The following is a 115,343-nucleotide window of genomic DNA, read 5'->3' on the forward strand; positions in this document are numbered from 1 at the left end:
CGGTGGCAATCTGCCCAATCCGCAACGCCTGCCAGTTTGCCGCCATGCAGCAAACCGCCCTGACCGACGCCCTGACCCGCGTACCCAACAAGCGGGCGCTGGACGAGTCACTGTTGAAGGCCTGCTCCAGCGGCGACCGCCACGGCGAAGAGTACAGCCTGATTCTGTGCGATCTGGACCACTTCAAGCGGGTGAACGACACCCACGGCCACATCATTGGCGATCACCTGTTGCAGGAAGCCGCCGCGCAGATTGAGCAGGCCATCCGCAGCTCTGACGGCCTCTTCCGCTTCGGCGGCGAGGAATTCGCCATCCTGCTGCCCCACACCACCGAGAACGATGCCCGCCTGGTCGCCGAGCGCATCCGCGCCCGGGTATCGAGTTTTTCACTCAATTGCGGCGAACAGGACGTTGCCATTACCTGCAGCCTGGGGGTCGCTACCCGCCAGAAAGGCGAAGATACGGAACAATGGCAGGCACGGGCCGACGAGGCGCTCTATCGCGCCAAATCCCGCGGCCGCAACCAGACCCGGGTGTCGGACCGCATTATCTGAACTAACGCGGCTTGCGACTGGGCTTGCCCCGGCCCTTGCCGCCCTCTTTACCAGACGACGGTCGGGTTCCACTGACCTGCCACTTACCGCCGGTACGACGGGCAGACTTGGGCGGCTGCTTCCGGCGCTGACGATCCTGGGCGGCTTTCTCTCCCGGCGTTTTGGCCGGAATCGCCACCGACTCCAGACCCACCGAGCGACTGAGGTCGTCTACCGCCTTCTGGCCGGCTTCTTCCCAACGCCCCACGGACAAACGGCTGGGCAGGAAAATCGGCCCGTAGCGCACCCGCTTCAGGCGACTGACTTTCACCCCCTGGGACTCCCACAGACGTCGCACTTCCCGGTTACGCCCTTCCATCAGGGTGACGTGGAACCAGCGATTCAGCCCGCTGCCGCCGGCTTCGGCAATGTCGCTGAAGCGGGCTATGCCGTCTTCCAGCAACACCCCTTCCTTGAGTCGCGCAATCATTGCCTCATCCACTTCCCCGAAAATACGTACGGCGTATTCCCGGTCAATCTCGTGGGAGGGGTGCATCAGGCGATTGGCCAGCTCACCATCGGTGGTGAACAGCATCAGTCCTGTGGTGTTGATATCGAGCCGGCCCACCGCGATCCAGCGCTGGTCTTTCAACCGTGGCAGCCGATCAAACACCGTCGGCCGGCCTTCCGGGTCCTGACGCGAGGTGACTTCGCCCTCGGGTTTGTTGTAGACCAGCACCCGACGGGTTACTTCCGCCGCCGAACTGAGGTCCACCCGGCGACCGTCAAGCTCGACCCGGTCTTCGGTGGTGGCCTTCTGGCCGGTAATGGCCGCCTCGCCGTTGACCTTAATGCGGCCCTCGGCGATCCAGGACTCGATTTCCCGACGGGAACCCAGGCCGGCTCGGGCCAGCAGTTTCTGCAGCCGCTCGGGGCCGGCAGTAGCCGGTTCAGCAGCCTTGGGCCGGGAATGATGTGATGACATGAATCGTTACCTTCGTCGATCGGGCCAGGGCGACATTGCCCCAGCGGTGGTAGTCAGTATGGTTGCGGCGGGCGATCAGTGCAGCGTCGGGTCTGGCTCGGTGGTGCCGGCGCCCGGTTCATTGGCCGCCTGATCCGGAGCGTCCCCGGCGGCGGCATCAAACTGGATTTCGCCCTGCATGTTGCGCTCAATCTCCCGACCAATGTCTTCCAGATCCCGCACCTCTGACAGGGGCGGTAACTGATCCAGACTGCGGAGATTGAAATAGTCCAGAAACTGGCGGGTGGTGGCATACATCGCCGGCCGACCGGGCACATCCCGATGACCCACCACGCGAACCCACTCCCGCTCCATCAGCGTGCGCACAATGTTACTGCTGACGGTAACCCCCCGGATTTCCTCAATTTCGCCCCGGGTGATGGGCTGGCGGTAGGCAATCAGCGCCAGGGTTTCCAGCAGCGCCCGGGTATAGCGTTGCGGTTTTTCCTCAAACAGCCGTGCAACCCACGGCGCGTACTCTTCCCGCACCTGCAGACGGTAGCCACTGGCGACCTTGCGCAGTTCGAAGCCACGACCCTCACAGGCCTCTTCCAACCGCGCCAGTGCATGCTCCAACGCCTGCCGCGTGGGACGGTCGTTGTCGGTGAACAGCGCCACCAGCTGATCCATCGACAGCGGTTTGCCGGCAGCCAGCAGGGCCGCTTCCACAATGGCCTGCAGCCTTTGGATGGTTTCTTCAGTCATAGCTCTTGGATCGTCTGTCGGGCGGCTAGTCCACCGCCCTCGCCCGTACATGGATGGGGCCCAGCACCTCGGCCTGGACCACCTCGATCAGCTGTTCCTTGACCAGCTCCAGGGTTGCCAGGAAAGTCACCACCACCCCAAGCTTGCCCTCTTCCGGGGTAAACAGCGCCTCGAAGCTGACAAAGTGTTCGCCACTGAGCGCCGAGAGGATTGCCGACATGCGCTCCCGGGTGGACAGCTTCTCCCGTTCGACCTGATGACTGGTGAACAGGTCCGCCCGCTTCAGTACACCCTGCAACGCCAGCAGCATCTCCCTCATCTCGACATCGGGATGAGGTTGGCTGCTTGGCAGTTTGGGCAAAGCCGCCGAGCCGGAAAAGCTATCCCGATCCTGCCGGGGAAGCTGGTCGATGTCTTCCGCGGCCTTCTTGAAGCGCTCGTACTGCTGCAGGCGGCGGATCAACTCGGCGCGCGGGTCCAGTTCTTCCTCGTCTTCACTCTCCTGGCGAGGCAACAGCATCCGTGACTTGATCTCCGCCAGGGTCGCCGCCATGACCAGGTATTCCGCCGCCAGCTCAAAGCGCATGGCCTCCACCACCTCGATGTATTCCATGTACTGACGGGTGATTTCGCTGACATCGATATCGAGGATGTCCATGTTCTGCCGCCGAATCAGGTACAGCAGCAGATCCAGAGGCCCTTCGAACGCTTCCAGGAACACCGCCAGCGCATCCGGCGGAATGTAGAGATCCTTGGGAAGGTCGACCAGCGGTTTGCCGGCCACCAGTGCCACGGCATCAGACGCCTCCGCCGCTTCCGGCTCGGCGCCTGCCACTGCACTGTGCTCGCTGGCCAGCTCTTCAGTCATGGGGTATCCAGGTCGAAAAATCGGTTAGCGGTAACTCAGGCCCATGGCCGTGCGCACCTCTTCAAGGGTATCGCGTGCAGCGTCCCGCGCCTGCTCGCAGCCTTCCTCAATGATTGAACGCACCAGATCCGGGCTGTCCTCGTACTCACGGGCCCGCTCGTGCAGAGGCCGTTGCTCTTCAACGATGGCGTCGATCAGTGGCTTCTTACAATCGAGACAGCCGATACCGGCACTGCGACACCCCTGCTGTACCCACGCCTGAGTGGATTCATCGGAGTAGACGCCGTGCAATCCCCACACCGGGCATTTCTCCGGCTCGCCAGGATCGGTTCGCCGCACCCGCTGCGGGTCGGTCTGCATGGTACGGATTTTCTGCGCAACGGCGTCGGGCTCTTCCCTCAGACCGATGGTGTTGCCGTAGGACTTGGACATCTTCTGACCGTCCAGCCCGGGCATTTTGGACTCCGGCGTCAGCAATGGCTGAGGTTCCGGCAGAATCACCTTTCCGCCACCCTCAATATAGCCGTAGAGACGCTCCCGGTCGCCCAACGAAATGTTCTGTTGCTCCTTGAGCAGCGCACGGGCAGTGTCCAGTGCCTCCAGATCGCCCTCTTCCTGATAGCGCTTCTTGAGATTCCGATAGAGTTTGGCGTTCTTCTTGCCCATCTTGACGATGGCACTCTCCGCCTGCTCCTCGAACCCCGGCTCACGGCCGTACAGGTGATTGAACCGTCGGGCGACTTCCCGGGTAATCTCAACGTGGGACACCTGATCCGCGCCAACCGGCACTCTGCCGGCCCGGTACATCAGGATGTCAGCGCTCTGCAGCAGTGGGTAACCGAGGAAACCATAGGTGGCCAGATCCTTCTCGCGAAGCTTTTCCTGCTGGTCCTTGTAGGTGGGCACCCGTTCCAGCCAGCCCAGCGGGGTGATCATCGACAGCAGCAGGTGCAGCTCGGCGTGCTCAGGCACTTTCGACTGGATAAACAGGGTCGACGAGCCAGGGTTGACGCCAGCCGCCAACCAGTCGATCACCATATCCCAGACGCTGTTCTCGATGGACTCGGGGTTGTCGTAGTTGGTCGTCAGCGCGTGCCAGTCCGCGACAAAGAAAAAGCACTCATACTCATGCTGGAGCTTGACCCAGTTCTTCAGCACACCATGGTAGTGACCAAGGTGCAGCTTGCCGGTCGGGCGCATTCCTGACAGCACACGTTGCTGGGAATCAACAGAACTCAATGCATGGACTCCTTACATTTCGGGATCTTGGCGAAACAGCGGACGAACAGTCAGCACTTCTTGCTGCCATCTTACTGGATCGGGCCTGAGAAAAGGCAGACCGACCATTATAGACGGTTGTATGCGCGAGGTTAACGCCAGCACGCCTATGAAGGAACCCCAGAAAGCAGAAAACCCCCGCAGTCCGGGCCAGCCGGGCTGCGGGGGTTTCTGGTCAGTGCACCGACGCTGTTACCAGCCGGTCACTTCCTTCAGAGCGTCACCGATGTCAGCCAGGCTGCGTACGGTCTTAACACCAGCATCTTCCAGAGCAGCGAACTTCTCGTCCGCAGTACCCTTACCACCGGCAATGATGGCGCCAGCGTGGCCCATACGCTTGCCTGGAGGCGCAGTCACACCGGCGATGTAGGATACCACCGGCTTGGTGACGTTGGCCTTGATGAAGGCTGCGGCTTCTTCCTCGGCAGTACCGCCGATCTCGCCAATCATCACGATAGCCTCAGTCTGCGGATCTTCCTGCAGCAGCTTGAGGATGTCGATGAAGTTGGAACCCGGGATCGGGTCACCACCGATACCGATACAGGTAGACTGACCGAAACCGTGATCAGTGGTCTGCTTGACCGCTTCGTAGGTCAGGGTACCAGAGCGGGACACGATACCAACCTTGCCCGGCTTGTGGATGTGACCCGGCATGATGCCGATTTTACACTCGCCCGGCGTGATCACGCCCGGGCAGTTCGGCCCGATCATGCGAACGCCCTTCTGATCGACGTACTCTTTGGCGTACAGCATGTCGATGGTCGGGATGCCTTCGGTGATGCAGACAATCAGCTCGATGCCTGCGTCGGCAGCTTCTACGATGGCGTCTTTACAGAACGGCGCCGGTACGTAGATCACAGTTGCGGTTGCGCCAGTCTTTTCAACGGCTTCGCGAACGGTGTTGAAAACCGGCAGGCCCAGGTGCTCGGTTCCGCCCTTACCGGGGCTGACACCACCAACCATCTGGGTGCCGTACTCGATGGCCTGCTCAGAGTGGAAGGTGCCCTGGGCACCGGTGAAACCCTGGCAGATGACTTTGGTGTCTTTGTTGATCAGGACGCTCATTACTTACCTCCCGCAGCTTTAACGACTTGCTCTGCAGCATCCGTCAGGCTGGTTGCAGCGATGATGTTCAGGCCGCTCTCTGCGAGCACTTTGGAGCCCAGTTCGGCGTTGTTACCTTCGAGACGGACAACCACGGGAACCTTGACGCCCACTTCCTTGACCGCACCGATGATGCCTTCAGCAATCATGTCGCAACGAACGATGCCGCCGAAGATGTTTACCAGAACCGCCTGAACCGCGTCGTCAGACAGGATGATCTTGAACGCCTCGGTGACACGCTCTTTGGTCGCGCCGCCACCTACGTCAAGGAAGTTGGCCGGCTGGCCACCGTGCAGCTTGACGATGTCCATGGTGCCCATGGCCAGGCCTGCGCCGTTAACCATGCAACCAATGTTGCCTTCCAGTGCCACGTAGTTCAGTTCCCACTTGGCCGCATCGGCCTCACGCTGATCTTCCTGGGAAGGATCGTGCATTTCGTGGACTTTCTTCTGACGGTACAGGGCGTTGCTGTCGACGTTGATCTTGGCGTCGAGGCAGTGCAGATCGCCTTCGTCAGTCACTACCAGCGGGTTCACTTCCAGCAGTGCCAGGTCGTGGTCTTCAAACAGTTTCGCCAGACCCATGAAGATCTTGGTGAACTGACCAATCTGCTTGCCCTGCAGGCCCAGTTTGAAGGCCAGCTCGCGACCCTGGTACGGCAGTGCGCCAACCAGCGGATCGATCTCAGCCTTGAGGATCTTCTCCGGGGTTTCTTCAGCCACTTTCTCGATCTCGACACCACCTTCGGTGGATGCCATGAACACGATACGACGGGTGCCACGGTCTACAACCGCACCCAGGTACAGTTCCTGATCGATGTCGGTAAGGGACTCAACAAGAATCTTGCTGACCGGCTGACCGTTCTCGTCGGTCTGGTAGGTGACCAGGTTCTTGCCCAGCCAGTTCTCGGCGAAGGCACGGATTTCGTCCTTGCTCTTGACCAGCTTCACACCACCAGCCTTGCCGCGACCACCGGCGTGAACCTGGGCTTTCACAACCCAGCCGTCGCCACCGATTTCGTCCGCCGCAGCTGCCGCGTCTTTGGGGGTATCGCAGGCAATGCCCTTGGATACTGGCAGGCCGTACTCAGCAAACAGCTGCTTGGCCTGATATTCGTGCAAATTCATAGTTTTTGTCCCGCTTATTGATGGAGGATAACCATATACGGAATTTGAATCCGCCAGATCCTGTCGGCATCACACCCAGGGGTCTGATCACGACAGGTACCTGTACGCGAATCCGGTATGGCCCACGGGGGATCACCCCTGCCGGCCGAAACACGTTCGAGAACGCCACCTTAATGGCAACGGGGCGCCGACTTTGGCGCCCCTGTTCCGCGAACGGCGTTACTTCTTCTTGCGACGGTTGGCGACGTGAATCGCGCCACCGTTGACCCCAAGAGCCGCCTCGTGGACGGACTCGGACAGAGTCGGGTGGGCAAAACAGGTCAGCGCCAGGTCTTCGGCGGTTGAGCCGAATTCCATCGCAATCACACCCTGAGCCACGATCTCGGAGGCCTGCGGCCCGACCACGTGGAAACCCAGAATCCGATCGGCCTTCTCATCAGCAATGATCTTGACCAGACCGGACGCCGCGTTGGCCGCCATGGCACGACCGTTGGCCGCGAACGGGAAGGTACCCACTTTGTAGGCCTCGCCCTCGGACTTGAGCTGCTCTTCGGTCTTACCGACCCAGGCCACTTCCGGCGCGGTGTAGATCACGTTCGGAATGCAGTCGTAGTTGACCTGCGGCTTGTGCCCGGCGATGCGCTCAGCAACCATGACACCTTCTTCAGAGGCCTTGTGAGCCAGCATCGGTCCGCGTACCACGTCACCGATCGCCCACACGCCCGGAGCGTCGGTACTGCAGGTTTCATCGACGAAGATGAAACCACGCTCGTCCAGGTTGACACCGGAGTCAGCCGCCAGCAGATTGTCGGTGTTGGGGCGACGGCCCACAGCAACGATCAGCTTGTCGACCTTCAGCTCCTGCTCACCCTTGGTGTCCTCGTAGTTGACGTACACCAGGTTGCGCTTGACGGAGGTGCCAGTAACCCGGGCTTTCAGGTTGATGTTCAGGCCCTGCTTCTTGAACTGCTTGAGGGCGTCCTTGGCGACCTGCTGGTCAACCGCCGGCAGGAAAGTGTCCTGCGCTTCCAGCACGGTAACCTCGGAACCCAGACGCGCCCAGACGCTGCCGAGTTCGAGACCGATAACACCGGCCCCGATCACACCCAGGCGCTTGGGCACTTCGTCAAACTCCAGGGCACCCTCGGAGTCAACAATGAAGCCGTCTTTCAGCGGCGCCGGCGGGATCTCAATCGGGTTGGAACCGGTGGCGATGATGACGTTCTCGGCTTCGTAGGTCTTGGCCTTGCCATCATTATCTGTCACTTCCACCTGACGGTTCGCCAGCAGACGGCCACGGCCGTGCAGAGGGGTGACGCCGTTGGCCTTGAACAGCTGGGCAATACCGCCGGTCAGCTGTTTAACGATGCCGTCTTTGCGCTCCATCATCTTGCCAACATTGATATCGACGCCAGTGGCCTCAATACCCTGCTCGGCGTAATGGTCGCGGGTTTCCTCAAACTTGTGGGAAATCTCCAGCAGTGCCTTGGAGGGGATACAGCCCACGTTCAGGCAGGTACCGCCCAGTACCTGCTTGCCATCGTCTGAGGTCCAGTTTTCCACACAGGCGGTTTTCAGACCCAGCTGGGCCGCCTTGATCGCTGCCACGTAGCCGCCCGGGCCGGCACCAATGACGATAACGTCGTACTTGTCAGACATGTCTTATCCTGTTTTCCGATTCGTTGAGTAACGGTGGTGTAGACGCCCGCAGGCGTCAAACGTCCAGCAGAATCCGCGCCGGATCTTCCACCATCTCCTTGATAGCCACCAGGAACTGAACTGCTTCTTTTCCGTCGATCATACGGTGATCGTATGACAATGCCAGATACATCATCGGCAGAATCACCACTTCACCGTTCACCGCCATCGGACGCTCCTGGATCTTGTGCATACCCAGGATTGCCGTCTGCGGCGGGTTGAGGATCGGCGTGGACATCAGGGAACCGAACACACCACCATTGGAAATGGTAAAGGTGCCGCCGGTCATTTCTTCGATGCCGAGCTTACCATCACGGGCTTTGGTGCCATATTCGACGATTTTCTTCTCGATATCGGACAGACCCATGGCATCGGTGTCACGCAGAACCGGTACCACCAGGCCACGGTCGCTGGACACGGCAACGCCAATGTCCTGGTAACCGTGGTAGACCATGTCATTACCGTCGATGGAGGCATTCACCATCGGGAAACGCTTCAGCGCTTCGGTGGCCGCCTTGACGAACAGGGACATGAAACCGAGCTTGATGCCATGACGCTTCTCGAAGCCGTCCTTGTACTGCTTGCGCAGATCCATCAGCGGCTTCATGTTGACTTCGTTGAAGGTGGTCAGCATGGCGGCGTTCTGCTGGGCACTGACCAGACGCTTGGCAATGCTGGAGCGCAGACGGGTCATCGGTACCCGCTTTTCCGGACGCTCGCCGGCAGCAACCGGGGCGGCCGGTGCAGCGGCAGCCGCCGGCGCAGCGGCAGGCGCAGACTTGGCGCCGTCAACGTGCTTCTGAACGTCTTCCTTGGTCACCAGGCCATTCTTGCCGGTGCCCTGGATAGCGGACGGGTCAACGCCCTTCTCTTCCGCCAGCTTGCGGGCCGCCGGACTCAGCACTGCATCACCGCTGGCCGCTGCAGGCGCCTGTTCGGCTTCCGCCTTCTCGGCCGGCGCGTCTTTGGACTCGGCAGCCGGAGCGGAGCCAGCTGCACCTTCCTTGAACTTGGCAATGACTTCGCCGCTCTCGACGGTATCGCCTTCACCCTTGATCACTTCCTCGATTACACCGTCAGCCGGAGCAACCACTTCGAGGACGACTTTGTCGGTTTCGATATCGACGATCAGCTCGTCCCGGGAACAGGCCTCACCAGGCTGCTTGTGCCAGGTCGCGACGGTGCCTTCAGCAACCGACTCGGGAAAAACAGGGGCTTTTATTTCAGTTGACATCTCGGATCCTTAGTTCGGTAGCTCGTCAGATTTCAAACGCGTCGTTAACCAACTGCTTCTGTTCCTCGATATGAACCGAGGTGTAACCACAGGCAGGGGCAGCTGACGCCTCACGACCGGCATACTGGAGGTACAGCTTGGGATTCAGGCGCTGGAGCGCATTGCGCATATGGTGCTGACTGCAATACCAGGCGCCCTGGTTCATCGGCTCTTCCTGACACCAGACCACGTGCCTGAGCTTGGTGTAGGAGGCCAGAAGTTCATCCAGATCGTCCGCAGGGAACGGGTACAGTTGCTCGATACGAACAATGGCCACGTCCTCGCGCTCATCTGCTTTCTTCTTCTCGAGAAGATCAAAATAGACCTTGCCACTGCACAGGATCAGACGCTTCACCTTCTTCGGATCGGTCGGCTCTTTTTCCGGCAGTACAGTTTGGAAGGTGCCCTCGGTCAGGTCGTCCAGACCGGAGGTGGCTTCCTTGTGGCGCAGCAGGCTCTTCGGCGTGATCGCCACCAGCGGCTTGCGCAGCGGACGCTTCACCTGGCGACGGAGCATGTGGAATACCTGCGCCGGCGTGGTCGGCACACACACCTGGATGTTGTGCTCGGCACACAGCTGCAGGAAGCGCTCCAGACGGGCCGAGCTGTGCTCCGGCCCCTGACCTTCGTAGCCATGGGGCAACAGCAGGGTCAGGCCGCAGAGGCGTCCCCACTTGTGCTCACCACTGGTCAGGAACTGGTCAATCACCACCTGGGCACCGTTGGCGAAATCACCAAACTGCGCCTCCCAGACGATCAGGGCGTCCGGCGTGGTGGTGGCGTAACCGTATTCGAACGCCATGACTGCTTCTTCAGACAGCAGCGAGTCGTAGATATCGAAATCCGGCTGGTTCTCTTTGAGTTGCTGCAACGCAATGTGCGTCGAACCGTCTTTCTGGTTATGCAGCACGGCGTGACGGTGGGAGAAGGTACCACGCCCCACGTCCTGACCGGTCAAACGAATCGGGTGGCCTTCGTTCAGCAGGGTGGCGTAGGCCATCACTTCGCCATAACCCCAGTTGATCGGCAGAGCACCCGCCGTCATCTTGCTGCGGTCATCGACAATCTTGGAGACCTGACGCTGTACCGAAAACCCTTCCGGTACCTGGGAGATCTTCTTGCCCAGACGCTGGATGGTTTTGAGCGCCACACTGGTTTTGCACTTGGCGGTCCACTCATGACCCAGGTACGGCGACCAGTTCACATAGAGCTCGGTGTTGGGCTCTTTCACCAATGACTTGACCACGTGCTCGCCGTTATCCAGCGCATCGCGGTAATCCAGCTCCATCTGCTTGGATTCATCGGCGCTGATCACGCCCTTCTCCTGCAGCTGAGTGGCGTAGAGATCACGAGTGGTTTTCAGTTTGCGGATCTTGTCGTACATGATCGGCTGGGTTGCCGATGGCTCGTCAGCCTCGTTATGGCCACGACGGCGGTAGCAAACCAGATCGATAACTACGTCATGCTTGAACTCATGACGGAAGTCCATCGCAATCTGGGACGCGAACAGCACGGCTTCCGGATCGTCGGCATTAACGTGCAGGATCGGCGCCTGAACCATCTTGGCGACGTCGGTACAATATTCCGTCGAACGGGCATCTTCCTGCTTGCTGGTGGTGAAGCCGACCTGGTTGTTAATGACGATGTGGATGGTGCCGCCGACACCGTAACCACGGGTCTGGGACATCTGGAAGGTTTCCATCACCACGCCCTGACCGGCAAACGCCGCGTCACCGTGCATGATGATCGGCAGTACCTGGGTGCCATCCTGGTCGTCACGGCGGGTCTGACGGGCACGCACGGAGCCCTCAACCACCGGCGACACGATCTCCAGGTGAGACGGGTTGAACGCCAGCGCCAGATGCACTTCGCCACCCTCGGTCATCACGTTGGACGAGAACCCCTGGTGGTACTTGACGTCACCAGAGCCGGAGGCCGCCATCTTCTTGCCTTCGAACTCGTCGAACAGCTCCTTGGGATTCTTGCCCAGAGTGTTGACCAGCACGTTCAGACGGCCACGGTGCGCCATGCCCAAGACAATTTCCTTGGCGCCGTAACTGCCCGCACGCTGGATCAGCTCGTCCAGGCACGGAATCAGGCTTTCGCCCCCTTCCAGCCCGAAGCGCTTGACGCCGGGGTAACGGGAACCCAGATACTTCTCCAGGCCTTCCGCAGCGGTCAGTCGTTCCAGCAGGTGGCGTCGGGTGGTGACCTCGTAGTCCGGTTTGGAGCGAACCGGTTCCATGCGGCGCTGGAACCAGCGCTTGATGCGGGTATCCACCACATGCATGTATTCCGCGCCGATGTTGCCGCAGTAGGTTTCCTGCAGGCCATCGACGATATCGCCGAGCTTCATGGTTTCGGCGCCGAAATTCAGGGACCCGGTCTGGAATTCCAGATCACGGTCGGCGTCGGAAAGCTCATGGAACGACAGACTCAGATCTTCAACAGGCGGACGGACCATAACCCCGAGAGGGTCAAGCGTGGCCTGTTGATGGCCGCGGAAGCGGAATGCGTTGATCAGCTGGAGGACACGGATCTGCTTCTTGTCGGCGTCGGAGGTGGCGCTGGCCGGAACACCGTTGGCAGACAGGGCACGCTGGTTGCGTGAGATGTGTTCAAACTGTTCACGAATGGAAGAATGGTTGATGTCGGGACCCTGATGGCCGTCGACACTGGGCAGCTTGTCGAAATAGCTGCGCCATTCTTCGGGAACCGAATTGGGATCGGTCAGGTAGGTTTCAAAAAGCTCTTCAACATAGGCCAGATTTCCTCCCTGCAGGTGGGAAGTCTGCCATAACTGCTCCATTATGCTTTCATGCATTTTGAATAGCTCACCTTGGGCTGGTGCGAGGGAGCTAACTATGGTCGGCCAGGGGTATTGCACAGTCAATACGGGTTTTTACGGGATCGACTGTAGCCACCACAGCAAGCTCGGGCGATGCCCGGTCCTCGTGGTTTCTTATACTAAGTAAAGCCGCGACGAAACCTGTCAGGTCCACGTCACGGCTTTCGTAGTCTGAACCCCCTTACTACCTTTGACCATAAGCCTTTGGTTGAAGACCGCGCCCCGTTGCGCGGTCTTCGAGAGGGTCGCCAGCGAAATACCAGATCAGTATAGCCGGTCTTTGGCAGGCTGCAGCTTAGGTGGCGCGCTGCAGGAGCAGATTGCGGATGTGACCGATGGCACGGGTCGGGTTAAGACCCTTCGGACACACGCTGACACAGTTCATGATGCCACGGCAACGGAATACGCTGAACGGATCATCAAGACCGGCCAGACGCTCAGCCTGAGCCGTGTCACGGCTGTCCGCCAGGAAGCGGTAGGCCTGCAACAGACCCGCCGGGCCCACAAACTTGTCCGGATTCCACCAGAAGGACGGGCACGAGGTGGAACAGCAGGCACACAGAATACACTCGTACAAACCGTCCAGCTTCTCACGATCCTCCGGCGTCTGCAGGCGCTCGATGGCCGGCGGCGGCGTATCGTTGACCAGGTAAGGCTGGATCTTCTCGTACTGCTTGTAGAACAGACTCATATCCACCACCAGATCACGAATGACCGGCAGCCCCGGCAGCGGGCGCAGAACCAGCTTGTCGTTCTTGACCACCTGGGAGAGCGGCGTGATACAGGCCAGACCGTTCTTGCCATTCATGTTCATGCCATCGGAACCGCAAACCCCTTCACGACAGGAGCGACGGTAGGCAACGGTGGAGTCACCTTCCTTCAACAGTGCCAGCACGTCCAGCACCATCAGGTCCTTGCCTTCAGGAATCTCCAGCTCCACGTCCTGCATGTAGGGCGCGTTGTCGGTTTCCGGGTTGTAACGATAGATGCTTACCAACATAACTGAATCCCCCCTTAGTACGTCCGAATCTTCGGCTCGAACGTGTCGACCGTCTTCGGCGCGAAGTTCACGTCGCGCTTGCCAACCCGCTGATCCAGCGGGAAGTACAGCGAGTGCTTCAGCCAGTTCTCATCATCACGCTCGGTAAAGTCGTTACGGGCGTGCGCCCCGCGACTTTCCTTGCGCTCGATGGCGGAAACGGCTGTCGCGTAGGCGACTTCGTAAAGGTTATCCAGCTCCAGCGCTTCAATACGTGCGGTATTGAACGCCTTGCTCTGGTCAGTCAGCTTGGTCTTGCGGACACGCTCGCCAATCTGCTTGAGCAGGTCCAGACCTTTCTCCATGCTCTCCCCGTCACGGAATACACCGAAGTAGAGCTGCATGCAGTTCTGAAGGTCCTTACGAACCTCAGCCACATCCTCACCTTCAGACGCACTCTCAAGACGATCCAGGCGAGCCATCGCGCGCTTGATCTCTTCCTCGGTGGCGTCGTCGGTTTCAAAGCCTTCGCTGAGCATCTGCTCAATGTGCAGACCCGCGGCCCGACCAAACACCACCAAGTCGAGCAGCGAGTTGCCACCCAGACGGTTGGCGCCGTGGACCGACACACAGGCAGCCTCGCCGCAGGCAAACAACCCTTCGACGACTTCGTCTTCGCCGTTGTCGTTCTGGCCCAGAACCTGACCACCAACGTTGGTCGGCAGACCACCCATCATGTAGTGACAGGTCGGCACAACCGGCACCGGCGCCTTCACAGGGTCGACGTGAGCGAAGGTCTTGGACAGCTCACAGATGCCAGGCAGACGCAGGTTCAGAGTCTCTTCACCCAAGTGATCCAGCTTCAGCAGTACGTGATCCTTGTCCGGACCGCAACCACGGCCTTCCAGGATCTCCAGAACCATGGAGCGTGCAACAACGTCACGGCCAGCCAGGTCTTTGGCGTTTGGCGCGTAACGCTCCATGAAGCGCTCACCTTCGGAGTTGATCAGGTAACCACCCTCACCCCGACAACCTTCGGTCACCAGTACGCCAGCGCCGTGGATGCCGGTCGGGTGGAACTGCCACATCTCCATATCCTGCACCGCGAAGCCGGCGCGCAGCGCCATGCCGATACCGTCACCGGTATTGATAAGGGCGTTGGTGGTGGAGGAGTAGATACGACCCGCGCCACCGGTGGCCAGAACGGTCGCCTTGGCCTTGATATAGGCCACTTCGCCGGACTCGATGTCGATAGCAACAACACCGACCACCTGGTTCTTGGCATTCTTGACCAGATCAACGGCGTACCACTCGTTCAGGAAGGTGGTACCGCCCTTCAGGTTTGCCTGGTACAGGGTGTGCAGCAGAGCATGACCGGTACGGTCGGCGGCTGCACAGGTACGAGCGGCCTGACCGCCCTTACCGAAATCCTTGGACTGACCACCGAAAGGACGCTGATAGATGCGACCCTGCTCGGTACGGGAGAAAGGCAGGCCCATGTGCTCAAGCTCGAACACAGCCTGGGGACCAACCGAACACATGTACTCGATGGCGTCCTGATCACCGATGTAGTCGGAGCCCTTAACGGTGTCGTACATGTGCCAGCGCCAATCGTCATTGGGGTCAGCACTGGCGATCGCACAAGTGATACCGCCCTGGGCGGACACGGTGTGCGAACGGGTCGGGAATACCTTGGTGATACACGCGGTATTAACGCCAGACTCGGTCAACTGCAGTGCGGCGCGCATACCTGCACCACCACCGCCGATCACAATGGCGTCGTAGGAAATAGTTTTGATATTAGCCATCGATTAAAGCCCCCAAAGAATCTGAACACCCCAGACGATGTAGACGAACATCGCGAGTCCGCACACCGCCTGAATCAGGAAACGCGGCGCCATGGCCTTGACGTAGTCAGTGGTCACGGTCCAAAGGCCAACCCAGGCGTGAGCGCCCAGGGAGATCAGCGCCAGCAGACTGAAGATGCGGAACCAGGTCTGACCGAACAGGGCGGCCCAGGACTCGAAGTTCACATCGGTGGTCAGAGCGAAACCGAGCATAAAGATTGTATAGAGGGCCAATACGTAGGCTGTCACACGCTGGATCAGCCAGTCATAGACACCGCTGCGACCGAGGTTCGTTACGCTGCTTACCATACCCAGACTCCTGCAAGAACGATGAGAATGACGGAGATGACGACCGTGGCCTTGGCGGCGAGTCGACCACTCTCCAGCTCTTCACCAATACCCATATCCATCAACAGGTGCTTGATTCCGGCTACCAGGTGGTACAGCAAGGCGGACAGGATGCCCCAGGCGATCAGCTTCGCAAGGAAGCCGTCCAGCAGTTCACTAACACGGGCGAAGCCTTCTTCCCCAGAAAGGGACACATCCAGACCGTACAGCATGAACGCAACACCAATAAAAATGATGATGCCGCTGATGCGGTGCAGTATTGACGTGATGGCTGGCAGTGGAAAATGAAACTTGCCGAGATCGAGATTAACTGGTCGTTTGCTATTCACAGCGCTCTCACACTCTCTCTTTACTCCGCGTTCCCGGGAACCCGGCGCGGATGGTTGGTATGTAAGGATTGTCGTGCCAATTCGTCGCGGATATACGACGTCAAAACACGGTTGGTTCAGGAGGGAGAAACCACCGCACACAGACGTCGTTGCAGGCGAAGTGGATTGGTATATCCCCGATTCCGGGCTACGGATTATAAGGAGTGGGCTCTGGAATTACAAACCGGCAACGTCGCCAGGGCCCGGTAGACAAGGGGATAGAGGACCGACGAAAGCCTAATTGCGAAATGCTGCGCTGCCGATGCCAGGGAGCGGACAAAACGGCGATCCGGACCGGCGGGCTGCCTTTGATTTTACTGGAATTCCGCGCACGTGCATTGACAAAAAAAGCCAACAGCCTATATTTTGCCGCCAGTTTTGCCATAATACGCGCCTTCCCGCGCATCAAAAAATGCTGATAAATAGGAGAGCACCATGACCGACAAGAAAGCAACGCTTTCGGTGGGTGACAAGTCCATTGAGCTACCGGTTTATTCAGGCACCGTGGGCCCGGATGTGATCGACGTACGCGCCCTTGTTCAGGAAGGCGTCTTTACTTACGACCCGGGCTTCGTGTCCACCGCAGCCTGTGAATCCCAGATCACCTACATTGACGGCGCCAACGGCGTTCTCCTGCACCGCGGCTATCCCATCGAACAACTGGCTGAGTGCTCCGATTATCTGGAAGTCTGCTACCTGCTGCTTCACGGTGAACTGCCCTCCCCCGAGGAGAACAAGCGCTTCCACGATACCGTGAAGAACCACACCATGCTGCACGACCAGATGCGCAACTTCTTCCACGGCTTCCGTCGCGACGCCCACCCGATGGCCATCATGTGCGGCGTTGTCGGCGCCCTGTCGGCGTTCTACCACGACCAGATGGACGTCAAGAGCGCCCAGCAGCGTGAGATTACCGCTCACCGCCTGGTCGCCAAGATGCCGACCATTGCCGCCTGGTGTTACAAGTACGCCAACGGCCAGCCCTTCATGTACCCGCGTAACGACCTGTCTTACGCCGAGAACTTCCTGTACATGATGTTCGGCACCCCATGCGAGGACTACAAGCCGAATCCGGTACTGGCCAAGGCAATGGACAAGATCTTCATCCTCCACGCCGACCACGAGCAGAACGCCTCCACCTCAACCGTTCGCCTGGCCGGCTCCACCGGCGCCAACCCGTATGCCTGTATTGCCTCCGGCATTGCAGCACTGTGGGGCCCCGCACACGGCGGCGCCAACGAGGCGGTGCTGGACATGCTGGCGGAAATCGGCGACGAGTCCAATATCGAAGAGTTCATCGCCAAGGCCAAAGACAAGGACGATCCGTTCCGTCTGATGGGCTTCGGCCACCGGGTCTACAAAAACTTCGACCCGCGCGCCAAGGTCATGCGCGAAACCGCTCACGAGGTACTGTCCGAGCTGGGCCTGGAAAACGATCCGCTGCTGAAGATCGCTCAGCGCCTGGAGAAAATCGCCCTGGAAGACGACTACTTCGTTCAGCGCAAGCTCTACCCGAACGTCGACTTCTACTCCGGCATCATCCTCAAGGCCATGGGCATCCCGACCTCCATGTTCACCGTGATTTTTGCCATGTCCCGCACCATCGGCTGGTTCTCTCACTGGAACGAGATGGTCAGCGGCGACTATCGCATCGGCCGCCCGCGCCAGCTCTACACCGGTTCTACCAGCCGCGATTACCCCAAAGGCTGAGCCTGGACCACCCCGACAAAGGCCGCATGATTGCGGCCTTTTTTATTGCCAAAAGCTCTGCAATGATAGCCAGTTACACCCTCCAATTCGTTACCGGCAGCGGGAGACACGCAATGACAAAAACAGCAGCTTTCATCGGCCTCGGTGTCATGGGCTACCCCATGGCAGGCCACCTCGCCAATCAGGGGTATCAGGTCCGGGTGTGGAACCGCACCACCGCCAAAGCCCAGCAATGGGCCGAGCAATATGGCGGCCAGGCCTGCGACTCCATCGCAGATGCCGTACACGGCGCGGATTTGGTGATGACCTGCGTGGGCGCTGACAAAGACCTGATCGAGGTCTACGAAGCGGCCGATGGCATCATCGCCAACGCCGCCGACGGCGCCATTCTGATCGACCACACCACCGCCTCTGCCGCCGTTGCCGAACGCCTGGCCCAAGCAGCGGCAGCAAAAAGCCTTGGCTTTCTCGACGCGCCAGTCTCCGGCGGCCAGCAGGGCGCCGAGAATGGCCAGTTGACGGTCATGTGTGGGGGCAGCCAGGCCAGCTTCGACAAGGCCCTTCCCGCCATGGAGTGTTACGCTCGCGCAGTCAACCTGATGGGCGATGCCGGTGCCGGCCAGAAGACCAAGATGGTGAACCAGATCGCCATCGCCGGACTGGTCCAGGGCCTGTCCGAGGCCCTGCACTTCGCTGAGAATGCCGGTCTCGACGCCAGCCGCGTGGTCGACGTGATTTCCAAGGGTGCCGCTCAATCCTGGCAGATGGAGAATCGCTCCGGCACCATGATCGAGGGCGAGTTCGAGCATGGCTTCGCCGTTGACTGGATGCGCAAGGACCTGGGCATCTGCCTGGACGAGGCCCGCAAGAACCACAGCACCCTGCCCGTCACCGCCCTGGTGGATCAGTTCTACGCCGACATCCAGGCCATGGGTGGCAACCGCTGGGATACATCGTCACTGATCGAGCGCCTGCGTCGCCGCTCCTGAGCCCTCCCGCCAACAAAAAAGCCCGCCGCATTCCTGCGTCGGGCTTTTTTGTTGGCCTGCGATCCGGAGACCGCTGGCAACCTGCGTCCAGAGCCAACTCAGGCGGACGCTGTTTCCCCAACTACTTTTCCTTGGGCTGCCACTTGCCGTCCTTGTACCAGGCGGACCAGCCCGTTGCCTTGCCCTCTTTCTCGGACATGACGTACTGCTCCTTGGTCTTGCGGCTGTAGCGCACCACCGTCGGATTCCCTTCGGGGTCGGCCGTCGGCGCCTTCATCAGGAAGGCGTACTTGGGATCAATCTCATTCTTGTGCGGCAACAACTCCTGAACCTGAGGCGCTCGCGTCTCCCGGTTCTTGGGGAACTTGCTGGCCGCCAGGAACAGCCCCGACGCACCGTCACGAAGCACGTAGGTGTCCTCGACCTTCTGGCACTGCAGCTCCGGCATCGGCACAGGGTCCATCTTGGGCGGTGCCGGCTCGCCACTCTTGAGCAGCTTACGGGTGTTCTTGCATTCGGTGGCGGTACAGCCAAAATATTTGCCGAAACGGCCGGTCTTCAGCTGCATCTCGGAACCACACTTGTCACACTCCAGTGTCGGGCCATCATACCCCTTGATGCGGAACGTCCCCTTCTCGACCTCAAACCCGGAACAGTCCGGATTGTTGCCGCAGACATGGAGCTTGCGCTGCTCGTCGATCAGGTAGCTGTCCATTGCCGTGCCACACTTGGGACAACGCCGCTTCTTGCGCAGCAGACGGGTTTCCCCTTCCCCTTCGACATCGTCATCGGCGCTGACCACTTCGTCGCCGGACACCAGGTTGATGGTGGTCTTGCAACGCTCCTTGGGCGGCAGGGCGTAACCGGAGCAACCCAGGAACACCCCGGTGCTGGCCACCCGGATCTGCATCGGCCGCTCACAGGTCGGACAAGGGATGTCGGTTTCCGTGGGCGTATTGCCCCGCATTCCACCTTCGCTGTCGCCACCGGCAGTCTCAAGCTGCTGCTGGAAGTTGCCGTAGAACTCATTCAGCACCTTTTTCCAGTCGATCTCGCCTTCCGCGATCTCGTCCAGCTCTTCTTCAAGGCGAGCGGTAAAATCGTAATCCATCAGGTTGGCGAAGGACTCGGACAAGCGGTCCGTGACCACATCACCCATCTTCTCGGAATAGAAACGCCGGTTCTGCAACCGCACATAGCCCCGATCCTGAATGGTGGAAATGATCGACGCGTAGGTGGACGGCCGACCGATACCCTTCTTCTCCAGTTCCTTGACCAGGCTGGCTTCGGTGTAACGCGGGGCCGGCTTGGTGAAGTGCTGGGTCGGATCGAGCTTGACCAGCGACAGCGGGTCCTCGACCTGAATATCCGGCAGCGCTACATCCTCGTCCTTTTTGGACGACTGCGGCGCAACCTTGAGAAAACCTTCAAACTTGATAATCCGGCCACGGGTTCGCAGCTCGTAGTCGCCATTGGCCACCACAATGGACGTACTGAGGAACTCGGCATCAGCCATCTGACAGGCAATGAACTGGCGCCAGATCAGGTCATAGAGCTTCTCAGCGTCCTTCTCCAGGCCACTGATGTCGGCAGGACGACGACTGACCTCGGTGGGACGAATCGCTTCGTGAGCCTCCTGTGCCCCTTCCTTGCTGCCATAGACCCGCGGGTTGTCCGGCAGGTAGCGATCACCGAACTGCTTGCTGACAAACTCGCGACAGCTCGCAACCGCGTCCTGGCTCAGGTTGGTGGAGTCAGTACGCATGTAAGTGATGTAACCCGCCTCATACAGGCGCTGGGCCAGCATCATGGTTTTCTTGACACTGAACCCCATGCGGTTGCTGGCCGCCTGCTGCAGCGTAGACGTAATAAACGGCGCGCCCGGACGGGACCGGGTAGGCTTGTCTTCGCGCTTGGCAACCTTGAAACCGCCCTGCTCCAGACGCTGGACATGAGCCTGGCTCTGCTGTTCATTCTCCGGACGGTAAGGCTTGCCATCGTACCGGGTTACTTCGAAACGAACGGGCTTCTCCGCCCCCTTCGGCCCCAGGTCGGCGTGCAACTGCCAGAACTCCTCCGGCACGAACGCCCGAATTTCCCGTTCCCGCTCGACGATCAGGCGCACCGCAACGGACTGTACCCGACCAGCAGACAGACCCCGGGCAAGTTTGGCCCAAAGTAACGGCGACACCATGTAGCCGACCACCCGGTCAAGGAAGCGGCGGGCCTGCTGGGCATTGACGCGATTGGTATCGAGCGCGCCCGGGTCTTCAAACGCGGCCTGAATCGCCCGCTTGGTGATTTCGTTGAACACCACGCGACGGTACTTGTCGGCCTCGCCGCCGATGGTTTGCTGAAGGTGCCAGGCAATCGCCTCCCCTTCGCGGTCCAAATCCGTTGCCAGATAGATGTGGTCAGCAGACTTGGCCAGACGCTTCAGTTCGTTGACCACCTTTTCTTTGCCGGGAAGCACTTCGTAGCGGGCTTCCCAGTTCTTGTCCGGGTCCACACCCATACGGGCAACCAACTGTTCCCGGGCTTTGCGCTTCTTGTACGCCGCCTTTTCTTCCGGCTCCATCTTGCGGGTCAGCGCTGCCTGACGAGCCCGCTCCTTCGGATCACTCTGGGACCCGCTGCCGCTGACCGGAAGGTCACGAATGTGCCCGACGCTGGACTTGACGATGTAGTCGGAGCCCAGGTACTTGTTGATGGTCTTCGCTTTGGCTGGCGACTCGACGATGACGAGACTCTTACCCATAACGGAGTTCGGTTTCCTTGACGATGTTCGTACAAATAATCAGCAGACTGTAAACCTGTTGAAAAATCAGTCGGCTAGGTGAAACAAAGGGAGGCAGTACGTCCCGGGAACCTGTTTTACAGGGTCCGTAAATGCAAGACAACCCATTCTTTGTATTCCCGTCGTGTTTTTTAACCCGGTTTAGTTTCATTTTCCCGATCTGGCAAGAAACCCGACGCAATTACCTGAACGGCCCGAACGAGCATCCAAACAACAAAAACCCCGGACAAGCCGGGGTTTCTGCTAGCCGGGTCCGGCTTGCACCGAACCCGCTTGGGGACGCCCGATCAGAGATCAGACACGCTCCCAGACCGTTGCAATGCCCTGACCAAGACCGATACACATGGTGGAGACACCATACTTACCGCCTTTGGCTTCCATGACATTCAACAAGGTGGTGGAGATACGAGCACCGGAACAGCCCAGCGGATGGCCCAGGGCAATCGCACCGCCGTTCAGGTTTACTTTCTCTTCCATCACACCCAGCAGTTTCAGGTCTTTCAGCACCGGCAGGGACTGGCCGGCAAACGCTTCATTCAGCTCCCAGAAGTCGATGTCTTCAACTTTCAGGCCTGCGCGTTTGAGGGCTTTCTTGGTCGCCGGTACCGGGCCGTATCCCATGATCGCGGGATCACAGCCGGCCACTGCCATGCTGACAATCCGGGCACGGGGCTTCAGGCCCAGCGCTTCGGCACGTTCAGCAGACATCAGCACCATGGCCGCAGCACCGTCGGTCAGCTGCGAAGAGGTACCCGCCGTTACGGTGCCGTTCTTCGGATCGAATGCCGGACGCAGCTGGCCCAGGGACTCAGCGGTGGTTTCCGGACGAATGGTTTCGTCTTCTTCGATCAGCACCTTGAAGCCGTTCTCGTCGTGACCTTCGATGGGAACGATTTCGTTCTTGAAGCGGCCTTCGAGGGTCGCTTCGTGGGCCAGACGGTGAGAACGGGCGCCAAACTCGTCCTGCTGCTCACGGGTGATGCCGTGCATCTTGGCCAGCATTTCCGCAGTCAGGCCCATCATGTTGGACGCTTTCGCGGAGTACTTGGAGGCGGCCGGGTTGTGGTCGAAGCCTTCGGTCATCGGAACGTGACCCATGTGCTCAACACCACCAACCACAAACACGTCACCATTGCCGGTCATGATGGCCTGGGCCGCTGTGTGAATCGCGGACATCGCGGAACCACACAGACGGTTTACGGTTTGCGCCGCAGACTCGTGCGGGATGTCAGTCAGCAGGGAAATCTGCCGTGCAACGTTGAAGCCCTGCTCTTTGGTCTGGTTTACACAGCCCCAGATCACGTCTTCAACTTCTTTCGGGTTGAGCTCGGGATTACGCTCAAACAGTGCGTCGATCAGCGCAGCCGACAGTGTTTCCGCACGTACGTTGCGGAAACAACCGTTCTTGGCACGACCCATCGGAGTCCGCACGCAATCGACGACGACAACGTCTCTCGGATTCAGGCTCATAGATCTTTCTCCGTTCGGAAATCTCGTTCAGGGTTAGCCAAAGAACTTCTTGCCAGTCTTGGCCATTTCACGCAGCTTCTCGGTCGGGTGGTACAGCGGACCCAGGTCTGCGAACTTGTCTGCCAGCTCGACGAACTTGTCGACACCCATGTCGTCGATGTAACGCAGGGCACCACCACGGAACGGCGGGAAGCCGATACCGAAGATCAGACCCATATCGGCGTCAGCCGGGTCTTCAACAATGCCGTCTTCCAGGCAGCGAACGGTTTCCAGGCACAGCGGAATCATCATCCGGGCGATGATCTCTTCTTCCTCGAAGTCCTTCTTGCCCTGAACCACCGGCTCGATGAGCTTGTAGGTTTCTTCGTCAACCACCTTCTTCTTCTTGCCTTTACGATCCAGCTCGTACTTGTAGAAGCCGATGTCGTTCTTCTGGCCGTAGCGGTTGTTTTCGAACATCACATCGATGGCGCTCTTGTTCTCGTCCTTCATGCGGTCCGGGAACCCTTCGGCCATCACTTCGTTGGCGTGCTTGGCGGTGTCCATGCCGACAACGTCGAGCAGGTACGCTGGGCCCATCGGCCAGCCAAACTTTTCCATAACCTTGTCGACTTTCTGGAAGTCGGCACCGTCGCGAACCAGGCCGGCGAAGCCGCCAAAGTACGGGAACAGAACACGGTTCACCAGGAAGCCCGGGCAGTCGTTGACCACAATCGGGGTCTTGCCCATGGCCTTGGCATACGCCACGGTGGTCGCAATCGCACGATCGCTGGTTTTCTCACCACGGATAACCTCAACCAGCGGCATCATGTGCACCGGGTTGAAGAAATGCATGCCACAGAAGTTCTCCGGACGCTTCAGGTTCTTGGCCAGAAGATCGATGGAGATGGTGGAGGTGTTGGAGGTGAGGATGGCGTCTTCGCGCACCGCGTCTTCGGTTTCGCGCAGTACGGCATCTTTGACCTTCGGGTTCTCAACCACCGCTTCAACCACCAGGTCGACATTCTTGAAGTCGCCGTAGTTGAGTGTCGGTGTGATGCTGTTCAGAACATCCGCCATCTTGTCAGCCTTCATCTTGCCGCGGCTAACGCGCTTGGTCAGCAGAGACTTGGCTTCTTTCAGACCCAGATCGATACCAGCCGGAGCGATGTCCTTCATGATGATCGGAGTGCCTTTCAGGGCAGACTGGTAAGCAACGCCACCACCCATGATGCCCGCACCCAGAACGGCTGCCAGCTTGACTTCGCTCGCTTCCTTCTCCCACGCCTTGGCCTTCTTCTTCAGTTCCTGGTCGTTCAGGAACAGACCCACCAGACAGGCGGCAACGTTGGTCTTGGCCATCTTGGCGAAGCCTTTGGCTTCCACTTCGATTGCCTTGTCGCGAGTCAGGTTGGCGTGCTTCTGCATCACCTTGATCGCTTCAACCGGCGCCGGGTAGTTCTTGCCAGCCTTGCCGGCAACGAAACCCTTGGAGATCTCGAACGCCATCATACTTTCCATGGCGTTGAGCTTGATTTTGCCCTTCTTCTCTTCACGACGGGCCTGGTTGTCCAGCTTGCCTTCGTTGCACTGGTTGATAATGGCAACAGCGGCGTCGACCAGCTTGTCGGACTCAACCACAGCGTCAACTGCACCCACTTTCAGGGCATCGGCAGCACGGTTTTCGGTACCGCCACAGATCCACTCAACAGCGTAATCCACACCCACCAGACGGGACAGGCGTACGGTACCACCAAAGCCCGGGAAGATACCCAGCTTCACTTCCGGCAGGCCAACTTTGGCCTTGCTGCCCATGACCCGGTAGTCGGTGGCGAGACACATCTCAAAACCACCACCCAGAGCCATGCCGTTGATTGCCGTAACGGTGGGGAACGGCAGATCTTCAACCGCATTGAAAACCTCGTTTGCCTTCAGGTTGTTGGCAATCAGGTCTTCTTCAGAACCTGCGAACAGGTCGGTGAATTCGGTGATATCGGCACCAACAATGAAGGAATCCTTGGAACTGGTGACAACCAGCCCTTTCAGGTCTTTCTGTTCCTTAAGCTTGTCGGTCGCGGCGTGGAGCTCTTCAATGGTGAGGCGATTGAACTTGTTGACTGACTCGCCCTGCAAGTCAAAGTTCAACTGAGCGATCCCGCCTTCGATCTCTTTAACCGTGATGGCTTTACCTTCGTAAATCATCAACTGATCTCCAGTCTGTGTTTGGAACTGCTTCCAGCGTGGTGAGTCGGGAGGTCACCCGCTGTCGACGCAGCGAGATTTCGGTCACTACCCGATCAACCGATTCAAAAATTCATACAGTCGTTTGAATCGTGAGCGCACACGATGAAAAAAAACCGCCCGTTTGTCAATTTGTTTCTACGTTGAAACCGAAACATTCAGCCACCATGCTGCCAGACATCGGCACGCCTATGACACCTTTACCCATTAAGATTCATAAAGATAAAGTGTTTTATTGATGTGATGTGTAGAATGGGCGGCACCTGCCGACCGTACAATCGGGAGACCTCGTTGCTGGTGCTGAATGGGCGGACGACGCACGGCCACAATGGCGGTATCTTTTGTGACCACAATGTCAAAACTTCGTCAGGGCCTTGATTGCCCCACCCAGTTACTTTAATTTCAAAGTCAGACTTTCGTATAGGGAGAGAATGGCGACGGGTGCGATTGGACTACGCACCGGAAGGATTCGCCAGCCAAGGGAACGGCAACCGCCATCCCCGACCCTCTGCCTGCCAGTCGTCCCTGCCCCGAGCTGCCCTTGGGCCCGGCGGCAAACAATAATAAAAGAGCACAATACGGAGTTTTCATCCGATGAAAGCGAAGCACCCCTTATACCGGTCATTGGCTGCGCTACTGTTGTTTTTTACCATTCTGTCCCCGGCTGCCCGGGCAGATGACAGCGCCAGCTTCCTTGATAACCTGCATCATTTCCGGGTCAGTAATTTTATTGCCCTGGACGCCTACTACCGTTTCTCGGTCGATGGCGATACCGTTGCTCTGAACGAAATCGTCGCGTCCATCAACCTGGCCAACGGCGCCATGAACACCGTCGCCAGCAGTACGGCCGACATGCTGGATAGCGCCGAGATTGCCAGCCTTCAGGAGTCCTTTGACAAGTTCAAGGACCTGATGCGGCTGAACATCAATGACGTTCGCAAGAATGGCTATCCGGACCTGCGCCTGGTGTCCGAGATGGCGGACCAGGCGGCCACCCTGAGCACCCGCTCCACTGAGCTCTACAGCGTCGCCCTGGAAAATGCCCAGGTCAGCGCCAACGAGCGCATAGAGGCCGCCCGCTCAGCTGCCGTTACCATGGCCCAGATGATGGCGAAGTATTCGGTACGCTCAAACATGGCGGTTTCACAAACTTTCCAGGGTACCTCGGAGGATGAGCCGCTGGACGTCAAGGCCCAGAAGTTCGAACAACTGCTGACCCGGCTGTCGGCCGGCCCTGCCCCCGAATCCCTGCGCACCATGCTTGATGAACTCAACTCCAAGTGGCTGTTCATCCGCAATTCCTACATCAATTACAACGAGAACAACGTCTCGTTCGTCATCGACCGCTACTCCAAGGGCATCTTGGAAGGTCTCGACAACACCATCAACCTGCTGAAAGAAAACGCCTGATCCAGATCACGCCTTTCTTGATGCCTGTCAGTGACCTAGCTTTGGTTCTGGCCTATAGTGGAAGCTATAGGCCGGCCCCGAGTTGCACTGCTTTTGGTGGTCAATCCGGGACCATTGGTGATCCCTGAAAGGAGTTCGTGATGTCCCAGTACAACAAGGTACTTGTCGCCATTGATCTGACCGAGGAGGCGCCTCAAGTACTCGATAAAGCCATTGAGATTTGCAAGGCCCATTCCGCCGAGCTGATGCTGGTGCATGTGGTGGAACCGGTTGGCTACGCCTACGGCGGCGATATCCCGATGGATCTCACCGAACTGCAGGATCAGCTGGACGCGGCCGCCCGCGAGCAGCTGCAGAAGTATGGCGCCACCTACCAGATTGACGATGGCAACCAGATTGTCACGGTAGGTCGGCCGGAATCGGAGATTCACCGACTGGCGGAAGAGCGCAATGCGGACCTGGTGGTGGTCGGCAGCCACGGCCGCCGCGGTATCCAGCTGCTACTGGGCTCCACCGCCAACGGCGTGCTGCACGGCGCCAAGTGCGACGTGCTGGCGGTGCGGATCAATTGATCCGCACCGGGTGCCGCCAGTGTCCCGCGCGGCACCCGGAAACACCAATTCAGTGACTGGTCTGGTCGCCCTGGATGCGAGCTTCCAGTTTCCGCAACTGGCTCTCGAGCGAGACGCTGACACTGGAGGCCATGGAGAAGAAGTTCAATAGCGCCTTAAGGTTACTGTCACCCTGGCAGACCGAGTGAATGCGCTGCCACAGCGCCTGGTTCACCAGCTGCAAACGCTTGTTGCGTTCAACCAGCCCTTTCAGCTCCCAGTCCGCATCCTTGCCATGCCGCATCTCGAAGTACTGCTGCAACAGGTAGTGGGACACACTACGCATGATGAATTCATCGCTGGAGGCAAACGGCAGGTGGTGAACAGCCATTGACTTGAGCTCCGACAGCACCGGGCAACCGCTGGTTGCCATCTTCAGCCCCAGCAATGATCGCAGCGCTTCCTCCAGCGTGGTTTCCTTGTCGTAATGGCGATGCTCGTCCACCACACGCACCTCCACCGGCTGATAGGCGTCCTTGTCCTGAAAGGCGTCAACAACGGGCAGCATCTCGACAGCCGCGGGGCAATAGGGTGATGCTTCAGGCTTCAGCGGGCAGTTGGCACACTGGCAGTGTTCCAGACGGGTCCACTTGGGCAGGGGCTCTCGCGCCTGCCTTGGCTGGTCGGTCACCTTGAAATAGACCCGATGACCGTCCTGAAGCTTGAAGGTGTAACCAACGTTCATGAGTTGCCCTGCTCCTCAAGTTCCATCCAGCGCTCGATCATTGCTTCCAGATCGGCCTCCATCTCCGCCAGGCGTTCCAGCTTTTCGGTCACCTCCGCCTGCGGCCGGGCGTAGAAGTCCGGACCGGAGACTTCCTCCTGCATCGCGGCAAGCGCCGTCTCAAGCTCATTGATCTTGCCCGGAAGCTGCTCCAGCTCCAGCTTCAACTTGTAACTGAGTTTTGCCGGTCGCTGCTTGGTTTGAGCCTTGGGTTTAGCGGGGGAAGCCTCCGCGGGCGCGGGCTTGGACTTGACCGGCTCGGAGCGCATTTCAGCGTTGAAACGTCCTCCCTGGCGACGCCAATCACTATAGCCGCCAACGTACTCCTTCACCACACCGCTGCCATCGAGGGCGATGGTATCGGCAACCACATTGTCGAGGAATTCGCGGTCGTGACTGATCACCAGCACGGTGCCGGAAAACGCCACCAACTGGGCCTCCAACAGCTCCAGGGTCTCCACATCGAGGTCGTTGGTGGGTTCATCGAGCACCAGGATATTGGCCGGTTTGCTGAACAGCTTGGCGAGCATCAACCGGGCCCGTTCTCCGCCCGAGAACACCCGGACAGGAGACCGGGCACGCTCGGGGCTGAACAGGAATTCCTGCAGATACCCAAGTACATGTTTCTGCTGGCCATTGATCTCAATGAACTCACGCCCTTCCGCCAGATTGTCCAGGGCATTGCTGTCCGGGTCCAATTCACCGCGCAGCTGGTCGAAATACGCCACCTCCCGATTGGTGCCCAGACGGATACGACCCTCGGTTGGCTCCAGATCCCCCAACAGCAGTCGCACCAGAGTGGTTTTGCCGGTGCCATTCTCACCAACCAGACCAATCTTGTCGCCCCGCATGATGGTCAGGTTCATGTCACGGATGATGGACTTGCCGTCGGGATATTTGAAGCCGGCCCCAACCGCCTCCACCACCAGACGACCGGATCGCGCGGCGTCCTCCACCGAGAAGCTGGCATTGCCCACCCGCTCGCGACGCTGCTTGCGCTCCTCGCGCATGGCCTTAAGCGCTCTGACCCGGCCCATGTTGCGGGTCCGGCGGGCCTTGATCCCCTGGCGAATCCAGGCTTCTTCCTGCTTGAGACGCTTATCGAACAGGGCATTCTGGCGCTCTTCTTCTTCCAGCGCCTTCTCTTTCAGCTCCAGATAACGGTCATAGTTGGCAGCGAAGCTCACCAGCTGTCCCCGGTCCAACTCCACAACGCGGGTGGCCACCCGGCGGATGAATGCGCGGTCATGGCTGACAAACAGAATGGCGCCGGTAAACTGTGCCAACGTTTCTTCCAGCCAGGCGATGGCGGGAACATCCAGATGGTTGGTGGGCTCATCCAGCATCAGAATGTCCGGCTCGGCCACCAGAGCCCGGGCCAACAGAACCCGACGCTGCCAGCCACCAGAGAGCGTATTCAGCTGCTGGTCAGGATCGATCTGGTACTGCTTGAGGATGGCGGTGACCTTCTGATCCAGGCGCCAGCCGTCCAGCGCTTCAAGCCGCTCCTGAACCTTTGACATCCGCTCCAGGCTGTTTTCATCGGCCTGCTGGGACAGGGTATGGAACTCCGCCAGCAACGCGCCAGCCTCGGGAAACGCGCCCGCCACCACGTCGTAGGCCGTACGGGGATCGTCCGCCGGCAGGTTCTGCTGCAACACCGCCAGCGTTGCCCCGGCCTCCAGCTTGACCAGACCACCATCGGGCGTCACCTCGCCGGAAACGATCTTGAGCAGCGTGGATTTACCCTCGCCGTTGCGGCCAATCAGGCACACCCGCTCGCCGGCCTCAATCACCAGGGACGCCTGGTCCAGCAAGGGGTGCAGACCGAACGCCAGGGACACATCATCCAGCATCAATAGGGGCATAAACTCAGGACTCCTGTTGCAAAATCTCTACCGGGTCTCCCCGTCTCACCATCACGCCATCAGGTCGATGCAGCGCATTGATGCCAAACATCACACCGTCCGGGGTACGCCGGAACCTGCCCAGGGTTCGAAGGGGCTGGGCATCCGTCGCCTTGGTGCCGAGATCCGGATCGACGGTGGTCATCACGCAGCGCGAGCAGGGCTTCACCAGATCAAACACCACGTCGCCAATCCGCAACTGGCGCCATTGGTCTTCCTGCCATGCCTGAGAGCCCTCAATCACCAGATTGGGCCGGAACCGACGGATGTCGACCGGGTTGTCCAGACGGCTGTTCAGGTCATCCAGAGAGGCCTGGTTGACGATCAGGAACGGGAAACCGTCGGCAAAACCCACTCGCCGCCGCTCCGTCACCCGACCGCCCTTGACTTCACGGAAGGTGGCGTCAGGCATATGGACCAGTGTCAGCGATTCACCGATGAATCCGGACAACGCCTCGGAGGCAGAGCCTGCGGCATCACAGGCCTTGACCCAATCCTGCCAGACCCGTACCGGCCGGCTAGCGTGGCCAGGTTCCAGAGTGTGGGCGCCGAGGCCAGGCACATCAATAACCACCTCTCCCCGGGCAATGGCGGTATGAATCAGCGCTAGTCGGGGATGGCTGCGTTGGGTGACGAACTGACCTTCAGCATCGACAATCATCCAGCGACGATCACCAGCCGGACCGAACTCATCGAGCGCCATCTCGGGAAGCGCAATACCGCGCAGGGATTTAACCGGGTACACGAATTGCGACAGCACCTGCATGATCAGGACCTCCGGGCGTGGTTTGCGAGGGTGCAAGGGGCGGAGGCAGGAGCATTCGACAGGCTGCGGGGCCTGTCGCCGATCCCGCTACCGGAACCCGCGAACGGGGCAGTATAACTGAGATCGGCGGTGTTTAGGGGGATTGCCGGGTGCGGTTGCGCCCAGGCGTCTTTATCTCAGGGCGGCGATGACCGCATTGGCAGCCTGACGCCATTGCGCCACCACCGAATCGCCATCGGGCGCAATGACCACCGGTGACGCACCGGCACCCACAATGGCTGCGTGAACATCGTCCGGCAGGCTGGTATGGTGCAGCACCGCACCGACGCCGGAGTCGCGGATGGTCGACACCAGCGCCGCTATCTGGTCCTCGCTCCAGGACCGGGTCTGCGGCGCCTGAAACGGCACTGACTCAAGGTTCAGACCACTGACCAGGTAGCTGAGCCGGTCGGACAGCGAGATCACGGCCATCTGGTCCAGCTCCAGCAACGCCATTTCAACGTCAACCGATGCCACCAACAAACGGCGACGGAAACTGGCGAGGTTGTCGTCAATCCGCTCGGCAGAGCCCGGTGACAGACGCGCCAGATCCGCCGCTATGATATCTGCCATGCGACCAAGGTTGTCCGGAGACCACCAGGGCCCATGTCCCATGCCGGTGCCGGCGCGCAAAGCAATCCCTGGAAGCGCGTGATCGAGAGGGGCTGCGGCATCAATCTCAAGGATGCGGAAATTGACGCGGCGTGCCAACGGGAACAGCGGGTCCTGGGGCCACAGCGACCGCAGGCCGATAACCGCATCCGCCTCACCGGCCAGCTGCTCCAGCTTGCGACTGCCCCGCCCCTCGAAATAGGACTGCCAGCGGGTGAATGGCAGGCGCGCGGATACCGCTGCCTCAACCTTTATATCGGTGCCTTCGGCCAATGCCGAAGCCAACGCAACCACCGCCGGGTGCGCAGCCAGCACGGTATGGTCAGGTTTCATTTCCTCGGCTGCAAGCCGGCCACCGGTGACCGTCAGGGCAAACGCCAACATCAGCAACGCCAGGATTCGGCCAACACAGGAACTCACAGTCACACCACGTCTCCTTTCATGGCCGGCACCAAGCTGCGGGCCACCGCGGCCAGCAGGAACAGACTGCCTGCCACCAGGATGATCGCGGCTCCTGACGGTACCGGCAGGTTAAATACGATGGGCAGGAGGATGCCTGCCAGGGTGCTGATCACCGAGATCACCACCGAACCCCAGAAAAATCCTCGCAGCGACCGGCTCACCAGACGGGCACAGGCTGCCGGGATCACCAGCAGCGCACCCACCAGGATGGCACCGATCACCTTCACCGAGGCCACGGTGACCATCGTCACCAGGACCACGAACAGATAGTCCATCAGCTTCACCGAAACCCCGCGAACAGCCGCCAGCTGCGGATTGAAACTCACCAGCATCATGCGATTGTAGAACGGCAGCATCGCCATCAGGGTGAGCAAAGCCACTACCGCCAACACCGTCAGGTCCTGACTGTTGACCGTCAGCACTGAGCCAAAGAGGACATTCTCAAGAATGTGAATGTTGATGCGGCTGGCAAGAATCAGCAGCATACTGGCACCCAGCGCCAGTGACAGGGACAGGAATACACCAATCAGGGTGTCCGGTGACAGACCGGTCCGATTGCGCAGATAGTTCAGCATCAGACCAAACAGCAGGCAGTAGCCAAACAGGCTGCCGTAGGGGCCGGTGTAGGGCTCGCCCAGCAGGATGCCGATGGCGACGCCGGTCAGCGCGGAATGGCCAATCGCCTCCGAGAAAAAGGCGAATCGCTTGACCACCACCAGCGTACCAAGACTCCCCAGCACCGGCCCGATGATCAGCCCCGCCATCAACGCGTTGACCACAAACCCATAGGTCAGCAGCTCCGGCAGATAGCCCGCCTGGGCCCAGCTCACGATCAGTGTCCGTAAACCATCAAACAAGCTCACGCCACCTCCCCCGCCGCAAGCGGAACCTCAGTTGCCGAGTGGCTGAACAGGTTGATCAGCCGTTCCGGTGCCAGCGCCTGCTCTGGCGTTTCATGGAACAGCAGTTTACGGTTCAGGCCGGTGACGGTGTCCGCCAGTCGTCGAACCGCCGCCAGGTCATGCTCAATCCAGACCACGGTGCGGCCCTCCGCCTGCCACTGGCCAAGCAGGGTCTCGAACAGGCGGATTCCGGCCTCATCCAGGGCGGCCAGTGGTTCGTCCAGAACCAGCAGGTCGGCCTGGGGCATCAGCGCCTGTGCCAACAGCACCCGCTGACGTTCGCCACCGGACAGCGCCCCCATCCGGCGACGCCGCTTGCCGGAGAGACCGACCCGCGCCAGCGCCGTGTCGACCAGCTCACGATGGCGACGAGCCAGACCAAGAAAGCCGGGACGGGCCTGTACCATGGTGGCGAGCACATCCTCCACCGTCATCGGCAGTCCCCGCTCGAATTCCAGCGCCTGGGGCACATACCCGACATTGCCGGCTTCGCCGGGCCAGGTCATGGCGATCTGTCCCTGGTGCGGCATCTGCCCCAACAACGCCTTCACCAATGAGCTTTTACCACCGCCGTTCGGCCCAACCAGGGCATGGGTACGGCCGGCCGACAGCTCCAGACAGATATCGCAGAGGATATCGGTGCCACCCAGCGACAGCGACACCGACCCGAATGCGATCGCCGGCCCCGTCCCAGGGACGGGCTCAACAGCCATGTTCACGGTGCCGTCTCCAGGATGGCATCGACCACGGTGTCGAGGTTGTGGGCCATGTCCTTCTCAAACCGGTCCGCGGTGTACTCGCCATAGGAGATGTGACTGAGGGCGTAGAGCCGCACGCCGGCCTCACGGCGAATGGTGTCAACGTAGGTGGACGGAAAATCCATTTCCGAGAAGATGACGTCCACATCCAGCTCGTTGAGCGTGTCAATGGTGGCCTTGAGTTGGGACGGGCTCGGCTCGATACCGTGAGCAGGCTCCACCACCGCAGTCACCTCCACACCAAACTCCCGCAACAGGTAGTCATAGGCACCGTGAATGGTCGCCACCCGCAGATCGGTTGCCGGGGCCTCTGCCAATCGCGCCAGCGCCCTTGCACGCATCCCCCGAAGGGTTCGGGCGTACCGCCGGGCGTTGGTGCGGAAATCGTCGGCGTGTTCCGGCGCCAGCTCTGCCAGTTCACGGGCAATAGTGTTGACCTGGGCAATGGCGGCGGTAATGGACAGGAAGGTGTGGGGGTTCACCACCGCCCCGGAATCCTCGCCGCTGCGCAATGCCGACATGCCGGACGCAGCCAGCAGGGGGACCCGGGCATTGGCTTCAATAATGGGCAGGTCGGGGCTGTCACTGGCGGCGATCATGCGGTCGACAAAATCGTCGTGGCCAATGCCGTTGATCACCACCGCGTCCAGGGTGGCAATGCGCTGGATATCTTCAGCCCGGGGCTCAAAGGCATGGGGGTTGAAGCCGACAGGAATCAGCGGCACCACCTCGGCATGGTCGCCCACAATGTTGGCAACGTAACTGTAATACGGATGCAGGGTAACGCCGATTCTCAGGCCATCCGCCAGCACCACCGACGGCAGCGCCAACAGGGCAAACATCAGCCAGCGGCCCAGGCCCGTGCGCCGGCCACGACGGCCACGACGGCCGGTCAGGGTAATCGTCTGTTTCATATCACTGTCTCTCTCGGGTAACGCCGGCATCGAACTGGGCAACCACCAGATGCCAGCCAGACTTGGCCAGATCAGCGGGCATCAGGGAAGCCGGCAGGGGCGCGCCAGCCTCCCGGTTCAGCCAGACCCGTACGTCAGAGGGTTCGGTATCAGCAGTCGGGGCAGCCAGCAGTAACGAGCCGGCAACCTCGGGCTCTGCGGTCTCGCCGTAATACACAACCGCCGTGGCTGCCGGGCCGTCATCGGTCACACCGGCCAGCGTCAGCCGCTGCCAACGATGATGACCACGGCGAGCGGCACTGGCATCAGCAATGAACGGCGGCAGACCGCTGTCAGCCAGCTCTGCCACCTCGGGTGCTTCGGCATAGAACAGCAGTTCGTCGTAGGCGACCCGCAGGTCGGCATAGAGCCCCTGCTCCGCCGAGGTGAGATCCCGCCTTGCATCCAACTGGTGCGGGGCCAGCTCAGCGACGTGATGATCACGCCCGTGCCACCCCACGACCAGCGCCGAGGTGGCAAGGATCAGCCCCGCCGCCAGCAGCAGCCACAGGGTCTCGTGGCCGGCACCAGCCGGCTCGACGACAACGGTGGTCACGGCGCAATGCCGGTGTAATCGATCTCAAAGACGTGACCGGGACCGGCATCAAAGAGGATGTAGAACTCGCCATCGGGCTTCTCGAACTCGATCCTGGAATCGGCATCCAGTTCACCGGGAATCAGAATTTCCTCCTCGTAGGAAATCACATCCATGGTGACGCCCGGCGCCAGACTGCCGTCGGAATAGCCGCCCTGACAACGAATGGTATGGTCGTTGACATACTCGCACTGTGCCACCGGGTTATGGGCCAGTGTCACCGGACTGACTGCCACCAAACCCAGCACCACTCCTGCTCTAACGCCCCAGTACCGGAGCCCCTGTTTCATCGCCATTGCCTTACTCCTCACGGTTGTTGAACCAGTTGGCCGTATTGGGAGAAACCCGTGCCAACGGCACCTGCGCCTGATAGACCTTGCCGTCCTTACCTTCCACCGTCAGCCAGAATTCATCTTCAGCCTTGGCGGTGGGCGGGAACGCCAGCTCCGCCCCCATGGTCCGCCGACCACGTAACTGGGTACCCACGGTGCGCATCGAGCGAGGCTTCTGCAGTCGCAGATACACCTGTCGCATTTGCAGTTGGCAACCATCGCAGAAACGCACCTGATAGGACTTCACCGGCACATCCATCGCCGCCAGTTTGGGAACATCGGGGTTGGCTTCGGCCAGGGTGAAGGTCCAGTCACCGATCTGCCCCCGCACGGCATCCGAGCCCAACAACGGGTTGACCGGATACTGCAGCATCCAGGCCGCAAACACCGCTGGGCTGGCAACCAACAGCAGCGCCATCACGATCTGCCGCCCACGGCTTCGCTGAGGTTCTGCCGGCTCGGTTTCCGGTCGCCGACGTTTTGGTGTCGAAGCTTTGCCAGCAGAGGCCTGGCGCCGCGCTTCCCAGCGCGACATCCCCCATGCCAGCAGCACCCCCACGATGGTCAGCCAACCCAGCAGATGCACCTGGCCCGAGCTGATGCCCCAGAATCCGATGCCCACCGCCAGCGCCAGCACCAGCAATCCCCAACCGGCCATTTTCAGCACCCGCTGGGCACGCGCCGAACACTCCAGACCCAGTTGCCGGGCATGCTTTGGCATGGCCAGCGCCAACGCCACAAATCCCGAGAGAGACAGGATCACCACCACCAACTGCTTCATAGCCAGCCTCCCGGCAACATCACCGCATTCATCAATGCCAGGGCAGCGCAGCTCAATGCCAGCCCCACCCAGGCCCGGGTCGCCGAGCGCACGCTGAATACCCAGATGATCGCCGCTGTGTAAACGGCAAAGCTGAGCAGCGAGGCCGCCACCACAGCCTCGGCCTGTGGCATCGGCCAAACCAGGGCCAGGAACACCGTCAGCAGCGACGTAAACAGGTAGCCGCCGAAGATCGCCGCCAGCACCCGGAACAACACCTGCCAGCGATAGCGGGCATCATCGGACAGTGTCATGACGCACCTCCGGCGGCGGCAGCACCTGCGACCATCGCTTGCTGCTCCTTCTTCAGCCAACGTAAACGCAGCTTATGGGCGGTATAGGCCAGCATCGCTGCCAGCAACAGCATGGTGAGATCGAAGCCTGCCATCACCCAGTCACCCTGTGGGATCGACCAGCCCAGGTGGACCCCGGTGGTGGCGGCATTGACCAACGGAATGCTGGCGTAGGCCAACGCACCCAACGCAAACAGCTCGAGCCAGGCCTGCTTCATCGGACGGAACAGGGCGTAGATCAGCGTCCAGCCCCAGACAAAGAACATGCAATGGGCTTCCCAGTCAGCGCGATCAGCAATGTCCAGGGGCAGCAAACGGTTGGCCAGGAAATAGGCCGCCACAGCCAGCGGCAAACCGGCAATGGTGGCAATATTCAGCGCCTCCACCAGACGCAACCCAAACCGATCCACCGCAGACTGCCGCTCCTTGGCGCGGGCATGCCGCTCACGGCGCTTCACCGTCCAGAGCACCAGACCGGTGGCGATCATGCCGCACCCCAGCAGGCCGGAGGCAAAGTACAGCCAGCGCAGAGCCGGACCGGCGAAGTGGCCTTCATGCAGGGAAATCAGCAGACCGTACATGTAGGTGGCGCCATCGCCTTCATCGAGCGGCAACAGCTCACCAGTGCGGGCATCAAACTTCAGCTGCCCTTCGGTATCAGATACCCGTGACACCACCTTGCCCTGGGAAAGACGGCTGAGCTCAATGTAAGCCGGCTCATCATTCGGGTTCGAGAACGTCAGACTGGCAATCTGACCTGCCCCCCACTGTCGCTCGGCCTCGGCAATCACCTCTGATACGTCGGTATCCGGCATGGTCACTGGCTGCCAGCTCTTGTCCACCCGGTCATAGATTTCGTCGAAGAAGGTACGCTGGGGGTCCACTTCATCCGCGTAGATGGTATGGATGCCTGCCGGCATATAGGTTTCGGTGAAGAAAATCAGGCCGCTGTAGGTGATCATCAGGAAGAACGGCAGGGCCATGACACTGATGATGTTGTGAGCGTCCAGCCACGACCGCTGGCCTTTGCCGGGCCGGAAGGTGAAGAAATCCTTGAAAATCTTCTTGTGGGTAATCACGCCGGAGACAATGGCCACCAGCATCAGCATGGTGCACACCCCCACCAGCAGGAAGGCAATGTTTCGCGGCATGTAATGGAACGCGTAGTGCATGCGATACAGCAGGTTGCCGCCGCCGGTTTCCCGTGCCTCCGGTTGCTGTACCGGCTGCCCGGTCGCCAGATCCAGGGTCTCACTGCCGCGCTGGCCGAAGAATCGACCTCGTGGCGGCAGGCTTTCCCAGTTCACTTCCAGCTCCCGATACTGGCGGGTCCGCTGGTTGTACTGGGGCATCGACACGCGCCACAGCTTGGCCTCTGGCGCCACCTGCTGCAGTCGCTGCAGCCCCGTCGCCAGAGCGACCTGGGTGTCCACCCCCTCAACCGGCTGTACGGCCGGACGCTCAGGCTCCATCCAGTGAGTAATCTCGAAAGTGAAATAACCGGCTGTGCCGGTCACAAAGATAAAGAAAAGAACCCAGCCGACGACCAGTCCGGTCCATGTGTGCAGCCAGGCCATCGATGCACGAAACCCGTTTTTCACGACACTATCCTGTAGGCAGGCCTGGGGAGGTGGAAGGAACAACGGATAGGCGACAACGCCGCCCGACCCCAAGCTTAATGATAATCAATGTTACTTTGTTGACGATTAAGGTTCAATTGCCGAATGACAGAACTGGCGCCTTCCCGACTGATTTCCATGGCATTTCACCCGCATCGACCGGCCAGTCAGCAAGCGCAGAACACCGAAGGCCTATACCGTTATGACGAACGAGAAAGAAAAAGGGGTCAAAAAAGAGGGAGTAAGAGAAATGAAAACACAATAACGAAAAAGGGGAACCCTGTAGGCCCCCCTTCTCGACTCAGCTCGCCCGAAGGCGCCCTGACTTTAATTTGGAGCGGGAAACGAGATTCGAACTCGCGACCCCAACCTTGGCAAGGTTGTGCTCTACCAACTGAGCTATTCCCGCATATGTTTTCGAGATTTAAATTCAAGAACTTAGCTGTGTTTCGCTGCGTTCATCCCGACAACGGATGCGTATTATACGGAGCAATTTCCGGCGCGCAACCCCTAATTTTCATTTTTTTGAAATTTCTGTGTCAGCAGCAACACCCAGCAACTCGGGCACCCCCATCACCAGGCCCAGCATGCGCTCAACCGCCCCGCCCAGGTACTGAGCCTGGGGCTCGCCGCGGAACAGCAGCCCATCATATCCCAGCCCGAGCACCACACTCACCAGCAGGGAGGCATCCCGACGCGGGGAACCGACGTCCAGGCGAAGCAGCAGCTCCTCCAGACCGGCTACCCAGGCCGCCCGATGCTGGCGCGCCAACTGCCCCAGATCCGGGTCCCGCAGGGCCTCCATCAGGAACACCTGCTCTGCCAGCACCTCCTCCCGACGCTGGGAAAACTGCTCGCCCAGATAGGCAGTCACAATGGAGGCCAGCCGGCGTGCCAACGCCTCCCGGCCCGGACCACCCCGATTCAGCGACTCCGGCGCGGCGGCATCTAGCACCATATTGACCATGTGGTAGAACTGGTCGAGATTGTCCTGGGCTTTCTCTGCGAACAGCGTAAAGGCGTCACCAATGAGCTCATGAATGTCCCGGAAGTAATAGGTGGTGGACGCCAACGGTACCCCCGCCTCCCGGGCCACCGAACGATGCTTGATACCACGGATGCCCTCGCTGGCGGCAATTCGCAGGGTCGCTTCCAGAATCTTTACCCGGCGCTGCTCACTCTTGGCGCGGTAGGCTTTTCGACCACTGTACTGAACCGGGTTCTGGGACTGCACCTCCGGCCTGTCGCATTCGATGCCTGCCACATTCGATTGTTGTACCTGTGTCATCTGGGCGATTCCGTGATCGGAGAGTTAAGCTTTCCAGCCACAGTATGCCGCCCCAATGCCAGCAAAACCTTGATAGAAGTTGCATTCCCGCAGTTTTGCAATCACTGGCCAAACCGGGCACCACCCTGCCCCAGATATTCCGCTTCCTCCGGCGTTGCCGACCGCTTAAGCACCCCGTTGCGATGGGGAAAGCGACCAAAGCGGCGAATGATGTCACGATGCTCTCCGGCCGATACCCAGAACCCCTCCAGCAGGGCCCGCAAGGGACCATCATGGGACGCCAGCAACTGGTGGTAGAGATCCACCGCCAACTCCTGGTCCGCCAACCGCTCGGAATGCTGCAACGGCATATAAAAGAACGCCCGCTGCACCGCCGGCAAATCCATGTCGCGACCTTCTTTTAGCCCCTCGTGACATAGACGCCGGGCCAAGGAGTCGGCGGCAAACGCCAGCGCGCCACCACGATGAATGTTACGGGTGAACTGATCCAGCAGTAACAGTTCCGCCAGGCGCCCCCCGGCGCTTGCGCGCCAAGTCTGCAGGCCGTTCTCCGAGGCCACAACCACCAACGACAGAAAACGACGACGGATTTCCTGGTCAAACGACCGGGACGACCGAAACCAGCGATTGCGATGGAACGCGTCGGGAATGCCGTCGTCATCCAGATCGCCAAACCAGAAATCCAATACATCCTGCCATCCGAACATACTTCCGTTCCCCTGTTTCTCGGCGCAGCCCTGAGGCCGCCTATACTGTATGGAGAGCCCTGAAGGCGCCCTTGGTAATACGCTGAGCCTTGTTACACTGGGGCAAACACACGGCAAGCCCTGAGCCCCCCCCAACACCATGGGGCGGGCGATAACAGCTACGCAAATCATGACACAACGGACCCATTCTCCCATGCCAGACAAACGGACCATAATCTTGCTCGCCCACGGCAGCAGCGACGCCAAATGGTGCACCACCTTCGAAAAGCTGGCTGCGCCCACACTAAGCGCCATCCCCGATTCTGTGGTGGCCTACATGGAACTGAGCCAACCATCCCTGGCGGAGGTTGTGGCAGACAAATCTGCAAAGGGGTGTAGTGACTTCGTGGTGTTACCGCTGTTTCTGGCGGCAGGACGCCACCTGCGTCGGGATGTGCCCGCAATGATCGCGGCCCTCGAGGAGGAGCACCGGGTCAGCATTCAACTGGCACCACCCATCGGTGAAAGTCCGCAACTGGGTGACGCCATCCGCTCAGTGGTGGAAGACACCCTGGAGACTTCTCATGGCTAGGTCCATCCTCATTACTGGCGGCACCGGCTTCATAGGTCAGAAGCTGTGCCATTCACTGAACCACAACGACTTCCAGCTCACGGTGTTAAGCCGGCAGTCACCGGAAAACGTGAAAACCCTGTGCGGCCGGGTTGAGCCAATCGCGTCACTGGAAGCCCTGCGCGATCACCCGGGATTTGACGCCATCATCAACCTGGCGGGCGAAGGCATTGCCGATCGCCGCTGGAGTGAACACCGCAAACAACAACTGCGGGACAGCCGAATCGCGCTTACCCGACAGCTGGTGGAGCTGGCGGACACCTGGGGATCGCCGCCAAAGGTCATGGTATCCGGTTCTGCCGTCGGCTTTTACGGCGATCAGGGTCAGCAGGCCGTCACCGAGGAGACAGCGCCCCACGACGAATTCACCCACCAGTTATGCCGCGATTGGGAAACCGAGGCCCGCCGCTTCGAGCCCCTGGGTACCCGGGTGTGCCTGTCTCGCACCGGCGTCGTGGTGGGTCCTGCCGGCGGCTTCCTGCAGCGCATGCTGCCGCCGTTCCGGTTTGGTCTGGGCGGCCGACTGGGTGCCGGCACCCAGTATATGCCCTGGGTGCACCGTAATGATGTGGTGAACGCCCTGCTCTGGATGATGAATACCGAGTCCGCCAGCGGCGCCTACAATGTGGTCAGCCCGTCACCCGTCAGCAACCAGGATTTCACCCGCAGCCTCGGCCGCGTACTCCATCGACCAACAATACTGCCCGCGCCCGCAGCGGCCCTGAAACTGGCGTTGGGAGAGATGTCGAGACTGCTGCTAACCGGACAGAACGCCCGCCCGGCCCGCCTGCTGGACGCAGGATTCAAGTTCGAATACCCGGAACTGGAACCGGCACTGCGGGACGCTATTCGCTCTTGCTGAGATACCGATGCAGCGGAGATCCGGGCAGATCGACGAGCCTACGAGACGCCAGCCACAGAACAGTAGCCGCGGAATCTGCTAGAGTGGCCACACCATGTCGATTCGCACTGTCGTTACCTCCGTCCTTGCCTGCACCCTGCTGTCAGTGACCAGCGGCGCGCTTGCGTCCGAAACCACAGCCGGCAGCCAGCAGAGTTACGAATCCTGCTCTATGATCACCAGCGAGTACGTCACCGTTCTGCAGTTGCTCAGTCGCGGGTTTGATGGCGAGAGTTTGAGCGAGGCGCTGCCGGACATCAGCCCCCAGGCCGGACAGAGGGTCAGGACTCTGACACGCTTGGTGGAAGAACAGGGACTGGTGGACACCTACTCACAGATCAACTCCGAGTACGCCCGCTGCGCCCGCACGGTGTACCAGCGTCGGGGCAAGCCACAGGCAAGCTCGCGGGAAGGCCACTTCCACTTTTGTGCGGGCGAGAACAAGGTTCGATACGAAGTGTTGATGTCGGCCGTGGTTGGCGCCGACCGGAGGGAGGTACTGCCCCAGCTTGCCAGTCAACATCAGGCTGTGGCCAATGCGGTCTTTGATCTCTATCTTCAGGAGGGTCCGCTTACCGTGTTCGACTCGCTGGCCAGCGAACTGAAAGCCTGCCTCAATCGCCAGCGTTGACCGACAACCAGGCCGTCCGTCCCAAACACCTACCAGCGAGAACGCATTCCAACCAAAACAATTCCCAGCCAGAAAACTTTTAAAAAAGGTTTGACAGCTCCGGCCGGCTTACCTAATATACGCGCCACCTCGACGAGGCAAGGTTTTGAAGCCGATGCGTCCCCTTCGTCTAGTGGCCTAGGACTCCGCCCTTTCACGGCGGCAACAGGGGTTCGAACCCCCTAGGGGACGCCACTTCTTTTCCTTCCGATCAGGCTGTTTTCTCCCGACCCCCTGCAGCCTTTTTCCCTGCTTTCTCTTTGTGCTTTTTCATGTCTTTGGCAACGAAGGCACCAACCCCACCGAAGAATGCCAGAATCAGCAACACAGTGCCGATGCCTGCAAACACAACTGTGTCCATGTACATAACTCTCTCCTCAGCCTACGCTCGTTAGTCAGAATCTTTTACCTTGGAACCCCCGTTTCCCGCGCCTGCCTTTTATGCTGACCGGAAGTTCCTGAACTGACTGTAAGGTTACGCCGCGCCAGCCAATGACCCTTTGACCTGGATCAAAGGGGTGAACGGAGTCTCATCCGCTTGCCCATACCCGCCTTTTATTGACCCAAAAAAGCCACACAATTACGGCACTTGCGCGCCGCGACTGCTATAGTTCGTGGGGTGCTGATTATTAATCTTCAGAGGCTGGCTGATATCAACGGCATGCAAAAACTGGCGACTCGCCTGCAACAGTTTCGATCCGGGTCTCCCCTGTCGTTCCGGTTGCTGGCCTACATACTGCTTTTCAGTTCCATTTTTACCCTGCTGGCATCCGGTATTCAGATTTACAGCGATTTCCGCAAGGATGTCAGCGTAATCGAAGAGCGCATGCGGGTGGTGGAGACCAGTTACGCCAGCAGTCTGTCCCGCAGTCTGTGGGCGCTGGACCAGAAACTTCTGGAAATCCAGATGGAAGGCATTCTCAGCCTGCCGGACATCGTCCAGCTCAACCTGCAGATTGCCCCCAACTCCGAGATTGTCATGGGCGAAGTGCCCCGGGGAGCAGCAACCCGGCAACACACCTTCACCCTCACCCATGAGGGCGACGAAGTGTTCAAGCTTGGCGAGATGAGCATCACCGCCAGCCTGGACCAGATCTACGCCAACCTGAAACGCAAGGTGCTGGTGATTCTGGCCACCCAGTTTCTCAAAACCTTTTTTATTTCCATCCTGATCGTGTGGATTTTCCAGTACTTTGTCACCCGCCACCTGTCGGCGATGGCCAACTACGCCCGCACCTTTTCATTGACCAACCTGCCCGAACCACTGCAGCTGGACCGCCCGGACACCGAGCTCAACCGCATTGACGAACTGTCCCAGGTCACCGAGGCCATCAACCAGATGCGTCAACGACTGCACCAGGATCTTGAGCAGCAGAGCCTCGATGCGGAAGAGATCCGCAAGCTCTCAAAGGCCATCGAGCAAAGTCCGTCGTCGGTGCTGATCTGTGATCGCCAATGGCGGATCGAGTTCGTGAACCAGAAGTTTACCCAACTGACCGGCTACGACGCCGAGAGCATGATCGGCAAGCACCCGGGCATGCTCACCGACGATCCGTTTCTGCAACGGGAGAACCGGCAGTTGTGGCAGGCCATCCAGCTGCAGGTACAACGGGTCGGGGTCTGGCAGGGCGAATCCAACAGCATTCGCAAAAATGGCGAACGTTTCTGGGAACAGCTGATTGTCACCCCCATCAAGGACGCCAATGGGCAGGCCACCCATTACCTGATCCTTGGTGAAGACATCAGTATCCGCAAACGCTACGAACAGCAGTTGCTGCGCCAGGCCAACTACGACATTCTCACCGGCCTGCCCAACCGCATGCTCGCCCTTGATCGCCTGAAACTGGCCCTGGCCCAAGCCCAGCGGGAGAACAGCCTGGTCGGCGTGATGTTCCTGGATCTGGACAACTTCAAACATATTAACGACACCATGGGCCACGATGCCGGCGACAACCTGCTGATTGAGGCGGCCCGTCGTATCTCCAGCTCCCTGCGGGGCACCAGCACCGTGGCCCGCCTCGGCGGCGATGAGTTCCTGGTGGTGCTGCCCGGCTTGCAGGGCGCAGACTCCACCACCCAGGTGGCGGAGCGGATTCTGCAGACCTTCGCCTCACCGTTTCATATTGGCAATCAGGAAGTCTTCGTCACCACCAGTATCGGCATCGCCATCTACCCCACCGATTCCGACAACAGTGGCACCCTGCTGCAACATGCCGACGCCGCCATGTACCAGGCCAAGAGCAAGGGCAAGAGTGCCTATGAGCGTTTCTCCCCAGAGATGAAAGAGGTCTCCCACGAGCGCCTGCAGCTGGAGTCCCGCATGCGCCGGGCACTGGAGCTGAACGAGTTCGAGCTGTACTTCCAGCCCATCATCCAGACCGCCACCGGCACACTCACCGGGGCCGAAGCCCTGCTGCGCTGGAACAACCCCAGTATGGGCATGGTGATGCCGGACAAGTTCATCCCGCTGGCGGAAGAAACCGGCCTGATCATTCCGATCGGCGAGTGGGTGCTGGAGCAGGCCTGCGCCGCCGCGGTGCGCTGGCAGCAGGCAACGGGCCTGGAGCTTGGCATCTCGGTAAATGTCTCACCCCGCCAGTTCCGCGATCCCGGCTTTGTCGACGCGGTGCTGCGGGCGTTGCGCAACACCGGTCTGGACCCGCGTCGGCTGGAGTTGGAGATCACCGAGCGGCTGATCCTCGACAATACGATTGAAACCTCAGACATCCTGTCTCGCCTCGATGAAGAAGGCGTTCGCTTGTCCGTGGACGACTTCGGCACCGGCTACTCGGCCCTCAGCTACCTCAAGAGCTACCCGTTCGATACCCTCAAGATCGACAAGTCTTTCGTCCGGGATGTCATGCGGGAGCAGGAAGACGCTTCACTGGTGAAAGCCATCATCAACATGGCACACAGCCTGGGCCTCAAGGTGATTGCCGAAGGGGTGGAAGAAGAAGACCAGACCCACTTCCTCAAGGCCCACGGCTGCGATTACTCCCAGGGGTATTTCTACAGCCGTCCGGCCCCGGAAGAAGAGTTCGCCATCTGGCTCAAGACCAACCGGCGCGCCCAGATGTAGTCCGGAGTCCCAGCGAGCTGCAGAGCGAAAGCATTACAGAACGACAGAACCAACCGATTCAAGCAACAGGCAATCTTCATGGAAGACACTCTCCTCGTGGTCAACTGCGGCAGTTCGTCGCTGAAACTTGCCCTCTATGATCGTCAGATGCACTGTCTGGCAAACGCCCTGGCCGAGCGCCTGGGCTCCTCAGACGCCTTCGGGCGTCTTGATGCCAATGATCAGCGTCATCAGGTCGAGATCCCCGCACCGGGTGACCACGACGCCGCTCTCGCCGCCCTGATCCGGCAGCTACGAACCCTGCAGCTGCTGCAGGGGCAACCCCGGGCAGTTGGACACCGGGTGGTCCACGGTGGCGAATCGTTCACAGACGCTGCCCGAATCACCCCCGAGGTGATTGACGCCATCGAGCGCTGCGCCGCCCTGGCGCCACTGCATAACCCGGTCAATCTGGTGGGCATTCGAGCTACCCAAGCGCTGTTCCCTGAGGTGCCTCAGGTGGCGGTGTTCGATACCGCATTTCACCAGAGCCTGCCGGAACACGCCTATCTCTATGCCCTGCCCCAACGCTTCTACCAGGAATGGGGCGTGCGCCGATACGGCTTCCATGGCACCAGCCACCAGTTCATGGCCGGCGAAGCCTCCCGCATCCTCGACAAACCCTTGTCAGAAACCTCGATCATCTCTGCCCACCTCGGCAACGGCTGTAGCATCACGGCCATTCGGGATGGCCAGAGTGTGGATACCTCCATGGGTCTGACCCCGCTGGAAGGCCTGGTAATGGGCACTCGCAGTGGTGACCTTGATCCCGGGCTGTTCGAGTTTCTGGGCGGCAAGGGCCTGTCGCCGGCGGAGATCAACCGGCTGCTCAACCAGGACAGCGGCCTGCTGGGGCTCTCTGGCGAGACCAACGACATGCGTACCCTGACCGAACTGGCTGCCAACGGCCACCGCCAGGCAGATCTCGCCATCGAAGTGTTCTGCTTCCGCCTGGCCCGTTACGTCGGCGCCATGACCGCGTCCCTGAACCAACTCGATGCCCTGGTATTCACCGGCGGTATCGGCGAGAACAGCGCACTGGTGCGGGCCCGCACTGTTGCGCACCTGCAACTGCTGGGGCTCCGCCTCGACAACAACCACAACGACCGCCATGGCCGTGACAACCAGCATCACATCGAACACGCGGACAGCCGTTTCCCGATCCTGGTGATTCCCACCAACGAGGAACGGGTCATCGCCCAGTCTGCACTGAACCACAGCTAAGGATTGACCATGGCCAAGAATCTTTTCATCGCGCCGACGTCCCTGGATGCCGGTCTCACCTCGGTCTGTCTCGGTCTCTACCGGGCACTGGATCGGGTCGGCGTACGGGTCGGTTTCTACAAGCCGTTTACCCAACCCCTGTACCGCCAGGATCACCGGCTGAACGAGGGCTGCGATGCCTCGGTGGAATTCATCCGCAGCCGCGGAGAGCTATCGCCACCAGACCCGATCGACCTGAAACGGGCGCAGAAACTGCTCAACCAGGGCAAGGCCGATCTGCTGATGGAGGAAGTGGTCGGGCACTACCAGCAGGTGGCTGCCAAATGCGATGTGGTGATTATTGAAGGGCTGGTCCCGGATCGCAGCCAGGCCTACACCGCGCGCCTGAATGTGGATGTCTCCCGCAACCTCGGCGCCGAAGTCATCCTGGTCAGCGCGCCCCAGGAAGCCAGCCCGGGCGAGCTGGATGAACTGCTGGACTTCTCCGCCCGGCTGTTCGCCGCTCCCGGCGATCCGGACGTGATCGGCGTAATCCTCAACAAGGTGGGCGAACCGCAACGCTCCGACTTTACCCCCCGGGTGAACGCCGAGCTGCTGACCGACCTGCCGGACTACGCCAGTGAGTGCAAGGTCTTCCGTGACCAGCGCTTCCGTCTGCTGGGCAGCATTCCCTGGCAGCCGGAGCTGCTGGCACCGCGGGTGGCCGACATCGCCCGGGAACTGGCAACCCCGGTGCTCCACGCCGGTCAGATGGAAACCCGCCGGGTCCGCAATGTCACGGTCAGCGCCCGGACCGTCCGTAACATGGTGCATACCCTCAAACCCGGCACCCTGGTGGTCACCCCCGGCGATCGCGAGGACATCATGCTGGCCACCGCCGTGTCCGCCCTCAATGGCGTGCCCCTGGCGGGTCTGCTGCTCACCGGCGGACTGGCAGCGGACGACAGAGTGATCGAGCTGTGCCGCAAAGCCCTGGATACCGGCCTGCCTGTGCTCAGCGCCGAAACCAATACCTTTGAGACGGCGCACCAGCTCGCCAATCTGTCGCCAGCCATTCCCCTGGACGATGGCGCCCGCATTGAGCAGGCCATGGAGTCGGTGGCCACCCAGCTGGATACGGACTGGCTGCAACAGCACCTCAGCATCCAGCGAAAACGACGGCTATCACCGCCGGCCTTCCGCTACCAGCTGTCAGAACGGGCCCGGGCCGCGGACAAACGCATCGTCCTGCCGGAGGGGAACGAGCCCCGCACGGTCCAGGCCGCCATCATCTGCCACCAGCGTCAGCTCGCCCGCTGCGTGCTGATCGGCAACCGCGAGGAGATCGCCTCCGTGGCCCAGACCCAGGGCCTGACCCTGCCGGATGACCTGGAAGTGATCGACCCGGGCACCGTCCGCGACCAGTACGTGCCGCCCATGGTGGAGTTGCGTAAACACAAGGGGCTGGCACCGGACATGGCGGAAGCCATGCTGGAGGACAACGTGGTCCTCGGCACCATGATGGTGGCAATGGACGAAGCCGACGGCCTGGTGTCCGGCGCGGTTCACACCACCGCCAACACCGTTCGCCCGGCGCTGCAGCTGATCAAGACCCACGAGCACGCACGGGTGGTGTCGTCGGTGTTCTTCATGCTGCTGCCGGAACAGGTACTGGTCTATGGCGACTGTGCCATCAACCCGGACCCCAACGCCGAACAACTGGCAGACATTGCTATCCAGAGCGCGGAATCGGCCCTGGCCTTCGGCATTGATCCGGTGATTGCGATGATCAGCTACAGCACCGGCGAGTCCGGCAGTGGTCAGGATGTCGACAAGGTGCGCGAGGCCACCCGCATTGCGCGGGAGCGTCGCCCCGATCTGCTGATCGATGGCCCGCTGCAGTATGATGCCGCCGCCATCGCCAGCGTCGGCCGCAGCAAGGCGCCGGACAGTCCGGTTGCGGGTAAGGCCACGGTGTTCGTGTTCCCGGACCTCAACACCGGCAATACTACCTACAAGGCCGTGCAACGCAGCGCCAATGTGGTCAGTATCGGCCCGATGCTGCAAGGTCTGCGCAAGCCGGTGAACGATCTGTCCCGGGGCGCCCTGGTGGAGGACATAGTATTCACCATCGCCCTGACTGCGGTCCAGGCCCGCCAGGTGGAAGACGCCAAGGCCTGAGTTTTCAGGGGCCCAGAAACAGCTTACCCCGGCATGGCCGGGGTAAGCTGGGTAACAACGTTACTACTTTTTCTTGCTCTTCATCCGCGGCTTTTTGATCCGCCGCCCTTTCTTGAGATCGTTGTCCTGCTTCACCTTCTGCCGGGGTGTCAGGCGATTGACCCGGTTGGCGTAGGGGTTCTCGCTGCCCTTGAACTCAAACCGGATTGGCGTACCGGTAACCTTGAGCACGCGACGAAAGGTATTCTCCAGATAGCGTTTGTAGGCACCTGGTAAGGCATCCACCTGGTTGCCATGGACCACGATCACCGGCGGATTGGAGCCGCCCTGGTGGGCATAGCGCAGCTTGATGCGACGTCCCTGCACCATTGGCGGCTGATGCTGCGCGGTGGCATCCTGGAGAATCGCCGTCAGACGGTTGGTCTGCCATTTCGCCATGGCCGACTCGTAGCAGTCCGCCACCGAATCGTACATCACACCAACACCGGAACCGTGCAGGGCGGAAATGTAGTGCTTGTCGGCGTAGTCGAGGAAATCCAGACGACGCTGAACCTGCTCCTTCACCCGGGCCCGGTCTTCACCGTCCATGCCGTCCCACTTGTTGACGGCAATGATCAGGGAGCGACCGGCATCCAGCACGAAGCCGATCAGATGCAGATCCTGGTCCACCAGCCCTTCCCGGGCATCGATCACCAGAATCACCACATGGGCATCGTCAATCGCCTGAAGGGTTTTGATAATGGAGAACTTCTCCACCACTTCGCGAACGTTCTTACGGCGCCGGACACCGGCCGTGTCGATCAGGGTGTACTCCTGCCCCTGACGCTCGTAGGGAATATAAACACTGTCCCGGGTGGTGCCAGGCATGTCGTAGACCACCACCCGGTCTTCCCCAAGCATGCGGTTGACCAAGGTGGATTTGCCCACATTGGGCCGGCCGACGATGCCGATACGAATGCCCGGATAGCGGTCCGCCCGATCCTCAGCGTCGGCTTCCTCAATGGCCGGCAGCAGCCGGTCCAGCATGGAGCGGATACCACGGTTGTGGGAGGCGGCAATGAGGAACGGCTGATCAAAGCCCAGACTGTAGAAATCACTGGCGGCAACGTCCGGGTCCTGGCCATCGGTCTTGTTGACCACCAAATGGGCGGGCTTGCCCAGACGACGCAGGTGGTCGGCAATCATCTCATCGCCAGCGGTCAGGCCTGCACGGCCATCCACCAGAAACAGCACGATGGTGGCCTCTTCCACCGCCTGCAGGGACTGACGGGCCATTTCGGCGTCGATGCCTTCTTCGTCTCCGGTCAAACCGCCGGTATCAATGACAATAAAGCGCTGGCCTTCGTAGTTGCCCTCACCGTACTTACGGTCTCGGGTCAGGCCGGGGAAGTCCGCCACCAGGGCGTCCCGGGAGCGGGTCATCTGGTTGAACAGGGTGGATTTGCCGACATTGGGTCGACCAACCAGGGCGATGACAGGGATCATAAATCGTTGCTATCCAGTTGCAGGGCGCCGCCCGAGGGCGGCGCCGGCACGTTCAGTCGCGTGCGTTCAGTTCAAGGAGGGCCAATTTGCCACTGTTGCCGTAGACCAATACCCGGTCTCCCAACCGCTGCATCGGCACACGCAGGCCCTCGTCATCAAATTCCAGCTGTCCCTGCAAGCTGCCGTCCGCCAGTGACAGGGCGTGAATATAGCCCTCAAAATCACCCACCAGCAGGTAATCCCCAATCACCTGGGGCTGGGTTGTCTGACGCCATGAAAGGCGGTCCTGGGTCCAGATCACATCTCGGGACGCGCCGTCGTAGGCGAGGATGTCACCATTGGCCTGGGAGACAAAAATGTTGCCCTGACCAATCATCGCCGAATGCAGACTGGAGCTCTTGCGGCTCCAAATTTCCTGGCCGGAACGCAGGTCCACCAGCGCCAATTGGCCCTGATAGCCGGTAATCAGCGCAGCGGATTCCAGAATCAGCGGCTGGGCGGTGACATCCACCAGTCGTTCAAGCTCGGTCCGGCCTTCCGGTTCCCCCACGGTGTATTGCCACAACGGCTGACCGGATTCGGAATCCAGCGCGAACAGCCGGCCATTGGCAAAAGACACCAGCGTCATGTCGGCACCAACCAGCGGAGCGGCCGCAGCGCGCAGGGTCAGTACCGGCACCACACCGTCATACTGCCAACGACGCTCACCATCTTCCGCACCAAACGCCAGTACCTTGCCGTCGATGGTCTGTGCCACCACGACGGCACCATTGGACGCCGGGCTGGCCAGCACTTCATTCGGCAATTCGGCTTGCCACAACAGCTCACCGGTCTCAATGGACAACGCCAGCAGTTCTGCGTCCGCGGTGACCAGGTAAAGCTGGCGACGGTCGCCACCAACGCCGGACATGATGCTCAAGTCCAGCGACTGTTGCCATAGGGTCTTGCCGGTATCCGGCGCCAATGCCAGCAGTTCACCATCCGCCGAAGCAGCGTAGATCGCATCCGGCGTCACCAGCGGCGCCAACTGCAACAACTGCTCATCGTGACCGTCGCCAATGGAACGTTCCCAGACTTCGTCCAGCTCCACCTGCTCCACCACTTCCGGCAGTTCCGCCGGCTGCTCAATGGTGTCAGTGGAACTGCAGCCACCGACCACCAGAGCCGTTAACAGCCCGGCACACAGCCTCGACCACGTCAGCCTGAGCCCTGCCGGCATCAGGATTCCTCCCCGATACCCAGGTCAGCCAGTTTCAGTTCAAGCACAGCATTGCGGCCGGTCTCGCTGGCTTCGCGGGCCACCAGGTAGGCCTCTCCGGCCGCTTCGTTATCGCCTTTCGCCAGCAGGATGTCGCCCTCAAGTTCTGCAAACAGGGCCTTGAAACTGCCGGCGTTGTTGGCACCACGAAGGGTGCTCAGCGCCTCATCCAGATCGCCATTGGTGAACTGGGCCCGCGCCAGTCGGCTGCGCACCACCAGCTCCAGTGCGGGCTTATCCTTGACCTGCCCGTGCACCCAGCTCAGGGTTTCGACGGCTGCCGCCGGGTCGCTTTGCTCATCCAGCTGTTGTTTGGCTAGTAACAGATTGCCGTACAGGGCGTAGGCGTTATCGCTGTACTCATCCCGCAATTTGCCAGCCAGGTAGCTGACGGTTTCGGTGCGACTGTCGTCGGTCTGATCAGAAAACGCACTGAGCAGATTATTGAACTCTGCAGCCGCTTCTGAGCGCACCTGGGCCTGATGGTTCTGCCAGGCTTTCCAGCCAAAGACGATTGCCAGCGCGGCACCAATGCCGATCAGCAGGGAACTGCCGTTCTTTTTCCACCAGTCCTTGATCGCCTGGACCTGTTCCTCTTCGGTACGCAACTCGGCCATGTTCTCTCCTGTGAGTATTCGCTTGTCGTGAAGCGGGGCCCTCGGCCCCTTCGCTGACTGGCCTGTCAGCGCAACAGTTCTGCCAATGCCGGCACCAGGTCAGCCTGGGCCACTTCCTTCTGCTCGCCGTCTGATCGCAGCGGCTTGATCGCCACCGTACCGGCGGCCACCTCGTTCTCACCAAGGATCAACGCCACCTGGGCGCCACTGCGATCGGCTTTCTTCATCTGGCTCTTGAAGCTGCCGCCGCCACAATGGCTGACCACACCCCGACCCGGCAGGCCATTGCGTACCTGCTCGGCCAACACCAGCGCCGGCGCCACCGCGCCCTCACCCATCGCGGTGACGTAGACGTCGACATCATTGTTGACGTGCTCCGGCACCAGATTGAGGGTTTCCAGCAGCAGAATCAGCCGCTCAAGCCCCATCGCGAAGCCGACGGCAACGGTGGGCTTACCCCCCAACTGCTCAACCAGGCCATCGTAACGGCCACCGGCACAGATGGTTCCCTGAGCACCAAGGCTGTCGGTCACCCACTCGAAGACGGTCTTGCCGTAGTAATCCAGCCCCCGCACCAGGCGATTGTTGATCTGGTATGGCACTCCGGCCGCATCCAGCAAGGCTCGCAGCTGGCTGAAGTGCTCAACCGACTCGTCGTCCAGGTAGTCGTCCAGACGCGGCGCTCCGGTGAGGATCTCCTGGGTTTCCGGGCTCTTGCTGTCGAGGATACGCAGCGGGTTGGTGTCCAGGCGACGCTGACTGTCGCCGTCGAGCTGCTCCCGGTAATCGGCCAGGTACGCCACCAGCGCTTCCCGGTACTGGCGACGGGCCTGTGCCGTGCCGATAGAGTTGATCTCCAGTCTGGCATGGTCAGCCAGGCCCAGCTCCCGCCAGAGCCGTGCGGTCAGGATCAGCAGCTCGGCATCGATGTCCGGGCCCGCCATACCAAAGCACTCCACCCCAATCTGGTGGAACTGGCGGTAACGGCCTTTCTGCGGACGTTCGTGCCGGAACATCGGCCCGACATACCAGAGCCGGCGGGTCTGATTGAATAGCAGGCCATGCTCTTCGGCGGCGCGGACACAGCCAGCGGTGCCTTCAGGACGCAGAGTCAGGCTGTCGCCATTGCGATCCTCAAAGGTGTACATCTCTTTTTCAACAATGTCGGTCACTTCACCGATGGAGCGTTTGAACAGATCGGTCTGTTCCACCACCGGCATGCGGATCTCCTGGTAGCCGTAGCTGCCCAGCACCGCCCGGACCTTAGACTCCACGAACTGCCATACCGGAGTCTGCTCGGGCAGGATGTCGTTCATCCCGCGAATTGCCTGAATCTTTGCCAAGGGAAAACCTTACGTTCGATTGGGTATGTCGTGTTGCGACACCAGTCAGCCCCGGCTCAGTCTTCCGAGCGGGCGATGATGGCGTTCTCCTGCTCCTGCCGGCGGGCCACTTCTTCGCGAATCAGTCGCTCCAGGTCCTCGGTCAGGGTGTCATTGTCCAGCTTCTGGTCAGGGCGTCCGCCCAGATAGAACAGGTTGCGGGGGCTTCCGCCGGTGAGGCCGATGTCCGCCTCCTTGGCCTCCCCCGGCCCGTTGACCACGCAGCCGATGATGGCGACGTCCATAGCGGTGTTGACGTCCTCCAGCCGGGCCTCCAGATCGTTCATGGTCTGGATAACATCGAAGTTCTGCCGCGAGCAGCTCGGACAGGCGATGAAGTTGATGCCCCGGCTACGCAGGCGCAGGCTCTTGAGAATGTCGTAACCGACCTTGATTTCCTGTACCGGGTCGGCGGCCAGTGACACCCGAATGGTGTCGCCGATGCCGTCCATCAGCAGCATGCCCAGCCCGATGGACGACTTGACGGTGCCTGAACGGAAACCACCTGCCTCGGTGATGCCCAGATGAAGAGGCTGCTCAATCTGGCTGGCAATCTTGCGATAGGCCGCAACGGTCATGAACACTTCCGATGCCTTGAGGCTGACCTTGAAGTCCGGGAAATCATGGCGATCAAGGATGTCGATGTGACGCATGGCGGACTCCACCAACGCATCCGGCGTTGGCTCGCCGTATTTCTTCTGCAGGTCCTTTTCCAGGGACCCGGCATTGACGCCGATGCGAATGGGGATACCACGGTCACGGGCGGCGCTGATCACCGCGCTTACCCGGTCTTCCCGCCCGATGTTGCCGGGGTTGATACGCAGGCAGTCCACTCCCAGTTCCGCCACTTTCAGGGCGATACGGTAATCAAAGTGAATATCCGCGACCAGCGGCAGTGACACCTGGGCGCGAATCTTGCCAAACGCCTCGGCCGCATCCATGCTTGGTACCGATACCCGCACGATGTCGGCGCCGGCTTCCTGGATCGCGCGAATCTGGTTGACTGTCGCCTCGACATCGCAGGTGTTGGTGTTGGTCATGCTCTGCACCGCAATCGGCGCATCGCCGCCCACCGGCACATCACCCACCATAATCTGTCTCGACTTGCGTCGTTGAATCGGAGATTCCTGCTTCATAGAGAGATAACCAGACTCTTATCAGTAAATGTGAGGGCGCCAGTTCAGTTCAGCGAAAATTCCGCCCGATTGTTCACCACCCGGTAGCTACCCAGGTCCAGCGTTTGCCCTTCAAAACTCATGCTGTCGACGGCATCAACCGCCCCAATCACCACCTTCAGTGGCGGTGTGCCGGTCACGTCCAGAGACTGTCCCGACCGTCTCAGCGCCGATACCAGTAAATCGCCATTGGCGTCGGTCACCCGAATCCAGCAGTCCGCCTTGAAGACCGCCGTCAGGTTACCCGGCGTTGCAGCAACTTCCGTCGTGGAAGGAGATACTGGCGCTGGACTGACATCAGGCGCCTGCTGGACATCAAGCTCGGGCTCAGGCTCGGTGACGGCCTCTTCGACCGCAGCTTCCACTGTCGGTTCAGCGGGTTCTGGAGAATTGGTTTCGGTCGCCTCGACCTGGCTTTCAGACTCCGGTTGCACCGATTCCGCCAACGCCTCGGGCTCGGGAGCCGGCTCTACGGGCACTGTGCCGCTGTCATCTTCCTCGTCTGAGGACAGCGCTGGTGGCGCCGAGCCGGCATCGTCGGTTGTCGGACGGTCACCCTCCCCCTCTGCGGCCACCCCGGACTCACTCTGACCGATACTGGTCAGCGACTCCAGGGTCGCCCCCTGCAGAAACACCCGGTAACCGATGAAGCCTGCCAGCGACAGGAACAGCAGAATCAGGATCATTCGGGCAATACGTTTCTTGCGCCGTTTCTTTTGCTCGATCGTCACCAGCGGACTGGCCTGGTGGGCCTGTTCTTTCTCGCGGCGCAGGGGCTCAAGCTCCTGGTCCAGTTGCGACAAAACAACCTTTGGATCAAGCCCTACATGGTTGGCGTAGGCCCGAACGTAACCTTTCAGGAACAGTTCGGTATCGATCTGCTGGTAGTCGCCATTCTCTATCGCCTGAATCACCGACGGTCGCAGGTGCTGGGCCTTGGCAATATCATTGATTGCCAGGCCCCGGCTTTCCCTGGCCGCCTTTAACTGACTGCCGGCACTGGGGCCAGACGCAGCCGACTGCTGGACGGTTTCTTCATTCGACATCTGAATTCAGCACCTTGTATTGTTGGTACTCTTCGGAGTCCGGAAACTTGTTTCTAAGCAACAGCGCCAGACTCGATTCCCGGTCATGATCGCTGAAATGGCGGGCAATGCGAATACCGGTCAACAGACTCTGGGGAGAATGTCGCATGTTGGGGTTGCGTTGCATGGTAACCGTGAGGCGATTGTAGTAGCGCTCGGCGCCCTGGAAGTCATCCAGTTCGAACAGCACCCGCGACAGCGCCAGCAGGGACTGGGCATCGCCGCGACTCAGCTCCACCGAGCGACGATAGGCCCGGGCCGCGGCCTGGAGATTATCAAGACGCTCTTCGGTAATACCCAGATTGAAGAAGACGGAGGCCCGCTCGCCGAATTCGGTATCCTCGGAGGCCCGCTGAAACTGGTCCCGGGCATCGGCAAACCGGTTCTGGCCAAACAGGAAGGCACCATAGAAAACCCGCCCCCGGGTGTAGTCCGGGTCGGAAGACAACGCGTTCTGGTAGGCTTTCTCGGCCAGCTCAGGCTCCAGCTCGGACTGGTACACCAGCCCCATGGCCGCCTGACCGCCGGCATTGTCCGGGTCCAGCTCCAGCGCCCGGTCGAGATGACCACGGGCCCGATCCATGTTGCCCTGGCCAATGTAGGCCATGGCCAGCTTAACGTACTTCTGGACCGCCTCGTCCCGGTCCGCCTCGCGCTGGAACGGGCTGTCGGAGGTGGTCACGCAGCCGGTCATCAGACCGAGCAGGATCAGGACAGCCAGGCTGCGGATAGTCTCAACTCTGAACCTTGTCACGTATGTCAGTCCTTTTTGTCTGCCGTGCCTGCGGCGGCGGCCCGATCGCCGGTTATGGTGCCACCTGTTGCACGGCAATGTAACGCTGGCTTCGCTTGGTGCGGTCTTCAACCCGCCCAACCAGCTGGCCGCAGGCAGCGTCGATATCGTCGCCGCGGGTGGTCCGCACGGTGGTCACGAAGCCGGCCTGATTGAGAATATGCTGGAACTGCCGCGTGGCCGTCATCTTGGGGCGCCGGAAATCACTTTCCGGGAACGGGTTAAAGGGAATCAGGTTGATCTTGCACGGCAGGCCACGCAGCACCTTGGTCAACTGCCGGGCGTGCTCGGGCTGGTCATTGACCCCTTCGATCACGGTGTACTCGATGGTGGCCTTGCGCTTGTCAGGCAAACCGGAGAGATAACGACGAGTAGCCGCCAGCAACTCGGCAATCGGGTACTTTTTGTTCAGCGGAACCAGCTGGTTTCGAAGCTCATCATTGGGGGCGTGCAGGGAAATCGCCAGTGACACATCGGTAACCTCACCCAGACGGTCCAACGCCGGCACCACACCGGAGGTGCTGAGCGTGACCCGACGCTTGGAGATCCCGTAGGCCAGGTCCTCCATCATCAGGTTCATGGCATCGACCACGTTATCGAAGTTCAGCAGCGGCTCGCCCATACCCATCATCACCACGTTGGTGATCGGGCGATCGGCGTTGGGCTCAAAAGGCATGAAGGCCTTCCGGGCCACCCAGACCTGACCAATAATCTCAGCGGCGGTGAGGTTACGATTGAACCCCCGCTTGCCGGTGGAACAGAAGGTGCAGTCGAGGCTGCAGCCAATCTGCGACGACACACACAAGGTGCCCCGCTCACCGTCGGGAATCAGCACGGTTTCCACGCTGTTGCCACTGTCCATCCGCATCACCCACTTGCGGGTGCCATCGCGGGAGGTTTCGTCATAGATCACTTCAGGTCCACGAACTTCGGCGACTTTTTGCAGTTTTTCCCGCAGCGCCTTGCTCATGTTGGTCATTTGATCGAAGTCATCAACACCACGTTGATGAATCCACTGCAGTACCTGGGTGGCGCGAAAGCGCCTTTCCCCCAGGGACTCGAAAAAGGCCTCCAGTTTGGCCTTCGGCATCCCGAGGAGATTGGTTTTTTCAGTGGACGTTGTCATGGGGAAAACCTCGATCAAATAACCAACCGGGGCGGCATACTACGCCGCCCCGGGCAACGACTTAGCCGCGCGGGCAGATTTCGTTGTCGTTGAAGAAGTAGGCAATTTCGCGCTCAGCGGAAGCGGCGGAATCGGAGCCGTGAACGGCGTTGGCATCGATGGACGATGCGAAGTCGGCACGGATGGTACCGGCGTCAGCTTCCTTCGGGTTGGTGGCACCCATCAGGTCACGGTTTTTCAGGATGGCCCCTTCGCCTTCCAGAACCTGAACCACAACCGGGCCGGAAGTCATGAAGGCAACCAGATCGCCGAAGAACGGACGCTCTTTGTGCTCAGCGTAGAAGCCTTCGGCTTCTTCCTGGGTCAGGTGCTTCATCTTGGCAGCCACGATGTTCAGGCCGGCTTTTTCGAAACGGCTGTAGATCTCGCCGATAACGTTCTTGGCTACGGCATCCGGCTTGATGATTGAGAGCGTGCGCTCGTTAGACATGGTCTATCTCTCCAGTGTAGGTTCAGGATGAAAATTCAGGTTTGCGATTATACGCAGTCCGAGGGCAACTGCCTACCGGACCGAACGCAGTCGGGTAACCACATCAACCACCTGGGTGGCGGCGAACGCCACTTCCTCGTCGGTGGTGAAGCGCCCGATGGAAAATCTCAGCGCCCGATGGGCCTGCTCGTCAGCCAGCCCAATGCCCCGCAGCACGTACGACGGCTCCAGGGTGGCGGAGGCACAGGCCGAGCCGGAAGAGACCGCCAGCTCCCGCAGCCCCAGCATCAATGACTCGGCCTCCACGCCATCAAACGACAGGTTAATGATACCGGGCACACAGGCCTCGGGGCAGCCATTGAGGGTCACCCCTTCCAGCGATGCCAGACCATCCAGGAACGCAGCCCGTAGCTGCCCAAGCCGACGCTCTTCGTCCGCCAGTTGTCTGGCCGCCAGCTCAAAGGCCTTGCCCATGCCGACAATCTGGTGGGTCGGCAGAGTGCCTGAGCGCATACCGCGCTCATGGCCGCCGCCGTGCATCTGCGCCTCAATGCGAACGTCCGGCGCACGGCGCACATACAGTGCCCCAACCCCTTTGGGGCCGTAGACCTTGTGCCCGGACAGCGACAGCAGATCGACCTTCAGCGCGGTCACGTCGATGGCCATCTTGCCGGCCGCCTGGGCCGCATCCACATGCAGCAGCACACCGCGCTCCCGCAGCAGCTTGCCAATCGTCGCGATGTCGTTGATGGTGCCCAGCTCGTTGTTGACCAGCATCAGGCTGACCACCACGGTGCGCTCGGTCAGCGCCTCCGCTACTTGCTCCGGTGCAATCCGGCCCTGGGCGTCGGGGGACAGCCAGGTCACGTCGCACCCCTGATCCTCCAGCCACTTGCAGGTATCCAGCACCGCCTTGTGCTCAATCCGCGAGGTGATGACGTGCGGGTTATCCCGACCGGCAACCGCTCCCTTGAGCGCCAGGTTGTCGGACTCGGTCGCACCGGACGTCCATACAATCTCCCGCGGGTCGGCCGCGATCAGGTCGGCAACCTGCCGGCGACCGGTTTCTACCGCCGCCTCCGCCTGCCAGCCAAAGCCATGGGAGCGGGACGCCGGGTTGCCGAACACGCCATCCGGTGTCAGGTACTTCATCATTTCTTCAGCAACGAGCGGGTCTACGGGCGTCGTTGCCGCATAATCCATATACACAGGCTTTTTCATAACGGGGGATCTGTTGTAATTCAGGCCGGCGCCTGGTCGGATAGACGCTCGGTATTGATGGTTTGTGACTCTTCGTCGTGGAGGCGGTCCTGCCGGGCCGCCACTTCCTGGATCTCATGCTTTTTCATAAGATCCGCGAGGCTGATCTCACTGAGGAACTGATGGATCTGCTGGCTGAGGTCGGACCAGAGATGGTGGGTCAGGCACTTCTCGCCCTTCTGACAGTCACCCTTGTTGCCGCAACGGGTGGTGTCCAGGGACTCGTTCACCGCATCCACCACTTCGGAGATAAAGATGGCGTCGGTGCCACGACTGAGACGATAGCCACCGCCAGGCCCACGCACGCTGGCCACCAGCTGGTGGCGGCGCAGGCGTGCGAAGAGCTGCTCAAGATAGGACAGCGAAATCTCCTGGCGGGTGGAAATGTCCGCCAGGCTGACAGGGCCTTCCCCACCATGAAGCGCGAGGTCCAGCATGGCGGTGACCGCATACCGGCCTTTGGTGGTCAGTCGCATAGTGTTAGCCTTGACTGCACGGATGTACGGGATTCACGGTAGTTGAGTATGAATTGACCAACTATTTCAGTCAAGTATTCGCAACCGTCATCACCCCTGCTTGTCCGCCTCCTCCCGCACACAATCGAAATCCTCATCATCCAGCGGCGGCAGAGCGCCGTTGCGATAATCCTTGTTCACTTTCTGCAAGGCCTTGCACATATTCTCGATACGGTCGTCGACCGCATGCATATGATCCAGCAGCGCCCGCACCGAGCGCGCCACCGGGTCCGGCATCTCGTCGGTCACGCCGTAGGCATCGAAGCCCATGCGCTCTTCCATCTCGCGACGGCGGGCATCATCACCTTCCTTGTCCTTGTGCTTGACGATCACCCGTCCGGGAATACCCACCACCGTAGCCCCCTCGGGCACGGCCTTGGTCACCACCGAGTTGGAGCCCACTTTGGCGCCTTCACCAACTTCAAACGGCCCCAGAATCTTGGCGCCGGCGCCCACAACCACGCCGTTGCCCAGGGTGGGATGGCGCTTGCCCTTATTCCAGCTGGTGCCGCCCAGCGTCACGCCCTGATAAAGGGTGACGTCATCGCCGATCACCGTGGTTTCGCCGATCACCACGCCCATGCCATGGTCAATGAAGAACCGCCGGCCAATGGTGGCGCCGGGGTGGATTTCGATGCCGGTCAGCCAGCGGGAAATGGTCGACACAGTTCGCGCCAGCCACTTGAGGCCCAGGTTCCAGAGCCAGTGGGCAAAACGGTGAAGCAGCAGTGCGTGAAGCCCGGGGTAATTGGTCAACACCTCAAAGGTGTTGCGCGCCGCCGGGTCGCGGTGAAATACGCTCTGCACGTCTTCTTTCAAACGACTAAACATGATCCTTATCCTGCACCTGTGAATCGCTGTCGGGTGCGGCCTGCGGCTGGTCACCCGCTGCTTTCTGAACTGCGCTAAGAACACCACGCAAGATGTTGATTTCCATTTGATCCATCTGCGCACGCTGGAACAGTCGGCGCAGCCGGGTCATCAACTGACGGGGGTTGTCGCGACGGTGGAAGTCGATGACCTCAAGGGTTCCCTCAAGATGGCCGAAGAACCCTTCAACATCCTTGACCGATGCCAGCGGTACATCCCAGCCCGGGTCTTCCGGCGAGGTCATCGATCCAAGGTAGGGGCGACTCTCCTGCTCTTCAAGTCCCCGCAGGTAATGCATCCGCAATTCATAGCAGACGACCTGAACCGCCATCGCCAGATTCAGCGAGCTGTAATCCGGGTTCGATGGAATGTGGATGTGGTAGTGACATCGCTGCAGCTCATCGTTGCTCAGGCCATTGCTTTCACGCCCGAACACCAGGGCAACCGGCCCCCGGGCGGAATATTCCGCGGCCTTGCCAACGGCCTCCGCGGGTGGGATGACCGGCCAGGGTACCTTTCGCCCGCGGGCGCTGGTGCCCATCACCAGCACGCAGTCCTCAAGCGCCTCGTCCAGCGACCCAACGACCCGGGCCTGATCCAGTACATCCGAGGCCCCGGAGGAGCGGGCGTAGGACGCCTCATCCGGAAACGATGCCGGATTCACCAACCACAGGTTGGCCAACCCCATGTTCTTCATCGCCCGCGCAACGGCGCCGATATTGCCCGAGTGGGACGTCTCCACCAGCACGATACGGATCTGGGGATAGTTGGCTTGAGTGGCCTCTCCGGGCAGGGCGGGCTTAAGCATGGTGTCGGTTCTCTCAACAGCGAAAGGTCGAATGGGGCGCCATAATACCAGAACCCGGCCCCGCCCTGCCCGTTCGCAGTTGCCGAGACCGCCCAACGGCAATTACCTAGGAACCTTCTGGTTAACTCAAAGCTAAAAAACATACAAGGAAAACCGGGGTTTTGGTATGATACGCGACCTTCCATACACCCAGGTAACGTACAGTCTGATGCAACCAGCAATTAAAATGGCTCTGCGCGTTGCGCGCCAGGGTTCTGACTACCTCAAAGCGCATTTTGAACGCCAGGACCCAGCCGATAAAGACGCCACCGAGCGCAACCAACAGCTCGACCGGGTCGCCCAGTCCATCTATGAGAATTTCTCGGAGCAGCTGCAGAAGGCCTACCGGGACCACGTCATCGCACCCATCAACGATGCCGACGCCGGCGATGCCGAGCGCTCCTGGCACATTTTCCCGATCCTGGGTCGCGAAAACTTCCTGCTTTGCCTGCCGGATTTCGCTCTGGCTCTGGTCCAGAAGAAAGACAACCGTACCGAGAACCTGCTGCTGATCAACCCGATCACCGGCGAGGAATACACCGCCAGCCGTGGTCAGGGCGCAGCCCTTAACAGCCGCCGCGTACGCGCCGGTACGGTTCGCCATCTCGATAAGGCGACCCTGGTCAGCAACCTGCTGTCCCAGGCCAAAGGCCAGGACGATCCGCTGATCTGGAGCGAAATGGCCGTCACCCTGGCCCAACAGACCGCCAGTTTCCGCACCGCCAGCTGCGTCGCGCTGGACCTTGCCCGGGTAGCTTCCGGTCGCCAGGACGCCGCCGTTATCTTCCGCCCTCAGGCCGAAGACCTGACCATCGGCCTGACCATCGCCAAGGAAGCCGGCGCCCTGACCAGTGACTTCGCCGGCAACCCCTCCAGCGACGGCGCCCGCCAGCTGGTGGTAGCGAACCCGAAGCTGTTCCGGGAAGTACTGAAGTCCCTGCATCCGTTTAACGGTCGCCTGCCCCGCTAGGCCGGCAGCAACAGGCTGATCTCCAGTTACAAGAGATCAGCCCAGGGATACAAAAAGACCGCGGTGGGTTGCCCCAGCGCGGTCTTTTTTTGTGCCGACTAAACGGATCTACATCCGATTGAGCCATTCCGGCGGCTGCTCTTCCTCGTCGCCTTCGCCGGTTCCCTCTTTCGGCGGGACAATCATATCGTCCCGGGTTACGCCCAGAGACACCAGCAGGTTGGCTGAGACGTAGATGGAGGAATAGGTACCGACAACCACACCGATGATCAGCGCCAGCGCGAAGTTGTTGATCGCTTCGCCGCCCAGGAAATACAGCGCCAGCAGTACCACCAAGGTGGTCCCGGACGTGTTGATGGTCCGGCTGATGGTCTGGTGGATCGACTCGTTGATGATCTCTTCCGGATCTTCAATCCGCAGCTTGCGGAAGTTCTCCCGGATTCGATCCGCCACCACGATGGTGTCGTTGAGCGAGTAGCCGATCACCGCCAGCAACGCCGCCAGCACACTCAGGTCGAAGGTCCACTGGAACAGCGCAAACACACCCAGAATGATGATGACGTCGTGGGCCAGCGGTACCACTGAGGCAATGCCAAACTTGAACTGGAAGCGCATGCCGACGTACACCAGCACCACTGCCAGAGCAATCAGCAGCCCCAGACCACTGTCTTCCTTGAGCTCATCACCCACCTGGGAGCCAACAAACTCGGAACTCACCAGCTTAAGCTGATCGCCATCCGCCATCAGCGCGGCGGTGATCTCTTCCGCCAGCTTGTCGTTGCCGGATTCCGCCAGACGCACCAGCACCAGCGTGTCGGCACCGAAGTTCTGCACCACGAACTGGTCATAACCGGCGTCAGTGAGAGTCGCCCTGACCTCATCCAGCTGCGGCGGCTGCTGATATTCCAGCTCCACCGAGGTGCCCCCGGTAAAGTCGAGGCCTAGGCTCAGGCCACGGGTGGCCAGCAGCACAACGGCCACCACCACCAGAACAATGGACAACAGTGAGGCCGGCTTGCGCAGCCTCATGAAGTCGAACGGTCGCTTCGCTGATTCAGACATTGGCCAGTTTCCCTCCGATCGACAGTTTCTCGACGTTACGGCCGCCGTAGACCACGTTGACAATGCCTCGGCTTACCATCAGACCGGTAAACATCGAGGTCAGAATGCCCAGACACAGGGTCACAGCGAAGCCTTTGACCGGACCGGAACCCATGGCAAACAGGATGATCGCCACCAACAACGTGGTGATGTTGGCATCCAGAATCGACACAAACGCCCGCGAGTAGCCGGAATGAATCGCCGACTGGGGCGGCGCCCCGGCCTTGAGCTCCTCACGAATACGCTCGAAGATCAGCACGTTGGCATCCACTGCCATACCCACGGTGAGAACGATACCGGCAATGCCCGGCAGCGTCAGAGTGGCCGACAGGATCGACATACAGGCCACCAGCAGCATCAGGTTCAGCGTCAACGCAACGTTGGCCACCAGACCGAAACCACGGTAGTACACCAGCATGTAGATCAGCACCAGCAGGAAGCCGAGGGTAACGGACATCACACCGGCATCGATGTTCTGCTGACCCAGGCTCGGCCCAATGGTGCGCTCCTGAACAAAGTACATCGGCGCTGCCAGGGAGCCGGCACGCAGCAGCAGGGCCAGCTCGGACGCTTCCGGCACCGAATCCAGACCGGTGATCCGGAAACTGCTGCCAAGGGCTGACTGAATGGTCGCCAGACTGATGATGCTGCGCTCTTCCACGCGCCGCTCCACCGACTGCAACTCACCGTCGACCAGACGATCTTCGGCTTCAGTCTTGAATTCGATAAACAGCACCGCCATGCGACGCTGAATGGCATTCTTGGTGGCCCGGTACATCAGATCACCACCCACTGAATCCATGGTGATGTTGACCTGGGGCTGACCGTTCTCATCGAAGGCCTGCTGGGCATTCGCCACATTGTTACCGGTGGCGATGATTTCCCGCTCCAGCCGCGCGGTGCGGCGAGCCTCGTCACGGAAGGGATACACCTCGATCTCGCTGGCTTCGGCATCCGGACGCGCTTCCAGACGGAACTCCAGATTGGCCGTCGCCCCCAGTACCCGCTTGGCCTGGGCGGTATCCTGGACACCGGGCAGCTCAACAATAATGCGCTCAGTCCCCTGACGCTGCACCAGCGGCTCCGCCACACCCAGCTCGTTGACCCGGTTGCGGATGGTGGTCAGGTTCTGCTCCAGGGCGTAGTCCTGAATCTGTTTGACTTCGGCGTCTGACAGGGTCAGCACCAGCTCGAACTGGTCACCGTTGCGTCGCTCTTCCAGCAGGAACTGGGTGTGCTGCTGGCGAATCAGGCTGAACGCCTCATCCCGGTCAGCTTCGTCGCGGAAGGTCATGGCGATCTGACGACCACCCAGAACATCGCCGCCACGGTATCGGATACGCTCTTCCCGCAGCTCGCGCTTGATCTGGCCGGAGAAGGCCTCCATCCGCTGCTGCAGGGCCGAATCCATATCCACTTCCAGCAGGAAGTGGACACCACCGCGCAGGTCCAGGCCCAGCTTCATCGGGCCGGCACCCACACTGCGGAGCCATTCGGGGGTGGATGGCGCCATGTTCAGCGCCACCAGATACTCCTTGCCAAGAGTGGCCTGGACCAGGGGACGCGCCTTGAGCTGGTCGTCCCCGTTGGTCAGGCGGATCAGGCCGTTGCGTTCCTGCAACGACTCTGACTTGATCTCGATTCCGGCGTCCTGCAGTGCCCGGCTCGCCCGCTCCAGCGTACGCTGATCGACCTCCGTGCTACTTCGGGCCCCGGTGATCTGTATCGCGAAATCGTCGGGATACAGGTTGGGCAACGCGTAAATAAACCCGATCGCCAAGGCGAACAGGATGATCAGGTTCTTCCAGAGCGGGTACTTGTTCAGCATGGGGTCCCTTAGTCCTAACCGGTCTTCGGAATCAGTGAGTCAACGGATCGACTCAGATATCCTTGAGGGTTCCTTTCGGCAGGGCCGCCGCAACCGCCACTTTCTGTACCTTGATTTCCACGTTGTCGGCAATCTCGACCACAATAAAATCGTCGGTTACCTTGGTGATCTTGCCGGCAACGCCACCGGAGGTCACTACTTCGTCGCCCTTGTTCAGGCCGGACATCAGTGACTTGTGCTCTTTCGCACGCTTGGACTGGGGACGCCAGATCAGCAGGTAGAAGATCAGGATGAAGCCGGCAAAGAAGATGATCTGCCCCATCACGCCCATCTGGCCAGGCGCCTGCTCCTGAGCCATCGCCACGCCCGGCACGATCGACGCCAGGCCGGCCATCCACAGTTTCAGTGATTTCATTGGTTTCTCCGTTAATCAGATTTGAGGTAAATCGCTTGCCGCCGGCGTCCCCTGACCCTGTCGGGCACCGATCACGCCGGCGGCTCGAATTCTGTAACCGTACTGCCGCCGCTGGCGACATTTTCGCAGGCAACGAGCCCAGAGATGAGGGCGCCGTCAGTCAACTTCAAGGGGCGGTACCGGTTCGCCCCGGCGCTCATAGAAGGCCGCGACGAAGTCGGACAATGTACCCGCTTCAATGGCCCCGCGCAAACCAGCCATCAGGTTCTGATAGAACCGCAGATTGTGGATGGTGTTGAGCTGGGAGCCAAGCATTTCTCCACACTTATCAAGATGATGCAGGTAGCTCCGGGAGAAGTTCTTGCAGGTGTAACAATCGCAGGTGTCGTCCAGCGGCCCGGTGTCATGACGGTTGCGGGCGTTGCGGATCTTGACGATGCCGGTGGCGGTAAAGAGATAGCCATTACGGGCATTGCGGGTGGGCATGACGCAGTCGAACATGTCGACCCCGCGACGCACCGCCTCAACGATGTCCTCGGGACGGCCAACGCCCATCAGGTAGCGGGGCTTGTCCGCCGGCATCTTGGGCGGCAGATGGTCCAGGATGCGGATCATCTCGTCCTTGGGCTCACCCACCGACAGACCGCCAATGGCATAACCATCAAAGCCGATCTGCTCCAGACCTTCCAATGAGCGGTCCCGCAGCTCCGGGTACATACCACCCTGGACAATACCGAACAGCGCTGCCGGATTGTCACCGTGGGCCTGACGACTGCGGGCCGCCCAGCGCAGGGACAGCTCCATCGATTCACGGGCCTGCTTCTCGGTGGCCGGGTACGGCGTGCACTCATCAAAGATCATGACGATATCGGAACCGAGGTCGCGCTGAACCTGCATCGCGATTTCAGGATTCAGTTCCACCGGTGAACCGTCCACCGGCGAGCGGAACGTCACACCCTGTTCGGTGATCTTGCGCATCTCGCCCAGGCTGAACACCTGGAAGCCGCCGGAGTCGGTAAGGATCGGACCCTGCCACTGGGTGAAGTCATGCAGATCACCGTGGGCCTTAATCACTTCTGTGCCCGGCCGCAGCATCAGGTGGAAGGTGTTGCCCAGAATGATGTGGGCACCGATCTCCTCGATGTCCCGGGGCAGCATGCCCTTGACGGTGCCGTAGGTGCCAACCGGCATGAAGGCCGGCGTCTCCACCGTACCCCGTGGAAAGGTCAGCCGGCCACGACGGGCCTTGCCGTCACTGCCGAGGTGTTCAAAGGACATGAAGCAATCGCTGCTCACGATGATTCTCCCGCTTTTGACTGTCCGGCCAGCGAACCCAGGCTGGGCTCCTGACCAGTAATAAACATACCGTCGCCGTAACTGAAGAAACGATAGCGCTGATCCACCGCTTCGCCATAGGCCGCCATCACATGGTTGTAGCCGGCAAACGCACTCACCAGCATGATCAGGGTGGACTCCGGCAGGTGGAAGTTGGTGACCATGGCATCCACGGTCTGGAACCGGTAGCCGGGACGGATAAAGATATCGGTCTCCCCGCGGAAGGTGCGTAACACCCCGCCACGGCTGGCCGACTCCAGGGAACGGACCGAGGTGGTGCCGACGGCGATCACCCGACCACCCCGCTCACGGGTCTGGCGCACGGCTTCCACCGTCTCTTCCGGCACCTGGGCGACTTCGCTGTGCATGACGTGATCTTCGATGCGATCCACCCGCACCGGCTGAAAGGTGCCGGCTCCCACATGAAGGGTGACAAACGCCGTGCGCACCCCCTGTGCCTGCAGCCGCTCAATCAGGGCTTCGTCGAAATGCAGGCCCGCGGTGGGCGCCGCCACCGCACCGGCCTCGCGGGCATAGACGGTCTGGTAACGCTCTCTGTCCGCCTGTTCGTCCGGGCGATCAACGTAGGGCGGCAACGGCATGTGCCCGATGCGCTCGAGCACGTCCAGCACCGGCTCCGGAGCTTCGCAGCGAAGCAGGAACAGCGCCTCGCGACGCTCCTCCATCCGCAGCACCGTGCCGTCTTCCAACAGCACCCGCTGCCCCGGTTTGGGCGGTTTGGATGCGCGAACGTGAGCCAGCAACTGATGATCATCCAGCAGACGCTCCACCAGAACTTCCACCTGGCCCCCGGTTTCCTTGCGGCCAAACAGGCGCGCAGGAATGACCCGGGTGTTGTTGAACACCAGGAGATCGTCAGGATGCAACAGGGATGGCAGGTCGGAGAAGGTGTGGTGACCGGTGTGTCCGGTGAGACCGTCCAACGTCAGCAGACGGGACGCGCTTCGCTCGGGCAGTGGGTAACGGGCGATCAACTCGTCCGGCAGATCAAAGTGAAAATCGGAGACATTCATCGACAGGACTGTTCAGTGGTACCGCGAGGGCGGTCGGTATGTGATTGGGGGGAGTGACCATTGCCACTCCCCTCAGCCCGGCCGTCGATGCAGACCGGCCCGGTCTTCAAATACTGGTACCAGCGGGCGGACTCGAACCGCCACGCCCGTGAAGGCGGGGGATTTTGAATCCCCTGTGTCTACCAATTTCACCACGCTGGCATCGGAGAGATTGGCAATTATACCGACGCGCCTTGTGAAATCAACAGGCTATTCAGTCCGTCGTCCGCAATCGCTACAGCCGGTCGAATAACGACAGCCGTGAGACCTGGGCAAACGACTGCTGGGCCGCCTGCAGCACGAAACTCTGGAAGGTCAGGTTGCTGATCGCCTCGGCGTAGTCGACATCCTGCAACTGGGAGCGGATGTCCTTGGTGTACACCGAAGAATCCTCCAGAAACACCGAGGTGGTCTCCACGGAATTGAGCCGGCCGCCGATCTCGGTCTGGGTACTGATCAGGCTCTCCTGGATGTTGTCCATGTTTACCAGGGAATCCGCCACCAGGGCATCGTAGGCTTCGTTGCCGCCCTGGTAGTTGGCGCTGGTCACCGGCGGTGCCGCCCCCAGATCAAGATCCTCCGCCTTGGCCCCGGTTACCTGTAACCCACCGGTGTAATCCGGCCAGGGCGGAACCTTGGGATCGGGGTCCTGGGCGCTGATGTTAAGGTCCTGACCACCGGAGCGGATCACCACGTTGCCATTCTCGATGCTGGCCGTAATGCCCTGCTCCGCCAGCTCGGTGTGGTTGTTGATCAGGTCCCGCAGGTCGGCGTTGGTCTCGGTCCCGGTGAAGACCGCACCCGCCCCCCCCTGAGGCACACTCAAACCGTTGATGTAGAGCTTGCCGCCGGTGGGCGCGAAGTTGGTGACTGTCGCCCGTGCCCGGCCCTTGGCCTGGTTCTCGAGGCCGTAGATCAGCTTCTCGATGCTGGTGAACATGCCCTGGCGCTCAGAGGTCTTGATATCGAAGGTGTCGTTGACGTCCGGGATGCCATGGATTTCAAACTGGATACCTTCGAACTGGATGCTCTCGCCACTGATGAAGTTCCCGGTGGCCACCGTGGTCGGCGGTTGCTCGCGGGTCACCACCTCGTAGTCCAGGCCGCTCGGGGAACCGCCATTGGCGACAAAGCGCACCTCCAGATCAACACCCCCATTGCTGTCGTAGAACTGGTTGTAAAGATCCTGGTCCACCACCATGCCGGTACTGATGCGGGCTCCGGATACGTTGTCGCCTCCCGCTTCGGCAAAGAAGGTGCGATCAGCGCTGGCGATGTCCACAAACAACCCCTTGCCATGATCACTGATCGGTACCGTAACCCCTTCATCCAGCTCCAGCTTGCGCTGGCCTTCATCCCCCTGGTAGACCCAGTTGCCGGAAATGTTCTTGCCAAACGCCGGCACTTCCCCCTGGAAGCCACTGAAGATGTACTCGCCGGATGCGTCCCGGGCGTTGCCCAGAGTCGCCAACTGATCCAGCCGCTCCCGCAGCTCCGAGGCGATGGACTGCCGGTCGCTCGGGGTCAGCGCGCCATTACCCGCCTGAACCGTCAGCTCCCGCACCCGCTGGACCACATCCAGCATGCTCGAGATGGCATTCTCTTCCTGCTGCAGGCGGTTCTCTGCCAGGCCGGCATTGCGCTGGAACTGCTCGATGCGCGCCACTTCCTGGTCCAGCTTGAGGATTCGCGCCGCCGCCACCGGGTCATCTGAGGGCTGGTTTACCCGCTTACCGGTGGACACCTGCTGGCTGGTCTGCTGCAGGCTGGCGTTCAGATCCTGCAGCCGGCTGATACCGCTGGAGAAAATCTGCTGGGATGAGATTCTGATCATAGTCGCTCACCAATTTCCGTTATCGGAAGGTCGACAACAGGGTGTCGAATAGACTCTGGGCCACGCTCATAACCTGGGCCGAGGCATTGTAAGCGGCCTGATACTGGATCAGCCGCCCGGCTTCTTCGTCCAGGTTGACCCCGGACACTGACTCGCGTTGGTTCACCGATTGTTGCAGCAGCGCCTCACTGGAATCCAGGTCAAGCTGGCTCTGGCGGGTTTGCACCCCAATGGTCTCCACCAGGCCGCCGTAGCCCTCGGTGAGGTTTTGCGAGCCGTTGTTCATGGTGTTCTTGCCGGCCAGCGCCGCCATCAGTTCGGCGTTGCGGTTGTCCGACACACCCTCGGTGTTATAGCCGATGTTAAAGGTGTCTCCCGCCTGCGGGTTGCCGCTGATCTCGAACTGGAAGCCCTGGTAGTTCGGATCGGTGGGGTCCTCACTGAACAGCTTGTTGGAAATGCCCGGGGTGTAGACGTTCTGTGGCGGCGTGGCACTGCCCGTCACCAGCACGTTGTTGGGATCGTTGGCATCCACCACGTCGTACACCAGGGTGCCGCCATCATCCCGGAAGCGGATTTCCAGCGGCGGGTCCAGCTCCCCCTGGCTGCGGAACCCCGGCAGGATGCCGTTCGACAGCGGGTTGCGGACGTTCAGCATCAACCCCTGATCAATCACCCCATCGCCGTTGTTGCCGACGTTGGCTTCCGCCCGCACCGGGCTGGCAAAGGCCAGATCCTCTTCCCGCTCCACCTCCAGCGAGATCGATTCCGCAGCGTTACGGGTAGGCTGAATCTGGTAGCTGTCACCCGGGTTGAAGGTGCCGTCGTTGATCTGGATATTGAACCCGGGCATGCCGATCTCAGCCGGCAGCGGGTCCGGCAGACGGCCCTGTTTGACCACTTCACCGGATTGGCTGTCGATCACCTCGTAGTTGCGACCGTCGCCTGAGAACTGCAGGTTCCAGCTGCCCGAGATCAGCGCGTTGCTGTCGCTGATCTCGACACCAATGTCGGCATCCCCTGGCGGCAGATTGTTGCCGTTGGCAATCACCCGACTGGACATCGCCTCCGGCGAGTTGATATCAGAGAAGAACAGACCACCCAGGTCGCCCTCCAGGTCCATACCAATCTCGTGCTGGTGATTGATGTTGTCTTGCAGGGCAATGGCCACCCGGCCCAACTCATCAAACGCGGTTTTCAGGGATTCCTGTTCAAAGCGCCGCAGCCCTCCCAGGGACCCGCCGGTGATCTGGCTGTCGATCGGTACCTGACGTCCGGCATCCAGCAGGGTGAACTCCAGGAAAGCCGGGTCTTCCACGCTGGGCCGTGTCGACAGCTGGGAGGCATCCGCCCCCACTACCAGCGCCTGACCATTGCCCAGCATGACGTTGACCTGGTTGCCCTCGGTGTGGAGCACCCGAATGCCCACCAGCTCCGACAGCTCACGCAGCTTCTCGTCGCGCTTGTCCAACAGATCGTTAGGCAGCCGACCCTGGGCAATACCCGGGCTGTTGGAGATCGCCAGGTTCAGCTCGGCAATGCTGGACATCAGGGTGTTGGCATCTTCAACGCCCTGGCGCATCTGCAGCTTGACCGACTCCCGCTGCTGGATGAACTCGGCCTGCAGAGACTGGAAGCGATCCGCCACCGCCTTGGCCTCACTCAGCACCGACTGTCGCTGGGGCAGCGACGCCGGGTCTTCCGCCGCACTCTGGAGACTGGCAAAGAAGTTGTTCAGGACATCGTTGAGCCCGGTGGTCGAGGACCCCAGCAGGTTGTCCAGTCGGCTGAGTTCCTGATTCAGCGCTTTCTGTTCGGACTGCAGCGAGGTGTCTGAACGCACCTGCTCCACCAGGTACTCATTTGCCACCCGGCGGATGTTGGAGATGTTGACCCCGGTGCCCACCGTACCGGCACCAGTGCGCAGGCCCCGCTGGCTTTCGAACAGCACTTCCTGGCGGCTGTAGCCGGGCGTGTTGGCATTGGTGATGTTGTTACCGGTGGTATTCAGGGCTGACTGATGGCCCAGCACACCGGACAAACCAATTTGAATCAGATTGGCCATAGCGTTTTACCCTCGGAACCTATCCGTCAGCTCCCGGGGACGACTGCCCGGAGGCACCCACCGGCTGGTTCATGGTCTCGCCGGCCATGATCCGGCGAATCTTGTTGGCGTAATGCGGGTCGGTCGCATAACCCGCAGCCTGCAATTGGTCAGCGAACTGCGCCGGGTCTTCGGCGGACGCCAGCACCTCGCGATAGCGGGGATTCGACTTCAGGAAATCAACATAGTCGTGGAAACTGGCCTGGTAATCCGGGTAGGCCCGGAACTGCGCCCGCTCACTCATCCGCACGCCATCCCGGTACTCCGAGGTGGCGATGTTGACGGAATCCCCCTGCCAGCGCCCGTCGGCCTTGATACCGAACAGGTTGAAACTCGGCGCACCCTGCTCCCCTTCGATCATGTGGCGCCCCCAACCAGTCTCCAACGCGGCCTGCGCCACCATCAGCCGGGGATCAATACCGGAATCCGCCGCGGCCGCTTCCGCCAGCGGCAGCAACTGACTGACAAACTGCTGTGGCGACTCGAACCGGGACGGCAAGACGCTGTCGGTCGCCGGCGCCGATGACGCCGCCACCGCCTTCACTTCCGCAAGCCGCTCCGGCAGTTGCCGCGACAGTGACGGCAGACTGCGGTCGTAGGCGGCAATGTCGGCCTTGTGGCCGGCCCGACGCTCACCTTCGGCGGACATCCCCGGAATCTGGCGACTGAGCTGACGCACCAGAGTGTCCGACAGCCCCAGCCCCTGGTCGGACAAGGTCAGACTGAGCTGGTTGTCGAACATGTCCTGATAGAACTTGGACTGCTGGCTGTTGAGCAGGTTGCCCTCGGAGAACACCTCGTTGGCTTTGCGCATGGATTTCATGATCTCGGTGAGGAACAGGCCCTCGAACTGCTTCGCCACTTCCTCCAGCGCCGCCTTGCGATCAGAGCGCGCTTCCGCCTTCAGCGCGTTGAGACCGCCGAAGTCGGTGTAGATGCGGGATTGCTGTAGTCGTGGGTCCTGCATGACGCTACCTCAGATCACAATCAGTTCGGCCCGCAGGGCGCCGGCCTGTTTCAGCGCTTCAAGCACCGCCATGACATCACCCGGCGCCGCGCCGACCTGGTTCACTGCCTGCACAATCTCGTTAAGGGTGGTCGCCGGACCAAACTGAAACATCCGCGCCGGGTCTTCGGTCACCGCAATCTGGGTGTTGGGAGTCACCACCGTGTCACCATTGGCAAACGGGTCCGGCTGGTTCACTTCCGGGTTTTCCTGAATGGTGACGGTCAGGTTGCCATGGGTAATGGCCGCCGGGCTGACCCGCACGTTCTGCCCCACCACGATGGTGCCGGTGCGGCTGTTAATGACCACCTTGGCGGCGTCTTCGGCTGGGTCGACCTCCAGGTTCTCCAGGATCGACAGGAAGCTGACCCGCTGGGACGGGTCCCGTGGCGCCTTGACGGAGATCGACGTGGCATCGTGGGCATAGGCCATATCCGGCCCCAACATGCCATTGACTGTCTCCACCACCCGCCGTGCCGTCGTGAAATCCGGCTGCAGCAGGTTGAAGGTGATGGTGTCACCGCGACTGAACGGCGACAGCACCTCGCGCTCGATGGTTGCGCCATTGGGAATGCGACCCACGCTCGGCACGTTCACGGTAATCCGCGAACCGTCAGCGCCGGCGGCACCGAAGCCACCCACCACCAGGCTACCCTGGGCCATGGCATAGACCTGGCCGTCAGCGCCTTTGAGAGAAGTCATCAGCAGACTGCCACCCCTCAGACTGTCAGCATTGCCGATGGAGGAGACCGTCACATCCATTTCCTGCCCCGGCTTGGCAAACGGCGGCAAGGTGGCGTGTACCGTCACCGCCGCCACATTGGCGAGGTTGGGGTTGGTGCCTTCCGGCAGGGTCACACCGAACTGGTTCATCATGTTGCGGAAGGTCTGGTTGGTGAACGGCGCCTTGTCACCGGTGCCGTCCAGCCCCACCACCAGGCCGTAGCCCACCAACTGGTTGTTACGCACGCCCTTGATGCGGGCCAGGTCCTTGAGCCGGTCGGCCACCACCGGCGCCGCCACGAGAGCCAGAACCAACAGCAGTGCCATACTTCTCAGCCTGTTCATAACGGCCACCACTCACTATTGAAGAACCGTGCCAGCCAGCCCATCTGATTGGCCTGATCGAAATCGCCGGTGCCACCATAGGCAATGCGGGCGTCGGCGATCCGGGTGGACGCCACAGTATTATTCGGGGCAATGTCCTGAGGCCGGACCATGCCGGTCAGGCGGATGAACTCGTCGCCATTGGTCAGCGACAGCCATTTCTCGCCCCGGATGCGCAGCACGCCGTTGGGTAGCACTTCCGTCACCGTAACGGTGATACTGCCGTTCAGACTGTTGCTCTGGTCCGCTTCGGCCTGGCCCTCAAAATCCCGTTCGAAGTTGGCGCTGGTGTTGATGCCCAGATTGGCCTTGCCCAGCAGAATCGGTTCCGGAATCGACAGTTCGTTGTCCTTGGTGATGCTGCTCTCCGCCGACTTGCTCGCCTGCGTGGACTCCTGCAACGTCACGGTGAGAATATCCCCGACATTGAGCGCGACGGTGTCGCCGTAGAAGTTGTAATTGCGGGAGGTCTGGTAGATCGACCCGGTGTGGGGGTCGCGAGCCATCATTTCCTGGGGCCGCACCGGGGCGTAGGCCGGATCATCCGGTATCGCCCGGGGCCGGGTCATCGCCGTGCAACCTTCCAGCAACACCAGCACCGCCACCAGAGCCGGCATGCCGACCCGGCGGTACCCGTTGGTCTGGGTGTTGTTCCCATTCATGACAGTCACCTCACTCATTGCCGCTACGCCCATCAACCGATGTTGTTGGTGATGAACTGCAGCATCTGGTCGGTGGTGGAAACCACCTTGGAATTCATTTCATAGGCCCGCTGGGTGGTGATCATGTTGACCAGCTCTTCCACCACCTCGACGTTGGAGGCCTCGGTCATCTGCTGCTCGATACTGCCAAGCCCGCCGATGCCCGCCTCGCCTTCATTGGGATCGCCGCTGGCGTTGGTGGCCCGGAACAGGTTGTTGCCGATGGCCTGCAGGCCCTGGGGATTGACGAAGTCCACCAGCGTAATCTGCCCCAGGTTGACCGGGTTGGCCTGGTCATCCACCACCACAGACACGGTGCCGTCCTTGCCAATGGTCACCTTGGTGGCGTTGTCGGGGATGGTGATGTTCGGCTCCAGGGTGTAGCCGTCCGGATTCACCACCTCACCGTCGGCATTGAGCTGGAACTGACCGTCGCGGGTGTAGGCAATGCCGCCGTCGGGCAGCAGGATCTGGAAGAAGCCACGACCATCCACCGCCATATCCAGCGGTTGCTGGGTGTTCTGCAGGTTGCCCTGGGTAAACTGCTTGGTGGTACCCACCACCCGTACACCGGTACCCAGCTGCAGCCCCGAAGGCAGCTCGGTGTTCTGCGAACTGAGACCGCCGGGCTGGCGGTGAATCTGGTACAGCAGATCCTGGAACACCGCGCGATCGCGCTTGAAACCGGTGGTGTTGACGTTGGCCAGGTTGTTGGAAATGGTGGACATGTTGGTGTCCTGGGCACTCAACCCGGTTTTACTGACCCAAAGTGCTGGATGCATGCTCTACTCCTCGGCCGGTGGCATGGCGGCCAACTGTTGCCGCCTGGCGCCATCAGCGCTGTGAAACAGGTTCGTTATCAGAGGTTCTGCAACAGACGTGCCGCCGCCTCGGAATTGGACTGGGAGGTACTCATGACCTTCACCTGCATTTCGTACTGCCGCGACAGTTGCAGGTTGGAGATCATCTCGGACACCGCATTGACGTTGGAGGCCTCCAGAAACCCGGTGGCCACCCGCAGATTGCCATCCGGCGGCTCCGGGCCGTCCAGCGCCTGGTCAGGCTTGCGACGCAGGTAGCCGTCTTCACCTTTCTCCAGGGCATCGGCCGGGGGATTCACCAGCTTCAGCCGGTCGATATCCACCAGCTGATCGGGCGGACCGCCGGCGGGCACGATGGAAATGGTGCCGTCGGCACCGATCTCCAGGCTGTCAAACGGCGGCAGGGCCACCGGGCCACCATTGCCCATCACCAGGTCGCCATTGCGATTGCGCAGCAGGCCGTTGACGTCCACCTGCAGGCTGCCGGAACGACCGAACACCTCTTCGCCCTGACCATTCTGGACCGCCAGCCAGCCGTCACCTTCCACCGCCACATCCAGCTTGCGACCGGTATCCATCAGCGCGCCGGCGGACAGATCGGTACCAGGCCTTTCGGTCATGGCGTAGGCGCGGGTGGGATGATGCTCACCAAACACCGGCATACTCCGGGCCTGGGCGAAATCCCGCTTGAAACCGGTGGTGTTGGCGTTGGCCAGGTTATTGGCGTGGGCCCGCTGGGCCAGCATGTTCTGCTTGGCGCCTGACATGCCGATGTAGAGGGACTTATCCATGCGGAAAACTCCTGCCGGAACTTTGACTGATAGCAGGGTTAATGCAGAACTTGTGCCAACAAGAAAGAGGAGGTACCGGTCACCGGGAATCCGGGCGGCAGAAGTAGCAGAAACAGAAGCAACTCCCGGGTCCATCTTTCGAACCCGGGAAGTTGCGCTAACGGTTATCAGCGGAGGTTGATGATGGTCTGGGTGACCGCATCAGAGGTTTCAATGGTCTTGGCGTTGGCCTGGTAGTTGCGCTGGGCGATGATCAGGTTCACCAGCTCCTCGGACAGGTCGACGTTGGACTCTTCCACCTGACTGGCCTCAATCGAGCCCAGGGTGCCGGTCTCCGGCTGGCCAATCACCGGCTGACCGGACTCAAACGTCTCCACCCAGGTGGTGTCCCCCACCGGCGTCAAACCGTCGGTATTGCTGAAGGCCGCCAGCGCCACCTGCCCCAGCGCCTGGGACTGGCCGTTGGTGTAACGGGCAAACAGCACCCCTTCCGAGGATACGTCCAGCCCCGCCAAGCGACCGGTGGTGTAACCATTCTGGTTCTGGTCGTTTACGCCAGATGACGTGCCGTACTGGGTCGTCTCCGACAGCCCGATCACAAAAGCGGAACTGGTGGGGGGGTCCGGAATTGGCGTCTCGATAACCGTGCCAGGAGGCGGAGGGCCATCAGCACCGTTGGGATCGCCGTTCTCATCTTTCGGCACCCAGTCGCCGATCACCATTTCACCGGCCTGATCGCCGTTGATGGATTGCAACCGACCATCTTCCGTAAAGCGGGCGACAAACGGCGTGGAATCCGTACCTCCGACAAATTCACCGTCAATCTGGACGTAGATGGACCATTGGCTCGCCCCCACACCGTTACCCGGCGCCGGATTTTTGACGAAATACTGGGTCATCTCATGGGAGTTGCCCAGACTGTCATAAATCTTGGTGGACGTGGCGTAGTTGTAGGTCTTCTGATCCAACGGGTTGAACTGGTTGGTCACCTGGGGAGCCCGGGCACCCCAGGCCGTGGCAAAGGCACTGGCGGCATCGTCAGAGGTCAGGTCGGCGACATCCCGATCGGTGGTAATTCGAATCGTGGCCAGCTCTTCCGGCTGATTCACCGTGGTAGCGTTATTGGTGTAGCTGGCCGCCAGTGGATTGCCGCTGTTGTCGATCAGTCGCAACTCGCCGGTGGCATCGTCCACCGACGCGGTGACCGAGTTGGCACTGGAGTTGTTGATGGCGTCAGCCAGGGAGTCGAGATCCGTGACCCCCGAGGTATCCACCGGCACGGCGACGCCATCCACCTGCACTTCGAAGCTGAACCCGCCGGCAGTGATGAAGGCGTTATCCAAGGGCGGCGCCTGGCCGGTCATATTCAGGATGGTCTGGGCCGACGCCCCCACGCCGTCTTCCTGATCCAACAGCGAGACCACGTCAGGCGCGGAGATCGGATCGGGATTGGGCGCCGGGATCACAATGTCCCGAGTGCTGCCATCTTCGTAGGTCAGGGTCAGGGTCTCACCGGTGAACCCGGCTGCCGGCACGGTGACATCACCCAGTATGTTGACCTGCCGCTCCAGCACCGACTGGCGGGAATCCAGGTTCAGATCGAAATCGATCTGGGTGGTACGGCGAGGCGCCAGGTTGTCGGTGTCGATACGCAGGTCACCGCGAACGCCGGACAGGTTGCCATCGTCGTCGGCCTCGTAGCCCTGAACCCGCATGTTCTGGTTATTGACCACGTAGCCGTCTTTATCAACGCCGAACTGACCGGCGCGGGAATAGCGAGTTTCACCGCCATTGTTGAGGATAAAGAAGCCGTCTCCGTCGATGGCCATATCCAGGGCATTGTCGGTAAAGCTGATATTGCCCTGACCGAAACTCTGGCGGACATCCTGCACCCGCACGCCGTCACCAACGGAGTTACTGCCAGCGCTCAGAAAACCACTGGAGTACAGGTCACCAAACTGCACCCGGCTGGATTTGAAGCCCACGGTGCTGGCGTTGGCAATGTTGTTGCCGGTGACATCCAGATCAACCGAAGCTGCCCGCAATCCACTAAGACCCGTATTGAAAGCCATGTTACACCTCGAAATTCAGATTCTGGATCAATTGATCTGGTAGACGTCGGCAAGGGCCACCGAGCCCTGTCCCGCCAGGTTAAGGGTGATTTCACCCGCGCCACCCAGTGACACACTGTCCACGTTGGCGCTGATGAGGGTGCCAAGCTGTTCGGTGCCGGAAGGGTAACTACCCTCCGCAACGAACTCGTACTTGCCGGGCGGCAACGGATCGCCGTTGGCGTCATTGCCGTCCCAGGTGAATTTCTCGTAGCCCTTGGCCGCCTGACCCAGATCGATCTGCCGCACCAGCTCACCGGCGCTGTTCTTGATGGAGATCTTCAGGTTGGAGGTGGAAGCCTGTACCGCCACCGCGCCTTCAATCTCGCCTTCGCTCACCAGCTTGGCGGCCGTACCCGGCACCAGCACCGTCCGCCCCACCATGGCGGAAGCCTGCAGGGCCTGGGTAGAGCGGAATTCGCCCACCACGTTGTCCACCGCACTGGAGACTTTCTGCATTTCTTCCAGGGAACTGAACTGCGCCAGCTGGGCAATGAACTCGCCGTTGTCCTGTGGCTCCAGTGGGTTCTGGTTCTTCAGCTGCGCGAGCATCAGCTCCATGAACTCGCCCTGGCCCAGCTCATCACTGCCCTTGGCCTTGTCGTCCTGTTTGATGCCGTACTGACTCAGGAACTCACTGCTGGTTGTGCTGTTAACCGCACTCATGGCTTATTCCTCGCGTCTTATTGCTGTCCCAGGGTCAGAATCCGCTGCATCATCGACTTGGCGGTGTTCATCACGTCCACGTTCATCTGGAAGCTGCGGGATGAGGACATCATGTCCGCCATTTCTTCCACCACGTTGACGTTGGGGTAATACACATAGCCGTCTTCGTTGGCGGCGGGATGATCCGGCTCATACCGCATCTGCAGCTCGGCCTGACTCTCTACAATACCTTCCACCCGCACACCGGCGCCCAGGGCATCGTCACCGGCAGCGGCAACGCCTTGCCACCCCTGGTCGGGGTTGAGCATCTGCTGCTGGATGGCGGCGAACACCGGCTTGCGGGCACGGTAGGTGGTATCGGTACTGGAACTGGCGGTCTCGGCGTTGGCAATGTTCGAGGCGGTGGTGTTCAGTCGCAGCGACTGCGCAGTCATACCGGAGCCGGCAATGTCAAAGATGCTGCCTAGGGACATGATGAATCTCCTGAATAATCCTGGGTCGCTGTGTTACTGGCCTTTCAGGGCCTTGTTCAAACCACTGAACTTGGCGTTCAGGAACTGGAAGCTGGCCTGGTAATCCATGGCGTTACGCATGAAGCGGCTCTGCTCCTGCTGGCTGTCGACCGTATTGCCGTCAATTGAGGGCTGATGGGGGTTGCGGTACATCAACTCGCCATTGCCGCCGCCAGTGCCATCATCCAGGTGGCCAGCGTGGGTTCGTGCCATTTCGAAGCCGCTCATCGACTCCTGAGCCCGGGCCATCATCGCCTGGAAGTCCACGTCCCGGGCCTTGTAGCCGGGGGTATCCGCGTTGGCCAGGTTGTTGGCCAGCACCTCGGCACGTTTTACCCGCGCCTGCAAAGCGTGTTCGTGAATGCCCAGTGCCTTGTCAAAGGTGATTGCCATACTGCCTCCGGAACAGCCGTTCTGAGCCCGTCAAGTTGGGCGATAGGTCGTCTTTCCAGAGTCAAAGCAATTGTGATGCCAGTTTCTTTGCAGGATGCGGAAGGTCAGGAATGGCGGGGGATGCGGTCAAACGGGAGAGGAATAGGAGATGTGGGTGGCGCAGCCGCTGGCGGCAACCACCCGGAAAAGCGGCAAGGTCTTTCCCTATGGCGTGTTCGGCCAGGAGCGGACAAACTCGGCCACCGACAAACGCGGCACCGACGGTTTGCTGTCCGCTACGGAGCCGACGTACAGGAAGCCGGCGATACTCTCTTCCGCCTGCAACCCGAGCCCCTGTTTCACCCGCTCGTCATAGGCCAGCGCCCCGGTCCGCCACATACCACCAAAACCCGCGGACTGCAGCGCCAGCAGCATATACGCCAACCCCGCCCCGGTGGACAGCACCTGCTCCACCTCCGGCACCTTGGGATGCTCGGTTGGACTGGTGATCGCCACCACCAGCATGGGCGCCCGCAGCGGCATGCGTCGAAGCTTGTCTTTCTCAGCCTCGGTGTCGGCCGTGCCGGCGAACAGCTCGCCCAAACGCACCAGCCCCTCGCCTTCAATCACCAGATACCGCCAGGGACGCAAAAGCGCATGATCCGGCGCCCGTGCGGCACATTCGAAGACCTGTTCCAGCAGCGCCTGATCCGGCGCGGGGGCGATCAGTCGGGGTTCCGATGAACGGTTGAGAATGGCGTCAATTACCTCGGTCATAATCCTTCCGGCTAACGGGTTAGAGTGCCGCCATCAGGCGGCACAATGGCTGCAGATCAGGCCACAAACTGCCAGAATTGTGCAGTTCAGGCAATGCTGTTAGTCTTTAGTCGTAGTTTCGTGGCGAATGCCGCCGTGGCAATTGCCAGGTTCTCGAAACACGACAATCTACCTCCTATAACATTCAATAAACAGGTAGTGGCAACATGAGCGACGATCGCCGATTCAACAGCTTCAGCGAGTTCTATCCGTTTTATCTGGAAGAACACCGGCACCCGACCTGCCGTCGCCTCCATTACCTTGGCAGCCTGCTGGTTCTGGCTGTCGCCGCTTACGCCCTGGTCAGCGGCCGTTTCGCACTGCTTTGGCTTCTGCCCGTGATCGGCTATGGATTTGCCTGGGTTGGTCATTTCAAATTCGAGAAGAACCGGCCAGCCACCTTCAAGCATCCTCTTTACAGCCTGATGGGTGATTGGGTGATGCTCAAGGACATGCTGGTAGGACGGATCAGGTTCTAGGATGATGAACGCTCCTCTCAATATGGGGAAAGCGCTGGTGCTGGATGGAAACAGCGCGCCGGTCGCGGTCCCACCCATGCCCGACTATAACGGTCGGGTGGTCGCCTATACCGCCACCGCACTGATTATCGCCCTCGGCATGTTCGAGGACCTGTTCGGCGCCAACATGTACGGCCTGCTTGCCGGCTGCCTGATCTGGCCCCACATTGCCTGCTATCTCAGTCGCCGCACCCTGCTCCGCAAGTCCAACCGCATACGCCAGAAAATGCTGATGCTGGACTGCATCTTTGGTGGCGCCTGCATCGGCACCTGGGGACTGATTCTGGTTCCCTCCGCCGCCGTGGCGCTGATGATCATGTTCAGTTGCCTGATCGTGGGCGGGATTCGCCAGTGGCTGCTGGGCATGGTGCTGCTCGTTGTCAGCACCTCCGCCGCGGTGGCGCTCAATGGTGTGCCTGCTTCGCTCCAGGCGCCGATCTGGACCACGCTGGTATCCCTGCTGGCCACCGGCACCTACATCTGCGTCACCGCCTATTACGCCCACCAGCAGGCGCGCTCGCTGATGCTGGCCAAGACCCAGATCCAGAATCAGCGCGAGCAGTCCATCGCCCTGTCCCACAAACTGTCGAAGTACCTGTCACCGCAGGTCTGGCAATCCATCTTTACCGGCGAGCGGGACGTCCGACTGGAAACCCAGCGCAAGAAGTTGGCCATTTTCTTCTCCGACATCAAGGGATTCACCGACCTGTCCGAGGAGATGGAACCGGAAGCGCTGACCGAACTGCTGAACCACTACTTCAACGAAATGTCGGAGGTGGCCCTCAAGTACGGCGGCACCATCGACAAGTTCGTTGGCGACTCGATCATGGTGTTCTTCGGCGACCCCACCAGTCGCGGCCAGCGCGAAGACGCGTTTGCCTGCGTTTCCATGGCCATCGAGATGCGCAAGCACATGAAGATCATGCGCCAGAAGTGGCGCAGCCAGGGCATCAAGACGCCACTGGAGATCCGCATGGGCATCAGCACGGGCTACACCACCGTCGGCAACTTCGGCGCCGAAAACCGCATGGACTACACCATCATCGGCAAGGAAGTGAACCTGGCCAGCCGCCTGGAATCCCTTGCCGAGCCTGGCGAAATTCTGGTGTCCTACGAAACCTTCTCCCTCATCAAGGACCGGATCATGTGCCGGGACAAGGGCGAGATTACGGTGAAGGGCTTTGGTCGCCCGGTGCCCATCTACGAGGTGGTGGACTTCCGTCGTGACATGGGGCCGAACCGCAGTTTCCTGGAACACGAACACAGCGGCTTCGCGATGTACCTGGATTCCGAGAAGGTCACCGAGAAAGAGCGGCAGTCGATTCTGAGCGCCCTCGAGGATGCCGCCGACCGGCTCCGCCAGGAGGATGTCTGAAACAGGAGCGGTGACAGCCGGGACAGCTGGCCGCTCCCGCGGAATGACTACTGACGCACCAACCGCAGTGACGGCACCGCGCCTGGCTCGGTACTGCGCCAGGGATTGATGTCGAGCCCACCGCGCCGGGTATAGCGGGCGCAGACCGTCAGTTTCTCCGGCTGGCAACGCTCCATCAGATCCATGAACACCGTCTCCACGCAATGCTCGTGGAAGTCCTGTTTCTGCCGAAACCCCACCACGTACTGCAACAGCGACGGGCGATCAATGGCCGGACCGGTGTACTCGATGGTCAGGGTGCCCCAGTCAGGCTGGCCGGTCACCGGGCAGTTGCTCTTCAACAGATGGGAACACAGCTTTTCGGTCACCACGTCGCCACCGGCATGCAGCAGCTCCGGCTGGTATTCATAGGCCGTCACTTCCACCGCTTCGTCGTCGATCGACTCGAATCCCGCCGGACGACCAATCGCCTCACCGTCGTCGTCCACGCTGTGCAGGGTCATATGAACCGTGGCGCCGCAGGCGCTGGAAAGATCCTTTTCCACCACGGCCTTGACCCGTTCCGGAGACGAAAACACGGTCTGATTGAGGGAGTTGAGGTACAGCTTCCAGGATTTCGATTCAATCAGCGAGGGCGATGCCGCCGGTACACGGAACTCTGCCCAGGCCACCGCCGGCACACCGGATGGACGCAGCCAGGAGATTTCCCAGGCCTGCCAAAGATCTTCCCCGAACCAGGGCCAGCGGCCGTCGTCCAGCCCCAGCCGACGCCGGTTGTCATCCCGGGGCACCGGGAAAAGCAGGTCCGGGGTGTATTGGTCGGGGTACTCACTGCTTTTGCCCAGTGGGGCGTTGTGCAGGCTCATAGCAGTCCTCAAACAGATCGCATTAGTGACGGATGCCCTTGCCACGCTTGAGCATCTGCAGGGCAACGGTAAACAGGATGGCAATAAACACCAGGATCATCGACAACGCAAATACCACGTTGACGTCAGATACGCCAAGAATGCCGTAACGGAATGCATTCACCATGTACAGGATCGGATTGACCATCGAAACCGCCTGCCAGAACTCCGGCAACAGCTGGATCGAATAGAACACCCCACCCAGGTAGGTCAGCGGTGTCAGCACAAACGTCGGCACAATGGAAATGTCATCAAACTTGGTGGCCAGCATGGCGTTGATGAAACCACCGAGCGCAAACAGCGCGGATGTCAGTACCACCGTCAGCATGGTGACCGCCACATGGTGGATTTCAAGCTGGGTGAATGCCAGCGACAACATCGTCACGATCACCCCGATGCTGAGGCCACGTGCCATCCCGCCAGCAACGTAGCCGGTCAGGATCACCCAGTTCGGTACCGGCGAGACCAGCAACTCCTCAATACTGCGCTGGAACTTCATCGAGAAGAACGACGACACCACGTTGGAATAGGAGTTGGTAATCACCGCCATCATGATCAGCCCGGGCACGATGTAGGCCATGTAATCGAAACCGCCCATCTCGCCGATGCGGGAGCCAATCAGGTTGCCGAAGATGATGAAGTACAGGGTCATAGTGACTGCTGGCGGCAGCAGGGTCTGCGCCCAGATACGGGTAAACCGGCGGATTTCGCGAACCAGGATGGTATTGAACGCAACCAGGATGGCGGATGGGCTCATTGTGTAGACTCCTGCTGTTCCCGGGCATTGTCCTGGACCATGGTCAGGAACAGTTCTTCCAGGCGGTTGGATTTGGTACGCATGCTCATCACTTCCAGCCCTTGGGCCTTCAGGGCATCAAACACCTCATTCAGACTTCGCCCTTTCTCGACCTCCACTTCCAGGGCTCCGTCATCAGCCAGCCGCGCCTCGAAGCCGGCCAGTTCCGGCGCGCCTTCAAGGGGTGCCTTCAGGTCCATGATGAAGGTTTCCCGATGCAGCTGCTTCAGCAGATCACGCTTGCTGGTGTTCTGGAGAATGCTGCCATGGTCAATGATGGCAATGTTGCGGCACAGCGCTTCCGCCTCTTCCAGATAATGGGTGGTCAGGATGATCGTGGTGCCCTGGCGGTTCATTTCCTCCAGGAAGGCCCACATTGAGCGCCGCAGCTCAATATCCACACCAGCGGTCGGCTCATCGAGGATCAGCAGGCCGGGTTCGTGCACTAGAGCCCGGGCGATCATCAGCCGCCGCTTCATGCCGCCGGAGAGCATCCGTGCCGGCGTATCCCGCTTGTCCCAGAGCCCCAGCTCCTTGAGGTACTTCTCGGTTGAGCGCCTGGCCCGGCGCAATGGCAGACCGTAGTAGCCCGCCTGGGTGGTGACGATGTCAAAGACCTTCTCAAACTGGTTGAAATTGAACTCCTGGGGTACCACCCCCAAACCCAGCTTGGCGGCCGCCAGATCGGTGTCAATATCATGCCCGAACACCTTGACCTTACCCGCGGACTTGTTGACCAGGGAGCTGACGATCCCCAGGGTTGTGGACTTGCCAGCGCCGTTGGGGCCCAACAGCGCGAAAAAGTCGCCCTGCTCCACCCTCAGGTCAATTCCCTTCAGGGCTTCGAAACCATCACCATAGGTCTTGGTCAGGCCTTCGATTTCCAGTGCGTAGGTCATAGTGAATCCCGATACTTGCAGTGACGCCGCCGCAGCCAGGGCGGATTGGCTTGAAGAGCCTCACTAGATGGCATCACCGGATGCCGATTTCAAGCCCCGGTCCGGTCGGGCCAATCCGCCAAACTGCGACGGGTTTCCTGATATGCTGACGGACCGGCCCATATAATGGCGGATACAATAACTTACAATACGTCTGCGGTGCCGCGCCCAGGTCACCCGGACAAGCAACAGGACCCTGCTGCACACCATGAAACCGGTACACTCCACCCTGTTACTAACCTGCCTGATTCCAATGATGCTGTCCGGCTGCTCCGGTGGCAGCTCCGACAGTGACGACCGACTGCGGGGACAGGTAACCCCCAACGGTATCCGGGGACTGAGCTACCAGACCGCCAGCCAGACCGGGGTGACCGACAACGACGGATCGTTCCGCTACTACCCGGGCGAGTCCCTGCAGATCAGCGTTGGCGACCTGCAGCTGGTGTCCGGCGTACCGGCCAGCGACATCGTGACGCCGCTGGAATTCCTGCCGGAGGTCCGCGCCCAGCTCGCCAGTCCCGCCCTCAACGACGAAGGCCTGCTGGACCACCGCCTCACCGAGCAGGCGTTGCTTGAAGACACCACTCTGATGAACATGACCCGCTTCCTGCTGTCGCTGAACTGGGAGGTCACGGTACAGGACGACGAAACGCTCGAAATCCGCGACCGGGTGCTGGAACAGCTCAATGACGCGTTACCGGAACTGGATGCCGCCATTGACTTCGCAGTCAGCGCCAGTGAGTTCGAGGCCAGCAGCGAGGCTGGCCGTTCCCCGGCCAATCAGCTGCTGGAGAAAATCTGTTTCTTCGAGGAAGACGACGATCGCTGCGACGAACCACCCACCCAGGCAGAGATCGACGCGGCGCCAGAACGCCCGGACGATGACGACGACATTGATCCGGACATCGAGTATCGCGAAGACCTCATCAGCAAACGCAATCGCATTCTCGGCGGCCAGCGCCAGCTCGACGATGTCGACCTGGATGCCGCCAAAGCCTACCTCACCCGGGAACTGGATGCCGCGACCCGCCTTCATGCCAACCGCTACACTCTGACCCCGGAAACCGCCGCCTACCCGGCTACAGATACGGGGATCAAACAGGTACGGGTTCGCAAGATCGGTGGCGGCCTTGCCCTGGGCGCACTGGAGGCAGTCAGTCTGCGAGATGCAGACGTGGCCATTCACAGCTACGACTGGCAGAGCGGCACGGTGGAATACTTTATCAATGGCGAAGCCGGCGGCGAGTCAGATGTACTGGTGAACTTCCAGCCGGAAGACGATTATCGCTGGATCCGGAAACAGCTGCGGGTCATCATCGAAGAGTAAGGTTGACGGCTAACAGGCGACGGCTCTGGTGTCCCGTCAGCGAATTAACCAGACGGGATACTAGCCAAACAGGTTGCGAATGCGAAAACGCAGCTCCGCGCCGCTGATGTCGTAGCGATTGGGGTCAAGGCCGTCGGTTCCGTTCGGCAGACAACCCTCAATTCGCAACTGTTTACCCCGGGCGCGACCGGTATTGTGCTCGGCCAGGTTGATGACTTTGGCCGTCTTCAGCGGACGCTGGGCGTGATCGGTCATCACCATCACCTTCGGCAGCAGGCGACGATCCGGCGAGTGGGACAGAATCACCCCACGCTGACCATCCGACAGCTCCACCAGAGTGCCAATGGGGTATACCCCGATAGCCTGGATAAAGCGCTCCACCAGGTCTTCCTGAAATTCAATGTTGCGGGTTTCATAGAGATGCCCGACAGCCTGGGCAGGCGTCATCGGAACACACCCTTCCCGCGGCTCCACCAGCGTCTCGTAGTAGTCCACCAGCCCGGCGATTTTCGCCAGCAGCGGAATCCGGTCGCCACGCACACCCTCCGGAAAACCGGTGCCGTTATGACGCTCACGGTGGTTCTGGACGATGTTGATCACTGCCCGTGACAGCCCCGCGCTGGCCAGTTGCGCCACCCCGCGTTCCACATAGGTTTTGTATTCGGCATATTGCTCGGCCGAGAGCGCATGCTCGTTGGCCAGAATCTCTTCCGGCAGATCCGCCTTACCGATGTGCGCCAGCAGACACCCCATGGCCAGGTGATTCAGCAGCCCGGACTCCAGTCCCAGATGACGCCCGCACACCAGGGCCCAGACCGCCGAGTTCATCGCATGGCGGTAGCTGTAATCGTCGTGTTCCCGCACTCGACTGAGCCACAGCAGCGCATCCGGATTGCGGATAACGCTGGCGGTCATCTTCTGAACCGCCCCGGCCAGGGGTTTGAGATCCGGCTGACCGTGCTGACGAATGGTGGCGCCGACGTGCACCAGCGCCTCATCGACATCCTGCGCCAAGGCCGTCACACCCTTCACTTCCTTGCGCAAGGGGCGGCTTTCAACATAGCGGACCGGATTCTTGATATTGATCGGCGGAAGCTTGATCACTTCCTGGGCGTGGGTTCGGCGCTGACGGCGGAAATACACCGGTGCGTCGGCATGATTGTATTCGCTGGTGTCACGGGTTTCCGCCACATCCACCATGACCCAGCTGCAATGGGACATCAGCGAGCGGATGTCATCCTGAGTGCGGATGAAGAAGCCCTGGATCGGGAAAGGGGTCTGATGCCACGGCCGATCCAGATCGGACACGAACATGCCAATCTCTAGATTGTGAACAGTCACTTTTTTCTGGCTTACGCCCACGGCACACCCCACAACGGCCCGACCTTCTTCGATGCTTTCCATTTTGACCCGTCCTGGGCCAGAGTCCATTACAGTTTGGTTGTCATCCTTTACTGGAATACAACAAAGCATTACAGACCGTTGCCAAGCGCAACGAATTGTAGCCTTGAGAGCTGCATCACATTCCGTCAGCAGCTTCGCCTAAAGCAGTATTTACCGCTTCGGCGATCAATCCTGTTCACATACGGAATCGTCCAGATCCGGCATGCGATCCGCCAGTGAGCCCCGTCGCACTTTACGGATACCCACCCGATAAGGCACGGACGAAGCGCGGATATAGTCCATATTCACAGTCTCGCCGTCAATCTCATGCTGCGTTCGCTCCGGCCGACAGTAGACGTGCAACTCAACCTGACGTCCCAGCTCGGTGATCACCAGCGATGATTGCGCCGGGAATACCGCCAGGCAAGCGGTGTCAGGCTGCACCTGTTGGCCACTACGGGCATCCAGGTCCAGCCCGGTGTCGCCACAGGCACGGACGCCTTTGCCACACTCGTTCGACGACGACCGCTCCTCCCGGCCACCAGCATCGCTCAGTCGCCAGATACGGTCGCTGCACTGGGTTTCAATGGTAATGGGCGTAGCCCGATCGCTGGCCAGCCACCAATCGGGGTAGTCCGCAGATCGCCAGCTCACCCTCACCTCACGGGGCTCACCAGCGGAGTTGGTCGCAGGAAACACACCGAAATGGGAGTAGTAGGAAGCACAGCCAGGGAGCAACAGAACCACGATCAGCAGGGGCGCGACGGACAGGGTGCGAAAGGTATTGATCATCGACTTACCGGTTATGGAGACATCGGATTGAGGGAAATGGTGGGCGGAGACTAGTCGGCAAACTGCAACCCATAGCCTTCGTGGGTCTGGCGTACCACCTTCATATCCAGTACCGGCGCCTCCACCGGCAAGCCCTGGACCTGGACGGTCACCCGGTCGCCTATCTCCAACTCCACTTCGTCGTTCTCCACAGCGATGAACACACCGCCGTCCGAGATGTCACGAGTGGAGAGGATCACGCTGCCGATACGATCGTTCTCCACTTTTACCCGGGTGTTCATCGAGGTTCTGATGTGCTCTCTGCGATCAGACGCCGCCATAAGATCTACTACCCATACCATTCGTGTCTGGTGGACGATTGGCCCCATCGGAGATGCACCCAGGCACCTGCAGGCCACGCCACCTGCCCAACCGATTCCGCTTATTCTTGTTTCGGAAGCATAGCATTGTTTTCACGGAAAATACCGGTCAAACATTGACAGCTTTAGCAACTATAATGAGAATGGTTGACGTTTATTTTTGATTCAGGCCTGCAACCATTATGCTCCCTGATTCGCCAAACCCATGCACCACCAGAAAGGTACACCATTATGCCCTTCAAGTACGCTGCTACTGCTGCCCTGGTCGCGGTCACTGCCATGCCACTGGCCGCCAGCGCCGACGAGGTCAATATCTATTCCTACCGTCAGGCCAACCTGCTTGAGCCTCTGCTGGATGCCTTCACGGAAGAAACCGGCATCGAAACCAACGTAGTCTTCGCCAAGAAAGGCCTGGCCGAGCGCCTGGAACGGGAAGGCCGCAACAGCCCTGCCGATGTGGTGATGACGGTCGACATCTCCCGCCTGAACGAACTGGTGGAACGGGGACTGACCCAGGCCGTCGATAACGAGGTAATGGAAGCCAACATTCCTGAGAACCTGCGTCATCCGGACGGCAAGTGGTTTGCACTGACCACCCGTGGCCGGATGATCTACGCCTCCGTGGACCGTGTGGAAGAAGGTGAGATCACCACCTACGAAGAGCTGGCTGATCCCAAGTGGGAAGGCCGCATCTGCACCCGCAGTGGCAAGCATCCGTATAACATTGCCCTGTTCTCTTCGATGATTGCCCACCACGGCGAGGAAGAGGCCGAAGCCTGGCTCACCGGCCTGAAGAACAACCTGGCCCGTAAGCCACAGGGTGGCGATCGTGACCAGATCAAGGCCATCGCCGAAGGTGTCTGCGACCTGTCCATCGGCAACAGCTACTACTACGGCAAGATGCTGAACGACGACAATCAGCGCGCCGCCGCCGAAGCGGTCCGCATTGTCTTCCCCAACAGCGACGGTCGCGGCACTCACATCAACATCAGCGGCATCGCGCTGACCAACAGTGCCCCGAACCAGGAGAACGCCATCCGTCTGATGGAGTTCCTGTCCCAGGAGAAGGCCCAGCAGATCTATGCCGAAGCCAACACCGAATACCCAGCCAACCCGGACGTAGAACCGTCAGGCATGGTCGCAGGCTGGGGTGAACTGCACCCGGACTCACTGTCCCTGCAGGAAATCGCCGAACGTCGCAACGCCGCCGTTCGCATGGTTGACCGGGTGGATTACGACAACTGATCGACGCCTGAACCGGTCTGTCAGCGTGATTCGGGCCGTCGCCCGGTCACGCCGACAGCCTCCTGAATCCGTCGCATCATTGCCCCCGGGACTGTCGCTGCACTAAACTCCAGCCTTTTGCGTGACGGAACCCCCATGACCCAGTCGGCCTCCAGTGCAATCCAGCCCACTCACCAGCCCCTCCTGGCAAGGCGAACCTCCAAGCGCTGGCTGATATCCGCAATTCTGACCACCGCCATCGTGGCTCTGCCGATTCTGTCGGCGCTTTACTTGGCCTTTTTCCCGGAAGAGAACATCTGGCCACATCTGATCGACACCACCCTGCCCCGCTACCTGACGACCACCTTCCAACTGATGCTCGGGGTGATGGCTCTGACGCTGATCATTGGTGTCGCCTCCGCCTGGGTGGTGACCATGTGCGAATTCCCGGGCCGGCGATTCTTCGAATGGGCGATGCTCCTGCCTTTTGCATTCCCGGCGTACGTCATTGCCTATGTCTACACCACGCTGCTGGACTACGCCGGACCGGTGCAGATTCTGTTACGCGACACCTTCGGCTGGAGCACGGCACAGGACTACTGGTTTCCGGAAATCCGCACCCTGACCGGCGCAACCCTGATGATCGGCCTGGTGCTATACCCCTACGTCTACCTGCTGGCCCGGGCGGCGTTTCTGGAGCAGTCGCCCTCTCTGTTCGCCGTTAGCCGGAGCCTTGGCCACTCCGCACTCAGCACCTTCTTCCGCGTGGTTCTGCCTATTGCCCGACCGGCCATTGCAGTTGGACTGTCGCTGGTGCTGATGGAAACCCTGAACGATTTTGGCACCGTGGACTTCTTTGCCGTTCAAACCCTCACAGCGGGTTTGTTCGATACCTGGATGAACCTGGGCAATCTCGGTGGCGCCGCCCAGATTGCCACCATCATGCTCACGTTTGTGGTGATCCTGGTCACTCTGGAACGCTATTCCCGCCGCAAACAGGCCCAGTTTGCCACCCGCGACAACCGCAACCCGATCCAGCGCTTTCGCATCAGTCGCCGTCAGCAGACGCTCTGCCTGGCGATCTGCCTGCTGCCGTTCCTGTTCGGATTCGTAATCCCGGCGATCGCACTGGTGCATTACGCGATCGACTACTTTGACGAAAGCTGGAACAGCACCTTCTTCGAAAACACCCTCAACAGCCTGTTCCTATCGGGCACCGCAGCCCTGACCACATTGCTGATCGGCGTTACCCTGGCCTACAGCCGGCGTCTGCACGATACCCGCGGTATGCAGATCCTGCTGAGGCTCTCCAGTCTTGGCTACGCCATGCCTGGGGCGGTACTTGCTGTTGGGGTGATTATTCCATTGGCGGGCTTTGATAACTGGCTGGACAGCCTGATGCGGAATCAGTTCGGTGTCAGCACCGGACTGCTGCTGAGTGGCTCCACATTTGCCCTGGTGTTTGCCTACACCGTGCGGTTCCTGGCGGTCTCTGCCGGCAGCGTGGAAAGCGCACTGCAGAAGGTAACCCCAAGCATGGACATGGCTTCACGCTCGCTGGGTCAGAGCCCTGGAGGTACCCTGCGCAGGGTCCATTTGCCGATGCTCCGCGGCACCCTGCTGACCGCAGCACTGGTGGTGTTTGTTGACTGCATGAAGGAATTGCCGGCGACACTCATTCTACGCCCATTCAACTTCGATACTCTGGCAACCTACGTCTACCAGTTCGCCTCGGACGAGCAGCTGGCCCATAGCGCCCTGCCATCGCTGATCATTGTCATCGCCGGCATCATTCCCATCATCCTGATGAGCCGCTCCATCGGCAACAGCCGGGATATCGGCTGAGAAGACCGCGGCCTTGCCATCCGGTCCAGCGTTAGGCCAGGTTCGTACGTTAACCTACTGCGTCAACGACCGGGCGTCCCGAACCACAAACTGCCCCTGCAACACTGCCTTGGCCAATCCGGCCGGTTGCCGGCCTGGCATTCCGGTATACAATTGGGCAGTCACCGTCAGGCGGCCCTTGCCGTGACGAGCAACCGTTGCCAGAAACCGCTCCAGCTCCTTATCTGTGGCTGCACGGGCCACCGCGAAAAAGTCCTCATCCACCGGCGCGGTGTACTCGATGCTGGCCTGTTGGACCACCACATTGCCGACCAGACCGGCGTTCTCCAGCCACAGATCCACCAGACCCCAGGCCGCTACGACGCCGACAGAATAAAGACTGCCGCCAAACCCGGTACCCTGATGATTGACGTTACTTGCCAGTGGCGCGGTGACCACCAGGGCGTCGCCGTCAAACTCGGTCAAACGGACGCCCAGATGACGACTGAGTGGAATCTCGGTGTGAATGCGGTGCTCAAGCTGACTTAACTGGGACATGACTCCTCCTTTGCCCTCGAGTCTAAGAGCACCTGCACCGCAAACCAATTCGACCAACGGCGCGCCAGCTCAGAGCGCCCGACACTCGCGGTGGATCGCCTGCAGCGCTTCCAGAGGATCTTTAGCCTGGGTAATGGGACGACCAATCACCAGATAGTCACTGCCCGCCTGCAACGCGGCTGTGGGCGTCATTACCCGCTGCTGATCGCCTTTGGCGGCGGATTGCGGCCGGATTCCCGGCGTCACCAGGGTAAAGTCGCTGCCCTGATCGCGCTTGAGCTGGGGAGCTTCCTGAGCCGAACAGACCACCCCGTCCAGACCACAATCGGCCGTCAGTTGCGCCAGTCGCGCCACCTGCTGCTCAGGAGTCACCGCTATGCCAATGCCCTGCAGATCCTCCGCCGCCATACTGGTCAGCACCGTAACCGCAATCAGCAGTGGCCGCTTCTCGCCGTAGGCATCCAGGCGGGTACGGCAGGCTTCCATCATACGGGCGCCACCAGAGGCGTGGACGTTGACCATCCAGACCCCCAGATCCGCTGCCGCCGCTACCGCCGCCGAGGTGGTATTGGGAATATCGTGAAACTTCAGGTCGAGAAACACCTCGAAGCCTCGATCCTGAAGCGAGCGAACCAGCGCCGGGCCACTGCGGGTAAACAGCTCTTTGCCCACCTTCAACCGGCAGAGCGCCGGGTCCAGAGTGTCTACCAGGGCGAGCGCGGGCGCTTCAGAGGGAAAGTCCAGAGCGACAATAATCTTGGGGTCGTTCATCTTGATATCTACCTAAAGGAAATGCTGTTTTTCAGTTCGGTCAGTGCAGCCAGCAAAGCGTTACTCTGCTTCCACACCCTGAATCGGTCGCACGGATTCCCAGGTCTTGCAACTGGGGCACAGCCAGTGCAGCTGCTGGCCGGAGAAACCGCAGCTGACGCAGCGATAGATGGGGCGATTGGCGAGCAACAGGTGGCCGATACGGCTCACCAGGCGGCCCTCATCGGTGGTCATGCCCTTCTCATGTCCGGCCAGTTCCACCAGCCGCAGCAAGCCCCGCACACTCGGTCGCAGTTCCAGCTCGCAGCGCAACAGCTCAATCGCAGCCAGTCGCCCGGAGCCCCGTTCCACTGACTCCACCAGCGCCAACAGCAGACTGGTGCTGGGCCAGGTCTCGTAAAGCCGGCGGAACTTCCGTACCAGCCGCTTTACGTCACCATGCTCACGCTCAAGCTTCATCAGTCGATCAACGGCTTCCGGACCAAACTCCGGGTTCTGGTCGAACACCTTCAGACACTGGTTGGCGGCGTCCTTGTAATTGCCCTGACGTTGCTGAATGCGCACCTGAATGAAGGTCGCCCGCACGCAGGTGCGATCATGCTCCAGCGCTTCCTTGACCAGTTTGCCAGCCCCCCAGCAATCGTCCCGGGTCATCGCCTGCTCCGCCAGCTCGCAGGTCAGATAGGCCAGCACCCGGTCCAGCTCCGGATCGAGACGATCGGCCCGCAGCGTACGCGCCACCTGCCCGGCCTTGCTCCATTCCCGCTCCTGCTGATAGAGATCAATCAGCTGGCTGGCGGCCTTGGGGCCATACTCCCGATCCCCCATCAACTGATGGAACAGAGCTTCGGCGCGATCCAGCAGACCGGCCGCGAGATAATCCAGCGACAGCTCGAAAGTTACCTGGGGAGAATAGCGGGTGGGTAACTCCGGACGAGCCAGCAGATTCTGGTGAATCACGATGGCCCGATCGGTTTCGCCCTTATTGCGGAAATGGGCGCCAATGGACAGGTGCAATCCCACGGTCTCGGGATTGACCGCCAGGGACTGTACGAAGTTCTCAACGGCCTGGTCGGAGTAATTGGTGAACAGAAACTGGAGGCGATCACGAACGGTCGCCTCATCTGAAAGCGAACGACCGGCACGGCGCGGCGTTCGCCCAAACCGTCCCATAAACCAGCCGGCAGCAACTGCCGCGGTTAACAGCAGCCACTGAAAAACGATATCCATTAAAGCGTCCGGCTATTCTGAGCCTTGGAGTCCTCCAATGCCTGCTCGGCACGAGTCAGGCGCTTCTTCAGCTGTCGACGGGCAATGGAGTGCTTTGCCGTCGCCAGCATGGTCACCAGAATACCGGTCACCGTGCCCAGGATAAAGGCCAGCAGAACCCAGACCGCAACACCATGGGACGGCGTCTTGAACAGCAGGAAATCCAGTGATACCGAGGTCTGGTTATTCATCGAGAACACCAGGGCAACCACGATCAGGAACAACACCACCAGAACAATCAGAATCCTGCGCAATCCGGCCATAGAGTAGCTTCCTCCGATTCAACGACACACATCGTGCACCAACACCAGCTCCCGCAACAATCAGAAGCCTTGCTTCATGCTGTCGTTGACCTGCTCTCTGAGCTCTTTACCGGGTTTGAAATGGGGCACGTACTTGGCGGGAAGTTGCACTGCCTCGCCAGTCTTGGGATTACGGCCGGTGCGGGCGGCACGATAATGCAGGGAAAAGCTGCCGAATCCCCGAATTTCGATCCGCTGACCATCCGCAAGCGACTGGGACATGTGCTCAATAATCGTTTTGACTGCCAGCTCCACGTCCTTGACGGACAACTGGGTCTGTTTGGACGCAATCAGTTCAACCAGTTCGGACTTCGTCATGAGGCGTATCCCTCTGTCATTCTTATGGGGAGCCAGAGCCCCGACTCCATGCCTCTAGTTTAGCCAAACCTAAAAAAAACACAAAAAAAACGGGCTGTTACAGCCCGTTTTTTTATTACCAAAAGGAGACTTAGTCCTTGTTGGCGTTCTGCTGCTGCATCTGCTCCTTGATGAGATCACCAATGGTGGTCGCACCAGAAGTTTCAGCGGCCTTGCTGCGAACGTTCTCAAGCGCCTGCTTGTCGTCCTCAACATCTTTGGACTTAACAGACAGGTTGATCACGCGGTTCTTGCGATCGATGCTGATGATCTTCGCTTCAACCTCGTCACCTTCGTTGAGGGCGTTACGAGCGTCTTCAACGCGGTCACGGCTGATTTCGGAAGCTTTCAGTACCGCTTCAACTTCGTCGTTCAGCGCGATGGTCGCTGCCTTGGCGTCAACCGCAGAGACAGTGCCCTTAACGATGGAGCCCTTGTCGTTCAGCTGCACAAACTCGGCGAACGGATCGCTTTCCAGCTGCTTGATGCCCAGGGAGATACGCTCACGCTCAGGGTCAACAGACAGGATGACGGTTTCAACTTCGTCGCCTTTCTTGTACTCGCGAACCGCTTCTTCGCCAGTCTCGTTCCAGCTGATGTCAGACAGGTGAACCAGACCGTCGATGCCGCCGTCCAGGCCGATGAAGATACCGAAGTCCGTGATGGACTTGATCTTACCGGAGATGCGATCACCTTTGTTGAAGTTGCCGGAGAACTCTTCCCACGGATTAGCAACACACTGCTTGATACCCAGGGAGATACGACGACGCTCTTCGTCGATGTCCAGGATCATCACGTCAACTTCGTCGCCTACCTGAACAACCTTGGACGGATGGATGTTTTTGTTGGTCCAGTCCATTTCGGACACGTGAACCAGACCTTCAACACCCTCTTCCAGCTCGGCGAAGCAGCCGTAGTCAGTCAGGTTGGTAACGCGAGCTTTAACCTTCGCGTTCTCAGGGTAACGACCCTTGATATCGACCCAGGGATCTTCGCCCAGCTGCTTCAGACCCAGGGAAACACGGTTACGCTCACGATCGAACTTCAGAACCTTGACGTTGATCTCGTCACCAACGTTTACGATCTCGCTCGGATGCTTGATGCGCTTCCAGGCCATGTCGGTGATGTGCAGCAGGCCGTCAACGCCGCCCAGATCAACAAACGCACCGTAGTCGGTCAGGTTCTTGACGATACCCTTGATTTCCAGACCTTCGGTCAGGGTTTCCAGCAGCGCATCACGCTCTGCACTGTTCTCGGCTTCGAGAACGGCACGACGGGAAACAACCACGTTGTTACGCTTCTGGTCGAGCTTGATAACCTTGAATTCCAGCTCTTTGTTCTCCAGGTGCGCGGTGTCGCGAACCGGACGAACGTCTACCAGGGAGCCTGGCAGGAAGGCACGGATACCGGACAGGTCGACTGTGAAGCCGCCCTTAACCTTGCCGTTGATCACGCCCTTAACGACTTCTTCCGCTTCGAAGGACTTCTCGAGTACCTTCCAGGCTTCAGCGCGCTTGGCTTTTTCGCGGGACAGACGGGTTTCACCGAAGCCGTCTTCAACAGCGTCGAGAGCTACGTCGACAACGTCACCGATCTGGATGTCCAGTTCACCCTTTTCGTTCAGGAACTGGGAGGCAGGGATTACACCCTCTGACTTCAGACCAGCGTTAACAGTAACCCAGTCGTTGTCGATATCAACCACGGTCCCCTGGACGATGGAACCCGGCTGCATGTCAATTTCTTTCAGGCTTTCTTCAAAAAGATCCGCAAAGCTCTCGCTCATTATGTGTCCTATGATCAACGCAAGTTAACTCCGTGCTACCAGCAACACGGTCTGTTCGTAAATTGCCGACAATGGCCTGAGGCTGGCGAATGACACCACGGCCGGCATTCCAACGACAAAGAGGTGTAGTCAGGCCTGACCCGCAAAGGCCATTACCTTGTCCAACACCTCTTCGATGCTTAAACCAGTCGAGTCAATGACTTGCGCATCCTCTGCGGGTTTAAGCGGGGCTGCTGAACGGTTCATGTCCCGTTCATCACGAGCCCGAATCTCGTCTAAAAGGGCATCAATGGTAACACTGAGCCCAGAGTCCTTCAACTGGCGGTAACGTCGGCGAGCCCGTTCCTCCGCACTCGCAGTCAGGAAAATCTTGGTGGGCGCGTCGGGGAACACCACCGTTCCCATATCGCGGCCGTCGGCCACCAGGCCGGGGGCTTGCTGGAAATCTCGCTGGCGCTGCAATAGCGCGTCCCGAACCGGCTGCATCACCGCTACCCGGGAGGCGTTGTCGCCACAGCGTTCAGTCCGCAGTTCCGCCGTCACATCGTCGCCGTCCAGGATGACCCGTACCGGCTCCCCCGGCTCAGACGGTTCAAAGCGCACATCAAGGCCGGAGGCCACCGACACCAGGGCTGCCTCATCCTCAAGCGACACCCCCTGACGGGTCGCCGCCAGGGCCGTGAGACGATACAACGCACCACTGTCGAGCAGGTGCCAGCCCAACCGCTGGGCCAGCAACTGGGTGACCGTGCCCTTGCCCGCGCCTCCGGGGCCATCGATGGTAATTACCGGAACGGCGTTTGCGGACATGACTTACTCGCCCTCCGCCGCGATCTGGATACCGGTCTCCCGGGCGAGTTCGACAAATCCCGGGAAGGACGTGGCCACATTGGCGCAATCGTTCACCACGATCTCACCCTCCGCCCGCAGCGAGGCAACTGCGAAGGACATCGCAATGCGATGGTCGCCATGACTGTCGACGGTACCACCACCAAGGCGCTGACCACCGGGGATGACAATGCCATCTGCGGTCACCGTGGACTCAACCCCCAAAGCCGTCAGACCATCGGCCATCACCTGGATACGATCACTCTCCTTGACCCGCAGTTCCTCAGCACCCCGCAGAACGGTTTCACCCTCGGCACAGGCCGCAGCCACAAACAGTACCGGAAACTCGTCAATCGCCAGCGGCACCTGATCCTCGGGAATGTCGATGCCCCGAAGCGTCGCTGACCGCACCCGCAGATCCGCGACCGGCTCGCCACCAATTTCACGCTCGTTCAGGACTTCAATGCTGGCACCCATCAGACGCAGGATGTTGATCACCCCCACACGGGTGGGATTCATGCCAACGTGGCGCAGGGTCAGGTCGGACTCCGGCGCGATAGAGGCCGCCACCAGGAAGAACGCTGCCGAGGAAATATCCGCCGGCACATCGATCTCCGACGCCGTCAGCCTGCCTCCGCCGGACACGCTGGAGGTGGCGCCTTTGCGGTGAACATGGTAACCAAAACCTTCCAGCATCCGCTCGGTGTGATCCCGGGTCGGTGCCGGCTCAGTAACCGAGGTTGCGCCCTCGGCATAAAGGCCCGCCAGCAACAGACAGGACTTCACCTGAGCACTGGCAACCGGCATCTCATAATGAATACCGGTCAGCGCCTGACTGCCATGAATTTTCAGCGGCGGCCGGCCACCTTCTGCGGTGTCAATCACCGCCCCCATGGCCCGCAGCGGGTCAGCGACCCGTCCCATTGGGCGCCGGGACAGGCTTTCATCACCCGTCAGTTCGGTATCAAACGGCTGCGCCGCCAGCAGGCCGGCGAACAGCCGCATCGCAGTGCCGGAATTGCCCAGGTAGAGCGGCCCGCGCGGCGCCTGCAGGCCGTCAATACCAACGCCGTGAATGCGTACGTGACCGTTATCCGGCCCCTCAATGGTTACTCCCATGTCGCGGAAGGCCTGCAGCGTCGCCAGACTGTCTTCCCCTTCGAGGAATCCGCGAACTTCGGTAACACCGTCCGCCAGCGCGCCCAACATGATGGAGCGATGAGAAATCGACTTGTCCCCGGGGACCCGAATGTCGCCATTCATGGACCCGCCGGGTTGCATCCGGAAAGTAACCTGCTTCTGGTTCATGTCTGTCACGTACGCCTGTCCTGATAGCATTTTTGTAAAGTGTTCCCGCGCCGCCTTGGCCCGACTGAATACCCGCAGCAGCATGGCGCCATCCTGGTGTTCAATGGCGTCACGCAGCTGATCCAGGTCACGGGAGAAATGATCAATCACCCGCAGCACGGCGTCGCGGTTGGATAGGAAGATATCATGCCACATCACCGGATCGCTGGCGGCGATGCGGGTAAAATCCCGGAAGCCGCCGGCAGCGTAGCGGAAGATGTCCATGTTCTGGTCTTCGCCGGCCAGGGTATCCACCAGCGAGAAGGCGATCAGGTGCGGCAGGTGGCTGGTGGCCGCCAGCACTTCATCATGGTAGCCCACCGACATCGCCAGCACCCGGGCACCACAACCCTCCCAGAGCGACTTCAGGCGCTCGAAGCTGGCCCCATCGACACCCTCGGCAGGGGTCAGGATCACCTTATGGTTGGCAAACAGCTCTGGATTGGCAGCGTGCACGCCACTCTTCTCGGAGCCGGCAATCGGGTGTCCGGGAATCACCCGGGGGCCAAGCTGACCGAACACCGCTTCAACCGCTGCCACGAAACTGGCTTTGGTGCTGCCAACATCAGTCAGAATAGCCTGGTCGGACAGAGCCGGCCGAATCTCTGCCAGCACGGCCTCGGTGGCCCGCACTGGAACCGCCACCACCACCAAGTCTGCGCCCTGTACGGCCGCCGCCACCGAGGCTTCCGCGGTATCGATCACTCCCAACGCCACGCCGGCCCTGAGGTCATCAGCCTCGCGGTCATAGGCCACCACCTCCGCAGCCAGCTGGTGCTGGCGGATCGCCGCTGCCAGTGAGCCACCAATCAGCCCCAGGCCGATCACTGCGACCCGCTGGAACAGTGGGGTATTCAAACCTGCGTCAGACTCCACAGGGGGCTGGCTGGATAGGGGCGCCGCCATGACAAAGACACCTGATCGTTGAGTGATTACAGAACGCCGATGGGATAGGAACCCAGACGCTTGAGCTCGACCGCTTCGGCCTCCACTTCGGACAACACCTTGCTGATCAGGTCATCGTCCATGTGGCCTTCAAAATCGATATAGAACACGTAGGCCCAAGTTCCACTGGGGGACGGCCGGGTCTCGATCCGGGTCAGGCTCAAGCCATTGCGGTGGAACGGCTCCAGCAGCTGGTAGAGCGCGCCCGGCTTGTTGCGCATCGACACCAGGATGGACGACTTGTCCTGACCGCTGGGCCCGACCTCTTCCCGACCGACAATCAGGAACCGGGTGGTGTTGTCCGGGCGGTCCTCGATCTTGGCAGCCACCACGTCCAGCCCGTACAGCTCGCCGGCCATATCACCGGCGATGGCGGCAGTGCCCGGCTCCTCTGCCGCCCGACGGGCAGCCTCGGCATTACTGCTGACCGCGACCCGCTCAATGCCATAGCGATGGGCGTCCAGCCACTGGCGACACTGGGCAAAAGACTGCTGGTGGGAGTAGATCCGGGTAATTTCCTGGTCCCGGTTCTCCGGCGAGCACAACAGGTGGTGGTGAATGCGGAGCTGCACTTCACCACAGATTTTCAACGGCGACGACATGAACATGTCGAGGGTGTGGTTGATCATGCCCTCGGTGGAGTTTTCCACCGGCACTACCCCATAGTGAGCAGAACCGGACTCCACCTCACGGAACACCGCATCAATGGCAGGCAGTGGCACGCTGACCACGGAGTGACCAAAATGCTTGAGCGCTGCGGCCTGGGTGAAGGTGCCCACCGGCCCCAGGAAGGCGATGTGCATCGGCTTCTCCAGCGCCAGGCAGGCCGACATGATTTCCCGGAACAGCCGTGCCATCTCTTCGTCAGACAACGGGCCCGGGTTGGTTTCCTTGATCCGTCGCAACACCTGGGCTTCGCGCTCCGGACGGTAGAAAAACACGTCCTGCCCCGGGTTGTGAGCCATTTTGACCTCAGCCACTTCCTGGGCGCAGCGGGCGCGAGCGCTTACCAGGTCCATGATCTGCTGGTCGAGACTGTCGATCTGGTCCCGCAGCTCACCCAACCGGATCTGCTCGTCGCTCATATCAGCCTCGCTCCCTGGCGAAGCTCGCCATGTAGTCGATCAGGGCGTCCACACCGGCTTCCGGCATGGCGTTGTAGAGGCTCGCGCGCATGCCGCCAACCGAGCGGTGGCCCTTCAGATTGAGCAGACCGCGCTCGTCAGCCCCTTTGAGGAAATCGGCATTCAGCGCGTCATCCGCCAGGGTGAACGGCACGTTCATCCAGGAACGGTAACGGGGATCGACCGGGTTGGCGTAGAACTCGTTGGCGTCGATAAAGTCGTACAGCTTGCGGGCCTTGCGTTCGTTCAGCTCACCCATTGCGGCGACACCGCCCTGCTCTTTCAGCCACTTGAACACCAGACCAGCAAGGTACCAGGAATAGGTCGCCGGGGTGTTGTACATCGAGCCGTTGTCCGCAATCACCTGATAGTTAAGCATGGTGGGCGTTTCCGGACGGGCCTTGCCCAGCAGGTCCTTGCGCACGATGATCACCACCAGGCCGGATGGCCCGATGTTCTTCTGGGCGCCAGCGTAGATCAGGCCAAAGCGGGATACATCCAGCGGACGGGACAGGATGGTGGACGACAGGTCGGCAACCAGCGGTACATCGCCACACTCCGGAATGAAATCGTACTCCACGCCGCCTATGGTCTCATTGGGGGTGTAATGCAGGTAAGCCGCATCCGCACGAGTGTTCCAGGTGGACGGGTCGGGCACGGTACTGAAACCCTGGTCTGACGAGCTGGCGGCAACATTAACGTCGGCATAACGGGCGGCTTCGGCAATCGCCTTCTTGGACCAGATGCCGGTGTTGATGTAGTCAGCGCTGGTGCGATCGCCCAGCAGGTTCAACGGGATCGCCGAGAACTGGCTGCTGGCGCCACCCTGCATGAACAGCACCGCATAGTCATCGGAGATGCCGGCAAGCTCGCGCAGATCCTGCTCCGCGGTCTCGGCGATCTCGATAAACGCCTCACTGCGGTGACTCATTTCCATCACCGACATGCCGCTACCGCGCCAATCCAGCATCTCGTCCTGTGCCTGCTTCAGCACCGCTTCCGGCAAGGTTGCCGGACCCGCACAAAAGTTAAACGCCCTGCTCATGCTCTGTGGATCTCTCAATGGTGTCTGTTCGGTTATTCGGACCCCGGCCAGACCCTTTCAGGGCCCGCCGGGGCTAAGCGACGGCTTACTCGTCGCCGCCATCCTCTTGGTCTCCGGCCTCTGGCGCTGCTGCCTCACAAGGTTCAACTGGCGCCGACTCCGCCCCGTCTTCGCCATCGGCGACCGATTCGTCGTCGCCCTCGGCAATGCGCTCAACGCCCACCAGGCGCTCATCTTCCTGAGACAACTTGATCAGACGAACCCCTTGGGTGTTACGGCTGAGGATCGAGACTTCGTCTGTCCGCGTGCGCACCAGGGTGCCCTTGTCGGAGATCAGCATCATCTCGTCGCCGTCAAACAGTTGCAGTGCGGTCACCAGGTTGCCGTTCCGCTCCGAACACTGCATGGCAATCACGCCCTGGCTGCCACGACTGTAGGTCGGGAACTCATCAATGGTGGTGCGCTTGCCGTAGCCGTTTTCACTGGCGGTCAGAATCACCCCGTCATCCGACTGAGGGATGATCAGTGACACCACCTGGTGGCCTTCCGGCAGTTTGATACCGCGTACCCCGCGGGCGGTCCGGCTCATTGGGCGCACCGCTTCTTCATTGAAGCGCACGGCCTTGCCGGCGCTGGAGAACAGCATGACCTCAGCATCGCCTTCGGTAATGGCTGCGCCAATCAGGGTATCCCCTTCGTCCAGGTTCAGGGCAATCAGGCCGCTGCTGCGAGGACGGGAGAAGTTCGGCAATGGCGTTTTCTTGACCACACCATGGGAGGTGGCCATCAGCACATAGTGCTCTTCCGGATAGTCACGCACCGGCAGGAAGGTGGTGATCCGCTCACCCTCATCCAGCGGCAGGATATTGACCATTGGACGTCCACGGGAGGCGCGGCTGGCCCGGGGAATCTCAAACACCCGCAGCCAGTAAACCTTACCCCGGTTGGAGAAACACAGAATGGTGTCGTGAGAGTTGGCTACCAGCAGCTTCTCGACGAAATCCTCTTCCTTCATCGACGTCGCGGCCTTGCCACGACCACCGCGGCGCTGGGCCTGATAATCGGTCACGGCCTGGGTCTTGGCGTAACCACCGTGAGAGATGGTCACCACCAGGTCTTCTTCGTCAATCAGGTCAGCAATGGTCAGGTCACGACGGGAGCTGGTGATCTCGGTGCGACGGTCGTCGCCGTACTCGTCCACCACCGCCGTCAGTTCGTCACGAATCACCTGCAGCAGGCGCTCAGGATTGCCCAGGATGTCCAGCAGGTCGGCAATCTTGTCGAGAATGTCGCGGTACTCGTTCTGAAGTTTCTCGGTCTCCAGACCGGTCAGGCGATGCAGACGCAGATCCAGAATCGCCTGGGCCTGCTCCGGAGACAGGTGATACAGCCCATCGCGGATGCCATAGATTTCCGGCAGATCGTCGGGGCGGCAGGCGTCTTCACCGGCACGCTCCAGCATTGCCATGACGTCGCCCGGCACCCATCCCTGGTTCATCAGCTTCTCTTTGGCCTCGGCGGCAGACGGCGACGCCTTGATCAGCTCGATGATCTCATCGATGTTGGCAAGTGCTACCGCCAGGCCTTCCAGGATATGGCCACGTTCACGGGCCTTGCGCAGCTCGTAGATGGTTCTGCGGGTCACCACTTCACGACGGTGACGCAGGAACGCATCCAGCAGCTCTTTCAGGTTCAAAACCTTGGGCTCGCCGTTCACCAGTGCCACGGTATTGATTCCGAACACGGTTTCCAGCTGGGTCTGGGCGAACAGGTTGTTGATCACCACGTCCGGGTTTTCGTTGCGGCGCAACTCAATTACCACCCGGATACCTTCCTTGTTGGACTCATCCCGCAGTTCGGAGATGCCTTCGATCTTCTTCTCTTTCACCAGCTCGGCGATCTTTTCAATCAGCCGCGCCTTGTTCAGCTGGTAAGGCAGCTCGGTGATGATGATGGCGTCACGGCCGGTCTTCTTGTCGTGCTCGATCTCATGGCGGGCACGGATGTAGATACGGCCACGACCGGTGCGGTAGGCCTCAACAATGCCGGCACGACCGTTGATGATGCCCTGGGTGGGGAAGTCCGGGCCTGGGATGTACTCCATCAGGTCGTCGACAGTCAGGTCCGGGTCATCAATCAGCGCCAGACAGCCGTTGACCACTTCGGTCAGGTTGTGCGGCGGGATGTTGGTGGCCATGCCCACCGCAATACCGGAGGAGCCGTTGACCAGCAGGTTGGGTACCCGCGTTGGCAGTACCTCGGGAATCTGCTCGGTGCCGTCGTAGTTGGGCACGTAGTCGACGGTTTCCTTGTCCAGATCCGCCAGCAGCGAGTGGGCGATCTTCTCCATGCGGATTTCGGTGTAACGCATGGCAGCGGCGTTGTCGCCGTCAATGGAACCGAAGTTGCCCTGACCATCCACCAGCGGGTAACGCAGCGAGAAGGGCTGAGCCATACGCACGATGGTGTCGTAAACCGCAGAGTCACCGTGGGGGTGGTACTTACCGATCACGTCACCCACCACACGGGCAGATTTCTTGTAGGCCTTGTTCCAGTCGTTGCCCAGTTCCGACATGGCGAACAGCACACGCCGGTGCACAGGCTTGAGACCGTCTCGAACATCCGGCAGCGCCCGACCGACGATGACGCTCATGGCGTAATCAAGGTAGGACTGCTTCAGTTCGTCTTCTATGTTGACCGGCAGGATCTCTTTGGCTAATTCACCCATCGAGAAAGGTTCCTTTGCGTTTACTGAAAGTCGTGAGAATCGTTTTCAACAAGCGGCCGATATTACCACATTCGGCCCCTGGACTCAGTCGAAAACCACCGTCTTGTTTTCATAGGTAATCACCCGGTCCTCAATGTGGGAACGCAGGCCTCGGGCCAGTACGTTCTTCTCCACATCCCGACCCAGGCGCACCATGTCGTCGATGGAATCGCTGTGGGTAATGCGAATCACGTCCTGTTCGATGATCGGACCTTCGTCCAGATCCTGGGTGACGTAATGGCAGGTTGCACCGATCAGTTTCACCCCCCGACTGTAGGCCTGGTGATAGGGGCGGGCCCCGGCGAACGACGGCAGGAAGCTGTGGTGAATGTTGATCACCTTGCCAGCATAGCGCTCGCACAGGTCCGGCGGCAGGATCTGCATGTAACGCGCCAGCACCACCACGTCAGTCTGATAGCTGTCGATCAACTCACCGATCTGGGCAAAGGCTTCGGCCTTGTTGTCCCGGGATACCGGCACGTGGTGATAGGGAATGTCGTACCACTCCACCATCCGGCGCAGATCTTCGTGGTTGGAGATCACCCCCACCACTTCGCAGTTCAGCTCTTTGCTGTGCCAGCGATGCAGCAGGTCCGCCAGGCAATGGGACTCCTTGCTGCACATCAACACCACCCGCTTGGGCTGGGCGGAGTCCGCCACCTGCCAGCGCATGTCAAATTCGCGGGCGATCGGCTCAAACGCAGCCCGGAACTGGTCCAGCCCGAAGGGAATGGAGCTGGCCTTGATTTCGTGGCGCATGAAGAACCAGCCGGTCTGGATGTCAGAGTGATGGCTGGCCTCGGTAATCCAGCCGTTGTAGGTCGACAGGAAGTTACTGACCTTGGCAACAATGCCTACCCGATCGGGGCAGGAAATCACAAGACGATAGGTATGCTCCATGAGGGCCTTTCCTTTAAAAACCTGGGAAAGCGGGTTCGCCAGACAGGCCAACCCGGAAAAGTGACCGGCTATCATAGCGTATCTGGCGGCAAGAAACGAAGGCGGCGCCAAATCCGGGGCAATCTATCCAACCTTCCGACAGTTGCGCCACCCGATAGCCTGGGCCATCTTAATGAGCCGGCCGCCCCGCAAAGCAACGCCAGCCGGGGAAACTGGCTTCAACCAAGAAAAGCAACAAGGACGACACCATGCTCAGACACTTTCGACGCCCGCTGTTCCTGCTCTGCCTGATGCCGGCAGTGCTGGCCCAGCCCTGGCAATCCGCCACTGCTGCCGCCATTCTGGAGGGCGAGCGCCATCACCCCAGCGAAGGTCGCAACGGAATGGTAGCCACCAGCCATACCCTGGCAACCGACGTCGCCCTGCAGGTTCTCAAGGACGGCGGCAACGCCATCGACGCCGCGGTCACCGCTGGCTTCGCCCTGGCGGTCACCCAACCCCGCTCCGGTAACATCGGAGGCGGCGGTTTCATGCTGATTGCCCCTGGCGACCAGAGCCCGGTAACGGCCATCGACTACCGCGAAACCGCACCGGCGGCCGCCACCGAAACCATGTATCAGGACAGCGACGGCAACGTCGTCCAGAACCGCAGCCGCTTCACCCACAAGGCCGCTGGCGTGCCCGGCACAGTCGCCGGCCTGGCCATGGCCCTGGAGCGCCACGGCACCCTCAGCCTGAAACAGGCACTGGCACCGGCCATACAGCTCGCACGGGAAGGTTTCGTTGTGCCGCCCCGCTTCAGCCACGGCCTGGAAAGCGCCCGCGACCGCCTGGAGCCCTGGCCCGCCAGCAAGGCCAAGTTCTACAAGGAGGATGGCAGCGCCTACCAGCCTGGTGAACGCTTCCGCCAACCCGATCTCGCCGCCACCCTGCAACGCATCGCCGATCAGGGCATCAAGGGCTTCTACGAGGGTGAAACCGCGCAGCTGATCGTAGACGAGATGGAGCAGAATGATGGCCTCATTACCCTGGAAGACCTGAAAAACTACCAGCCGGCCATCCGCCAGCCCATCCACGGCAACTACCGGGGGTACGACGTCTACTCCATGTCACCACCCTCATCCGGCGGCACCCACATCGTCCAGATCCTCAACATCCTTGAGGGTTACCCGATTGGCGAGTATGGCCACAACTCCGCCCAGACCATTCACCTGATGGCCGAGGCGATGAAACTGGCCTATGCCGATCGCTCCGAATACCTGGGCGACACCGACTTTGTTGAGGTGCCGCTGGCCGGCCTCACCGACAAAGCCTACGCCGAACGCCTCCGCGACGGCATCGATCCGGACCAGGCCCGCCCCTCGGTGGACATCCGCGCCGGTGATCCAGCCGGATACGAGAGCAACGAAACAACCCACTTCTCCATTGTTGATCGCTGGGGTAACGCCGTTTCCAACACCTACACCATCAACTTCAGTTATGGCTCAGGCATCACCGTGACCGGTGCCGGCTTCCTGCTCAACAACGAGATGGACGACTTCAGTGCCAAACCCGGCGTACCCAATGCCTACGGCCTGATTGGCGGCGAAGCCAACAAGATCGAGCCCGGCAAGCGCATGCTCAGCTCGATGTCGCCAACCATTGTCCGCAAAGACGGCCGTAATGTGCTGGTCACCGGCAGCCCCGGCGGCTCCCGCATCATCACCACCACCCTGCAGGTGCTGATGAACGTGATCGACCATGGCATGAACATCCAGTCTGCGGTGGCAGCGCCTCGCATCCATCACCAGTGGCTGCCGGATGAGATCCGCATTGAGAACGGCATCAGCCCGGACACCATTCGTTTACTGGAAGGTATGGGCCACACCGTGGAAACCCGCAGCGCCATGGGGGCGATCCAGAGCATTGCCGTGGGTGAGGATGGCATGCTGTATGGTGGCGCCGATCCGCGCCGCAGTACGTCCTCAGCCCAGGGATTCTAGGACTTCAAAACACACAAACAGAAAGGCGGGCACCACGCCCGCCTTTCTTATAAAACTTCCAAAATTTCTTTTCCAGACAAGAGTCGGCAGACTAGTGTCCGACAGTCCGGGACATGCCATTCATCACCAGCACCCCGGCAACGATCAACCCCATACCAATCACCGCCGGCGCGTCCAGTTTCTGGCCAAACACCAGCCAGCCAATCAGCGCAATCGCCACCACACCGACGCCGGACCAGATGGCATAGGCCACACCGACGGGAATGGAGCGCAGGGTCAGCGCCAGCAGGTAAAAGGCCAGACCATAGCCCACCACCACCAGCACCGACGGCCACAGCCGGGAAAAACCATCGCTGGCCTTGAGGGCCGAAGTCGCCACCACCTCAGCACCAATGGCGGCAATCAGCAACACCCAGTTATTCACGCCACGCCTCCGGATTCAGGACCATAATCGCGCTCGACCCGGGCAACCCGGACCCGATAATCGGCATACCACTGACTTCGCCCCAGCCGCTGAGCCTCGCGATGTTCAACCTGGGCCTTCCAGCGCCGAATCGATTCCGGATCCCGCCAGTAGGAAACCGTGATACCGACCTCCTCGCGGGCCGACTCGATACCGAGAAAGCCTTCCTGCTGCTGCGCCAGCTCAACCATCCTTACCGCCATTTCACCATAGCCGTCATCGTCGGACGTACGCAGGGAGGTGAAGATGACCGTGTAATAGGGAGGCACGGGTGTTGTTGCAATCTCTGCCATTGTCAGACTCCAATACCTTCGATCAGAAAACCGCACCTCAACAGGCGACGGGATTCCAGGTGGGGGGCGTGAGAGTATAGAGATCAGACCGGCGACAGGGAATCGGGGTAAGTACCGCCGGCGCTGGCGAGCCCCGCCGGCGTGTCATAAACGGCCAATTGCCCGGAGCGCCAAGGCTATCGCCCCGGGATACCGCAAAGGCTATGATAGCTTTGGCGAGCGAACAACTTTTGGCCGATACCGCCTTGAACAATAATAAAGGAGTCCACTCCATGAACGCCGCAACACACCCCAGCACGTCTCTCCACTGTCTGAGTTACTGGGCCCAGAAAACGCCCGACCGGGTCTACCTGACCCAGCCGTTCCCGGACGGCAGTACCCAGGACATCACCTGGGGCGAAGCCGCCGACCAGGTCGCCAGAATGGCAGCCCACCTGCGCAGTCTGAACATTCCGGAGCACAGCAACGTTGCCCTTCTGGGCCGCAACAGCGCCCACTGGGTGCTGGCCGATCTGGCCATCTGGGCCGCCGGACACGTCTCCGTTCCCCTGTACCCCACCCTCAATGGCGACACCGCCGCCTACATTCTGGAGCACAGCGAAGCTCGCCTGCTGTTCCTCGGCAAAATGGACGGCACCGTGGATGGCTGGAACGATATCAAGGACATTCTGCCGGTCGATCTGCCACTGATCTCCCTGCCCATGTCCCCTCGCCGGGATACACCGCAGTGGACCGACATCGTGGCCAATACCGCACCGCAGCCCATGCACTCTCCGTCACCAACGGACCTGGCCACCATTGTCTACACCTCGGGCAGCACCGGCCGGCCCAAAGGCGTGATGCACAGTTTCCAGTCGCTGATCTCCGTGGCGGATGGTCTCAAGCAGCTGTTCCCGGTCAACCAGGACGACCGCATGCTGTCGTACCTGCCACTGGCCCACGTCGCCGAGCGGGCCGCGGTGGAGAACCTGTCGCTGTTCTATGGCTTCCACCTGTACTTCGCCAATTCCCTGGAGAGCTTCCAGGAAGACCTGCAACGGGCACGCCCCACCCTGTTCTTCTCGGTGCCACGACTGTGGATGAAGTTCTATCTGGCGATCAATGAAAAGCTCTCACCCGGCAAACAGAAACTGCTGTTCAACCTGCCCCTGGTCAACCGGCTGGTAAAGAAGAAGGTGCTGACCCAGCTCGGCCTGAATCACTGCCGGGCCGCCCTGACCGGCGCTGCACCGCTGTCGCCGGAAATTATTGCCTGGTACCGCAACCTGGGGCTGGAGCTGCTGGAGGTGTACGGCATGTCTGAGAACTTCGGCTACTCCCACAGCAACCGTCCTGGCCAGACCCGCGTGGGCACTGTTGGTGTAGCGAATCCCGGCGTCGAACACCGTATTGGCGACAATGGTGAGGTTCAGGTAAAAAGCCCCGGACAGATGCTGGGATACTATCGGAATGAAGAGAAAACCCGCGAAGACCTGACGGAGGACGGCTTCCTCAAGACCGGCGACATGGGCGAAATCGACAGCGACGGCTACCTGCGCATCACCGGCCGGGTGAAGGACCTGTTCAAAACCGCCAAGGGCAAGTACGTGGTGCCGGTGCCACTGGAAAGCCGCTTCAACCACCCCAAGCTGGAGGCCGTCTGCGTCGCCGGCGCCAACCAGCCCCAGCCCTGCGCCCTGATCCTGCTGGCAGAAGAAACCCGGGAAGAGCTGGCGGCCCACAGCAATCACGACGAACTGGAACGTGAGCTGACGGAGGTTCTCACCCGGGTCAACGCCGAGGCAGAGCCCCATGAAAAACTGGCGTTCGCCGTGGTGGTCAACGAACCCTGGCGCATCGAGAACGGCATGCTCACCCCCACCCTGAAGATCAAGCGCAACGTCATCGAAAGCCACTACGCCGACCGCATGGCTGGCTGGTATGACCAGAATCGCAGGATTGTCTGGGAGTAAGACCAGACGCCCCGGCCACCCTGGCCGGGGCAGTTTTCCAGCGATTCTCAGCCTTTCACAGAGCCCTGCCATGTCGTACGCGTACCGGCTGACCGACACCCGCCATCAGTCCTGCCATTTTTCCGGGGCATAGGAAAACACCGGCAGGGAACACTGCCAGCGAATGGCCGCCAGCCGAAGGGCCAGACCGACGCTGAACGAGGCCAGCAGGTTGATATCATGATCGACCTGACGATCCAGCAGGAACAGATACAGCAACGCCACCAGCAGCGAGACACTGGCATACAGCTCATGCTGCAGTACCTGAGGGGTGCGATTGCACATCAGATCCCGCAGGATGCCACCGAAAATGCCCGTGGTGATCCCCGCCATCACCACAACCGGCGTGTTGTAGTTGAGACTGAGGGCAACATTGCAGCCGATGATGGTAAAGGCCACCAGCCCCATCGCATCGAGAATCAGGAACAGCTGGTGAAGGTGACGCATAAAGCGGGCGATCACAATGGTGAACAAACCGGCGGAGATGGTGAGGTAGATGTAGGACGGGTGCTGGGTCCAGTTGACCGGGTAGTTACCCAGCAGGATATCCCGCACGGTACCGCCGCCAAGAGCGGTAAGAAAAGCGATCAGGGCCACGCCGAACATGTCCATGTTCCGACGTCCGGCTGCCAGGGCACCGGACATGGCTTCCGCTGTGATGGCTATCACATAGATATAGGTGAGCACGCAGGACTCCTGCTGTCGTCGTGCCTCTCCCCCTGTCCTGTGTACCTGAGAGTTTGGGCGGCGTGGTAGCCGCTTGCCCCTTCGGTGGACTGCTCTTGGCAGTCGCTCTCCAGTCGGCGTGTCTGGTTGTGTCGCAGTACCGGTGCCTGAGCGTTTATGGGAGTTTGCGCCTTCGGCGGGGGCTGCTGATACAACCCCTCTCTCCTGCGAGGCCGCCATTATACGGATTCGGGCGTCGATGAAAAGATCAGATTTTGATCAATTCGCCGATCCACGACGCCAGTCGTCCCGATCCAGGCGATAGAGACAGTGGGGCCGCAGCGGATTTCCCACGGCGACCGCCGGGTGCTCAAAATTCTCATCCGGGGAGCTACGCATCCCCAGACGCTCCATCACTGCGCGGGAACGGCGGTTCTCCAGGGTGGTAAAGGACACCACTTCTGCCAAATCAAGATGATCAAAGGCAAAATCCAGGGCGGCACCGGCGGCTTCGGTGGCATAGCCCCTGCCCCAGGCTTCGCGGGCCAGGCGCCAGCCAATCTCGACACACGGCGAGAACGGCAACTCCGCTGCCGGCTCATGAAGCCCCACGAAACCCAAAAATTCACCGCCATCGCGGGCTTCGAGCGCCCAGAACCCCCAGCCACGCAGCTCGATCAGGGCCTGGCACCGGTCCGCCATGGCATCGCTGTCTTCCCGCGACAGCAGCGATGGAAAGTACGCCATCACCTCCGGGTCCGAACTCATGCGCGCGAAAGGCTCCCGATCTCCGGAGCACCACTGACGCAACCGTAAACGCTCCGTCTGCAACTCAACAGGTGTTGCCATATTGATTCCTTATCCGTATTGCCTGAGGCCCGACAGGCACCCTGGCCAGTTCGTTGGGGGCCGGGCATCATACAAAGTTCCGACCACGGTGCAAGGAGACTGCCATGAACGCCCCACTCAAGGATCTGCCCGCTGCCAACCCGAAAGAATTCCGCAAGGTTGTGGAAAGCCGACGCTCCATTCGCCGCTTTACCGATACCGCCATTCCCCACGGCATTCTCGACGACTGCCTGGACCTGGCGATGCTGGCTCCCAACTCCAGCAATCTGCAGCCCTGGGAGTTCTTTGTCGTGACCACACCGGCGCTACGCCAGAAACTGGCCCGGGCCTGCCTGAACCAGAACGCCGCTCGCACAGCTCCAGTCCTGATCGCCATCGTAGCCCGCACCGACACCTGGGCCGAGCACAGTCGACTGGCAATCCAGCAATGGCCAGAGGAAAGCCTGCCCGGCATCGTCCGCACTTATTATCAGCGATTCGCACCACTGCAATACGCTCAGGGTCCGCTGGGCCTGTTTGGCCTCGCCAAGAAAGGCATCGGGCTGGCGGCCGGCCTGGCCCGACCGGTGCCACGAGGGCCCTACTCCACCAATGAGATGAAAATCTGGGCGACCAAATCCACAGCGCTTGCCGCGGAAAACCTGATACTGGCGTTGCGGGCCCATGGCTACGACTCCTGTCCGATGGAAGGCTTTGATGAGTGCCGGGTTCGCAAGCTGCTCAAGATTCCCCGCAAGGGCCTGGTGACCATGGTTCTCGCGGCAGGCAAACGGGCGGAGAACGGCGTCTACCATCAGCAGTACCGGTTCGAACGCGAGCGTTTTGTCCATTACCTGTGATCGGCGTCCGCCCCGGGCGACCAGAACACGCTGGCCCCCTGCTCCGGATTGCTGGCGTCGCGGCGCATCCAGCCGAACAGGTCCCGGCCGACGCCATGATGGTGAACAGCCAGGTCCGCCGTTGCGGGCTGGCGCGAGGACAGCTCGGCCTCACTGAGACTGACGGACAATTGCCCAGTGCCGGCATCAACGCGGATCAGATCGCCCTCACGCAGCAGCGCCAAGGGGCCACCCTCAGCCGCCTCGGGATAGACGTGAATCGCCGCCGGCACCTTGCCGGAAGCTCCGGACATCCGGCCGTCGGTGACCAGAGCTACCCGATAGCCGCGATCCTGAAGCACGCCCAGGTAGGGCGTCAGACGATGTAGCTCCGGCATGCCGTTGGCCCGCGGCCCCTGGAAACGCACCACCACCACACAGTCCCGGTCCAACTCGCCGGCCTTGAACGCCCGCTCAAGATCGTCCTGGTCGTGGAAAATGACAGCCGGCGCTTCCACGCAGTGATGGTCCGGCGCCACCGCCGACACCTTGATCACACCGCGCCCCAGGTTGCCAGCCAGCAGTCGCAAGCCCCCATCCACCGCAAACGGGTTGTCGCAGCCCCGCAAAACACCGTCGTTCCCCGTTGCCCGGGCAACGGGCTGCCAGACTAGGCGCTCCCCTTCCAGGTGGGGGGCCCGGGTATAGCGCTCCAGTCCCGGCCCCGCGACTGTCTGAACGTCCTCATGCAACAGCCCTGCGGACAGCAGTTCGCGGATCAGGAAGGGGGTGCCGCCGGCTTCATGGAACGCGTTCACATCTTCCTGGCCATTGGGATAGATCCGGGTCAGCGTCGGCACGGCCGCCGACAGGTCAGCAAAATCCTGCCAGTCGATCAGAATGCCAGCCGCCCGGGCGATAGCCACCCAGTGCATGGTGTGATTGGTCGAGCCTCCGGTGACCAGTAGCGCCACCAACGCATTGACGATGCTTTTCTCATCAACCATGTCCGCCAACCCAAGCTCGCCGCCATTGGGGCGGGACAGTCGTATCACCTGCTCGGTCGCTGCCCGGGTCAGGGCGTCCCGCAACGGCGTGTTTGGCGGACAGAAGGCCGCGCCCGGCAGGTGCAGCCCCATCACCTCCACCAGCAACTGGTTGCTGTTGGCGGTGCCATAGAAGGTGCAGGTTCCGGGGCTGTGGTAGGAACGGCTCTCCACCTCCAGCAGCTCCTCCCGGCTCGCCTTGCCCTCGGCATACAGCTGACGCACCCGCTGCTTCTCCTTGTTCGGTAACCCGGAGGGCATCGGGCCGGAGGGAATCAGTACCGTCGGCAGATGACCAAAGCTGAGGGCGCCGATCAACAATCCGGGCACGATCTTGTCGCAGATGCCCAGCAGGACCGTGGCGTCGAACATGTTGTGACTGAGCGCCACGGCGGTGCTCATGGCGATCACATCCCGGGAGAACAGGCTAAGCTCCATTCCCGGCCGGCCCTGGGTTACCCCGTCACACATCGCTGGCGTACCGCCGGCGAACTGGGCCACCGATCCCATGGCTTCCGCGGCGTCACGGATCAGTGGCGGAAACCGTTGATAGGGCTGGTGCGCGGAAAGCATGTCGTTGTAGGCCGACACCATCGCCACGTTGGCCCGGTTCATCAGCCGCAGTACGTCCTTCTCAGCCGGCTGGCACGCCGCAAAGCCGTGAG

104 protein-coding genes, 3 tRNA genes and 2 riboswitches (2 of these 109 only partly in view) are annotated in these 115,343 nt (G+C 60.5%); of the genes, 21 read left to right on the forward strand and 86 right to left on the reverse strand.

Features of this window, described 5'->3' with window-relative positions:
* Window positions 1-554, forward strand: partial view of a GGDEF domain-containing protein gene (locus J2887_RS11960; RefSeq protein ID WP_227171358.1) — the 3' portion only. 379 nt of this gene lie to the left of the window's left edge; the window shows 554 of its 933 coding nt (coding positions 380-933); its start codon lies beyond the left edge, outside the window; its stop codon occupies window positions 552-554.
* Between the two features lies 1 nt (window position 555).
* Here the strand turns inward: J2887_RS11960 and rluB are convergent, their stop codons facing one another.
* From rluB to sdhC, 13 genes are all read right to left on the reverse strand, one after another.
* Window positions 556-1,518, reverse strand: a complete 963-nt coding sequence (gene rluB / locus J2887_RS11965) for a 23S rRNA pseudouridine(2605) synthase RluB (protein WP_227171359.1) — start codon at window positions 1,516-1,518, stop codon at window positions 556-558.
* Window positions 1,519-1,593: 75 nt separating this feature from the next.
* A complete protein-coding gene (scpB, locus tag J2887_RS11970; RefSeq protein ID WP_227171360.1) occupies window positions 1,594-2,262 on the reverse strand; it encodes an SMC-Scp complex subunit ScpB in 669 nt (222 codons plus the stop codon).
* Window positions 2,263-2,287: 25 nt separating this feature from the next.
* Window positions 2,288-3,130, reverse strand: coding sequence for a segregation and condensation protein A (locus tag J2887_RS11975; protein WP_227171361.1), 843 nt, complete (start codon window positions 3,128-3,130; stop codon window positions 2,288-2,290).
* A gap of 24 nt (window positions 3,131-3,154) precedes the next feature.
* Entirely contained in the window at window positions 3,155-4,369 is a 1,215-nt protein-coding gene (locus J2887_RS11980) for a tryptophan--tRNA ligase (protein ID WP_227171362.1), read from the reverse strand.
* 231 nt (window positions 4,370-4,600) lie between these two features.
* Window positions 4,601-5,473, reverse strand: a complete 873-nt coding sequence (gene sucD, locus J2887_RS11985; RefSeq protein ID WP_227171363.1) for a succinate--CoA ligase subunit alpha — start codon at window positions 5,471-5,473, stop codon at window positions 4,601-4,603.
* Window positions 5,473-6,639: an ADP-forming succinate--CoA ligase subunit beta gene (gene sucC, locus J2887_RS11990; protein WP_227171364.1), complete on the reverse strand. Its 1,167-nt coding sequence runs from the start codon at window positions 6,637-6,639 to the stop codon at window positions 5,473-5,475. Before sucC ends, sucD begins: the two co-directional genes overlap by 1 nt.
* Before the next feature lie 219 nt (window positions 6,640-6,858).
* Complete coding sequence (lpdA, locus tag J2887_RS11995; RefSeq protein WP_227171365.1) at window positions 6,859-8,298, reverse strand: dihydrolipoyl dehydrogenase; 1,440 nt, start codon at window positions 8,296-8,298, stop codon at window positions 6,859-6,861.
* A gap of 55 nt (window positions 8,299-8,353) precedes the next feature.
* Window positions 8,354-9,571 carry a 2-oxoglutarate dehydrogenase complex dihydrolipoyllysine-residue succinyltransferase gene (gene odhB / locus J2887_RS12000; protein ID WP_227171366.1) on the reverse strand — a complete coding sequence of 406 codons (1,218 nt, stop codon included), beginning with the start codon at window positions 9,569-9,571 and terminating at the stop codon, window positions 8,354-8,356.
* A 25-nt stretch (window positions 9,572-9,596) separates the two neighbouring features.
* The gene (locus J2887_RS12005; RefSeq protein WP_227171367.1) at window positions 9,597-12,434 is read right to left on the reverse strand and encodes a 2-oxoglutarate dehydrogenase E1 component; all 2,838 of its coding nucleotides are present in this window, start codon (window positions 12,432-12,434) and stop codon (window positions 9,597-9,599) included.
* Window positions 12,435-12,753: 319 nt separating this feature from the next.
* A complete protein-coding gene (locus J2887_RS12010; RefSeq protein WP_227171368.1) occupies window positions 12,754-13,458 on the reverse strand; it encodes a succinate dehydrogenase iron-sulfur subunit in 705 nt (234 codons plus the stop codon).
* A 14-nt stretch (window positions 13,459-13,472) separates the two neighbouring features.
* Entirely contained in the window at window positions 13,473-15,245 is a 1,773-nt protein-coding gene (sdhA, locus tag J2887_RS12015; protein ID WP_227171369.1) for a succinate dehydrogenase flavoprotein subunit, read from the reverse strand.
* 3 nt (window positions 15,246-15,248) lie between these two features.
* Window positions 15,249-15,593: a succinate dehydrogenase, hydrophobic membrane anchor protein gene (gene sdhD, locus J2887_RS12020; protein WP_227171370.1), complete on the reverse strand. Its 345-nt coding sequence runs from the start codon at window positions 15,591-15,593 to the stop codon at window positions 15,249-15,251.
* Window positions 15,587-15,961, reverse strand: a complete 375-nt coding sequence (gene sdhC, locus J2887_RS12025; RefSeq protein WP_227171371.1) for a succinate dehydrogenase, cytochrome b556 subunit — start codon at window positions 15,959-15,961, stop codon at window positions 15,587-15,589. The genes sdhD and sdhC overlap by 7 nt, the downstream gene beginning before the upstream one ends.
* 474 nt (window positions 15,962-16,435) lie before the next feature.
* On the opposite strand from sdhC, the gene gltA reads away from it, so the two are divergent.
* Window positions 16,436-17,710 (forward strand): citrate synthase, encoded by a 1,275-nt coding sequence (gltA, locus tag J2887_RS12030; RefSeq protein WP_227171372.1) that lies wholly within the window; start codon window positions 16,436-16,438, stop codon window positions 17,708-17,710.
* Window positions 17,711-17,823: 113 nt separating this feature from the next.
* Window positions 17,824-18,699 carry an NAD(P)-dependent oxidoreductase gene (locus J2887_RS12035; RefSeq protein ID WP_227171373.1) on the forward strand — a complete coding sequence of 292 codons (876 nt, stop codon included), beginning with the start codon at window positions 17,824-17,826 and terminating at the stop codon, window positions 18,697-18,699.
* Between the two features lie 121 nt (window positions 18,700-18,820).
* Here the strand turns inward: J2887_RS12035 and topA are convergent, their stop codons facing one another.
* From topA to fadB, 3 genes are all read right to left on the reverse strand, one after another.
* Window positions 18,821-21,457, reverse strand: a complete 2,637-nt coding sequence (gene topA, locus J2887_RS12040; RefSeq protein ID WP_227171374.1) for a type I DNA topoisomerase — start codon at window positions 21,455-21,457, stop codon at window positions 18,821-18,823.
* A 333-nt stretch (window positions 21,458-21,790) separates the two neighbouring features.
* Window positions 21,791-22,966 carry an acetyl-CoA C-acyltransferase FadA gene (gene fadA, locus J2887_RS12045; protein WP_227171375.1) on the reverse strand — a complete coding sequence of 392 codons (1,176 nt, stop codon included), beginning with the start codon at window positions 22,964-22,966 and terminating at the stop codon, window positions 21,791-21,793.
* Window positions 22,967-22,999: 33 nt separating this feature from the next.
* A complete protein-coding gene (fadB, locus tag J2887_RS12050) occupies window positions 23,000-25,147 on the reverse strand; it encodes a fatty acid oxidation complex subunit alpha FadB (RefSeq protein WP_227171376.1) in 2,148 nt (715 codons plus the stop codon).
* A gap of 633 nt (window positions 25,148-25,780) precedes the next feature.
* Between fadB and J2887_RS12055 the strand changes: the two genes are divergently transcribed.
* Complete coding sequence (locus J2887_RS12055; RefSeq protein ID WP_227171377.1) at window positions 25,781-26,596, forward strand: hypothetical protein; 816 nt, start codon at window positions 25,781-25,783, stop codon at window positions 26,594-26,596.
* Between the two features lie 140 nt (window positions 26,597-26,736).
* Entirely contained in the window at window positions 26,737-27,168 is a 432-nt protein-coding gene (locus J2887_RS12060) for a universal stress protein (protein ID WP_227171378.1), read from the forward strand.
* A 49-nt stretch (window positions 27,169-27,217) separates the two neighbouring features.
* On the opposite strand, the gene J2887_RS12065 is transcribed toward J2887_RS12060, so the two are convergent.
* From J2887_RS12065 to J2887_RS12135, 15 genes are all read right to left on the reverse strand, one after another.
* Window positions 27,218-27,892: a DUF6901 family protein gene (locus tag J2887_RS12065; protein WP_227171379.1), complete on the reverse strand. Its 675-nt coding sequence runs from the start codon at window positions 27,890-27,892 to the stop codon at window positions 27,218-27,220.
* The gene (locus tag J2887_RS12070) at window positions 27,889-29,799 is read right to left on the reverse strand and encodes an ATP-binding cassette domain-containing protein (protein WP_227171380.1); all 1,911 of its coding nucleotides are present in this window, start codon (window positions 29,797-29,799) and stop codon (window positions 27,889-27,891) included. The genes J2887_RS12065 and J2887_RS12070 overlap by 4 nt, the downstream gene beginning before the upstream one ends.
* 4 nt (window positions 29,800-29,803) lie before the next feature.
* A complete protein-coding gene (locus J2887_RS12075) occupies window positions 29,804-30,604 on the reverse strand; it encodes an MOSC domain-containing protein (RefSeq protein ID WP_227171381.1) in 801 nt (266 codons plus the stop codon).
* 171 nt (window positions 30,605-30,775) lie between these two features.
* Entirely contained in the window at window positions 30,776-31,681 is a 906-nt protein-coding gene (locus J2887_RS12080) for a metal ABC transporter solute-binding protein, Zn/Mn family (RefSeq protein WP_227171382.1), read from the reverse strand.
* A complete protein-coding gene (locus tag J2887_RS12085; protein ID WP_228752877.1) occupies window positions 31,678-32,574 on the reverse strand; it encodes a metal ABC transporter permease in 897 nt (298 codons plus the stop codon). The genes J2887_RS12080 and J2887_RS12085 overlap by 4 nt, the downstream gene beginning before the upstream one ends.
* Before the next feature lie 2 nt (window positions 32,575-32,576).
* Window positions 32,577-33,332, reverse strand: coding sequence for a metal ABC transporter ATP-binding protein (locus tag J2887_RS12090; protein ID WP_227176111.1), 756 nt, complete (start codon window positions 33,330-33,332; stop codon window positions 32,577-32,579).
* A gap of 2 nt (window positions 33,333-33,334) precedes the next feature.
* Window positions 33,335-34,219 carry a metal ABC transporter solute-binding protein, Zn/Mn family gene (locus J2887_RS12095; RefSeq protein WP_228752878.1) on the reverse strand — a complete coding sequence of 295 codons (885 nt, stop codon included), beginning with the start codon at window positions 34,217-34,219 and terminating at the stop codon, window positions 33,335-33,337.
* Window positions 34,220-34,292: 73 nt separating this feature from the next.
* Window positions 34,293-34,886: a DUF6162 family protein gene (locus tag J2887_RS12100; protein ID WP_227171385.1), complete on the reverse strand. Its 594-nt coding sequence runs from the start codon at window positions 34,884-34,886 to the stop codon at window positions 34,293-34,295.
* Complete coding sequence (locus J2887_RS12105; RefSeq protein ID WP_227171386.1) at window positions 34,883-35,221, reverse strand: hypothetical protein; 339 nt, start codon at window positions 35,219-35,221, stop codon at window positions 34,883-34,885. The genes J2887_RS12100 and J2887_RS12105 overlap by 4 nt, the downstream gene beginning before the upstream one ends.
* A 4-nt stretch (window positions 35,222-35,225) precedes the next feature.
* Window positions 35,226-36,038, reverse strand: coding sequence for a DUF3325 domain-containing protein (locus J2887_RS12110; RefSeq protein WP_227171387.1), 813 nt, complete (start codon window positions 36,036-36,038; stop codon window positions 35,226-35,228).
* A complete protein-coding gene (locus J2887_RS12115) occupies window positions 36,035-36,331 on the reverse strand; it encodes a DUF3649 domain-containing protein (RefSeq protein WP_227171388.1) in 297 nt (98 codons plus the stop codon). The genes J2887_RS12110 and J2887_RS12115 overlap by 4 nt, the downstream gene beginning before the upstream one ends.
* Window positions 36,328-37,971, reverse strand: coding sequence for a PepSY-associated TM helix domain-containing protein (locus J2887_RS12120; protein ID WP_227171389.1), 1,644 nt, complete (start codon window positions 37,969-37,971; stop codon window positions 36,328-36,330). Before J2887_RS12120 ends, J2887_RS12115 begins: the two co-directional genes overlap by 4 nt.
* Window positions 37,972-38,322: 351 nt before the next feature.
* A tRNA-Gly gene (locus tag J2887_RS12125) sits at window positions 38,323-38,398 on the reverse strand.
* 108 nt (window positions 38,399-38,506) lie between these two features.
* A complete protein-coding gene (locus tag J2887_RS12130; protein WP_227171390.1) occupies window positions 38,507-39,277 on the reverse strand; it encodes a TetR/AcrR family transcriptional regulator in 771 nt (256 codons plus the stop codon).
* Window positions 39,278-39,378: 101 nt separating this feature from the next.
* Window positions 39,379-39,984 carry a DUF924 family protein gene (locus tag J2887_RS12135; protein ID WP_227171391.1) on the reverse strand — a complete coding sequence of 202 codons (606 nt, stop codon included), beginning with the start codon at window positions 39,982-39,984 and terminating at the stop codon, window positions 39,379-39,381.
* 169 nt (window positions 39,985-40,153) lie between these two features.
* Between J2887_RS12135 and J2887_RS12140 the strand changes: the two genes are divergently transcribed.
* From J2887_RS12140 to J2887_RS12155, 4 genes are all read left to right on the forward strand, one after another.
* Window positions 40,154-40,555 (forward strand): sirohydrochlorin chelatase, encoded by a 402-nt coding sequence (locus tag J2887_RS12140; RefSeq protein ID WP_227171392.1) that lies wholly within the window; start codon window positions 40,154-40,156, stop codon window positions 40,553-40,555.
* Window positions 40,548-41,456 carry a TIGR01777 family oxidoreductase gene (locus J2887_RS12145; protein ID WP_227171393.1) on the forward strand — a complete coding sequence of 303 codons (909 nt, stop codon included), beginning with the start codon at window positions 40,548-40,550 and terminating at the stop codon, window positions 41,454-41,456. The genes J2887_RS12140 and J2887_RS12145 overlap by 8 nt, the downstream gene beginning before the upstream one ends.
* A 94-nt stretch (window positions 41,457-41,550) precedes the next feature.
* Window positions 41,551-42,126 carry a hypothetical protein gene (locus J2887_RS12150; protein ID WP_227171394.1) on the forward strand — a complete coding sequence of 192 codons (576 nt, stop codon included), beginning with the start codon at window positions 41,551-41,553 and terminating at the stop codon, window positions 42,124-42,126.
* 158 nt (window positions 42,127-42,284) lie between these two features.
* Window positions 42,285-42,360, forward strand: a tRNA-Glu gene (locus J2887_RS12155).
* A 16-nt stretch (window positions 42,361-42,376) separates the two neighbouring features.
* Here J2887_RS12155 and ccoM read toward each other — a convergent pair.
* Window positions 42,377-42,532: a cytochrome c oxidase subunit CcoM gene (gene ccoM, locus J2887_RS21850; RefSeq protein ID WP_227171395.1), complete on the reverse strand. Its 156-nt coding sequence runs from the start codon at window positions 42,530-42,532 to the stop codon at window positions 42,377-42,379.
* A gap of 294 nt (window positions 42,533-42,826) precedes the next feature.
* Here ccoM and J2887_RS12165 point away from each other — a divergent pair, with 294 nt between their 5' ends.
* From J2887_RS12165 to pta, 3 genes are all read left to right on the forward strand, one after another.
* Window positions 42,827-45,244 (forward strand): EAL domain-containing protein, encoded by a 2,418-nt coding sequence (locus J2887_RS12165; RefSeq protein WP_227171396.1) that lies wholly within the window; start codon window positions 42,827-42,829, stop codon window positions 45,242-45,244.
* A gap of 78 nt (window positions 45,245-45,322) precedes the next feature.
* On the forward strand, window positions 45,323-46,507 hold the full coding sequence (locus tag J2887_RS12170) for an acetate/propionate family kinase (protein WP_227171397.1): 1,185 nt from the start codon (window positions 45,323-45,325) through the stop codon (window positions 46,505-46,507).
* Between the two features lie 9 nt (window positions 46,508-46,516).
* On the forward strand, window positions 46,517-48,667 hold the full coding sequence (pta, locus tag J2887_RS12175; protein WP_227171398.1) for a phosphate acetyltransferase: 2,151 nt from the start codon (window positions 46,517-46,519) through the stop codon (window positions 48,665-48,667).
* Window positions 48,668-48,730: 63 nt separating this feature from the next.
* Here the strand turns inward: pta and der are convergent, their stop codons facing one another.
* The 13 genes from der to trmJ form a co-directional block, all read right to left on the reverse strand.
* On the reverse strand, window positions 48,731-50,152 hold the full coding sequence (gene der, locus J2887_RS12180) for a ribosome biogenesis GTPase Der (RefSeq protein ID WP_227171399.1): 1,422 nt from the start codon (window positions 50,150-50,152) through the stop codon (window positions 48,731-48,733).
* A gap of 52 nt (window positions 50,153-50,204) precedes the next feature.
* Window positions 50,205-51,371, reverse strand: coding sequence for an outer membrane protein assembly factor BamB (gene bamB, locus J2887_RS12185; protein WP_227171400.1), 1,167 nt, complete (start codon window positions 51,369-51,371; stop codon window positions 50,205-50,207).
* A complete protein-coding gene (locus J2887_RS12190) occupies window positions 51,371-52,027 on the reverse strand; it encodes a YfgM family protein (protein ID WP_227171401.1) in 657 nt (218 codons plus the stop codon). Before J2887_RS12190 ends, bamB begins: the two co-directional genes overlap by 1 nt.
* 65 nt (window positions 52,028-52,092) lie before the next feature.
* Entirely contained in the window at window positions 52,093-53,370 is a 1,278-nt protein-coding gene (gene hisS / locus J2887_RS12195; protein ID WP_227171402.1) for a histidine--tRNA ligase, read from the reverse strand.
* 56 nt (window positions 53,371-53,426) lie between these two features.
* Complete coding sequence (ispG, locus tag J2887_RS12200) at window positions 53,427-54,545, reverse strand: flavodoxin-dependent (E)-4-hydroxy-3-methylbut-2-enyl-diphosphate synthase (protein ID WP_227171403.1); 1,119 nt, start codon at window positions 54,543-54,545, stop codon at window positions 53,427-53,429.
* 44 nt (window positions 54,546-54,589) lie between these two features.
* On the reverse strand, window positions 54,590-55,630 hold the full coding sequence (locus J2887_RS12205; protein ID WP_227171404.1) for a RodZ domain-containing protein: 1,041 nt from the start codon (window positions 55,628-55,630) through the stop codon (window positions 54,590-54,592).
* Window positions 55,620-56,423 (reverse strand): type IV pilus biogenesis/stability protein PilW, encoded by an 804-nt coding sequence (pilW, locus tag J2887_RS12210; RefSeq protein ID WP_227171405.1) that lies wholly within the window; start codon window positions 56,421-56,423, stop codon window positions 55,620-55,622. The genes J2887_RS12205 and pilW overlap by 11 nt, the downstream gene beginning before the upstream one ends.
* A gap of 52 nt (window positions 56,424-56,475) precedes the next feature.
* Window positions 56,476-57,588: a 23S rRNA (adenine(2503)-C(2))-methyltransferase RlmN gene (gene rlmN / locus J2887_RS12215; protein ID WP_227171406.1), complete on the reverse strand. Its 1,113-nt coding sequence runs from the start codon at window positions 57,586-57,588 to the stop codon at window positions 56,476-56,478.
* Window positions 57,589-57,649: 61 nt separating this feature from the next.
* Window positions 57,650-58,078 carry a nucleoside-diphosphate kinase gene (ndk, locus tag J2887_RS12220; RefSeq protein ID WP_227171407.1) on the reverse strand — a complete coding sequence of 143 codons (429 nt, stop codon included), beginning with the start codon at window positions 58,076-58,078 and terminating at the stop codon, window positions 57,650-57,652.
* Window positions 58,079-58,150: 72 nt separating this feature from the next.
* Window positions 58,151-59,299: an IscS subfamily cysteine desulfurase gene (locus J2887_RS12225; protein WP_227171408.1), complete on the reverse strand. Its 1,149-nt coding sequence runs from the start codon at window positions 59,297-59,299 to the stop codon at window positions 58,151-58,153.
* 20 nt (window positions 59,300-59,319) lie between these two features.
* On the reverse strand, window positions 59,320-59,814 hold the full coding sequence (gene iscR / locus J2887_RS12230; protein WP_227171409.1) for a Fe-S cluster assembly transcriptional regulator IscR: 495 nt from the start codon (window positions 59,812-59,814) through the stop codon (window positions 59,320-59,322).
* A gap of 90 nt (window positions 59,815-59,904) precedes the next feature.
* Window positions 59,905-60,684: a serine O-acetyltransferase gene (cysE, locus tag J2887_RS12235; RefSeq protein WP_227171410.1), complete on the reverse strand. Its 780-nt coding sequence runs from the start codon at window positions 60,682-60,684 to the stop codon at window positions 59,905-59,907.
* On the reverse strand, window positions 60,677-61,531 hold the full coding sequence (gene trmJ / locus J2887_RS12240; RefSeq protein ID WP_227171411.1) for a tRNA (cytosine(32)/uridine(32)-2'-O)-methyltransferase TrmJ: 855 nt from the start codon (window positions 61,529-61,531) through the stop codon (window positions 60,677-60,679). Before trmJ ends, cysE begins: the two co-directional genes overlap by 8 nt.
* A gap of 208 nt (window positions 61,532-61,739) precedes the next feature.
* On the opposite strand from trmJ, the gene J2887_RS12245 reads away from it, so the two are divergent.
* Window positions 61,740-62,540, forward strand: a complete 801-nt coding sequence (locus J2887_RS12245) for an inositol monophosphatase family protein (protein WP_227171412.1) — start codon at window positions 61,740-61,742, stop codon at window positions 62,538-62,540.
* A gap of 108 nt (window positions 62,541-62,648) precedes the next feature.
* On the opposite strand, the gene secF is transcribed toward J2887_RS12245, so the two are convergent.
* The 18 genes from secF to J2887_RS12335 form a co-directional block, all read right to left on the reverse strand.
* Entirely contained in the window at window positions 62,649-63,602 is a 954-nt protein-coding gene (gene secF / locus J2887_RS12250) for a protein translocase subunit SecF (protein WP_227171413.1), read from the reverse strand.
* Entirely contained in the window at window positions 63,595-65,469 is a 1,875-nt protein-coding gene (gene secD / locus J2887_RS12255) for a protein translocase subunit SecD (protein ID WP_227171414.1), read from the reverse strand. Before secD ends, secF begins: the two co-directional genes overlap by 8 nt.
* 52 nt (window positions 65,470-65,521) lie before the next feature.
* Window positions 65,522-65,884 carry a preprotein translocase subunit YajC gene (gene yajC / locus J2887_RS12260; protein ID WP_228752813.1) on the reverse strand — a complete coding sequence of 121 codons (363 nt, stop codon included), beginning with the start codon at window positions 65,882-65,884 and terminating at the stop codon, window positions 65,522-65,524.
* A gap of 156 nt (window positions 65,885-66,040) precedes the next feature.
* On the reverse strand, window positions 66,041-67,162 hold the full coding sequence (gene tgt / locus J2887_RS12265) for a tRNA guanosine(34) transglycosylase Tgt (RefSeq protein WP_227176113.1): 1,122 nt from the start codon (window positions 67,160-67,162) through the stop codon (window positions 66,041-66,043).
* Window positions 67,163-67,176: 14 nt separating this feature from the next.
* The gene (gene queA, locus J2887_RS12270) at window positions 67,177-68,253 is read right to left on the reverse strand and encodes a tRNA preQ1(34) S-adenosylmethionine ribosyltransferase-isomerase QueA (RefSeq protein WP_227171415.1); all 1,077 of its coding nucleotides are present in this window, start codon (window positions 68,251-68,253) and stop codon (window positions 67,177-67,179) included.
* A gap of 114 nt (window positions 68,254-68,367) precedes the next feature.
* A tRNA-Leu gene (locus J2887_RS12275) sits at window positions 68,368-68,454 on the reverse strand.
* A gap of 73 nt (window positions 68,455-68,527) precedes the next feature.
* A complete protein-coding gene (gene flgL, locus J2887_RS12280; protein WP_227171416.1) occupies window positions 68,528-70,126 on the reverse strand; it encodes a flagellar hook-associated protein FlgL in 1,599 nt (532 codons plus the stop codon).
* Window positions 70,127-70,145: 19 nt separating this feature from the next.
* Window positions 70,146-72,191, reverse strand: coding sequence for a flagellar hook-associated protein FlgK (gene flgK, locus J2887_RS12285; RefSeq protein ID WP_227171417.1), 2,046 nt, complete (start codon window positions 72,189-72,191; stop codon window positions 70,146-70,148).
* 19 nt (window positions 72,192-72,210) lie between these two features.
* Complete coding sequence (gene flgJ, locus J2887_RS12290) at window positions 72,211-73,197, reverse strand: flagellar assembly peptidoglycan hydrolase FlgJ (protein ID WP_227171418.1); 987 nt, start codon at window positions 73,195-73,197, stop codon at window positions 72,211-72,213.
* 9 nt (window positions 73,198-73,206) lie between these two features.
* Entirely contained in the window at window positions 73,207-74,304 is a 1,098-nt protein-coding gene (locus J2887_RS12295) for a flagellar basal body P-ring protein FlgI (RefSeq protein ID WP_324197210.1), read from the reverse strand.
* Window positions 74,301-75,005 carry a flagellar basal body L-ring protein FlgH gene (flgH, locus tag J2887_RS12300; RefSeq protein ID WP_227171419.1) on the reverse strand — a complete coding sequence of 235 codons (705 nt, stop codon included), beginning with the start codon at window positions 75,003-75,005 and terminating at the stop codon, window positions 74,301-74,303. Before flgH ends, J2887_RS12295 begins: the two co-directional genes overlap by 4 nt.
* A 32-nt stretch (window positions 75,006-75,037) precedes the next feature.
* Window positions 75,038-75,826: a flagellar basal-body rod protein FlgG gene (gene flgG / locus J2887_RS12305; protein WP_227171420.1), complete on the reverse strand. Its 789-nt coding sequence runs from the start codon at window positions 75,824-75,826 to the stop codon at window positions 75,038-75,040.
* A 77-nt stretch (window positions 75,827-75,903) separates the two neighbouring features.
* A complete protein-coding gene (locus J2887_RS12310) occupies window positions 75,904-76,656 on the reverse strand; it encodes a flagellar basal body rod protein FlgF (protein WP_227171421.1) in 753 nt (250 codons plus the stop codon).
* A 167-nt stretch (window positions 76,657-76,823) separates the two neighbouring features.
* Window positions 76,824-78,728, reverse strand: coding sequence for a flagellar hook-basal body complex protein (locus tag J2887_RS12315; RefSeq protein WP_227171422.1), 1,905 nt, complete (start codon window positions 78,726-78,728; stop codon window positions 76,824-76,826).
* 27 nt (window positions 78,729-78,755) lie between these two features.
* Window positions 78,756-79,433 (reverse strand): flagellar hook assembly protein FlgD, encoded by a 678-nt coding sequence (locus tag J2887_RS12320; protein WP_227171423.1) that lies wholly within the window; start codon window positions 79,431-79,433, stop codon window positions 78,756-78,758.
* A 17-nt stretch (window positions 79,434-79,450) separates the two neighbouring features.
* On the reverse strand, window positions 79,451-79,906 hold the full coding sequence (gene flgC, locus J2887_RS12325) for a flagellar basal body rod protein FlgC (RefSeq protein WP_227171424.1): 456 nt from the start codon (window positions 79,904-79,906) through the stop codon (window positions 79,451-79,453).
* Between the two features lie 33 nt (window positions 79,907-79,939).
* Window positions 79,940-80,338 (reverse strand): flagellar basal body rod protein FlgB, encoded by a 399-nt coding sequence (gene flgB, locus J2887_RS12330; protein WP_227171425.1) that lies wholly within the window; start codon window positions 80,336-80,338, stop codon window positions 79,940-79,942.
* A 204-nt stretch (window positions 80,339-80,542) separates the two neighbouring features.
* Window positions 80,543-81,094: a nitroreductase gene (locus J2887_RS12335; RefSeq protein WP_227171426.1), complete on the reverse strand. Its 552-nt coding sequence runs from the start codon at window positions 81,092-81,094 to the stop codon at window positions 80,543-80,545.
* A gap of 206 nt (window positions 81,095-81,300) precedes the next feature.
* Between J2887_RS12335 and J2887_RS12340 the strand changes: the two genes are divergently transcribed.
* Window positions 81,301-81,612, forward strand: coding sequence for a DUF962 domain-containing protein (locus J2887_RS12340; RefSeq protein ID WP_227171427.1), 312 nt, complete (start codon window positions 81,301-81,303; stop codon window positions 81,610-81,612).
* A gap of 1 nt (window position 81,613) precedes the next feature.
* A complete protein-coding gene (locus tag J2887_RS12345; protein ID WP_227171428.1) occupies window positions 81,614-83,026 on the forward strand; it encodes an adenylate/guanylate cyclase domain-containing protein in 1,413 nt (470 codons plus the stop codon).
* A 47-nt stretch (window positions 83,027-83,073) separates the two neighbouring features.
* On the opposite strand, the gene queF is transcribed toward J2887_RS12345, so the two are convergent.
* Genes queF through J2887_RS12360 form a run of 3 tightly spaced genes read right to left on the reverse strand, consistent with a single transcriptional unit; the run spans window position 83,074 to window position 85,626 of the window.
* Window positions 83,074-83,892 carry an NADPH-dependent 7-cyano-7-deazaguanine reductase QueF gene (queF, locus tag J2887_RS12350; RefSeq protein ID WP_227171429.1) on the reverse strand — a complete coding sequence of 273 codons (819 nt, stop codon included), beginning with the start codon at window positions 83,890-83,892 and terminating at the stop codon, window positions 83,074-83,076.
* 22 nt (window positions 83,893-83,914) lie between these two features.
* Window positions 83,915-84,688, reverse strand: a complete 774-nt coding sequence (locus J2887_RS12355; protein WP_227171430.1) for an ABC transporter permease — start codon at window positions 84,686-84,688, stop codon at window positions 83,915-83,917.
* On the reverse strand, window positions 84,685-85,626 hold the full coding sequence (locus J2887_RS12360) for an ABC transporter ATP-binding protein (RefSeq protein ID WP_227171431.1): 942 nt from the start codon (window positions 85,624-85,626) through the stop codon (window positions 84,685-84,687). The genes J2887_RS12355 and J2887_RS12360 overlap by 4 nt, the downstream gene beginning before the upstream one ends.
* Window positions 85,627-85,873: 247 nt before the next feature.
* On the opposite strand from J2887_RS12360, the gene J2887_RS12365 reads away from it, so the two are divergent.
* The gene (locus J2887_RS12365) at window positions 85,874-86,992 is read left to right on the forward strand and encodes an organic solvent ABC transporter permease (protein ID WP_227171432.1); all 1,119 of its coding nucleotides are present in this window, start codon (window positions 85,874-85,876) and stop codon (window positions 86,990-86,992) included.
* 60 nt (window positions 86,993-87,052) lie between these two features.
* On the opposite strand, the gene J2887_RS12370 is transcribed toward J2887_RS12365, so the two are convergent.
* From J2887_RS12370 to J2887_RS12380, 3 genes are all read right to left on the reverse strand, one after another.
* Window positions 87,053-88,396 carry an HD-GYP domain-containing protein gene (locus J2887_RS12370; protein WP_227171433.1) on the reverse strand — a complete coding sequence of 448 codons (1,344 nt, stop codon included), beginning with the start codon at window positions 88,394-88,396 and terminating at the stop codon, window positions 87,053-87,055.
* Between the two features lie 165 nt (window positions 88,397-88,561).
* On the reverse strand, window positions 88,562-89,167 hold the full coding sequence (locus J2887_RS12375) for a hypothetical protein (protein WP_227171434.1): 606 nt from the start codon (window positions 89,165-89,167) through the stop codon (window positions 88,562-88,564).
* 50 nt (window positions 89,168-89,217) lie between these two features.
* Entirely contained in the window at window positions 89,218-89,487 is a 270-nt protein-coding gene (locus J2887_RS12380; protein WP_227176115.1) for a PilZ domain-containing protein, read from the reverse strand.
* A gap of 270 nt (window positions 89,488-89,757) precedes the next feature.
* On the opposite strand from J2887_RS12380, the gene J2887_RS12385 reads away from it, so the two are divergent.
* Both J2887_RS12385 and J2887_RS12390 read left to right on the forward strand, forming a co-directional pair.
* On the forward strand, window positions 89,758-90,771 hold the full coding sequence (locus tag J2887_RS12385) for a Fe(3+) ABC transporter substrate-binding protein (protein WP_227171435.1): 1,014 nt from the start codon (window positions 89,758-89,760) through the stop codon (window positions 90,769-90,771).
* 135 nt (window positions 90,772-90,906) lie between these two features.
* The gene (locus J2887_RS12390) at window positions 90,907-92,595 is read left to right on the forward strand and encodes an ABC transporter permease (RefSeq protein WP_227171436.1); all 1,689 of its coding nucleotides are present in this window, start codon (window positions 90,907-90,909) and stop codon (window positions 92,593-92,595) included.
* Between the two features lie 54 nt (window positions 92,596-92,649).
* On the opposite strand, the gene J2887_RS12395 is transcribed toward J2887_RS12390, so the two are convergent.
* The 12 genes from J2887_RS12395 to purU all read right to left on the reverse strand — a co-directional run bounded on the left by J2887_RS12395 (window position 92,650) and on the right by purU (window position 106,570).
* Entirely contained in the window at window positions 92,650-93,132 is a 483-nt protein-coding gene (locus J2887_RS12395; protein WP_227171437.1) for a YiiD C-terminal domain-containing protein, read from the reverse strand.
* A 69-nt stretch (window positions 93,133-93,201) separates the two neighbouring features.
* Window positions 93,202-93,903, reverse strand: coding sequence for an orotidine-5'-phosphate decarboxylase (gene pyrF, locus J2887_RS12400; protein ID WP_227171438.1), 702 nt, complete (start codon window positions 93,901-93,903; stop codon window positions 93,202-93,204).
* 60 nt (window positions 93,904-93,963) lie between these two features.
* A complete protein-coding gene (gene lapB / locus J2887_RS12405) occupies window positions 93,964-95,133 on the reverse strand; it encodes a lipopolysaccharide assembly protein LapB (protein WP_227171439.1) in 1,170 nt (389 codons plus the stop codon).
* Window positions 95,133-95,435, reverse strand: a complete 303-nt coding sequence (locus J2887_RS12410) for a LapA family protein (protein WP_227171440.1) — start codon at window positions 95,433-95,435, stop codon at window positions 95,133-95,135. Before J2887_RS12410 ends, lapB begins: the two co-directional genes overlap by 1 nt.
* A 60-nt stretch (window positions 95,436-95,495) precedes the next feature.
* On the reverse strand, window positions 95,496-95,792 hold the full coding sequence (locus J2887_RS12415) for an integration host factor subunit beta (RefSeq protein WP_227171441.1): 297 nt from the start codon (window positions 95,790-95,792) through the stop codon (window positions 95,496-95,498).
* Window positions 95,793-95,922: 130 nt separating this feature from the next.
* A complete protein-coding gene (gene rpsA, locus J2887_RS12420) occupies window positions 95,923-97,614 on the reverse strand; it encodes a 30S ribosomal protein S1 (protein ID WP_227171442.1) in 1,692 nt (563 codons plus the stop codon).
* A gap of 129 nt (window positions 97,615-97,743) precedes the next feature.
* Window positions 97,744-98,424, reverse strand: a complete 681-nt coding sequence (cmk, locus tag J2887_RS12425) for a (d)CMP kinase (RefSeq protein WP_227171443.1) — start codon at window positions 98,422-98,424, stop codon at window positions 97,744-97,746.
* A 3-nt stretch (window positions 98,425-98,427) separates the two neighbouring features.
* Window positions 98,428-100,695: a bifunctional prephenate dehydrogenase/3-phosphoshikimate 1-carboxyvinyltransferase gene (locus tag J2887_RS12430; protein ID WP_416381859.1), complete on the reverse strand. Its 2,268-nt coding sequence runs from the start codon at window positions 100,693-100,695 to the stop codon at window positions 98,428-98,430.
* Between the two features lie 26 nt (window positions 100,696-100,721).
* Window positions 100,722-101,819, reverse strand: a complete 1,098-nt coding sequence (gene pheA / locus J2887_RS12435; protein WP_227171445.1) for a prephenate dehydratase — start codon at window positions 101,817-101,819, stop codon at window positions 100,722-100,724.
* A 1-nt stretch (window position 101,820) separates the two neighbouring features.
* Entirely contained in the window at window positions 101,821-102,903 is a 1,083-nt protein-coding gene (gene serC, locus J2887_RS12440) for a 3-phosphoserine/phosphohydroxythreonine transaminase (protein WP_227171446.1), read from the reverse strand.
* Between the two features lie 85 nt (window positions 102,904-102,988).
* On the reverse strand, window positions 102,989-105,631 hold the full coding sequence (gyrA, locus tag J2887_RS12445) for a DNA gyrase subunit A (protein WP_227171447.1): 2,643 nt from the start codon (window positions 105,629-105,631) through the stop codon (window positions 102,989-102,991).
* Window positions 105,632-105,715: 84 nt separating this feature from the next.
* Complete coding sequence (purU, locus tag J2887_RS12450) at window positions 105,716-106,570, reverse strand: formyltetrahydrofolate deformylase (protein ID WP_227171448.1); 855 nt, start codon at window positions 106,568-106,570, stop codon at window positions 105,716-105,718.
* Between the two features lie 290 nt (window positions 106,571-106,860).
* On the opposite strand from purU, the gene ggt reads away from it, so the two are divergent.
* Window positions 106,861-108,552: a gamma-glutamyltransferase gene (gene ggt / locus J2887_RS12455; protein WP_227176116.1), complete on the forward strand. Its 1,692-nt coding sequence runs from the start codon at window positions 106,861-106,863 to the stop codon at window positions 108,550-108,552.
* A gap of 91 nt (window positions 108,553-108,643) precedes the next feature.
* Here the strand turns inward: ggt and J2887_RS12460 are convergent, their stop codons facing one another.
* Window positions 108,644-108,976, reverse strand: coding sequence for an SMR family transporter (locus J2887_RS12460; RefSeq protein ID WP_227171449.1), 333 nt, complete (start codon window positions 108,974-108,976; stop codon window positions 108,644-108,646).
* The gene (locus tag J2887_RS12465) at window positions 108,973-109,308 is read right to left on the reverse strand and encodes an antibiotic biosynthesis monooxygenase family protein (protein ID WP_227171450.1); all 336 of its coding nucleotides are present in this window, start codon (window positions 109,306-109,308) and stop codon (window positions 108,973-108,975) included. The genes J2887_RS12460 and J2887_RS12465 overlap by 4 nt, the downstream gene beginning before the upstream one ends.
* A 272-nt stretch (window positions 109,309-109,580) precedes the next feature.
* On the opposite strand from J2887_RS12465, the gene J2887_RS12470 reads away from it, so the two are divergent.
* Entirely contained in the window at window positions 109,581-111,260 is a 1,680-nt protein-coding gene (locus J2887_RS12470) for an AMP-binding protein (RefSeq protein ID WP_227171451.1), read from the forward strand.
* Window positions 111,261-111,365: 105 nt separating this feature from the next.
* On the opposite strand, the gene J2887_RS12475 is transcribed toward J2887_RS12470, so the two are convergent.
* Both J2887_RS12475 and J2887_RS12480 read right to left on the reverse strand, forming a co-directional pair.
* On the reverse strand, window positions 111,366-111,986 hold the full coding sequence (locus J2887_RS12475) for a trimeric intracellular cation channel family protein (RefSeq protein ID WP_227171452.1): 621 nt from the start codon (window positions 111,984-111,986) through the stop codon (window positions 111,366-111,368).
* A gap of 23 nt (window positions 111,987-112,009) precedes the next feature.
* Window positions 112,010-112,110, reverse strand: a riboswitch (glycine riboswitch).
* Window positions 112,111-112,203, reverse strand: a riboswitch (glycine riboswitch). It lies immediately after the preceding riboswitch.
* A gap of 41 nt (window positions 112,204-112,244) precedes the next feature.
* Entirely contained in the window at window positions 112,245-112,814 is a 570-nt protein-coding gene (locus J2887_RS12480; protein WP_227171453.1) for a GNAT family N-acetyltransferase, read from the reverse strand.
* 104 nt (window positions 112,815-112,918) lie between these two features.
* Here J2887_RS12480 and J2887_RS12485 point away from each other — a divergent pair, with 104 nt between their 5' ends.
* Window positions 112,919-113,653: a nitroreductase family protein gene (locus tag J2887_RS12485; RefSeq protein ID WP_227171454.1), complete on the forward strand. Its 735-nt coding sequence runs from the start codon at window positions 112,919-112,921 to the stop codon at window positions 113,651-113,653.
* Here J2887_RS12485 and edd read toward each other — a convergent pair.
* Window positions 113,644-115,343 carry the 3' portion of a phosphogluconate dehydratase gene (gene edd, locus J2887_RS12490; protein ID WP_227176117.1) on the reverse strand. The gene runs 136 nt beyond the window's last position, so 1,700 of the gene's 1,836 nt are visible here — the last part of the coding sequence; its start codon lies beyond the right edge, outside the window; its stop codon occupies window positions 113,644-113,646. The two genes, J2887_RS12485 and edd, sit on opposite strands and share 10 nt — an antisense overlap.

Source organism: Marinobacter sp. CA1, assembly GCF_020546665.1.
GTDB classification, from domain to species: Bacteria; Pseudomonadota; Gammaproteobacteria; order Pseudomonadales; family Oleiphilaceae; genus Marinobacter; species Marinobacter xestospongiae.

Excerpts from the sequence above, each read along its gene's own strand:
- rluB (WP_227171359.1), bottom strand. The coding sequence starts at position 1,518 with ATGTCATCACATCATTCCCGGCCCAAGGCTGCTGAACCGGCTACTGCC.
- scpB (WP_227171360.1), bottom strand. The coding sequence starts at position 2,262 with ATGACTGAAGAAACCATCCAAAGGCTGCAGGCCATTGTGGAAGCGGCC.
- J2887_RS11975 (WP_227171361.1), bottom strand. The coding sequence starts at position 3,130 with ATGACTGAAGAGCTGGCCAGCGAGCACAGTGCAGTGGCAGGCGCCGAG.
- sucD (WP_227171363.1), bottom strand. The coding sequence starts at position 5,473 with ATGAGCGTCCTGATCAACAAAGACACCAAAGTCATCTGCCAGGGTTTC.
- sucC (WP_227171364.1), bottom strand. The coding sequence starts at position 6,639 with ATGAATTTGCACGAATATCAGGCCAAGCAGCTGTTTGCTGAGTACGGC.
- lpdA (WP_227171365.1), bottom strand. The coding sequence starts at position 8,298 with ATGTCTGACAAGTACGACGTTATCGTCATTGGTGCCGGCCCGGGCGGC.
- odhB (WP_227171366.1), bottom strand. The coding sequence starts at position 9,571 with ATGTCAACTGAAATAAAAGCCCCTGTTTTTCCCGAGTCGGTTGCTGAA.
- J2887_RS12005 (WP_227171367.1), bottom strand. The coding sequence starts at position 12,434 with ATGCATGAAAGCATAATGGAGCAGTTATGGCAGACTTCCCACCTGCAG.
- J2887_RS12010 (WP_227171368.1), bottom strand. The coding sequence starts at position 13,458 with ATGTTGGTAAGCATCTATCGTTACAACCCGGAAACCGACAACGCGCCC.
- sdhA (WP_227171369.1), bottom strand. The coding sequence starts at position 15,245 with ATGGCTAATATCAAAACTATTTCCTACGACGCCATTGTGATCGGCGGT.
- sdhD (WP_227171370.1), bottom strand. The coding sequence starts at position 15,593 with ATGGTAAGCAGCGTAACGAACCTCGGTCGCAGCGGTGTCTATGACTGG.
- gltA (WP_227171372.1), top strand. The coding sequence starts at position 16,436 with ATGACCGACAAGAAAGCAACGCTTTCGGTGGGTGACAAGTCCATTGAG.
- J2887_RS12035 (WP_227171373.1), top strand. The coding sequence starts at position 17,824 with ATGACAAAAACAGCAGCTTTCATCGGCCTCGGTGTCATGGGCTACCCC.
- topA (WP_227171374.1), bottom strand. The coding sequence starts at position 21,457 with ATGGGTAAGAGTCTCGTCATCGTCGAGTCGCCAGCCAAAGCGAAGACC.
- fadA (WP_227171375.1), bottom strand. The coding sequence starts at position 22,966 with ATGAGCCTGAATCCGAGAGACGTTGTCGTCGTCGATTGCGTGCGGACT.
- fadB (WP_227171376.1), bottom strand. The coding sequence starts at position 25,147 with ATGATTTACGAAGGTAAAGCCATCACGGTTAAAGAGATCGAAGGCGGG.
- J2887_RS12055 (WP_227171377.1), top strand. The coding sequence starts at position 25,781 with ATGAAAGCGAAGCACCCCTTATACCGGTCATTGGCTGCGCTACTGTTG.
- J2887_RS12060 (WP_227171378.1), top strand. The coding sequence starts at position 26,737 with ATGTCCCAGTACAACAAGGTACTTGTCGCCATTGATCTGACCGAGGAG.
- J2887_RS12065 (WP_227171379.1), bottom strand. The coding sequence starts at position 27,892 with ATGAACGTTGGTTACACCTTCAAGCTTCAGGACGGTCATCGGGTCTAT.
- J2887_RS12070 (WP_227171380.1), bottom strand. The coding sequence starts at position 29,799 with ATGCCCCTATTGATGCTGGATGATGTGTCCCTGGCGTTCGGTCTGCAC.
- J2887_RS12075 (WP_227171381.1), bottom strand. The coding sequence starts at position 30,604 with ATGCAGGTGCTGTCGCAATTCGTGTACCCGGTTAAATCCCTGCGCGGT.
- J2887_RS12090 (WP_227176111.1), bottom strand. The coding sequence starts at position 33,332 with ATGGCTGTTGAGCCCGTCCCTGGGACGGGGCCGGCGATCGCATTCGGG.
- J2887_RS12095 (WP_228752878.1), bottom strand. The coding sequence starts at position 34,219 with ATGTTTGCCCTGTTGGCGCTGCCGTCGGTGGTGCTGGCGGATGGCCTG.
- J2887_RS12105 (WP_227171386.1), bottom strand. The coding sequence starts at position 35,221 with ATGGCGATGAAACAGGGGCTCCGGTACTGGGGCGTTAGAGCAGGAGTG.
- J2887_RS12110 (WP_227171387.1), bottom strand. The coding sequence starts at position 36,038 with ATGAAGCAGTTGGTGGTGGTGATCCTGTCTCTCTCGGGATTTGTGGCG.
- J2887_RS12115 (WP_227171388.1), bottom strand. The coding sequence starts at position 36,331 with ATGACACTGTCCGATGATGCCCGCTATCGCTGGCAGGTGTTGTTCCGG.
- J2887_RS12130 (WP_227171390.1), bottom strand. The coding sequence starts at position 39,277 with ATGACACAGGTACAACAATCGAATGTGGCAGGCATCGAATGCGACAGG.
- J2887_RS12135 (WP_227171391.1), bottom strand. The coding sequence starts at position 39,984 with ATGTTCGGATGGCAGGATGTATTGGATTTCTGGTTTGGCGATCTGGAT.
- J2887_RS12140 (WP_227171392.1), top strand. The coding sequence starts at position 40,154 with ATGACACAACGGACCCATTCTCCCATGCCAGACAAACGGACCATAATC.
- J2887_RS12145 (WP_227171393.1), top strand. The coding sequence starts at position 40,548 with ATGGCTAGGTCCATCCTCATTACTGGCGGCACCGGCTTCATAGGTCAG.
- J2887_RS12150 (WP_227171394.1), top strand. The coding sequence starts at position 41,551 with ATGTCGATTCGCACTGTCGTTACCTCCGTCCTTGCCTGCACCCTGCTG.
- ccoM (WP_227171395.1), bottom strand. The coding sequence starts at position 42,532 with ATGTACATGGACACAGTTGTGTTTGCAGGCATCGGCACTGTGTTGCTG.
- J2887_RS12165 (WP_227171396.1), top strand. The coding sequence starts at position 42,827 with ATGCAAAAACTGGCGACTCGCCTGCAACAGTTTCGATCCGGGTCTCCC.
- J2887_RS12170 (WP_227171397.1), top strand. The coding sequence starts at position 45,323 with ATGGAAGACACTCTCCTCGTGGTCAACTGCGGCAGTTCGTCGCTGAAA.
- pta (WP_227171398.1), top strand. The coding sequence starts at position 46,517 with ATGGCCAAGAATCTTTTCATCGCGCCGACGTCCCTGGATGCCGGTCTC.
- der (WP_227171399.1), bottom strand. The coding sequence starts at position 50,152 with ATGATCCCTGTCATCGCCCTGGTTGGTCGACCCAATGTCGGCAAATCC.
- bamB (WP_227171400.1), bottom strand. The coding sequence starts at position 51,371 with ATGCCGGCAGGGCTCAGGCTGACGTGGTCGAGGCTGTGTGCCGGGCTG.
- J2887_RS12190 (WP_227171401.1), bottom strand. The coding sequence starts at position 52,027 with ATGGCCGAGTTGCGTACCGAAGAGGAACAGGTCCAGGCGATCAAGGAC.
- ispG (WP_227171403.1), bottom strand. The coding sequence starts at position 54,545 with ATGAAGCAGGAATCTCCGATTCAACGACGCAAGTCGAGACAGATTATG.
- J2887_RS12205 (WP_227171404.1), bottom strand. The coding sequence starts at position 55,630 with ATGTCGAATGAAGAAACCGTCCAGCAGTCGGCTGCGTCTGGCCCCAGT.
- rlmN (WP_227171406.1), bottom strand. The coding sequence starts at position 57,588 with ATGACAACGTCCACTGAAAAAACCAATCTCCTCGGGATGCCGAAGGCC.
- ndk (WP_227171407.1), bottom strand. The coding sequence starts at position 58,078 with ATGTCTAACGAGCGCACGCTCTCAATCATCAAGCCGGATGCCGTAGCC.
- J2887_RS12225 (WP_227171408.1), bottom strand. The coding sequence starts at position 59,299 with ATGAAAAAGCCTGTGTATATGGATTATGCGGCAACGACGCCCGTAGAC.
- iscR (WP_227171409.1), bottom strand. The coding sequence starts at position 59,814 with ATGCGACTGACCACCAAAGGCCGGTATGCGGTCACCGCCATGCTGGAC.
- cysE (WP_227171410.1), bottom strand. The coding sequence starts at position 60,684 with ATGTTTAGTCGTTTGAAAGAAGACGTGCAGAGCGTATTTCACCGCGAC.
- trmJ (WP_227171411.1), bottom strand. The coding sequence starts at position 61,531 with ATGCTTAAGCCCGCCCTGCCCGGAGAGGCCACTCAAGCCAACTATCCC.
- J2887_RS12245 (WP_227171412.1), top strand. The coding sequence starts at position 61,740 with ATGCAACCAGCAATTAAAATGGCTCTGCGCGTTGCGCGCCAGGGTTCT.
- secF (WP_227171413.1), bottom strand. The coding sequence starts at position 63,602 with ATGTCTGAATCAGCGAAGCGACCGTTCGACTTCATGAGGCTGCGCAAG.
- secD (WP_227171414.1), bottom strand. The coding sequence starts at position 65,469 with ATGCTGAACAAGTACCCGCTCTGGAAGAACCTGATCATCCTGTTCGCC.
- yajC (WP_228752813.1), bottom strand. The coding sequence starts at position 65,884 with ATGAAATCACTGAAACTGTGGATGGCCGGCCTGGCGTCGATCGTGCCG.
- tgt (WP_227176113.1), bottom strand. The coding sequence starts at position 67,162 with ATGTCCTTTGAACACCTCGGCAGTGACGGCAAGGCCCGTCGTGGCCGG.
- queA (WP_227171415.1), bottom strand. The coding sequence starts at position 68,253 with ATGAATGTCTCCGATTTTCACTTTGATCTGCCGGACGAGTTGATCGCC.
- flgL (WP_227171416.1), bottom strand. The coding sequence starts at position 70,126 with ATGATCAGAATCTCATCCCAGCAGATTTTCTCCAGCGGTATCAGCCGG.
- flgK (WP_227171417.1), bottom strand. The coding sequence starts at position 72,191 with ATGGCCAATCTGATTCAAATTGGTTTGTCCGGTGTGCTGGGCCATCAG.
- flgJ (WP_227171418.1), bottom strand. The coding sequence starts at position 73,197 with ATGCAGGACCCACGACTACAGCAATCCCGCATCTACACCGACTTCGGC.
- J2887_RS12295 (WP_324197210.1), bottom strand. The coding sequence starts at position 74,304 with ATGAACAGGCTGAGAAGTATGGCACTGCTGTTGGTTCTGGCTCTCGTG.
- flgH (WP_227171419.1), bottom strand. The coding sequence starts at position 75,005 with ATGAATGGGAACAACACCCAGACCAACGGGTACCGCCGGGTCGGCATG.
- flgG (WP_227171420.1), bottom strand. The coding sequence starts at position 75,826 with ATGCATCCAGCACTTTGGGTCAGTAAAACCGGGTTGAGTGCCCAGGAC.
- J2887_RS12310 (WP_227171421.1), bottom strand. The coding sequence starts at position 76,656 with ATGGATAAGTCCCTCTACATCGGCATGTCAGGCGCCAAGCAGAACATG.
- J2887_RS12315 (WP_227171422.1), bottom strand. The coding sequence starts at position 78,728 with ATGGCTTTCAATACGGGTCTTAGTGGATTGCGGGCAGCTTCGGTTGAT.
- J2887_RS12320 (WP_227171423.1), bottom strand. The coding sequence starts at position 79,433 with ATGAGTGCGGTTAACAGCACAACCAGCAGTGAGTTCCTGAGTCAGTAC.
- flgC (WP_227171424.1), bottom strand. The coding sequence starts at position 79,906 with ATGTCCCTAGGCAGCATCTTTGACATTGCCGGCTCCGGTATGACTGCG.
- flgB (WP_227171425.1), bottom strand. The coding sequence starts at position 80,338 with ATGGCAATCACCTTTGACAAGGCACTGGGCATTCACGAACACGCTTTG.
- J2887_RS12335 (WP_227171426.1), bottom strand. The coding sequence starts at position 81,094 with ATGACCGAGGTAATTGACGCCATTCTCAACCGTTCATCGGAACCCCGA.
- J2887_RS12340 (WP_227171427.1), top strand. The coding sequence starts at position 81,301 with ATGAGCGACGATCGCCGATTCAACAGCTTCAGCGAGTTCTATCCGTTT.
- J2887_RS12345 (WP_227171428.1), top strand. The coding sequence starts at position 81,614 with ATGATGAACGCTCCTCTCAATATGGGGAAAGCGCTGGTGCTGGATGGA.
- queF (WP_227171429.1), bottom strand. The coding sequence starts at position 83,892 with ATGAGCCTGCACAACGCCCCACTGGGCAAAAGCAGTGAGTACCCCGAC.
- J2887_RS12355 (WP_227171430.1), bottom strand. The coding sequence starts at position 84,688 with ATGAGCCCATCCGCCATCCTGGTTGCGTTCAATACCATCCTGGTTCGC.
- J2887_RS12360 (WP_227171431.1), bottom strand. The coding sequence starts at position 85,626 with ATGACCTACGCACTGGAAATCGAAGGCCTGACCAAGACCTATGGTGAT.
- J2887_RS12365 (WP_227171432.1), top strand. The coding sequence starts at position 85,874 with ATGAAACCGGTACACTCCACCCTGTTACTAACCTGCCTGATTCCAATG.
- J2887_RS12370 (WP_227171433.1), bottom strand. The coding sequence starts at position 88,396 with ATGGAAAGCATCGAAGAAGGTCGGGCCGTTGTGGGGTGTGCCGTGGGC.
- J2887_RS12375 (WP_227171434.1), bottom strand. The coding sequence starts at position 89,167 with ATGATCAATACCTTTCGCACCCTGTCCGTCGCGCCCCTGCTGATCGTG.
- J2887_RS12380 (WP_227176115.1), bottom strand. The coding sequence starts at position 89,487 with ATGGCGGCGTCTGATCGCAGAGAGCACATCAGAACCTCGATGAACACC.
- J2887_RS12385 (WP_227171435.1), top strand. The coding sequence starts at position 89,758 with ATGCCCTTCAAGTACGCTGCTACTGCTGCCCTGGTCGCGGTCACTGCC.
- J2887_RS12390 (WP_227171436.1), top strand. The coding sequence starts at position 90,907 with ATGACCCAGTCGGCCTCCAGTGCAATCCAGCCCACTCACCAGCCCCTC.
- J2887_RS12395 (WP_227171437.1), bottom strand. The coding sequence starts at position 93,132 with ATGTCCCAGTTAAGTCAGCTTGAGCACCGCATTCACACCGAGATTCCA.
- pyrF (WP_227171438.1), bottom strand. The coding sequence starts at position 93,903 with ATGAACGACCCCAAGATTATTGTCGCTCTGGACTTTCCCTCTGAAGCG.
- lapB (WP_227171439.1), bottom strand. The coding sequence starts at position 95,133 with ATGGATATCGTTTTTCAGTGGCTGCTGTTAACCGCGGCAGTTGCTGCC.
- J2887_RS12410 (WP_227171440.1), bottom strand. The coding sequence starts at position 95,435 with ATGGCCGGATTGCGCAGGATTCTGATTGTTCTGGTGGTGTTGTTCCTG.
- J2887_RS12415 (WP_227171441.1), bottom strand. The coding sequence starts at position 95,792 with ATGACGAAGTCCGAACTGGTTGAACTGATTGCGTCCAAACAGACCCAG.
- rpsA (WP_227171442.1), bottom strand. The coding sequence starts at position 97,614 with ATGAGCGAGAGCTTTGCGGATCTTTTTGAAGAAAGCCTGAAAGAAATT.
- cmk (WP_227171443.1), bottom strand. The coding sequence starts at position 98,424 with ATGTCCGCAAACGCCGTTCCGGTAATTACCATCGATGGCCCCGGAGGC.
- J2887_RS12430 (WP_416381859.1), bottom strand. The coding sequence starts at position 100,695 with ATGGCGGCGCCCCTATCCAGCCAGCCCCCTGTGGAGTCTGACGCAGGT.
- pheA (WP_227171445.1), bottom strand. The coding sequence starts at position 101,819 with ATGAGCGACGAGCAGATCCGGTTGGGTGAGCTGCGGGACCAGATCGAC.
- serC (WP_227171446.1), bottom strand. The coding sequence starts at position 102,903 with ATGAGCAGGGCGTTTAACTTTTGTGCGGGTCCGGCAACCTTGCCGGAA.
- gyrA (WP_227171447.1), bottom strand. The coding sequence starts at position 105,631 with ATGGGTGAATTAGCCAAAGAGATCCTGCCGGTCAACATAGAAGACGAA.
- purU (WP_227171448.1), bottom strand. The coding sequence starts at position 106,570 with ATGGAGCATACCTATCGTCTTGTGATTTCCTGCCCCGATCGGGTAGGC.
- ggt (WP_227176116.1), top strand. The coding sequence starts at position 106,861 with ATGCCGGCAGTGCTGGCCCAGCCCTGGCAATCCGCCACTGCTGCCGCC.
- J2887_RS12465 (WP_227171450.1), bottom strand. The coding sequence starts at position 109,308 with ATGGCAGAGATTGCAACAACACCCGTGCCTCCCTATTACACGGTCATC.
- J2887_RS12470 (WP_227171451.1), top strand. The coding sequence starts at position 109,581 with ATGAACGCCGCAACACACCCCAGCACGTCTCTCCACTGTCTGAGTTAC.
- J2887_RS12480 (WP_227171453.1), bottom strand. The coding sequence starts at position 112,814 with ATGGCAACACCTGTTGAGTTGCAGACGGAGCGTTTACGGTTGCGTCAG.
- J2887_RS12485 (WP_227171454.1), top strand. The coding sequence starts at position 112,919 with ATGAACGCCCCACTCAAGGATCTGCCCGCTGCCAACCCGAAAGAATTC.